The sequence below is a fragment of the Bradyrhizobium sp. SZCCHNR1043 genome, from assembly GCF_032489675.1.
Lineage (GTDB): Bacteria > Pseudomonadota > Alphaproteobacteria > Rhizobiales > Xanthobacteraceae > Bradyrhizobium.
On sequence record NZ_JAUEYN010000003.1, the window covers coordinates 115,343 to 228,837 of the forward strand.

Consider the following 113,495-nt stretch of genomic DNA (forward strand, 5'->3'; position numbering starts at 1 on the left):
TTCTCACGCACGGGGGCCATGGGTTGCGGCCAGCACCCGGTCTTCCCTGCGCCCTCTGTATTTGATGAGGGTGACGTGTTTCGCAGCACTCGGGCGTCAGGCGTCGCGAGGCCGCGGTCGCACGTCCTCCAGCTGTTTGAGATGTGAAAGCGGTTTTCCTACAGCGTCGTCCCGGCGAACGCCGGGACCCATACTCCGCGGCGGATGTGGGACGCGAGGTCTAACGACGAGTCCGCCCCAAATCACGTCCTGGGGTTATGGATCCCGGCGTTCGCCGGGATGACACTGACTTTGTGGTTCGCGTGGTTCGTCCCATGCGCCGTATAGGGGACCAATTACGACGACAGCCGCATATCCAGCAGCCGCCGGCCCTCGGCGCGCAGCAGCTTCTTGACCGCGCTGGAGGCGACGACCTCGCCGTCATTGGCATAGGCTTCGTGGTTCTTCTCGATGTCCTCGAGCCGATACAGATAGTTCACCATCACGGTCGCGGATTCGCGCTGGCCCTTGGACGAGAGGTCGCCGAGCCAGTTGATGCGCTCGAGCCTCGCGCCGTTGCCGAGGTGGAAGCGGGCGACGGGATCGATCACCTTTCCCTTCGACGTGCGCGCCCTCAGGAAGTAGTGCGCGGCGAGCGGCTCGATCACGGGGCGCAGCTCGGCGGACATCTCGGCGTCCTCGACCCAGCGCGGCTCGTTCAGGAGCTTGAGCACGTTGCGATCCTCTTCGGTCGCATCGGCCGTCGACTTCAGCCAATTCATGAAGCCCGGCACCGGCGACAAGGTCACGAAGGTGTCGAGCTTCGGCAGCTCGCGCCTCAACTCCTCCACCACCTGCTTGATCAGGAAGTTGCCGAACGAGATGCCGCCGAGACCGCGCTGGGTGTTGGAGATCGAATAGAAGACGGCGGTGCGGGCGCGGTCGGCCGGCACCGGCGGACGGTCGACCGCGAGCAGCGGCGCGATGGCGCCGGGGATCGTCTCGGTCAGCGCGATCTCGACGAAGATCAAGGGCGCGTCGGGCATCGCCGGATGGAAGAAGGCGTAGCAGCGGCGGTCGACCGGATCGATGCGGCGGCGCAGATCGTCCCAGTCGTGGATCTCGTGCACCGCCTCGTAGCGGATGATCTGCTCCAGAATGTTCGCCGGCGTCGACCAGTCGATCTTGCGCAGCACGAGAAACCCCCTATTGAACCACGAGCTCAAGAGATGCACCACGTCACGGTCGAGCGCGGCGAGTTCCGGACTGGCCTTCAACAGATCCAGGAGATCGGTGCGCATCGCCACCAGCTCGGGCGTGCCGCCCGGCGCGCGGTTGAGCCGGCGGATCAGCTCCTGCCGGCGCGGCTCGGAGGCGAAATGCAGCGCGCTCGCGCCCTCGTCCGATGGCGCCGCGCGCCAGTCGTCGATCGCCTTGGCGAGCCTGGCCTTGTCGGGCCCGAAATCATGGACCAGCGCGGTGAAGAACGCCTTGCGCCCCTCGGGGTCGAGATCGTGATAGCCGTCGAGCACGTCGCGGGCCATCGCCGTGCCCGAGGCCTCGCCGGCACCGGACACCAGCGCCTCGCACAGCTCGGCCAGGCTCGTCGCATCGTGCTTCTCGACAGGGGCGCCGCCGCCGCGCAGCAGCGTCCGGCCTCGCTCGGAAATTGTGGTGATCAGGTCGGTGAAAAAGGCATTGGCCATCTGATGTCGGTCGAATCCCAGAGCGTGATGAAGGCGATGTTACATGGATTTATGGCAAAGCTGGTCACATTCAAACATAACAAATCGTCAACGCCGCCGTCGCGGCGCGCATATGCGGCCGGCGTGTCATGCACCTGTCTGCTCCGCGAATTCGGTCGGAGTGCGGCCGGTGACCTGCCTGAAGGCATGCGAAAACGCCGGCACGCTGGCATAGCCGAGATCGGCGGCGAGCTGCTTGACGGAGAGGTGACGGTCGGTGGACAGCCGCTCGATCGCGGCGGCGATCCGGGCACGCTGGCACCACGCCTTGAAGCTCAGCCGCGTCTCCGCCGCGAACAGCCGCGACAAAGTGCGGGCCGAGCTGCCGACCTTGCCCGCCAGGGTCGCCAGGTCCTGCTCGCTCGCGGGAGAGGCGAGGACGAGCTGGGCGGCACGGCGCGCGCGCGGATCCTGCGGCAAGGGGATGAAGGTCGAGGAATCCTCGGCGCGGCGCAACTCGAGCAAAGCGAGCCGCACCAGGAGCGCCGTGCGCTCGGGCCCGCCGTCCGCCGCGAACAGCGCCAGGATCGCCTGGTGCAGCAGCGGCGAGACCTGCACCACGAACTCGCGGTCGAGCCGCGCGCCCCGCGTCTCCCGCTTCAGCCAGTCCAGCTCGAAATACAGCGTCCGCATCTGGCTGTCGGCCAGCATGTCGATGGCGTGGCCATGGCGCGCCGGCACCCAGACCGCGCGGTCCGGTGGCACCAGCCAGCGTCCCCGCGGCGTCGTCACCTGCATCGTGCCGCGCGAGGCGTAGATCAACTGGGATTCGCGGTGCATGTGCGGATCGAGCCGCGCACCCTTGTGATAGAGGCGCGCGATCAGATGGACGCCGGGCTCGGTCGTCACCCGGTCGGCGCCAAGCGGCTTCAATGGCGTGTCCACGACGGTCATTGGCGGCTTCTCGTTGGTCGCGTCGACTATAACCGATCCGTCAGGAATCGAGGACAGCTCCCATGAACAGCGCCCGCCGCGTCATCGGCTTCGTCAACGCGGCCCATTTCATCGACCATTATGCGATGCTGATCTTCGCAGCCGCGGTCATTATCATGGGCCCGGCGCTCGGCATGGCCTATGCGGACCTGCTGCCCTACGCGACGCCGGGCTTCATCGCCTTCGGCGCCGGGTCGCTGTTGACCGGCTGGCTCGGCGACCGCTGGAGCCGGCGGCACATGATGCTGATCTTCTATCTCGGCATCGGCCTGTCGATGGTCTCGGTCGGCCTGGTGCAGACGCCGTGGCAGCTCGGCGCGGCGCTGCTCGCGATCGGTCTGTTCGCCTCGATCTATCACCCGGTGGGAACCGCGATGCTGGTGTCCTACGCCGACCGGCTCGGTCGCGACATGGGGCTGAACGGCGTGTTCGGAAATCTCGGCGTCACCTCGTCGGCGCTGGTCACCGGCGTGGTCGGGCAATATCTCGGCTGGCGCTTCGCCTTCATCGTACCCGGGGTGATCACGGTGGCGATCGGCGTGGTGTTCGCGCTGTCGGTCGTGCATGAGGACCGCCGCGGATCGAAGCAGGCCGCGGCGCAGGCCCGCGTCGCGCGCGACCAGATGTGGCGCGTGGTGCTCGCGCTGCTGCTGGTGGTGATCGCGATCTCGACGACGTTCAACGCGATCACCGTGGCGCTGCCAAAGCTGTTCGCGGAGCGGCTGGCCGGGTTGACGCAGAGCCCGGCGCTGCTCGGCGTGATCGCGGCCGGCGTCTACGTGTTCGGCGCGATGACGCAGTACACGATAGGGCGGCTGCTCGATCGCCACGCGCTGAAGACGATCGCGCTGCCGCTGTCGCTGGTGCTGGCGCCGCTGCTGTATCTCGCCGCCGACGCGCGCGACTGGGCGCTGATCGTGGCCTCGATCGGCATCGTCATGGGTGCGTTCGGGCAGGTCACCGTCAATGACGCCATGGTCGGCAAATACACGGCCGAGGAATGGCGCTCGCGCGCCTATGCGGTGCGCTACTTCGTCGGCTTCACCGCGGCCGGCGCCTCGGTTGGCCTGGTCGCCTGGCTGTATGAGCGCGGCGGCTTCGTCACCATGCTGCAGGCGTTCGCCGTGCTCTGCCTGGTTGCGGTCATCGCCGCGCTGATCCTGCCGCCGGAGCTTCCGGCGGCGCAGCCGGCGCTGCGGGAGGCGCCGGCGGAGTGAGAATGCGATCCACCCAAATTTTCCCAATTGCCAGGCACGCGCTGCCGGCGCAGCCTGGGCCGATATGCGCGTGCTGATACTGATGAGATCTGATTGGCCACCATGCAGGCGACCGCGGTGGCGACGAGAGATTGAAGCACGACACCATTGAGGATCGATCGATGATCAATCGCTTCAGGAGAATGCTGGTGCTCGGGATGGTCGCGGCGGCCGGCCTTGCTGCAACGGAGGCGCTGGCGCAGAGCGATGCGCAGCGCAACGCGATCAAGTCGGCATGCCGGTCGGACTACATGTCGAAATGCGCGAGCGTGCCGCCCGGCGGCACGGCGGCGTTCCAATGCCTGCAGAAGAACATCGCGAGCCTGTCCTCATCTTGTCAGACGGCGGTCAAGGCGCTCGAGCCTGCCGCGGAGACCAAGCCTCCGGCAGAGGCCAAGCCTGTCGTGCAAGCCAAGCCGGATTCGGCGCCACCGGCCGAGAGCAGGCCGGCCGCCGCCGAGGCGAGCAAGCCTCCCGCCGAGCCTCCGAAGGTCGCGGCGCAGCCGGCCGCGTCCGTCCCGGCCGTGCCTGCCCAGTCCGCCACGGCTGCGGCCAAGCCGGCTGCGTCGGCGCCTGCGGTCAAGCCGAGCGAGGCGCAGGTTGCCGCGATCCGAAGTGCCTGCGGCTCCGATTACCGCAAGGTGTGCAGCAGCGTGCCGCCGGGCGGCGCGGCGGCGCTGCAGTGCTTGGAGCAGAACAAGGCCAAGGTGTCCGCTCCCTGCGCTCAGGCCATGGCGGCTTCGAGCGGTGGTGCCGCGTCGACCGGGACATCGACGGCGACTGCGGCTGTTGCCTCGCCCGCGGCGACAACCACCGCTGGACCAGCGGCGCCGGCGCTGGTGTTGCGACCGCTGCGGCCGCTCGAGGAGTTGCGCATCGTGAGGGCCGCGTGCGGCGCGGACGCGCGGGCGTTGTGCAGCGGCATCGAGCCAGGTGGTGGCCGGATTGCGCAGTGCCTCGCGGCCAATGCCGGCGCGCTGACGCCTGGCTGCAAGGGCATGCTCGCGCAGTTCGCGGCCAATCGCTGATGCGGAGCGGCTGCCGTCCATGGTTACCATCCGAGATGCATACGAGCGCGATCCACCCAAATTGTCACAATTGTCGGGCGGGGAAGTCCCAGGCAAGGTCGCGACGGGGTGGATATTTGACCAATCAGATCATGATCAGGAGTTTGAAGATGAGCGCCATTGTCTCACGTGCCATTATTTCCACGCTGTGCGGATTGTTCATCCTGGCGGCGATGCCGTTCGTGTCGATGTCGGATGCCAATGCCGTGGTCTGCGCACGCGGCGTCGTGCGGGCCGGCTGCGCCGGTGCGGCGGGCGCCGTGGTGGTTCGCAAGCCGCCGGTGGCGGCCGCGGCGTGCCGCACGGTGATCGTCAATGGCGTCGCGGTTCGCCGCTGCGTTTAAGCGACGCTTAATCGGTTTTCGGTATCGAGTTATTTGAAACCGCAATTGCGACGCGCAAGTTTTGCGCGTCGCATGCTGCTTTGCGTAAGCGAGGTAAGCTGTATTTAACGGTGCTCCCGGCAAGGTGCGGCTCGTATCCAACTTGCAATCCAATGGGAGAGGGCCATGGCGTTTTGGCGCTGGCTGCGTGACGCAGCCCTGGTAGCTGCGGTAGTCACGTTTGCCGGCCACGCCGCGGGCGCAGCCGGCTTGAAGGAAGAAATCGCGCCGACGGGCAAGCTTCGCGTCGCCATTGCCGTTGGCCCCGCCGGCGGTGCGTTCTGGTGCGTCAAGTCGGACAGCGGCTATTCAGGCGTTCCGGTCGAACTGGGCAAGGCGATGGCCGCGCAGGTCGGTGTGCCCGTCGAGTTCGTCGAGCATCCGAATTCCAATGCGATCACCGATGAAGCTGCTCGGGGCGTCTGGGATGTGGCCTTCATGCCGAAGGACGCGGAGCGCGAAACCAAGGTCTCGTTCGGTCCGGTCTACGATTCGGTCGAGACCACCTTCATCATCCGCGCCGGTCTCGACGTCGCCAACATCGCGGCGCTGGACCAGGCCGGCACCGAGGTTGCGGCCATCAACGACACGACCGTGCTGCGCGGTGCCAAGGCCTTCCTGAAGAAGGCGACCGTCACCGGCTTCAAGTCCTACGAGGAAGTCTACGCGTTGCTCAGCGCCGGCGAGATCGACGCGCTCGCGCTGGCGCGCGATCAATTGAATCTCATCACCAAGCAGATTTCCGGCACCAAGGTGCTCGCCGAGACCTTCAAGAAGACGGATACCGCGGTTGCGGTGCCGCTGAAGCATCCGCAGTCGCTGGCCTTCGTCACCAAGTTCATGACGGACTCCAAGGCGAACGGCCTGCTCAAGAAAGCCTACGGCGCCAACAATCTGAGCGAATCGACTTTGCTCACCCAGTAGGCGCACCGACGCTGCCTGCCGAACTCTCCCACGCCACAGGCGGGGAGAGCCATCGTCTCAGCCGGCGCGCTTCATCTCAGTTCGGCGCCCGCCTCACGATCGGATCGAGGCCGCTTTCCGCGATGACGTGACGCGCATCCGGTGATTGCAGGAACTTGATGAGCGCCTTGCTGGCCTCCGGCTCCTTGGCGTCCGTGGCAATGCCGGCGGAGAACACGGTGATCTTCTGCAGTCCGGCCGGCAGCGGCCCGACGATGTCGATGCCCTTCACCGGCTTGAGCTCGCTGATCTGCTGAAAGCCGATCTCCGCTTCGCCCTGGGCGACGATCTCGCCGACGGGAGTGGCCGGAATCATCCGCGCCTTGCCTTTCATCTCGTCCTTGATGCCAAGCTTGTCGAACATCTCGGTGGAGACGTAGACGCCGCTGGCACTGTCCGAATAGGCGATGGTCTTGGCCGCGATCAGCATGCGTTTCACGGCTTCCGCGTTCGAAATATCGGGATGCGGCGTCCCCGACTTGACCGCGACGCCGATCGGCGAATTGGCGAGGTCCGCACGGCTGTCCGGCATCACCTTGCCCTTGGTGGTGAGATCGCTGAGCGCGTAGCCCACCATGATGAGGACATCGGCAGGTTCGCCGCGCTCGAGGCGAACGGGAATCGCATTCGTTGTCGTTCCCATCGACGGGCCGTAGGCAATCGTGACCTTGTGACCCGAGCGCCGCTCGAACTCCGGCACCAGGGATTTGAACGCAGCGGTCATGCCGCCGGAGATCATGACGTGGACTTCTGCAGCTTGGGCCGCGGTGGTCAGGAGGAACGCGGCCGAAGCGGCGAGACCGATGGTGCGGAGATGGGGCGAGAGTATCATGGCAGGCTCCGAGGCGAACGGCTGGAGGCCGGGGGCGCTTTGGATAGCCCGGCCTTGCCAGGAAGGCCAGCGCCGGCGTCGGCGCATACGGCCGTCCCTGCAATGCGTCTCGCTTGCGGCGTCACTGTGTTAGTAGTGTGGCGAGGCTGCTCGCCGCCACCTCAGCCGGCCTGATAGGCCGGCGCGGATGCGAGAAAGTCGTTATACGCGTCCGCATCGGGCGGCGTGAACATCTCGGCCAACGGGTTGCGCCGTCGGCGCTGGGCGCCAATGTCTGCAAGCAGTTCGTCGAAATGCTTGAAGTGATAGGGCGCGACACAAAGTCCGCCATAGACGCCCGCGGCAGGGCGCTCGATCCGCTTGAAATGCAGCATCATCTCGATGTTGTCGCGCATCTCGCGCTCGCTCGGTTGATGCGCCAGCTGTTTGTCGGCATACCGCACCAGCCAGTTGGCGGCCATGTCCGCGCAGAGCACGGTGCAGAAGCTCGAATTGAAGCCGACGAACCCCATGTCGGGAAGATCGGGATTGGCGATCAGCCGATAGAGCCGGTACTGCCCGTCCGGATCGACCAGTCTGGCGCGGTCGGCTGCCGACAGGAACGGGACCCCGAGCTTGTAGCCGATGGCGAGGATCGCGACGTCGGCCGGAATTCGTTCACCGTCGCTGGTCACGATGGTGTTCGGCTCGTAGTGGCCGAAGGTGCCGTAGACAGCCTTGATCCGGCCGTCTGCGACCATCGGGAAGAAGTCGGGCGTCGCGATCGGGACGGAGCAGTTCACGCCGTCCTCGATCCTGCCTTTCGGCACCATGTTGCATTTGGCGAGCTTCAACTGCGTCTTGAGCAGACTCTCCAGGCCCCGCCAATTGGCCCAGACGAGCGGCTTGGCCAGCAGATGGGCAAGGCGCGAGAGCGGGCCGATGCCCCAGCTTGGGAACATCTGCTCCTGGGCGCGGATATAGAGGATGCGCTTGAAGTTGATCAGACCGCCGATGAAGTAGGGAATGCGCCACACCGCTTCACGGAGCACGATTGTGACCGAGCGCGCGCCGGAGCGCACGGCGTTGACCGCGATATCGGTTGCCGATTTCGAGCCGCCGAGGACTACCACGTCGCGCCCCCTCGTGAGCGCGGCATCGTTGTATTTCGAGGAATGCAGGATCAAGCCGCCGGCGGCCGCGAACTGATCTTCGCCGGCAAGCGACAACGTCTGCGGCTCGTTGAACTGACCGGTGCAGACGGCGACGAAATCGAAATCCTCCCGGCTCGTTCGGTCCCCGGTCTTGAGGTCGAGGCTCCATCCAGGCTTGCCGTCACTGCGGCGCTGCATCGCAAGGACGGTCGTGTTCAACCGCATCAGGCGGATGAGGTCGTGGGACTTCGCGTAGTCGGCAAGATAGGCATAGACCTGCGGTCCCTTCGGCCATTCGGGATAGTGATCCGGCATCGCCTTGTCGGTGTAGCGATAGAGCTCCTTGGGGCTCTGCGTCTGCACGTCGGGATAGGATCGCGCGGGCTCCCAGACGCCGCCGAGATCGGCGCTCCGCTCGACGATGGTGACGTCGTGCCCGCGGGCGGCGAATGCTTTGGCTGCAGCCAGGCCGGAGACGCCGGCGCCGATCACACAGACATTCTTTCGATTGATCATGGGACTTCCTTGTTGTCGGGCGCGCGGCCGCGCACCCGCCGCGCCGCAAGAGCCCGCAAGAGTTTGATGGTGACGAAGGTCGCCCGGCGCGACCGAAATGTGCGATGCCGACGGACAAGCCAGCTTCGAAATCAGGGCGAGAAGGATCTCGCCGATCGCATGTCGTTCAGGCGCAGCCGTTGCTCATGCTGCAGGCGCACCGGGCCGATAGCGATGATCGCGCGCCGTCCGTACCGCAACAATTGAGGAGCGCTCGCCGGGCCCGGCGCTGCCGCCTAGTCGTTGGCCTCGGGCGGCAGGAAGTCGACCTCGTGCTCCGCCGAGATCCGCACCACTTCGGCCGGGTCGGCGAGATTGTCCAGCATGTTGAACAGCGCCTCCAGCTTCTGCATCGGCGACACCCAGAACAGCGCGCGCGCCGGCTTGTCGGATTTGTTGAAATAGCCATGCGGAATGCCGCGCGGCATGCGCACGAGGTCGCCGGCATTCGCCTTGACCCAGACGCCGTCGAGCTTGAGGTCGAGGACGCCTTCCTGCACCAGGATGAATTCGTCCTGGGTGGGATGAACGTGAACCGGCACGAACTGCCCGGGCTCGCTGTTGGTCTCGAAGGCGAACGTGGAGTCGGTGACGGCCTTGGGATAATAGAGCTGACCCAGGATATTCCAGGTCTTGCCGGCATAGCCGGTACCTGCGCGCGTGATGCCTTTTTCCAGTGTGATCATGGCGGGTCTCCTTGCTGCACGCATGGGAGGATCAAGCCAGGGCGACGCCAAGTCTATCCAGAAAACGAATCCCTCGACGTCAGTTGCTAATTATTATAGGTTTCAAACGATCTCGACGGACGATGTAGGCCATGACTGCAGGTGCAGCCGCTGATCGTAGTTGGAAGTCACCGGCTGTGCCGCGGCTTACAGCCTATGGCCGTGTTGCAACGCACGATGTCGATGAGGCCGCTGAACAAATAGGCCGCATCTTCTGTCCGCATGGGCTGCAGCCGGAGGCCGATACTGCGCGCGATTTCCTCGCTCTGCATAATTGTGCGGCATTCGATGGCTTTTCCATCAACTACGTCGCCTATGGCGGTGCGGTAACCATCGATCCCGGCTGTCTCGACCGCTTCTTCCTGCTGCAGCTTCCGCTGGCGGGGACCGCGCGGGTTTTCGCCGGGGCCGGCGAGGTCGCCACGGCGCCAGACCATGCAGCATCACTGCTGTCGCCGACATTGCCCACGCGTATGGTCTGGGACGCTTGCGCTCAGTTGATCCTGTTGCTCGACCGCCGTCTCGTGGAACAGCGCGCTGCCGCGCTGTCCGGGCGCGCGGTGCAACCGATCGAATTCGATCCCGCGATCGCGCTGTCGGGACGTCATGGCTCGCGGCTCCGGGCTCACATGCTTGGGCTCGCCGACCTCGCCGAGCGTCTCGGCGGTGGGCGCGGACTGCCATCGGTTGCGGCAGCCAATTGGCGCGAGACGCTGCTGGACATTCTGTTCGAGCAGCCGGGCAATGGCCTGGCGGAGGCGATCAGGCTGCATTCCGGCCGGGTTGAGACGCTGCCGCAGGCCGTCCGCCGGGCGCGTGATCTCCTGGCGGCGCACGCAGCCGAACCGCTCGATCTGGCGCAACTCGCGGCGTCGTCAGGAGTGGGGATCCGGGCGCTGCAAGGCGGCTTCCGCCGCCATTTCGGCATGTCGATCTCCGACATGCTGCTCGACATCCGGCTGGCGCGGCTCAATGCGCAATTGATGGCGGCTCCGCCGGAGGCGCGGATCATCGACATCGCCTTCGACCTCGGCTTCACCCATCTCGGGCGGATGGCGGGTGCCTATCGCGACAAGTTCGGGGAGGCGCCGTCGGCGACACTGCAACGCGTGCAGCGCGGCCGCTTCACGAATTGACGTGCACGAAATCCCGCAGCAGCGGATAGATCTCGTTATTCCACTTCTTGCCACTGAACACGCCGTAATGGCCGACGCCGGCCTGCATGTGATGGACGCGCCGATAGGCACGCACATTGGTGCAGATGTCCTGCGCCGAGAGCGTCTGTCCGATCGAGCAGATGTCGTCGCGCTCGCCTTCCACCGTCATCAGGCCGATGCGCCGCACGGCTTTCGGATCGACGGGACGGTCGCGATGCATCAGCTTGCCCTGCGGCAGCAGATGCTCCTGGAACACGTCGCGCACGGTCTCGATGTAGAACTCGGCGGGAAGGTCCATGACCGCGAAATACTCGTCGTAGAACGTCTTGATGGTCTCCGCCTTCTCGACCTCGCCTTTGGCGAGATGGTTGGCGAGATCCATGTGCTGCTTGACGTGGCGCTCGAGATTCATCGATACGAAGGCCGTGAGCTGCACGAAGCCGGGATAGACCTTGCGGAACGCGCCCCTGCACTGGAAGGGCACGTAGTGGATCAGGTTGTCCTCGAACCAGTCGATCGGCTTGCTCTTGGCGAACTCGTTGACCTTGGTCGGCTGGATCCGCGTGTCGATCGGTCCGGCCATCAAGGTCAAGGTGGCGGGGCGCGACGGATGGTTGTCCTCGCACATCACGGCGGTGGCCGCGAGCGCGGAGACCGACGGTTGGCAGATCGCCACCATGTGCGGGCGCGGACCGAGCTGGCCGAGGAAGGTGATGAGATGATCGGTGTAGTCTTCCAGCCCGAAGCGACCATGATCGCGCGGGATGTCGCGCGGATTGTGCCAGTCGGTGATGTAGACGTCGTGGTCCTGCAGCAGCGTCTTCACGGTGCCCCGCAGCAGCGTGGCAAAATGGCCGGACATCGGTGCGACCAGCAGCACCTTGGGCTGATCCGGCGCAGCGTCCTTCTTGAAGTGCAGGAGCGAGCCGAACGGTGTCTTGAACGTGACCTCTTCGGTGACGGCGAGTTCGCGGTTGCCGACCGTCACGCTGTCGATGCCATACGCCGGGCGAGCGTAGGTCAAGGCCGCGCGGGAGATCAGCTCGAGCGCGGCGGACAGACGCCGCATGGCGCGGCTGGATAGCCCTGATGGGATCAGGTTGAGATAGCGCATGGCGGCTGCTGCGCTCTGGCGCCACGGCTCGGTCAGGTCCATGTGGTTCTGATAGGCTTGGTACAGCAGCGCCATCGCGTCCGATCCATTACATGCATTGCTGTATGCAATATCGGAGCCAGAGTGGCCGAGTCTTGCCTGAAAAACTGGCATGTCGCTTGCTCGCTGAAATCTCTGACGTATCCGGCTCCGCGCATGATGCCGCTCGCACGAGCGGCACGGTGGGCGAACGACAAGCGGCAAAGCGGCAAGAGGGTAGGGGCGACATGGCCAAAGCGACGTTGACCATCAGCAGCAAGAATTACTCGTCGTGGTCGCTGCGCGGCTGGCTGCTCGCAAAATTTTCCGGGCTCGATTTCGACGAGGTCGTGGTCGGTCCGGACGACGCATCGGCGCGCGCCGAGATCCTGCTGCTGTCGTCCTCGATCCTGGTGCCGTGCCTGCGCCACGATGGTGCGACGATCTGGGATACGCTGGCGATCGGCGAGTATCTCAACGAGACCTTTCCGGAGGCGGGCCTACTGCCTGCCGACCGCATTCAGCGCGCGCATTGCCGCTCGATTTCGGGCGAGATCCATTCCGGCTTCACGACCCTGCGGGCGTCGCTGCCGGTCAATCTCAAGGGCCACTTCCCGGGCTTCAAGGTCTGGACGCGGGCGCAGGCCGACATCGACCGCATCTGGGCGATCTGGCGCGACTGCCTGGACAGATCCGGCGGCCCATTTCTGTTCGGTCAGCGCGGCATGGCGGATGCGATGTATGCGCCGGTGGTGACGCGGTTCGTGACTTATGACGTGAAGCTCGAGCCGCAGCTCAAGGCCTATGCCGACCTGATCATGGCGCTGCCGGAGATGCAGCAATGGATCGAGGCCGCCAAGGCCGAGCCAGAGGAGATCGAGGAGCTGGAGGTCGAGTACTAGGGTCCTGCCGTCAGCGGCCCGTGCCCGCGGCCCTTTGCAGCCGCCGGCTCCGGCGAGAACGGCTCATGCCACGGGCAGGTGCTGCTCAATTTGAAGCCGGATCTGCGTCTTCGCGGCGCGTGGCGTGAGCTGTCAGCACGTCACCATTGCCGTGTGGCGTCGGCCAAAACCCGGTTGTTGGCAATCGGTTCGGCCCGCGATGGCGCGCCTGGCCTGCCGATCTTTGCGTTGCAAACGGGGCGTGGCGTGGTTTTCGCATGGCACAATCCGCTTTCGGACGTGGTGGCCTCTGTGGCCGATCGATGGGCCGCAACGGTCGCCGATGTCGCGATCAACCGGTGGAGGCCGTCATGAACCAGCATGCAGTGGTGAGCAAGTTCTCGCACGTGAAGCCCGACGACACCGCCTACACGGGCGGCGGGTTGCGCGACTTCTTCCTGTATCGCGATCTGGGCATCGCCGACGCCACCGGCGGGCAGGTGATCTGCCACCTCGTCAAGGCCAATCCGGATTGTCCGCCGGTGGATGGCACCGGCTGGCATCGCCATGATTGCGATTTCCAGATCGTCATCATGATGAAGGGCTGGGCCCGCTTCATGTACGAGGACAAGCCGACCCTGGTGAACGCCGGCGACGTCGTGCACCAGCGTCCCGGCATCGTGCACTACCTCTACGATTATTCCCCTGACATGGAATATATGGAGATCGTCAGCCCGGCTGACTTCAAGACGGTCGAGATGCCGCCGGCGACCGACAACGTGCCGCCGGTCACGCCGTGGACCTGAGCGCCTGAACTCCTTCTCCGTTAATCTTTGGCATCCGGTTGCGGCATGCGGCGCGATGCTTCTCCTCATGATGTGGTGGGTTGTCTCCGACGTGTCCGATATCTAGCGTGAACAGGTCGCGCACCAGATGCGGCATCCGATTCGGACGCGATTCGTTCCAGCAGCGTTCCGGGGATTAAGACGGCAAGGCAGCGGCGTCGCATTTTGAAACACGGCACGCGCGCTGCCTGTCTCGCGCCTTGGTGCTCTACATTGCCCCTTGCGACCGGTCTGGCGCCGGTCCATCACCCGCGAGGGGAGCATCGATCATGACCTTGACCACATTGGCTTGGCTCGCGCTCGCGGCCTATGGCGCGCATATTCTCGAGGAATACACGTTCGACTGGCGCAATTGGGCGCGTGCGGTGATGAAGCTGCCGGTCGAGTGGAGCGACTTCTACGTGACGAACGCGCTGGTGGTCGTGCTCGGCGCGGTGCAGGCAGAGCTTGCCGAGACATGGCCGCCGGCCGCGCTCGCCTACGCAGCGCTGATGATCATCAACGCCATCTTCTTCCACATTCTGCCGTTCCTGCGCAGTGGAGGCAGATTCTCGCCGGGGCTGGCGACGGCGCTGATTCTGTTCTTTCCGATCGCAATTGCGATGTGGCGGCGGGCGTGGGGTGACGGTGTGCTCGACGTTGGAACGGCTGTCCTTGCGGTCGTCACCGGCGCGCTGCTGATGGCCTATCCGGTCGTGATGCTCAATCTGCGTTCAAAACCATATTTTCGGCAAGACCGGCCCTGAGCAGAACTCAGGGCCCGGTGTGATCAATAAGACGAAGCGCGATCGGCAACGAAGCTCGGCTGCGGACGGCGTCCATTGCGCTCATCAAATCGCGCGCGCGGGAAGCGCCAGCCGATGACAGTGGCTTCGAGCGCGCCGCCGGATTCCTTGTTGTGCCATTTGCCATCAATGTAGAAACAGGGGAACGGAAGTTGATAGGTGCCGCTGTGATCTTCGCACAGCACCTCGACCGTCTGCCCCGGCGGTGGCTCACCGCTGCCGTCGAATTGCGCCAGCCGTTTTTCGCGCGTAGCCATTCTGTCCATCTCCCTAAAAACGGGTCCCGGCCGGAACTTCAATGCGCGATTGAGGTCTCAGTATGGTATCAATCAGGAAACTCCGTCAGTTCCACGCAAAATCATGTGTTGGGCAAGCCAATGAGAAAATTGTGATGCGAAAATTCGTTGCCGCGCGAATCATCTTTGCCGCGAGCGTGCTCGCGATATGTGTGAGTTCTGCCGGACATGCGCAGGATATTCCGGGCATCGAAATCTGCACTGCAGAAAAGGCGATGGATCGACGGACATCATGTCTGCAGAGCAATATCGATTTCCTGCAGAAGACGATGACCAAGCAATCGCTCGATCAGCAGCAGAAGCTCGATGCGGCGAATCGCCAGATCCAGGCGCTGAAGGCCGCGCTGATCTCGCAGCAGGGCCTGATCGACGAGCTGAAGGCGTCCCAGGCGAAGCTCGCGGACGAACTGAGGAAGAAGGCCGATGCGCCGGCTGCCAAGGATGCGGCGCCGGCGAAGCCGACCAGCAAATAGCACGGTCCGCAGCGCAATAACGATCAAGCGCACGTGGATCTCCGCGCGCAGGATCGGGCGCTTCGATAGGAGAGAAGCGTGTCCACCAACCCGGCCCAGAAGGCGCTCTGGTTCATCGAGAGTCATCTGTCGGCGCCGTTGACGTTGGATGACGTGGCGGCCATCGCCGGCGTGTCGCGCTTCCACATCGTGCGCGCGTTCGCGGCGGCGACCGGCGTCTCGGTGATGCGCTATGTCAGGCTGCGCCGTCTCAGCGAGGCGGCACGGGCTCTGGCCTCTGGCGCACCCGACATTCTCAGTCTCGCGCTTGAGGCTGACTACGGCTCCCACGAAGCGTTCACGCGCGCGTTCCGCGACCAGTTCGGCGTCACGCCGGAATCGGTGCGCGCCAACCCATGCCTCGATGGCCTGCCGCTTCAGGAGCCGATCATGATGGACCAGACCCCGCTCGACGATCTCGCCGCCCCGCGCTTCGTGACGGCCAAGCCCCTGCTCGTGGCGGGCGTCTCCGAACGCTTCAGCCACGACAATGGGGCCGGTATCCCGGCGCTGTGGCAGCGCTTCCACCAGGTGGTGCACGAGATCCCGGCTCGCATCGGAGATGTCGCCTACGGTGTCTGCTGCAACGGCGACGATGCCGGAAATTTCGACTACGTGGCAGGAGTCGCGGTGACCGACTTCTCCGACCTGCCGCGCAGCTTCGCCAAGGTTCGGATTCCCGCCGCGACCTTTGCCGTGTTCGCCCATCCGGGCCACGTCTCGACCATCCGCCGCACCGTCAACACGATCTGGAATCACTGGCTGCCGCAATCGGGCTGCACGGTCGCCGACGCACCGAGCTTCGAACGCTACGATCAGCGCTTCGATCCGAGGACCGGTGATGGCGGGTTCGAGATCTGGGTTCCGGTGATTCGCTGACCCCCGCCGGAGGCGTCCCGGATTTGTGTCGAGACGCTGCAGGCCAGCCCTGCGGCGCCGGACCCCGCCGATTGCTTGGCAAGCAGCGGCACGTTTGCGATAACCTCACGCCTAACAACAATGCGCCGCAGCGCGGCGACGAAAGCGGGAGGTCGTCCGATGTCCGACATGCGCGTGCTCGCCACCGATCTGGAATTTCCGGAAGGGCCCGTGGTGATGCCCGACGGCTCGGTGGTGCTGGTCGAGATCCGCGGCAAGCGCCTGACGCGGGTGTTTCCCGACGGCCGCAAGGAGGTCGTGGCGCAGATTCCGGGCGGGCCGAACGGCGCAGCCCTCGGGCCCGACGGCAAGATCTACATCTGCAACAATGGCGGCTTCTCCTGGATTCCGACCGGCAAGATGATCATGCCGGGCCCGCAGCCCGAGGACTATCTCGGCGGCTCGATCCAGCGCGTCGATCTGCAGAGCGGCAAGATCGAGACCGTGGTCAGCCGATGCGGCGAGCATGAGCTGCGCGGACCGAATGACCTCGTATTCGACCGCCATGGCGGCCTGTGGTTCTCCGATCTCGGCAAGCGCCGCGCCCGCGACATGGATGTCGGCGCGTTCTACTACCTCAAGCCCGGCATGAGCGAGATCGTCGAGGCCGTCCACGGCATCCTGCCGGCCAATGGCATCGGGCTGTCGCCGGATGAGAAGACCGTCTACATCGCGGAGACGCCGACTGCGCGTCTCTGGGCCTACGATCTCGCCGAGCCCGGCACGGTGAAGCCGCGCGAGGTGATCTATCGCGGCGAGCGCGGCCGGCCGATCGCGGGCCTCGGCGGCTACCAGATGTTCGATTCGCTCGCGGTCGAGGCGAACGGCAATGTCTGCGTCGCCACGCTGGTGACCGGCTGCATCAGCGTGATCGCGCCCGACGGCACGCTGGTCGAGCAGGTGCCGACCGGTGACCGCGTCACGACCAACATTGCCTTCGGCGGTCCCGAGCTGAAGACCGCCTACATCACGCTGTCGGGCAGGGGTGAGCTGGTGACGATGGACTGGCCGCGGCCGGGCCTGCCGCTGAATTTTCTGAACAAGTAGGACAGCTGGGCATCGTCATGACGCTGCGCGGATGATAACGAGCAACGTAGAACGTTCTCGGAATTGCTCCTCATGGTGAGGAGCGCCGTAGGCGCGTCTCGAACCATGAGGCCCGACCTCGGCCTCATCCTTCGAGACGCAGCGCTGCGCGCTGCTCCTCAGGATGAGGGGAAGGAGTGTCAAATGCCCTTTCTCGAACCAGTCACCCTCCGCGGCGCGCACGCCAGCCTCGTGCCGCTGTCATCAGACCATCACGACGCGCTGGTCGAGGCCGTCAGCGACGGCGAATTGTGGAAGCTGTGGTACACCGCAGTTCCGAAACCCGAGACCATGGCCAAGGAGATCGAACGCCGGCTCGGCCTGTTCGCGGCCGGCAGCATGCAGCCGTTCACGGTGCTCGACGCCGACGGCCGCGTCGCCGGCATGACCACCTACATGAACGTCGATGCCGCCAGCCGCCGCGTCGAGATTGGCTCGACTTGGTATGCGAAGCGGGTGCAGCGCAGCGCGCTCAACACGCAGTGCAAGCGGCTGCTGCTGGCGCACGCCTTCGAGGCGATGAACTGCATCGCGGTCGAGTTCCGAACGCATTTCTTCAACCACCAGAGCCGTCGCGCCATCGAGCGGCTCGGCGCCAAGCAGGACGGCATTTTGCGCAGCCACCAGATCGCGCCGAACGGCACGCTGCGGGATACCGTCGTCTACAGCATCACCGCGGCCGAATGGCCGACCGTGAAGGCGCATCTGGACTACCAATTGAATGACAAGCCGCGCTGATCGCGCTATGGCCGCTTGCCGCCTGGCGCGGCGGACGATGACGAGACCGGGACGAACGACCAGATGGATATCTTCGACTATGTGATCGTGGGCGCCGGCTCTGCCGGCTGCGTGCTGGCGAGCCGCCTCAGCGAGGACCCCCAGGTCACGGTGTGCGTGCTGGAGGCGGGGCCGCGCGACTGGCACCCCTACATCCATCTGCCGGCCGGCTTCATCAAGACCTTCTACATGAAGAGCATCAACTGGGGCTATCAGCAGGAGCCGGGACCGTACACGGCGGGGCGCAGCATCTACGCGCCGCGCGGCAAGACGCTCGGCGGCTCCTCCTCGATCAATGGCCATGTCTACAATCGCGGCCAGCGCCAGGATTTTGATACCTGGGCGCAGATGGGCAATCGCGGCTGGAGCTATTCCGACGTGCTGCCGCACTTCAAGCGCATGGAGAAGCGCATCGGCGCCGGCGAGGATCAGTATCGCGGCCGCGACGGCAGCCTCATCGTGACCACCATGGAGTGGAAGGACACGCTGTGCGAGGCCTTCATGGATGGCGCGGTCTCGCTCGGCATCCCGCGCAACCCGGACTACAACGGCGCGATCCAGGAGGGCGTGTCCTACGTTCAGCGCACCATCCAGAACGGCCGCCGCGTGTCGTCGGCAACCGCGTTCCTGCGTCCGGCTAGCAAGCGGCCGAACGTCGAGGTTCGCACCCACGCCCACGCCACCGGCGTTGTGCTGGAAGGCAAGCGCGCGGTCGGCGTGCGCTATCACCGCGGCGGGCGCGGCGGCGTGCCGGTCGAGGTGCGCGCGCGCAAGGAGGTGATCCTGTCCGGCGGCGCCTATAACTCGCCGCAGCTGCTGCAGCTGTCCGGCATCGGCGCGCCCGAGCTGCTGCAGGAGCACGGCATCGAGGTGTGTCATGCACTCCGAAGCGTCGGCGAGGGCCTGCAGGACCACTACGCGCCGCGCACCGTCGCGCGCGTCAAGAACATCAAGACCGTCAACGAGCTCGCGCGCGGCCTCAATTTGTGGGGCGAGGCGCTGAAATGGGCGGTGACGCGGCGCGGCATCCTGTCGCTGTCGCCGACCATGGTCTACTGCTTCTGGCATTCCGGCGAGACCGCCGAAAGCTCCGATCTGCAGCTCACCTTCACGCCGGCGAGCTACAAGGAGGGTGTGCAGGGCCAGCTCGAGGACGAGCCCGGCATGACGGTCGCGTCGTGGCAGCAGCGACCGGAGAGCCGCGGCTATGTGCGGCTGCGCTCGGCCGATCCGTTCGATCAGCCGCTGATCCAGACCAACTATCTCACCGCCGAGCTCGATCGCCGCGTCGTCGTCGCCGGCATGAAGCTGGCGCGTCGCCTGCTGGCCTCGGCGCCGCTCGCGCCATACTACGCTTACGAGGATTTCCCCGGCCCGAAGGTGCAGAGCGACGATGAGCTCCTGGCCGCGGCGACGCAGCGCGCCACCACCACCTTCCACCCCGGCTGCTCCTGCCGCATGGGCCCGGCGGAGTCGACCTGGGCCACCGTCGACGACCAGCTCCGCGTCCACGGCCTTCAGGGCCTGCGCGTCGCCGATGCCTCGATCATGCCGCGCATGATCTCCGCCAACCTCAATGCTGCGACCTTGATGATCGGCGACAAGGCGGCGGATTTGATTTTGGGCAAGGCGCCGGTGGCGGAGAGGCTGTCGGCGTAGTGGGGCGCCCCACACTCGGCACTTGCTTGGAGGTCGGGCAATCACCCCAGCGGAGGTGAGCTCCCCTCCCCCTTGCGGGGAGGGGTCGGGGGTGGGGGTCCACGGGCGCTGAACTCCGTTGTGGGCGCGCTGTCGGCAGGGCGCTGTTGTTTCGCAAGAGCGAACCACGATATCTGCAAGTCGTGATCTATCGCACGAGTCAAAGCAAGCCGAGGGTGGCCCGGCGAGCTAACGATGTGGACACGGTTCGGAGCTCTCAATCGCTCATCATTTAGAGCAGGACTCGCGGACCCCCCACCCCCGCCCCCTCCCCGCAAGGGGGAGGGGAGCTCACTGCCCGTGCGGCAGGCGGCGGTCACGCGCGACGTGCACAAACTACTTCACCAGCCTGAATCTCCCGCCCTCGACCTTGATCAGAAACGCCGAGCGCTCGTCGTAGCCGTTGTGGTCGGTCGGGCTCATGTTGGACAGGCCGTTGTTGAGATAGACGTCCTTGCCGCGCTCCAGCGCGTCGCGCAGGGCGCTACGAAACTCCGGGGTGCCGGGCTTGGCGGCCTTCAGTGCGCCGGGAATCGCGCCCTTTAGCAAGGTGACCGTGTCCCACAGATGCGCGGCGAAGATGTTCGGCTTGTCGCCGTTGGCGGCCTGATAGGCGGTCACGAATGCGTCGTTGGCCCGACGGAACGGATCCTCAGGCGCGAGATCGTCGGCGATCGAGAACGCCTCGCCGGCGAATACCGCACCCTCGACATTCTCCTTGCCGAGCTTGATGAACTCCTGCGTCGCGACGCCGTGGGTCTGGAAGATCTTGCCCGCATAGCTGCGCTCGCGCAGCGCCTGCTGCGGCAGCACAGCCGGCGTGCCGGCCGAGGCGATGAACACCGCATCCGGATTGGTGGCGATCACCTTGAGCGCCTGGCCGGTGACGCTGGTGTCGCCGCGGGCATAGACCTCGTGGGTGGTCACCGTGAGCCCGAGCTTCGGCGCCAGCTTCGTCACCTCCTGATAGTAGCCTTCGCCATAACCGTCGGACACGCCGATGAAGCCGAGTGTCTTCACCCCCGTCTTGGCGATGTATTTGAGCATCGCCGCGGCCATGATGTCGTCATTGGGCACGACCTTGAACGCCCATCTGCGCTTGTCGTCCATCGGCTGCACGATCGCGGTCGAGGCCGCCAGCGACAGCAGCGGCGTCCTGCTTTCGAGCGCGACGTCGAGCAGCGGCATGGTGACCGGCGTCAGCGACGAGCCGATGATGACGTCGACACCATCCTGGATCACCAGCCGACGCGCGTTCTGCAATCCCTTCACGCTGTCGGATTCGTCGTCGAGCGCGATATAGACGATCTTCTCGCCGCCGATCTCCTTCGGCAGCGCAGCTACCGCCTTGATCTGCGGCTGCCCGAGCGCCGAGCCGGGCCCGGTTGCGGACACCACGATACCGACCTTGATGTCGGCGCGCGCGGGCGAGCCGAAAGCCATCGTTGCAGCAATTCCGATCGCCGTGAGCGCGGCTCTCATCGTGGTTCCTCCCCGTTGAGCGTGCTCGGCGCGTTGACTGGCCGAGACTTTGGCCGATGAGCGTAGCCGGACTGGCGGCCCCGTGTCTGTCCCCGTGGTTGGTGACGCGGGGCGGCGCTTCCAGCCGAGGCGGGTTGCTGCTAGGTTTCGGCGAACAAAGAGATCCGGGAGGAACGCATGGAGGCTCAGGGGCCTGGTATCGACGCGGCCGGCGCCGTCGGCGCGATGGTGCTCGCGATCGGACAGCCCGAGTTTCCGCAAGTCCTGATCGAGACGCTGCGCACCGTTGCCGATGTCGGCCACTGCATGGTGTTCACCTTCGAGAACCAGCGCTCGGCGCGCTGCCTGCTCAGCACGGGGAACATCGCGATCGGGCCTGATCTCGGCGCGGCCTATTCGGAGCATTTCCACACGGCCGATCCAAACCGGGACACGATCTTCCGCAGGCGCGCGGACGCGCGCTACATCCTGCTGCCGAATTTCGCGCGCCGCATGTACCCGAAGGGCTACCGCAAGCTGTTCTTCGAAGATTCCGAGATCGTCGACAAGGCTGCCACCGCGATCTGGGTCGGCGAGCACTGCACCTACGTGAACTTCTATCGCACCGCTGTGCAAGGCGGTTTTGCGCCCCACGAGCGCCAGCGCATCGCCGCGGTCGCCCCGATCGTGGGGGCCATCGTCGCGCGTCATTGCCAGGATCGCGCCGCCGCGATGGATCCGGCCGACAAATTTGCTTCGTTGTTTGCCGCCGGCGGACCGCTGTCGGTGCTGACCGCGCGGGAGAAGGACGTCTGCCGTCGCATCCTCGAAGGCTTCACCTCCGAGGCGATCGCCGGGGATCTTGGCATCGCCCTCAACTCCGTCTTCACCTATCGCAAGCGCGCCTATGAAAGGCTCGGCATCGCCTCGCAGAACGAGCTGTTTGCGATCGCCCTCCGCCTGATGGCGACACCGCGGCCGCTGAACTGAGCGAGGAGGGCTCGCCTGCTGTCACCCATCGCCGGGACAGACGTTGCCGGAGCGTGCAGCTAGCCTGCGCCGTCAGACCGGAGACCGAGAGTGAGCACAGCACCGCGCTTCGATATCGATACCGCCACCTTCTGGGCCGATCCCTATCCGGCGCTGGCGCGCATGCGCCAGGAGGCGCCGATCGCCTTCGTGCCGCAGCTCGGCAGTACGCTGTTGTGCCGTCGCGACGACATCTTCGTGTCCGAGAAGCAGATCGACGTCTTCAGCTCGCATCAGCCGCAGGGCCTGATGAACCGGCTGATGGGCCACAACATGATGCGCAAGGATGGCGCGGCGCACATGGCCGAGCGCCAGGCGATCGCGCCGGCGGTGTCGCCGCGGGCCGTGCGGGTGCACTGGCTGGCGCAGTTCCAGGCCCATGCCGACCGGCTGATCGACGCGCTCGATCCCACCGCCGACGTGGACCTCGTCCGCGACTTCGCATTGCCGTTCTCGGCCGAGTGCCTGAAGCTGATCACCGGCCTCACCAACATGCGCTTTCAGGACATGAATGCGTGGTCGCAGGCGATGATCGACGGCATCGCCAACTACACCGCCGATCCCGCGGTCGAGGCGCGTTGCAGCGCCGCGACTGCCGGCATCGACGCCGCAATCGACGACATGCAGCCGGTGCTGGAGAAGACCCCGAACCAGAGCCTGCTTGGCGTGATGCTTGCCACGCAAATGCCGATGGAGAGCATCCGCGCCAACATCAAGCTCGCCATCTCGGGTGGCCAGAACGAGCCGCGCGATGCGATCGCCGGCACGGTGTGGGCGCTGCTGACGCATCCCGATCAGCTCGCGCTGGCCCTCAATGGCGAGGTGCGCTGGCTGCAGGTATTCGAGGAATATGCCCGCTGGATCTCGCCGATCGGCATGACGCCCCGGCGCATCGCCAAGCCCTGGACGATTCGCGATGTCGCCTTCGAACCGGAGGAGCGCGTGTTCCTGATGTTCGGCTCGGCCAACCGCGACGAGACGCATTTTTCCGAGCCGGATCGCTTCGACATCCGCCGCGACGTCTCCAAGAGCATCGCCTTCGGCGCCGGTCCGCATTTCTGCGCCGGCGCCTGGGCCTCGCGGGCGATGATTGCCGAGGTCGCATTGCCGACGCTGTTTGCGCGGCTGCCGAACCTGAGGCTCCGAAACACCGAGCCCGTGCGCATCGGCGGCTGGGCCTTCCGCGGCCTGCTGAATCTGCCGGTGACCTGGAACGCGGGGCCGAATTGACGGACGCAATCCTCTTGCGTCGCGACCATCGACATTCCGGGGCAAGGCCGTAGGCCTTGAACCCGGAATCTCGAGATTGTGTCGGCACCCGCAACCGCGTAGTTGGACGAGATCACATAGCTCGCGGCCAGCGTGAAGCAGTCGTCCCAGGTGATAGGTGAAGGCTGAGGTGCCAAAACGACCTAGAGGCCGGTGAGCAATTTCTTGAGAAGAGCGTTGAGCGTCTTCTGTTCCGCCGGTGTCAGGACGGAAATCAATCGTGCCTCCAGGGCCACCATTGGACCAATCAGATCGTCGATCGCGCGCTTGCCGGCAGGGGTTAAAGCAATTTGCCTGCCACGTCGGTCATTGGGATCGGGGTATCGTTCGACCAATCCGGCGCGCTCCAACCGATCGAGGCGGTTCGTCATGCCGCCTGAAGAGATCATTGCCGCTTCATAGAGCTGGGTCGGTGAAAGCATATAGGGCTCACCGGCGCGCCTGAGGGGCGTGAGGACGTCAAACTCGCCAACCTGTAGCCCTGCTTCTGCGAGCAATGGGTTCATGTGGTCGCGGATCACCCGTGCGGCGGCGTCAAGCAAACGCCCCACGAGCTCTACAGGCAGCGTTGGAAGATCAGGGCGCTCGCGAGCCCATTGTTTTGAAGCGATCTCGGCACGATCCATGGGCAAGTGTCTTTCGATAAAGTATCTTGATATTAAGATACATTTGGACTACCGCTATGAGGCGAGACGACAGCTTGGCCTCAGAGGTCTTGGAAGGAAAGCGATGCCCAACATGATTTTGGTGAACTTCCCCGTGAGAGATCTCGCCGCGTCGACAGCATTCTACGTTGCCCTTGGTGGGGCGGTGAACTCACAGTTTTCCGGCGAAAGCTCGACGTCCCTCATGTTCACGAACACGATCGGTGTGATGCTGCTGACCCACGATCAATATCGCGAATTCACCAAACGCCCGATCGGCGACGCTCGACGCGAGAGTCAGGCTATGTTCGCCCTTACGGTCGCCGACCGCGATGCCGTTGATGCAACCCTAACTCGCGCTGTTGCTGCGGGCGGACGCGCCGATCCCAACCCAGCTCAGGATCTCGGCTTCATGTACAACCGCCACATTGAAGACCCGGATGGCTACGTTTGGGAAATCGTGTGGATGAACTCGTCAGCAAACACCTAAACGTGGAAGATTACCCCATAAGCACAGATCACTCATGCCGGCGTCTCCTCGGGGTGCCTGTGAATCGAGCCGCCCTTGTCCCGCAAGCAATTCAATAGGCCCTGAGCCGAGGATGTCTCCCGCCGGGCGACCTGCTCGAATACAGGCCTGATGGCGCCGAGGAGCCGCAGCGACGCCTTGCTGGGTGAGCGGCGCTGCTTTCATCCTGGCGTGAGCTTCCAGGCAGTCCGGCATCCCGCGCACGCAACAAAATTTTCCTTTCGCTTTTTCGGAAAATGTGCTTATCTCCTGCCAACCCGCCTCGTGCAGAGGGACGTACGCGTCGTCACGATACGTGGAGGTGGGGGGCGATGGACGTGATGGCTGCGCCAGACGAGCGCAGTCGGCGCGTACGGAGAAGTCGTGTGGTCCTGGCCTCTCGACGCTGAGGTCAAGTCCGCGGTCGTTGCTTGACGGCACGCGCGGACGATGGGGGCAAGACAGCCGATCCCCAGGGAGATCACGTATAATTCGTAGAGCCATCGCGCAGGGAAGGCCGGGATGTCTCGGCCGAACCTGTGGTTCCTGCCCCGTGCATTCTTTCCGCACGGGGGCCATGGGGGCGGCGAGCTCCCGGCCTTCCCTGCGCCCTCTCGTTGTTGGGGAGGGGACGTGACCGCCGCATCACTCGGGCCTCATCAGCTGCGAGAGCGTGTACTCATGAGCAGAATGGGCGGATGTGAGATCAGCATGAGCCTCTACAAGCTCCGCCGTCACGCCCGGCTTCGCGGGTGATGACAGACATGGCGAGGATGGGCTGTTGGAAACGTCGATCAGATGTCGGACGCGCGACCGCAACGACCGATGTCAGTCTCACGCCTCCAGCGCAGTGCGGATCATGCGCGCAAGATCGGCGCTGACGTAGGGTTTGGCGAGCAGCAGCACGTCGGCATCGAGCCGCCCATGATGCACGATCGCGTTCTCCGTGTAGCCCGATGTGTAGAGCACCTTCAGCCCGGGACGGCGCTTCTCGGCCTCGATCGCGAGCTGGCGGCCGTTCATGCCGCCTGGAATGATGACGTCGGTGAACAGCAGGTCGATCCGTTCCGGATTGTCGATCAGCGCCAGGCCCTCGGCGGCGTTGCTCGCGGCGAGCGTGCGATAGCCGAGACGGCGCACCTGAGCCACGACGTAGTCGCGCACCAGCGCATCGTCCTCGACGATCAGGATGGTCTCGTCGCCCTGTGCGACAGCCGGCCGGCCGGGCTCGGCCGCCGGCGGCTCCGGCGCGCTCGCGGCCCGCGGCAGATAGAGCTTGACCGTCGTGCCGTGGCCTTCCTCGCTGTAGATCTTGACGTGGCCGTTCGACTGCTTGACGAAGCCATAGACCATGCTGAGGCCGAGACCCGAGCCCTTGCCGACGTCCTTGGTGGTGAAGAACGGCTCGAACACCTTGTCGAGCAGCGGGGCGGGAATGCCCTGGCCGGTGTCGCTGACCGCGATCATGACGTAGCTTCCGGGCTTGGCGTCGCGGTTCAGTTGCGCGTAGTGCTCGTCGAGCGTGACGTTCTTGGTCTCCAAGGTCAGCTTGCCGCCGTCCGGCATCGCGTCGCGCGCGTTGAGCGCGAGGTTGAGGATCGCCGTCGACAATTGGCTCGGATCGATCAGCGCCGGCGCGCTGTCATGGGCCAGCATCGATTCGATCTCGATCTGCTCGCCGAGCGTCGGCCGCAGCAGACGGCCGGCTTCGACGACGAGCGCATTGATGTCGGTGGCGCGGGGCTGCAGCGGCTGGCGGCGCGAGAAGGCAAGCAGGTGCCGGGTCAGATCGGCGCCGCGCTCGGCGGCGGCGCTGATCATGCCGGCGATGCCGGCGAGCTGGGGCTTGTCCTTGACCGCATCGGCGAGGATCTCGATCGTCCCGGTGATGACGGTCAGGATGTTGTTGAAGTCGTGCGCGACGCCGCCGGTGAGCTGGCCGATCGCCTCCATCTTCTGTGCCTGACGGACCTGGGCCTCGTTGGCCTCGATCTCCTGGAATCGTCGCACCATCGCCTCCGCGGCGCGGCGCTGGCGGATCTCCTCCTCGAGCTGCGCATAGGCCTTCTGCAAAGTGATGCGCGTCGGCAGCACCAGAAGCTGCGGCAGCATCTTGATCATGACGACGATGATTCCGATCGAGGTGACGCCAAGAAAGATGTTGATGAGGCCCGTGATGGTCGAGGTCGGCACCCAGAGATCGACGATCGCCAGCAGGCGCGTGACCCCGACGACGGCCACGAAGGTCGCAAGCGCTCCGACGATGCCGCGGAACATCACGTCGCGCCAACGCCGCCGCAGAAACGTGCCGACCACGAAGGCGATGGTGAAGAAGGCGCTGGCGACCAGTCCGTTGGACACGACCTGCAGCCATATCCATACCGGCGCTCCCTGCAGACCCGCCGCTTGCACCGTCAACGTCGGCATATGCAAATCATCCTCAAAAACGCAACGCGCCAAACCCGGGGGCGGCCCGGCCTGTCGTCGTCTCAACCCGAACGGATCATTCAGCTTTTCGCCTCTGGCGCAAGGGCAATGGCGGCTTCGACGCGGATCGCGGCAGGGCGCCTTCGCGCCGCCGCGAATGCCGCACCGCCGCGCGGCGTCAAAAGCCTGCCACACATCCTTTACCGGCCGGTCACGCGGCTGTTAACGCGCCGACCTAAGTCGCTCGACACCGTCATCACCATGGGGAATGAACGAGATGTCGAACACGATCGCGCACAACCGGCGCGAGTTCCTGCGGCTGCTCGGAGCGTCGGCTGCGACCGCGGCCCTCGGCCAGAGCATCGAGCGCGCGCATGCCATTCCGGCGTTCAACCGCCACGGCAGCATCGAGGACGTCAAGCACATCGTTGTGCTGATGCAGGAGAACCGCGCCTTCGATCATTACTTCGGCGCGATGCGCGGCGTGCGCGGCTTCAACGATCCGCGCGCCGTGAAGCTGCCGAACGGCAACCCGGTGTGGCAGCAGCCGGGCGGCACGGGATCGGTGATGCCGTTCCGCGTCGACAATGCCGGCCAGGTCTATGTCGAGGACGTGGCGCATGGCTGGAACGACGGCCAGAAGGCCTGGAACAACGGCAACTACGACAAGTGGATCGCCAACAAGGGCACCACGACGATGACCTGCATGAATCGGCAGGATCTGCCCTGGCACTATGCGCTCGCGGACGCCTTCACGGTGTGCGATTCGTATTTCTGCTCGGTGATGGGCCCGACCGATCCGAACCGCTACTACTTGTGGACCGGCTGGGACGGCAACGACGGCAAGGGCGGCGGCCCGGTCATCACCAATGCGGAAGCCGGCTACGACTGGACCACGTTCCCGGAGCGGCTGGAGAAGGCGGGCATCTCCTGGAAGGTCTACCAGGACATCGGTCTCGGCCTGACGGCGGAAGGCTTCTGGGGCTGGACCCAGAATCCGTGGATCGGCAATTACGGCGACAACTCGCTGCTGTATTTCCACCAGTATCAGAACTCGCAGCCGGGCAGTCCGCTGTACGAGAAGGCGCTGCGCGGCAGCAACATCGCCAAGGGCGGCACGTTCGAGAACCTGTTCGACGGGCTGCGCAACGACGTGCGCAACGGCACGCTGCCGCAGGTGTCGTGGATCGCAGCTCCCGAAGCGTTCAGCGAGCATCCGAACTGGCTGCCGGGGCCGGGCGCCTGGTACATCTCCAAGGTGCTCGACATCCTGACGTCGAATCCGGAACTGTGGAGCAAGACCGCGCTGATCATCAACTACGACGAGGGCGGCGGATTCTTCGACCATGCCGTCGGCCCGTATCCGGCGATGTCGCAGGCCTGGGGCCAGTCGACCGTCGATGTCAGCACGGACCTCTTCGCCGGCGACGGCAGCCACGTGGCTGGTCCCTACGGCCTTGGCGTGCGCGTGCCGATGCTGGTGGTGTCACCGTGGTCGCGCGGCGGCTTCGTGTGCTCGGAAGTGTTCGATCACACCTCGGTGATCCGCTTCATCGAGCGCCGCTTCCATCACAAGGCGCCTGATTTGTTCGAGAGCAACATCCCGGCCTGGCGGCGCGCGGTGTGCGGCGATCTCACCTCGGCGTTCAACTTCACCTCGCCCAACGAAGGCATGGCGCCGCTGCCGAGCACGGCCGGCTACAAGCCGCCGGCCGCCGACATCACCTCCGGTGCCCGCTTCGACGACTATCACCCGGTTCCGCCGGCCAAGCAGGTATTGCCGCTGCAGGAACCAGGCATCCGCCCGGCGCGCGCGCTGCCCTACGATCTCCGCGTCGACGGCGATGCCGACGCCGCGCACAGGACGTTTGCGATCCGCTTCGTCAATCCGGGGCAGGCGGGCGTCTGCTTCCACGTCCGCTCCGGCAACACCGCGGCCGGACCGTGGAGCTACACCGTCGAGGCAGGCAAGTCGCTGCGGGGCGCATGGGACCTTGCGGCCAGCGCCGGCCAGTACGATCTGTCGGTGTACGGGCCGAACGGCTTCTTCCGCCACTTCAAGGGCGGCGTCGCCACCACCGCGGCGCTGGTCGATGTCGACACCGTCCATCTCTGCGATTGGGACGACGGCGACGATTCGCGCAGCCTCGCGATCGCGCTCACCAACAAGGGGGCGAGCTGCGTCGTGACGCTGGCCGACAACTACACCGGACGCAGCGAGCGGCACCGCCTGCAGCGCGGACAGCGGCTCGAGACGCGGGTTCGCCTGCAGCAGACCCATGGCTGGTACGATCTGACGGTCACGACTGATACCGATGCCAACTTCAACTGGCAGCTCGCGGGTCATGTCGAGAACGGCCGGCCCAGCATCAGCGACCCGGCGATGGGCAGGATCGCCGCGACCTGATCGCGAACGATATCGGGATGCGCCCGGAGCGATCCGGGCGCATCCTCAAGATGATGAGGTGACGAGACTTTGCTCGGCGTCGTCGGCATTGGGATCACCCGGCGCGGTGGCCCAGGCGAGTTCGACCAAAGTGACGATGCGGCGGCCGGCGCCATCGAGCTGGCAGACGATGAGGCCCTGGTCCTCGATATAGGTCAGCAGGCGCTGCGCCCGCCGCAACGAGTGCGAGCCATAGGCGCGGGCGATCGCGGCATCGCTCGGGCAGGGGCGGCCGTCCTTGGCGGCGCGGGCGATCATCATGAACACGCCCTGCATGTCCTCTGGGAGCAGCGAGGCGCGCAGCGTGACGTCCCGCCAGCCGGCGTCGTCGGCCGTCTCGTCGCCGCCGAGCCCCGCGCGGGCGCGCGTCAGCATGCGGCGGAACTCGTTGAGGTCTGGCACCGCCGTGCCCAGCCCCTCGATGCGGCAGCGGACGACGAACTCCTGATAGAGCACGCCGACGGCGCGAAAGCCGGCGTCGGGCTCGGCCAGCACGGCGCGCAGCACGCGCTCGACGCGGGCGCGGCGCTCGGCGAGCTCCTCCTCGCTGACGGCGGGCGCCGGCGGTTCGGGGCGCAGCTCGAGCGCGGCGGACTTCGCCGCCATCAACTGGTCGAGCAGCTCGGGCTGCGGCTTGCGCTGCGGCCTCGCGTTCGTCTCGGGCGGCGGTGCGGCGAGAATCACCGCGCGGGCGTCCTCGAGCGAGGCCTCCGGCAGCGGCATCAGCCGCGGCGTCGCGTTGCGCGGCTTGGTGTCAGTCGGGCCGATGCGCAGGCCCAGCGGCCGGCGCGACAGCGCGGGGCCCAGCGCCATGAACTGGCCGCGCTCGAGGTCGCGGAACGCCTCGGCCTGGCGCCGCTCCATGCCGAGCAGGTCGGCAGCGCGGGCCATGTCGATGTCGAGGAAGGTGCGGCCCATGAGGAAGTTCGAGGCCTCGGCCGCGACGTTCTTGGCGAGCTTCGCCAGTCGTTGCGTCGCGATCACGCCCGCCAAGCCGCGCTTGCGGCCGCGGCACATCAGGTTGGTCATCGCGCCGAGCGAAGCCTTGCGGGCCTCGTCGGAGACTTCGCCCGCGACGGCCGGTGCGAACAGCTGGGCCTCGTCGACCACGACGAGCATCGGGTACCAGTGGTCGCGGGAGATCTCGAACAGGCCGTTGAGAAAGGCGGCCGCGCGCCGCATCTGATTCTCGGCATCGAGGCCTTCGAGGTTGAGGACCGTCGAGACGCGATGCATCCGCGCCCGTTCGCCGGCGACCTGCAGCGCGCGCTCGGTGTGATCCTCGGCCGCGATCACGAGATGGCCGAATCGCTCGGCGAGCGTGACGAAGTCGCCCTCCGGATCGATGATCGTCTGCTGCACCCAGGGCGCGCTCTGCTCCAGCAGGCGGCGCAAGAGATGCGACTTGCCGGAGCCGGAATTGCCCTGCACCAGGAGCCGGGTCGCCAGGAGTTCCTCGAGGTCGAGAGCTGCAGGCGATCCCGCCGCCGTCTGCCCCATCTCGATCGCAACCGTCATGTGCCCCGACTCAACCCCGCCTCACGCAGAGGCTGGCGCTTAACAAGCGCAGGCGCGCACGTCGAGCGTTTGCGGTGGACTGTCCCAAATTGCGAGATCGGCTGTGGATGGACAGATGGAACCCGCCTCGCCGCCGAGTTCCCCGTCGATGCGCTTGTCGCTCGTTCGGGCCCGTGCTTGGCGCCCGCGCGCATTTCGCGATACTGTGCGGCGAAAAAGGGGCCAAAAGGGACCAGGAGTGAACCAGCATTCGGATGCCGGTCGCGCAACGTTTCAGGCGTTCGCGCGCGGGGCCGACTTCCTGCAGGGTGGCGGCGAGATGGGAGCGCTCATGCGCATCCATGATTGGTCACGAACGCCGTTGGGGCCGCCCGAGAGCTGGCCTCAGTCGTTGCGCACGTCGGTCAGCACCTGCCTGGACTGCGCGTTCCCGATCCTGATCTGGTGGGGCCAGGAGCTCGTCATGCTCTACAATGACGAGTATCGCCCGATCCTCGGCTCGCAGAAGCATCCCGCCGCGCTGGGGGCACCGGGGCGCGCGGTATGGTCCGAGATCTGGGAGGTCATCAGCCCGATGTTGCGGCAGGTCGTTGGGCTTGGCGAAGCGACCCGCTCACGCGACATGCCGCTGTTCATCGACCGCCATGGCTACCTCGAAGAGACCTATTTTTCGTTCTCCTATTCGCCGATTCGCGATGAGACCGGCGGCGTCGGCGGCGTATTCACCCCCGTCATCGAGACGACGGCCCGGGTCGTGGGCGAGCGCCGCATGCGGACCTTGCGCGATCTCGCCGCGCGCGGCCGTGCCGACAGTCTGGCCCATGCTTGTCGCGAAGCCACCGATGTCCTCGCCGAGAATCCGCATGACGTCCCATTTGCGGTGATCTACCAGCTCAGCGAGGATCAGCGATCGGCACGGCTGTTGAGCGCTGCGGGGGTGCAGCCGGACAGCGCGATCGCGCCGGCGCAGATTGCCCTCGACGGCAACGGAGGCGCGCTGTGGCCGATCCGGGAGGCGGCGCGTGCGGCGGCACCGATTCGCGTCGTGCTGGATCGTGCGAAATTTGCCGGCGTGCCGACCGGCGCATGGCCCGAGCCGCCACAGCTGGCGCTTGCGCTGCCGGTTGCCACGGGCCGGGAGCAGGCGACGGCGATCCTGATCTGTGGCGTCAATCCGCGCCGCGCCCTCGATGCCGAGCACCAGGGCTTCTTCGATCTGATGGCCGCTCAACTCGGCAGCGCCTTCGCCGAGACGCTGGCCTACGAGCAGGAGCGGCGCCGCGCCGAGACGCTCGCCGAGATCGATCGGGCCAAGACCGCGTTCTTCGCCAATGTCAGCCACGAGTTTCGCACGCCGCTGACGCTGATGCTCGGTCCGCTCGAAGATGTCCTGCTGCGGTCGCAGAGCTTGCCGCCGGTGGATCGCGACCGGTTGGAAATCGCCCAGCGCAATGCCTTGCGGCTGCTCAAGCTGGTCAACACGCTGCTGGATTTCTCGCGGATCGAGGCCGGCAGGATGCAGGCAGTCTACGCGCCGGTCGACCTCGCGAGCCTGACCGCGGAGATCGCCAGCACCTTCCGCTCGGCGATCGAGGCCGCCGGCCTCAGGCTGATCGTGGATTGCCCGCCGCTGCCGGAGCCGGCCTATGTCGATCGCGAAATGTGGGAGAAGATCGTCCTCAACCTGCTGTCCAACGCGTTCAAGTTCACCTTCACGGGCGACATCGAGGTCCGGCTCGTCCCCTGCGATCGTCATTTCGAGCTGAGCGTGAAGGACACCGGAACCGGCATCCCGCAGCACGAGCTGCCGCGACTTTTCGACCGTTTCCATCGCGTCGCCGGCGCGCGCGGCCGCACCCATGAAGGCTCGGGCATCGGGCTCGCGCTTGTGCATGAGCTCGCCGAGCTGCACGGTGGATCCGTCGCAGCGACCAGCGAAGCCGGGCAGGGCAGCACGTTCGTAGTCAGAATTCCCAGGGGACGAAGCCATCTGCCGTCCGACCAGGTCGACGCGGCGCCAGCGCAGGAGCCGATGCTCCGCGGTGAGCGCCCCTTCATCGAGGAGGCGTTGCGCTGGCTGCCGGATACGCCGCCGCTCGATGCGCACGCCGTTCGGGACATCGACGTCCCCGCCCCCTCCGCCAACAGGGACGGGCCGCGCCCCCGCATCCTCCTGGCCGACGACAATGCCGACATGCGCGACTATGTCCGCCGCCTGCTCGCAGCGCGCTACGATGTCGAGACCGTCGCCGATGGTGAAGCCGCGCTCGCGGCCATCGCCCGCGACAAACCCGACCTCGTTTTGTCGGACGTGATGATGCCGCGCATCGATGGCATGCAGTTGCTCGCCCGGCTGCGCGCCGATGAACAGGTCGGCACCATCCCGGTGATCCTGCTGTCGGCCCGGGCCGCAGAAGAGAGCCGCGTCGAAGGCATGGAGGCCGGTGCGGATGATTATCTCATCAAGCCGTTCAGTGCGCGTGAACTGCTGGCGCGCGTCGAGGCGCATCTCAAGATGGCCCGGCTGCGTGCCGAGGCGACGGAGCGGCTGCGTGCCAGCGAGGAGCGCTATCGCGCTTTCGTGACGGCGAGCTCCGACGTCGTCTATCGCATGAGTCCTGACTGGCGGGAGATGCGCCAGTTGCAGGGCAAGGACTTCATTGCCGATACGATGAAGCCGAGCCAGGGCTGGCTCGCGAAATACATTCATCAGGACGATCAGCCGCAGGTGATGGCGGCGATCAGCAGGGTCGTTGCGACGAAGAGCATGTTCGAGCTGGAGCACCGTGTCATCCGGATCGATGGCAGCCTCGGTTGGATTCATTCGCGCGCCATCCCCATTCTCGGGCGCAACGGCGAGATCATCGAGTGGTTCGGAACGGCGCGCGACATCTCCGAGCAGAACAAGGCCGAACGGGAGTTGCGCAAGAGCGAGGAGCGCCTGCGCAGCGCGGTCGAGGTGGGGCGGCTCGGCCTGTGGGACTGGAACGTCGCGACCGGCGAGGTGTATTGGTCGGACGAGCACTTTCGCATGGAAGGCTATGGTGTTGGCGAACTGACCCCGAGCTACGAGGTCTGGGCCGCGCGCATCCATCCCGACGATCGTCCCGCAGCCGAAGCCGCGCTTCACCGCGCGATGGAGGCGCACCAGGAATATGTCAGCGAGTTTCGTGTTGTGCATCCGGGCGGCGCAATTCGCTGCCTGTACGGCCGTGGGCGCTTCTTCTATGACGATGCAGGACGACCGATCCGCATGACCGGCGCCATGGTCGACGTGACCGAGCGGCGCGAATGGGAGGAGCGGCAGAAGGTGTTGGTCGCCGAACTGCAGCATCGCACCCGCAACCTGCTCGGCGTGGTCCGCTCGATGGCCGACAAGACGGCGCGCGCGAGCACCGATCTCGGCGATTTTCGCGCCCGCTTCCGTGATAGGCTGGATACGCTGTCGCGCGCCCAGGGCCTGCTGTCGCGCCTCAAGGAGCATGATCGCGTCACCTTCGACGATCTGATCCGCAGCGAGCTGTCTGCTGTCGCCGGCGGTTCCGAGCGCATCGAGCTTTCGGGGCCGTCCGGCGTTCGGCTGCGGTCGTCGACGGTTCAGACCCTTGCCATGGCGCTGCACGAGCTCGCCACCAACGCGGTCAAGTATGGTGCGCTGGCGCAGCCGTCCGGCCGGCTCTGCGTGGGCTGGTCGCTCGAGTGCGAAGGCGCGGAGGGACGACCCTGGCTGCACATCGAGTGGCGCGAGAGCGGCGTCGACATGCCGCCGCCAGCCACGATGCCCCGCGGCACCGGACAAGGGCGCGAGCTGATCGAACAGGCCTTGCCCTATCAGCTCAGCGCGAGGACCTCATACACTTTCGAATCCGACGGTGTCCGTTGCACGATATCGATTCCCGTTTCGCTCACCACACTGGAGCTCGATGAGCATGCCTGAACGCTCGCTTCGCGACCGTCATATCCTCATCGTCGAGGACGAATACATGCTTGCCGACGAGCTGCGCTGCGCCTTCGGCGGCGCCGGTGGCACGATCCTGGGCCCGGTCGGAACCGTCCCTGACGCGCTCGCGTTGATCAAACGCGAGGGGCGGATCGAAGGCGCCGTTCTCGACGTGAACCTGCGCGGCGACATGGCGTTTCCGGTCGCCGATCTGCTTGTCGAGCGCGGCGTGCCCTTCGTCTTCACCACCGGTTATGACGAATCGGTCATCCCGGACCGCTTCTCGAAGATCCTCCGCTGCGAGAAGCCGATTGCTGTCGATGGGATCATGCGCGCGCTCGGACGCCTGATCGAGAGGACGGCGCCGCAATGACGCGTTCGGCCCCGTCGGATTGAGCCGGGCGCCTCACACCTCGCGCCGGCTGAGGAAGGCGAGCCGCTCGAACAGGTGCACGTCCTGCTCGTTCTTGAGCAGCGCACCGTGCAGCGGCGGGATCAGCTTGCGCGGATCGCGCTCGCGCAACTGCTCGGGTCCGATGTCCTCGTTGAGCAGCAGCTTGAGCCAGTCCAGGAGCTCGGAGGTCGACGGCTTCTTCTTCAGGCCGGGCACGTCGCGGACCTCGAAGAAGATGCGCAGGGCCTCCTCGACCAGACGCTTCTTGATGTTCGGGAAGTGCACGTCGACGATGCGGCCCATCGTATCCGGATCGGGGAACTTGATGTAGTGGAAGAAGCAGCGGCGTAGGAACGCGTCCGGCAGCTCCTTCTCGTTGTTGGAGGTGATGATGACGATCGGGCGCAGTTTCGCCTTGATGGTCTCGTTGGTCTCGTAGACGTGGAATTCCATCCGGTCGAGCTCGAGCAGCAGGTCGTTCGGGAACTCGATGTCGGCCTTGTCGATCTCGTCGATCAAGAGCACCGGCCGCTGCTCGGCCGTGAAGGCCTCCCACAGCTTGCCGCGCTTAATGTAGTTCTTGATGTCGGACACCCTGCTGTCGCCGAGCTGGCTGTCGCGCAGCCGCGACACCGCGTCGTATTCATAAAGGCCCTGCTGCGCCTTGGTGGTCGACTTGATGTGCCAGGTGAGCAGCGGCGCGTTGACGGCCTTTGCGACTTCCTCGGCCAGCACGGTCTTGCCCGTCCCCGGCTCGCCCTTCACCAGCAGCGGGCGCTCGAGCACGATCGCCGCGTTGACGGCCACTTTGAGGTCGTCGGTGGCGACGTAGTCCTGGGTGCCGGTAAATTTCATCGCGTCTCGCTCATCGTTCGAACTTGTGTTGAGTGGCTACGCAGCGGCAACGCCGCTGCGGCCTTGAGATGATGGCTGCCATCGGAAGCAGAAATAATCAAGCGCGCCTGATCAATGAGAGGATCACGAGCACGATGACGGCGCCGATCGTGGCGTCCAGGATCGTCCCCAGCGTGCCGCTGGCGAGCGCAATGTGCAGTGCCGGCAGCACGTAGCTTGCGACCAGCGCGCCGATGATGCCGATGACCATGTTGCCGATCAGGCCGAAACCGGCGCCGCGCACGATCAGTCCTGCCAGCCAGCCTGCGATGGCGCCGATGATCAGCGCTGCGATGATACCCATGAAAGCCCCCATTTCGCCTGTTGTTCCAGGGATTGTAGAGCAAAATGCGGGCGGGTCCAGCGCGGGGCGTGGAGCGGCCCTTGACGTGCCCTCCCGGCCGCGCGATCTAATGGGCATGTTCCTGCAATTCTTCACAGCGCTGCGCGACGCGCAGGTCCCGGTCTCCTTGCGTGAATATCTCACGCTGATGGAGGCTGTCGACGCCGACCTCGCCGAGCATTCGGTCGAGAACTTCTACTATCTCTCGCGCACCGCGCTGGTGAAGGACGAGCGAAATCTCGACAAGTTCGATCGCGTGTTCGGCACCGTATTCAAGGGGCTGGAGAACCTGCTCGATGCGATGGAGAAGGCCGAAATCCCCGAGGAATGGCTGAGGAAGCTGGCCGAGAAATACCTCACCGAGGAAGAGAAGAAAGAGATCGAGGCCATGGGCTGGGACAAGCTCATGGAGACCTTGAAGAAGCGTCTGGAAGAGCAGAAGGGCCGTCACCAGGGCGGCAGCAAGTGGATCGGCACCGCCGGCACCTCGCCATTCGGCGCCTATGGCTACAATCCCGAAGGCGTCCGCATCGGCCAGGAGAAGAACCGCAACAATCGCGCCGTGAAGGTGTGGGACCGCCGCGAGTTCAAGGATCTCGACGGCAATGTCGAGCTCGGCATCCGCAACATCAAGGTGGCGCTGCGCCGGCTGCGCAAGTTCGCCCGCACCGGTGCGCCCGACGAGCTCGACTTGGACACCACGATCCGCGAGACCGCCAACCACGGCTATCTCGACGTGCATATGCGCCCTGAGCGGCGCAATGCGGTGAAGGTGCTGGTGTTCTTCGACATCGGCGGCTCGATGGATTCCCACGTCGCGCAGGTCGAGGAGCTGTTCTCGGCCGCCAAGAGCGAATTCAAGCACATGGAATATTTCTACTTCCACAACTGCCTCTATGAGGGCGTGTGGAAGCAGAACAAGCGGCGTTTCACCGATCGCACGCCGACCTGGGATGTGCTGCATAAGTACCCGCACGACTACAAGGTCGTGTTCGTCGGCGACGCGTCGATGTCGCCCTATGAGATCATGGTGCCCGGCGGCTCGGTCGAGCACGTCAACGAAGAGCCGGGCTCGGTGTGGCTCGACCGCGTCATTCGCACCTATCCACACGCGGTGTGGCTCAATCCGGTAGCGCAGAAGCATTGGGACTATTCGGAGTCCACCACCCTCATCCGCCGCATCTTCTCCGAGCGCATGTATCCGATCACGATCGAGGGTCTGGAAGCAGCGATGAAGGAGCTGGTGCGGTGATGCTGTCATTCCGGGGCGCCCGAAGGGCGAACCCGGAATCCCGACATTGCGTTGCCACTTCGAGATTCCGGGTTCGATGCTTCGCATCGGCCCGGAATGACGCCAAGAGGAAACGAGAGAATGCCCCAGACCATCACCCGCGGCATCAAGGCGCTGCTCGACGAAGCCAATGCCGAGATCGCCACGCTCTCTGCGGCTGAGGCAATCGAGGCCGCCAAGCGCGATGACGTCGTCATCGTCGATATCCGCGATCCGCGCGAGATCGAGCGCGAGGGCAGGATCCCCGGCGCGTTCTCCTGTACGCGCGGCATGCTGGAGTTCTGGATCGATCCGCAGAGCCCCTATGCCAAGGCGATCTTCCAAGAGGACAAGACGTTCATTTTCCACTGCGCTGGCGGCCTGCGCTCAGCGCTCGCTGCCAAGACCGCGCAGGACATGGGCCTGAAACCGGTCGCCCATATCGGCGGCGGCTTCGCGGCGTGGCGGGACGCCGGCGGGCCGGTCGAGGCCTGGGCGCCCAAGAAGAGGGATTGATCGCTGCCCATCACGCGCGGGCTTGACCCGCGTGTCCATCGCTTGAAGAAGATGGATGACCGGATCAAGTCCGGCCATGAGGACCGAAAGTGACCCCGGAGCCACGCATGACCACCCCCAACGACCCTCTCGTCTCCACCGACTGGCTCGCTGCGCATCTGGGCGATCCCAGGGTCAAGGTGCTCGACGCGACCTTCAAGATGCCGGGTGTGCTGCCGCTGCCGAAGGACGATTATCTGAAGGAGCACATCTCCGGCGCCGTGTTCTTCGACGTCGACGAGGTCTCCGACCATTCCAATCCGCTGCCGCACATGTATCCGAGCGCCGAGCAGTTCGGCCGCGACGCAGGCCGGCTCGGCGTCAGCAATGGCGATACGGTAGTGGTCTATGATTCCGGCGGCTGGGTCGCCGCGCCGCGCGCCTGGTGGATGTTCCTGTCATTCGGCCACACGGATGTGCGCGTGCTCGACGGCGGGCTGAAGAAGTGGATGGCGGAGGGACGCCCGGTCGAGAGCGGACAGGTCACGGCGGCGCTCGGCACCTACAGCGCGAAATTCGATGCCGCGCGCGTGCGCCGGATCGAGCAGATGGTTGCCAATCTCGCTGGCAATGCCGAGCAGGTGATCGATGCACGGCAGGCGCCGCGCTTCGCGGGCGAGGTCGCCGAGCCGCGGCCCGGCCTCCGATCCGGCCATATCCCCGGCAGCCGCAATCTGCCCTATGCGGAGTTGTTCGACGCGACGACCGGCGTGATGAGGCCGCTCGACCAGTTGCGCGAGGCATTCGGCGCCGCTGGAGTCGATCTCGCCAAGCCGATCGTGACCTCCTGCGGCTCCGGCGTGTCGGCGGCGGTGCTCACGCTGGCGCTCTATCGTCTCGGCATCTGCGACACCGCGCTCTACGACGGCTCGTGGTCGGAGTGGGGCATCGAGAACGGACCGCCGGTTGCGACCGGGCCAGCCTGATCGGCGGCTCCTCTTTACCGTGTGCGCGGCCCGGCCGCCTGCTGGCTGACCGCCTGCGGTTGACCGAACGGCTGCTGTCCGAACGGATCGGGGAATGCGGCCTGTTGCTGCTGAGCAGCAGCAGCAGCAGCTTGCCGTGCCGACCGGAGCCGCTGTGCGATGCGCCGCTGGTTGGCGCGGCGCGCCGCGATCTGCTTCTCGCGGGCCTGGCGCTTCTTGAGGATGCTTCGGCGCAACTGAATGCTCGCGACCTTCACCGAGGCACGATGCTCGCCGGCGGCGGGCCGCTCCTGATGAGCCGGCTGTTCGGCCAGTGCGGCGAGCTTGGCGGCGATCGGGTCGAGCACCGCCGGAACGGGCGCGAGCGCGGTTGAAGCGGCGGCTGCGGTCGTCATCATCGGATCGGCGCTGGCGAGGATCTGACGAGCTGGCGGCGGCGGTGCCACCACGGCGGCCGCAGCTTCACGCGACGCCCGCGGCGGGGCGGTCGCTGCAATCTCGGGCGAGCTGTCCATGCTCGGCTTGTCGAACGCTTTTTCGACCGGAACGACGATCGAAGCGGTCGTGTCCGGAATGGGGCGCTCCGGCTTGATGCTCTCGATCCGGTCATTCGTCGCGGACGCGGTCGCGACAATGGCGGAGGTGCGGGACGTGTCGACCGTTTCCGCCGGCAGCGAGGGCGTCGGCAGATCGGTGGCCACCGCAACGGGCGTCACTTCGGGCGCTTCTGTGAGCGGCGCCGCCGTCGACGGCGCGCTCGGCTGTTCGGACGTGGCCGGGGCAGCATCGGCCACGACCGGCGGCGGCGTCACCGGCGGTGTCGGAATCGAATCCACCCGCAGCACCGCGAGCACCGGCGTGGGTTCGGCCGGCGGTAGGAACGTCGTGAAGCCCGACGCCTGAGTCGTGCGCCAGGACGCGTTGCTGGCGAACTGCTCATGGGCGGCGCGCAACAGAGCCGCAGCGCCCATGCCGAAGATGGTGAGAGAAATGGAACAGACGATCGCGGCGACCAGAAAACGAAAGCCGGGAAGCATTGACGGTAACTCTCGCCACGGCAGCGGGACTGCCGAGACATTCGAGCCAGTAGGGAACGCGGTGATCACAGGGAATAGCCGCGTCCGCGACGAGGCCGGCTTCTGCCGTGCATCGCGAATCAGGCTCAAGTCAGAATACCGGAAGTGTTCCCGCCCGCTCGGCAAATCACGGCATCGATAGGGCCTGCGGGGGCTCCGCTGCACTTTTTCGGCGGCGTGAGACTTCCGTGCAACGACGGAGACATGATCACAAATTGCCGAAGTCGGGCCGCTCTGGCCGGAATTGTCTTGAATGCGCCGCTATCTTCGGCCATCTGGCACAGCAAAGGTCCCAATCGGCGGCTTGGGGATACTGCAAGGGCGATGATGATCAGACAAATCCTGACGGTTTGCGCGGTCGCGGCAGCGGGCGTGACGGCAGCTTCGTTTGCCGAGGCACAGCAGGTCTATCAGACCGCGCCTGGAGCGTATTCACCGGCGCCGACGCCTTACCCGGCCGATGCGCGCGGGCAGGGGCAGGATTTCGACGCGCTCGACGACGAGGATGCGCCTGGCAATTCCGCGGCCCTGCCGCCGCCCGGCCCGGTGATCTCGCCGGACGATCCGCGCTACGGTCGTCCAGCCAATGCGCCGGTCTATGGCGCTGCTGCTCCGACCGGCCCCATCCTGTCCCCCGACGATCCCCGATATGGGCGTCCGGCCGGTGCGGCGGTCTATGGAGCAGCTCCGAACGGCCCCGTGATGTCCCCGGATGATCCGCGTTACGGCCGCCCGGCTGGTCCGCCCTCGGTGATCTACGGTGATCGTCCCGCCTCCGGCCAACAGGCTTATGGTGGCGCCTACGGCAACAGCGCGCCCGGTGGCGACTCCGGCGCGCCGCGGCCGCCCGGCGCCGTCGGTGGCGCTCCCGCCGTCGCGGGCGCCGCACAGGCTCCGGCCGCCGGCGATAGGCCGATGACGGTGGCAGCCCTGCCGCCTGAGGAACAACCCGATGCGGCGCCGGCGCCGCTGCCGGCGAACCTGCGCCGCCAGGAGGTCGACTTCGTCACCAAGGAGCCGCCGGGAACGATCGTCGTCGATACGCCCAACACCTATCTCTATCTGGTGCTCGGCAACGGCCGGGCGATGCGCTACGGCGTCCGTGTCGGCCGCGAAGGCTTCACCTGGACCGGCGTGCAGAAGATCACCAAGAAGACCGAGTGGCCGGACTGGTATCCGCCGAGCGAGATGATCGAGCGCCAGCCCTATCTGCCGCGCTTCATGGCCGGCGGTCCCGGCAATCCGCTCGGCGCCCGCGCGATGTATCTGGGCTCGACCGTGTACCGCATCCACGGCACCAACCAGCCGTCGACCATCGGCAAGTTCGTGTCGTCAGGATGCATCGGCATGCTGAACGACGACGTCGCCGACCTGTTCGACCGGGTCAAGGTCGGCACCCGCGTGGTCGTGATGCCGGGCGGTGCACCTCCGGGCTCCGGCAAGAACATGGCTGCCGCCGCGGCCTCACCGGCTCAGGCGCCTGTCCAGGCGCAGGCGGCCGTGCCGGCTAGCCAGCCGGCCAACATGCAGCCACTGCCGCCGCCGGTCACGATCCGCTGAGGCGCGTTTGCCCGAGCTGAGCCCGTTGGAAACACCCTCCTCGCGGAGGGTGTTTTGCTTTGTGAGCTGCTCTCGCCTGCCTCAAGCCAGCCGGCGCGGCGGCTCGGACCCGGCGAGCCAGGCGGCGATGCAATCGACCATCTGACCGTAATGGGCCCGAAAGCTCTCCTCGGTGACGTAGCCGAGATGCGGCGTGATCACGACGTTGCCGAGCCCGCGCAGCGGATGGGCGACCGGCAGCGGCTCGACCGAGAACACGTCGAGCCCGGCGCCGGCGATGCGCTTGTCGCGCAGCGCCTGCAGCAGCGCGGCCTCGTCGACGATCGGTGCGCGCGAGGTGTTGACGAGGTAGGCGGTTGGCTTCATCCGCGCGAGGTCGGCGGGGCCGACCAGCCCGCGTGAGCGGTCGCTGAGCACGACATGGATGGTGATGACATCGGCGGTCGCGAACAGCTCCTCCTTGGTGGCGTAGCCGACGCCCGCCGCGTTGCAGCGGTCTGGCGTCAGGTTGGGGCTCCAGGCGATCACGTTCATGCCGAACGCCTTGCCGAGCTCCGCCACCTTGGTGCCGAGCTTGCCCAGCCCGATCACGCCCAGCGTCTTGCCCTCGATCTCCACGCCGCCCAGCGCCTGCCAAGGCTCGCCGGCATGCATGCGGGCGTTCTCCTGGCCGATCCTGCGGGTCAGCTCCAGGATCAGGCCCATGGTGAGCGGTGCGGTGGGGTCACGACCATATTGCGTGCCGCAGACCATGATGCCGCGCGCCTTGGCGGCCTCCATGTCGATGGCGGCGTTGCGCATGCCCGAGGTGATCAGGAGCTTCAGCTTCGGCAACCGCTCGATCAGGGAGCGCGGCAATGGCGTCCGCTCGCGCATCGCACAGATGATGTCGGCATCGGTGAGCGCGCCGGCGGCCGCTTCCTCGTTGCCGAATGGCTGTGTGAAAGCCGTCACATCCACTCTGTCGGCCAGCCGGGGCCAGTCGGCCAATGAGAGGGCCGTATCGTAATAGTCGTCGAGGATCGCACAGCGCAGCCGTGTCATCGGCAAGGTCCATTCATCGGGAAACGGCGGCAATCATGAATGCCGTCGGGAATGGAGCCATGCTTGCGCGCAAAGGGCTGGGTGCGCAAGGCGTCGTCCGCTGTGACGCGGAACCAGGCGATATCAGTCGAGGCGGGTCTTCAGCCGGAACGCGGCGTCATGGCCGTATTTGGCGCGCCAGGCGGGGCCGGGGCCACGCATGTAATGCAGCTCCGGTCGGTACGGGTTGAACGCTCGCGTGACGAAGTCGCGCCAGAAGCCGCGGATCTCGTCGACGATCCCGGATCGGTCGTTGCGGTGGGCCGCCGGAGCGGGCAGGGAGGCTGAGGTGAAGGCTGCCATGACGGGCTCTCGCTGTTGTCGGTCGCGGCTTTTGCCGCTTGGGCGCGCGGGGTCTTGCGGGCCGAGACCGAGTGTCCCGCCGAATTAATTAAAAGATGGTTGCAATTGTCGTGATCCGCCACACACAAGGTGACGGACCCGTATTCGTCCGTGGGCGGGAGGCCCGTCCCGGCGCAGGAACGACCGTGATTCTCCCGGCATTTGTTCCGGTCAGGACCGGCTCGCCGGTTGCCCTTTGGGGACCGCGCGGTTACATCAGCGGCAACCATTTTCCGAAAATTCCGGCAGGCTTCAAGGGACACGCGATGGCGCGCCAGTTCGTCTACTTCATGCAGGGTCTGTCCAAGGCCTACCCGACCCGCAAGGTGCTCGATAACATCCATCTGTCGTTCTATCCGGACGCCAAGATCGGTGTGCTCGGCGTCAACGGCTCCGGTAAGTCCACCCTGCTCAAGATCATGGCCGGCATCGACAAGGACTATACCGGCGAGGCGTGGGTCGCCGAGGGCGCCCGCGTCGGCTATCTCGAGCAAGAGCCGCAGCTCGATCCAAAGCTCACGGTGCGCGAGAATGTCATGCTCGGCGTCGGCAAGCAGAAGGCGATTCTCGATCGCTACAACGAGCTGGCGATGAACTACTCCGAAGAGACCGCTGACGAGATGACCAAGCTGCAGGACGAGATCGAGGCGCAGGGCCTGTGGGATCTCGACAGCAAGGTCGACCAGGCGATGGATGCGCTGCGCTGTCCGCCCGACGATGCCGACGTCGCCAAGCTGTCCGGCGGCGAGCGTCGCCGCGTCGCGCTGTGCCGGCTTCTGCTCGACCAGCCCGAGCTGCTGCTGCTCGACGAGCCGACCAACCATCTCGACGCCGAATCGGTGTCGTGGCTCGAAGGCCATCTGCGCAACTATCCGGGCGCGATCCTGATCGTCACCCACGACCGCTACTTCCTCGACAACGTCACCAGCTGGATCCTCGAGCTCGATCGCGGCAAGGGCATCCCCTACGAGGGCAACTACTCGTCCTGGCTGCAGCAGAAGCAGAAGCGGCTGGAGCAGGAAGGCCGCGAGGACGCGGCGCACCAGCGCACTTTGGCGCGCGAGCAGGAGTGGATCGCGGCGTCGCCGAAGGCCCGCCAGGCGAAATCCAAGGCGCGCTATCAGCGCTACGAGGAGCTGCTCAAGAAGGCGAGCGAGAAGCAGACCCAGACCGCGCAGATCATCATTCCCGTGGCCGAGCGGCTCGGTAACAACGTCATCGATTTCGAGGGGCTGACCAAGAGCTTCGGCGATCGCCTGCTGATCGACAATCTCACCTTCAAGCTGCCGCCCGGCGGCATCGTCGGCGTCATCGGCCCGAACGGCGCCGGCAAGACCACGCTGTTCCGCATGATCACGGGACAAGAGAAGCCGGACGCCGGCACCATCACCATCGGCGAGACCGTGCATCTCGGCTATGTCGACCAGTCGCGCGACGCGCTCGATGGCAACAAGACAGTGTGGGAAGAGATCTCCGGCGGCAACGAGCTGATCCTGCTCGGCAAGAAGGAAGTCAACTCGCGCGGTTATTGCTCGTCGTTCAACTTCAAGGGCGCCGACCAGCAGAAGAAGGTCGGCGCGCTGTCGGGTGGTGAGCGCAATCGCGTGCATCTCGCCAAGATGCTGAAGTCCGGGTCCAACGTGCTGCTGCTCGACGAGCCGACCAACGATCTCGACGTCGATACCCTGCGTGCGCTCGAAGAGGCCCTGGAAGACTTCGCCGGCTGCGCCGTCATCATCAGCCACGATCGCTGGTTCCTCGACCGTATCGCGACCCACATGCTGGCCTTCGAGGGCGACAGCCATGTCGAATGGTTCGAAGGAAACTTCCAGGACTATGAGAAGGACAAGATGCGCCGGCTCGGCCAGGACAGCGTGATTCCGCACCGGGTCAAGTACAAGAAGCTGACGCGCTGATCTCAGGACATCGCAAGGCGCGACGCTGTCTTCGTTCCGGGACAAAGCGTCGCGCCCAGGCTGCGGCCAGTTGTCGCTTCCATGTGCGACGTGATTGCGTAGATAGTCGTTCCGCAATCCCATCCAGCCGCGAGAAAATCCCATCATGTCTTCCCCCGACGCGACCCTGTCCTCCAAGGGCGGAGCGCTGCGCCCCATTCCAATGCTGATCTTCGGCTCGCGCTGGCTGCAGCTACCGCTCTATGTCGGGCTGATCATCGCACAGGGCGTCTATGTCGTGCTGTTCCTGAAGGAGCTCTGGCACCTGTTCGCTCACGCCTTCGATTTCTCCGAGCAGCAGATCATGCTCGCGGTGCTCGGCCTGATCGACGTGGTCATGATCTCGAACCTGCTCGTGATGGTGATCGTCGGCGGCTACGAGACCTTCGTGTCGCGGCTGAATCTGCAGGGCCATCCCGACGAACCCGAATGGCTCAGCCACGTCAATGCCAGCGTGCTGAAGATCAAGCTGGCGATGGCCATCATCGGCATCTCTTCCATTCATCTGCTCCGTACCTTCATCGAGGCCGGCGCGCTCTCGTCGGGCAAGTCGAACTACACCGAGACCGGCGTGATGTGGCAGACGATCATCCACACGGTCTTCATCCTCTCCGCGATCGGCATCGCCGTGGTCGACAAATTGTCGAATGCCGCGATCGAAGAGGCGAAGCAGGCGGGGCATTGAGCGGCAGCCTCGAGTTCCGCCGCGCGGTCTGCTGACGTTCACAACGGCCGCGGGCTGTGCTAGCCGTATCGGATGGCTCGGCAGCTGCTAATCCGTTTGCGCAGGCTCGTTCTCGTCGGTCTGGTGCTCTGCATGTTTGGCGATGGCCAAGCGAGCGCGACCGACGCCGCCTTCACGGAGTTCGTCAACTCGCTCTGGCCCGAAGCCAAGGAGCAGGGCGTCTCCCGCGCGACGTTCGAGGCCGAGACGCGCGGGTTGGAGCCTGACTACAAGCTTCCCGATCTGCTGCTGCCCGGCCGGCCCGCGACGGGGGCGCCGGCGCAGGCCGAGTTCGTGCAGGTGCCAGCCGACTACATCAAGGAAGCGTCGATCGCGCGGCTGGCCGCGCATGGTGAGAAGCTGATCCAGAAATATCGTTCGGCGCTCGCCGAGATCGAACGCCGCTTCGGCGTGCCGGGGCCGGTTGTGCTCGCGATCTGGGGCCGCGAAACCGATTTCGGCCGCTATGCGCTGCCCTACGATGCGCTGCGCGTGCTGGCGACGCAGGCCTATGTCGGCCGGCGCAAGGACCAGTACCGCACCGAGTTCATCATGGCGCTGAAGATGCTGAGCGACGGTGTCGTGTCGCGCGGCGATCTCAGGGCCTCATGGGGCGGGGCGGTCGGGCTCACCCAGTTCCTGCCGTCGGAGTACTACAAGCACGGCGTCGATCTCGATGGCGACGGCAAGGTCGATCTCTGGCATTCGGTGCCGGACGCGCTGGGCTCGGCGGCGCTGCAGCTTGCGAACAAGGGCTGGCAGCGCGGCGTGCGCTGGGCCTACGAGGTCAAGCCGCCTGCCAATGTCGATTGCGCGATGGGTGTGCCGGAGGTGAAGAAGCCGATCGGCGAATGGCTGCGGGCCGGCTTCGTCCCGGTGCGTGGCCAGCGGCTGAGCGCCGCCGAGCAGCGGCAGCCAGCGTCGCTGCTGCAGCCTGAGGGCATCTATGGTCCGGCTTTCCTGACGACGGCGAACTACTTCGTCATCAAGGAGTACAATTTCTCCGATCTCTACGTGCTGTTCGTCGGCCACCTCGCGGACCGCATGACGAGTTCGGCCCCGTTCGCGACGCCGTGGGCGGCGTCGAAGCAGCTTCGGAGCAAGGACGTCGAGGCGATGCAGAAGGGCCTGACGCGGCTCGGTCTCTACGGCGACAAGCTGGACGGCAAGGCCGGCATGCAGACCCGCGCCGCGCTCGGCGCATTTCAGAAGAAGGCGGGCCTGAAGGTCGACTGCTGGCCGAGCGAGTCGGTGCTGCAGGCGATCAACGCCGCGCGCTGATCGACCGAATTCAGCGGGTTGGCCGGCAGCAAAAAGCCCGGCCGCAGGGCCGGGCTTGCTGCAACGCTATGCGTCGTCAGGATCAGTAGCAGACGCGAACCGGGCGCGACACCCAGCCGTAGCCGTCCCAATAGCGCTCACGGCGCCACACGCACGGCGGCGGGCCCGGCGGAGGGGCTTCGACATAGACCGGACCACCATAGGCCGGGCGGCTGGACGCGATCGCGCCGCCGATCAGGGCGCCGCCGATCAGGCCGGCAGCCACGCCGGCACCCACGTCGCCAGCCTTGGCGGCTGGTGCCGTCACGCTCAGCGACCCGGCGATGGTCGCAACCGCAAGCACTGCGGTCAGGATCTTCTTCATGTTCCGAGATCTCCTGGAAGGCGCCCTCGCGGGCACCAGGTTGGTGATTCACGCACGATCAGGGGCCGTCAGTATCGTGAGAAAACACGACAATCCGTCAACCCTTCGTAAACTCTGTCCGACCTGATGCGACGGAAAAACGGTTTTTTCTGGCCGTGGAGGCCGCCGTTCTCAAAATTCCGGTGCAAGGTCATGGAATTAATGAAGGTGAACGATCACTCGCAAACGCGGACGCGGCGAAGCCGCCAGCCGTAGCCGTCCCAGAAGCGCTGGCGTTGCCAATAGCAGGCATAGCCGGGATCGGCGACGTAGGCAGGCCCGCCGTAATAGGAGTAGCCCGGCCCGTAAGAATATCCTGGCGAGTAGGAGTAGCCCGGCCCGTAATAATAGGGATTGCTGCCCGCAGCGATGGCGCCACCGATGAGGGCGCCGCCGAGCAGGCCGGCAGCGACACCGGCGGCGACACGACCATTGCGCGCTTCAGCAGGAGCAGGGGCCAGCGCTGCGGTCGACAGCGTCGCGACGGCGGCCAGGGCCGCAAGAGTCTTCTTCATGACCTTAACCTCTCTCACTCCAAGTCGGCGGATCGCGCATCAAGCGATACGGCAGGTTCACATATCCCGCTTGAATGATCAATGAACGGGCGCGTTCCATTGGACGACCCATCTCAAGGATGCGTTCAATGCTGCAGTGCACAAAATTTGACGCCGGTTCGGAGCAGGCATGACTCCCACGATGACGATCGTCGTGGCGATCGGACTGACCTCGGCCATCTGCTACGCGCTGCTGGTTCGCGCCGACCGCGGGCCCAACCGCCGCCGCTCTTCCACCGACACCACCATCAGCGATTCCGGCAGCTCATCGCACGACGGCCAGGGGATCGAACTTGCGAGTTGGTTTTCCAATACCTCGTCAGACGTCGTGGGAAACCCGATCGATGGCGGGGGTGACGGTGGTGACAGTGGTGGAGGCGACGGGGGTGGGGGCGACTGAGTTCCGGCTGCTCGATCGCCACTCGATGGTCGTCCGGCGACGACTTTGATCTGCGGCAAGCTCGCATAGTTGGAGTCGTTCTAGATTGATCTGGAAATTGGAATCGCTTCAAAAGCGCCGTTTTCCCTTTGCGCGGGTAGCTGCGGATGACTATCGATACCTGACCAAGGACGATTGGCCGGTTTCTCATGATTGTTTGTTCCTGCAACGTCATCAGCGATCACGACATCCGCAACGCGGTGAAGTCTGCGGACGAACTGCCGCGGAACCCCAAGCAGGTCTACGGTTGCCTGGGGTGCAGCGCGGAATGCGGCCGCTGTGCGCGCACGATCAAGACGATCATCGACGAGGCGCTGGGTCCTTGCGCCCGCTCCTGCCAGGTTGGCTGTCAGCACGGCCACCATCATGGGGCGGCGCCGGTGCAGGCGATCGATGACGACCTTCAGAGCCGGTTCGCGCTCGCCGCCTGCTGACAGGCGTTTGCCCTCGGTCGCGTGCTTTCCGCCCTAAAAATGCACATGAACGGGGGTCGTCTCCGCACTTCGAACCTGTTATTGAGCGCCTGCGGCCTCTAACTTTTTCGGAGCTTATCCATGCAGGGCGACCCCAAGGTCATCGAATATCTCAACAAGGGATTGCGCAGCGAGCTGACTGCCATCAACCAATATTGGCTGCACTATCGCCTGTTGAACAATTGGGGCCTTCTCGACATGGCGAAGGTCTGGCGCAAGGAATCCATCGAGGAGATGGAGCACGCCGACAAGTTCACCGACCGCATTCTCTTCCTCGACGGCTTCCCCAACATGCAGGTGCTCGATCCGCTGCGCATCGGCCAGAACGTCAAGGAGATCATCGAGTGCGATCTCGCCGCCGAGATCGGCGCGCGGACGCTGTATCAGGAAGCCGCAACCTATTGTCACGGCGTGAAGGACTACGTGTCGCGCGACCTGTTCGAGCAACTGATGAAGGACGAGGAGCATCACATCGATTTCCTCGAGACCCAGCTCGACCTGATCAACCGGATCGGTCTCGAACTTTACACGCAGAAGCACGTCGGCGGCCTCGAGAGCGAGCACTGACGTCGACGGTGAGGCGGTCGTCCGCTTTCGGTACAGGGTCGATTCACGGTTGGTGTTTCATGCCTTGAATCGACCGCCCCTGTGACGTGAGGGGCGCCCAGAGTCGTGCTCAGTCGATAATGCCGAAGTCCGTCACGGGCATGACCCAATAGACGAGCTTCGTCCCTGCAAATGCGTTCCTGAGCCGTTCCAGCAGGTGCTCGAGATCCTGTCCCTGCAGCACGATCCGCACGACGACCTCGTCGGCATGTCCCTTGACCCGCTCCGCCGCGCTGCGCAGCCGGACGCGGACGCCATGTCCGGACGCATCAGAGGCCGTAAAGCCGCTCACCAGATCGGTCTGCTCGCTCAGATGGTCGAGCACCTCGGCACGAAGCGCATCCGGCACGATCAGTGTCACGCAGACGGCTTGGCCGGTCATGTCGCGTCCTTCGCAGCGGCGCCGTAGCGGCGATACAGGATCGGCAACAGGATCAGCGTCAGCAGCGTAGACGACAACAGGCCGCCGATCACGACGATCGCAAGCGGACGCTGGACCTCCGATCCAGGTCCGGATGCAAACAGCAGTGGGATCAATCCGAGCGCCGTGATGCTCGCCGTCATCAGCACCGGCCGCAGCCTGCGCTTTGCGCCTTCGACCACGATGCGCTGCTCGGAGAGCCCGTGAGCGCGCAACTGGTTGAAATGAGACACCAGCACGACGCCGTTGAGCACGGCGATTCCAAGCAGTGCGATGAAGCCGACGGAGGCCGGGACGGAGAGGTATTCGCCGGTCGAGACCAGCGCGAACACGCCGCCGATCAGCGCAAAGGGAATGTTGACGAGGACGAGCAGGGCCTGGCGCACCGAGCCGAACGTCGTGAAGAGCAGCACGAAGATCAGGCCGATCGCGACCGGCACCACGACGGACAGACGCGCGGCTGCACGCTGCTGGTTCTCGAACTGCCCGCCCCATGTCAGCCGATAGCCGGACGGCAGCGGCAGCTCGGCTGCGACCCTTTGCTGGGCCGCCTGGACGAAGCCGACCATGTCACGGCCGCGGACGTTGCTGCGAACCACGCTCATGCGGTTGCCGTCCTCACGATCGATCTTCACCGGGCCGTCGACCCTCTGGATGCGGGCGACCTGCGAGAGCGCAACATGCTGGCCTGACGCAAGCGTCAGCGGCAGCGCCGCCAGCATCGTCGGGGCCTGCCGCGTGGCCTCACCGCCGCGGACCAGGATCGGCGTCCGGCGTCCCTCCTCGAGCGCGGTGCCGATCGTTCGGCCTTCGATCTGCGTGCGCAAGGCGGCCGAGATCGAGTCCACGGTGAGCCCAAGGCGGCCCGCCTCCATCCGGTTGACGGCGATCGTGTAGTATTGCGCGCCCTCGTTGAGCGTCGTGTAGACGTCTTGGGCCCCATCGATGTCGGACATGATCGCCGACAGCTTCGCTGCGATCTCGTTGAGCTTGGTGATGTCCGGGCCGAAGATCTTGACCGCGACGTCGCCGCGCACGCCGCTGATCATTTCCTGCACGCGCATGTCGATGGGTTGCGTGAAGCTGAGCGAGACGCCGGGGAAGCCGGTCAGGACCTCGCGAAGCTTCTCGAGCAGGACATCGCGGTCGCTGGTCTGCCGCTGGTCTGCCGGCTTGAGCACCAGGAACGTGTCGGTCTGATTGGGTCCCATCGGATCGAGCCCGAGCTCGTCCGAGCCGGTGCGCGCGATGATGCCGGCGACGTCTGGCACCTTCATCAACGCCGTCTGCAGCCGGGCATTGATGGCGAGGGACTCGTCGAGATTGACGGACGGCAGCGTTTCCACGCTGACGATGACGTCGCCTTCGTCCATCGTCGGCATGAAGGTCTTGCCCAGCTGGGTGTAGCCGTATCCCGCGGCAACGAGGCTGACCAGCGCCGCGATGATCACCTTGCGCTCGTTCCCGAGCGCCCAGTCGAGCGCGGGCGCGTAGACGCGCTGCGCTGCCCGGATCAGCATTGGATCGTCATGCGATGCGGATGTGAGCACGAAGGACGTCGCGACCGGAAGCACCGTCAGCGCAAGCAGCAGCGATGCGGCCAGAGCGAAAATGATCGCCAGCGCGACCGGAATGAAGAGCTTTCCCTCCAGCCCCTGCAAGGTCAGCAGCGGAACGAACACGATGATGATGATCAGGACGCCCGAGGCGACCGGCTGCAGGACTTCGCAAACCGAGCGGTAGACGACGTGGATCAGCGGCGTGGCGCTTCCGTGATCGTGCTTGGCGAGATTGCCGACGATGTTCTCGACCACCACGACCAGCGCGTCGATCAGCATGCCGATCGCGATTGCAAGGCCCCCCAGACTCATCAGGTTAGCGGACATGCCGACCGCCCGCATCACGATCAGCGCCATCACGATCGCGAGCGGCAGGCTGAGCGCGATCACCAGCGAGGCGCGCCAATTGCCGAGGAACAGCAGCAGCAGCACGACGACGAGCACCGTGGCTTCGCCCAGCGCCCGGACCACCGTGCCGACGGCGCGGTTGACCAGCCGGCTGCGGTCGTAGAACACGTTGATGGAGACGCTGCTCGGCAGCGACGGCTTCAGTTCGTCCAACCGGGCCCGAACGTCGCGCACCAATTGTCCGGCGTTGGCGCCGCGCAGACCGAGCACGAGCCCCTCGACCGTCTCGCCCTTGCCGTCCGTCGTGACGGCGCCATAGCGGGTGAGTGCGCCGATCTTGACCCTTGCGACGTCGCTGACCCGGATCGGGATTCCGTCGCGGGTGTCGACGATGATCGCCCGGATGTCGTCGATGCCGCGGATGCTGCCTTCGATGCGGACCAGCGCGCTGTCTTCGCCCTGGTTGACCCGCCCGGCACCGTCGTTGCGGCTGTTGGCCTCGATGGCCTTGCGAAACAGCTCGGACGAGATGCCGCGCGCCGCCAGCGCGTCGTTCCTCGGCACGATTTCGAAGGCGCGGACATAGCCGCCGAGCGCGTTGACGTCGGCTACTCCGGGCACCGTACGCAGCGCTGGGCGGATGACCCAGTCGAGCAAGGTCCGGCGTTCGGCCAGCGACAGTTCGGGACTGTCGATCGTGAACATGAACATCTCGCCCAGAGGGCTCGTGATCGGGGCGAGGCCCCCGTTCACGCCCTCGGGAAAGTCGCGCGAGATGTTGGACAGCCGCTCCGACACTTGATTGCGGGCCCAGTAGATGTCGGTGCCGTCCTCGAAATCGACGGTGATGTCGGCCAGCGCGTATTTCGTGGTCGAGCGAAGGATCTTCTTGTTCGGCAACCCGAGCAGCTCCAGCTCGATCGGTACCGTGATGCGCTGCTCGACCTCTTCCGGCGTCAGGCCGGGAGCCTTCATGATGATCTTCACCTGGACCGGCGAGACGTCTGGAAAGGCGTCGATCGGCAGGCTCGGCAAGACAACGGCGCCTGCGCCGATCACCAGCAGCGTGCTGAGGATGACGAAGAGCCGCTGTGACAGCGCGAATGCGACCAGCCGTTGCAGCATCTACTGCCCCAGTCGCGAGAGGATGCCGCGCAACGCCGAGATGCCGCCGATGGCGATCTCGTTCTTGTCCGTGAGGGGGCCTGCGATGACGACGTGATCCTGATCCTCCGCGAGCAGGGTGACCGCAACGAGCCGGAAGCCGCCTTCCGTGGCAACGAACACCGCGGTCTGCTCACCGCGCCGGACGAGGCCGCTATAGGGAATTTCCCACGCGCTTTCTCCTGCCGAGACAAAGCCGATGCGGGCCGCCGCCATTTGTCCGGAATGCAGTTCGCCGTTGTTGGGAATCTCGGCGCGGACGAGAATTGTCTGCGTGGCGGCATCGGTCGTCTCGGACACCAGGATGACCTGGCCCGGTGTCGCATAGCCTTCGATGTCGACCTTGGCGCCGGTCTTGATGGCGCCGATGTTGGTTGCGGGAATCGCGATCTCGGCCCATAGCGGCGACAGCCGGGCGAGCTTCACCAGTGACGCGGCCTGTTCCAGGCGCTGGCCCGGCGATACCGCGAGCTCGACCACGGACGCCGTGCGCGGGGCCGTCACAGTGAGCGTCGCGCTGATCGCCGCCTCGCTGCTGAGCCGGGCGATGGCTTCGTCGGACAGCCCGCTGATGTGCAGCATCTGCCGACGTTCGGCGACGACGATGCTGGCCTGGCGCGCTTCGGTCTGGCTCGACTCCAGCACGCGTTGCGGGATGGCCTTGCCTTCGAACAGGTCGGCATTGCGCTTCAACTGCTGAACCGCGAGAACCTCCTGGGCCAGCGCATGCAGGTAATCGCGCTGGAGCGAGACGAAGCTCGGACTCTCCAGCGTGAGCAGCGGTTGTCCGACGGTCACGCGATCGCCGCGGGCAACGGCGAGGTTGGTGATCATCCCCGCGACCGGCGCGCTGACGACCCACAGTTGAGGCGTGGGAATGACGATCTGCGCGGGATAGGGCAGCGTTTTGTCCATCCGGCTGGAGATCGGATGCGTCACGCGCACGCCGAGGTTCTGCGCCTGGCTTGGCGTGAGCTTCAGCTCATCATCGGCCGACGCGGCGCAGGGCGCCACAACGAGAGCCAGCCCGAGAGACGCCCGGGCCAGACGGCCTGCGGACCAGTGAAACAATCGCTTGGGCATCTCGATCAAGAATCTTCAGGTTCATGCATGACACATTCTGTACACTATTTCGGCCGGTTTCCGCGACTGTTGACTTAGGTCAATCGGAGCTAGTCACGAAACCGGAGGTCACTTCCTCGTGCCGCCAATGAGTCGCATGAGTGGTAGCCGCACGCGCCGGCGCCTCATACGGCATCGGCGGGAACGAAACAGCTGATGATGATGTCGCCGCGGTGATGGACGTACCACACCACGGCCTCGCCGATCGGGTTGCCGCGGTCGCGGATGATGGCGCGTTCCGGCACCGCCATCCACCGGCCTTCGATCGGCACCCAATAGGTGCCGTCACGCACGTCATAGGTCGTGCGGTGGCCGTCGGAGACATCGCAGCATGGCACGCCGTTGGGCGCGATCACGCTCTTGAACCACGCGCGAATGTCAGGCGGGACGTTGTCGAACTGCCCGTTGTCGAAGGCGGCGGCGACGGTCGCGCAGCCGAGCGAGCCCATCGTGAGACCGGCCAGCACCATCCTGCGCATTCAACGCTCCCTTCTGCGGACCTACATGCCGCGCTGCGGCGCCGTCGCCAGCAATTCGCGCAGCGGCTCGGCGTAGAACTTCGCATTTCCGGTGGTCAGGTGGCCGCGCGTCTCGGCCGAGGTCGGGATGAGCAGGAGCTTGCCGTTGGCGACGCGCTTCATGGCGTCGACCGTCACGCCGGTCTCCGGCGGGTTGCGCTCGTCGTCGGCCGAGTTGATCAGCATCACGGTCGCCTTGATCCTGTCGAGATCGGCAGACGGATTGTAGTCGTGCGACGAGTCCCACTGATAGATGAAGTCGTTGGCGTCGGTGGGAATGGGCGTGGCGAGCCGCTCCTCGACCAGCTTGTCGGCCTTGGCCGCGGTCGGTGCCGCGAGCTGATAGGCGATGGTGCCGCCGGCCGTGGCGGTGGCATAGGCCGCGACGGCATATTTCATCATGCGCGGCTGTGTGGTGTAGTTGCCGCCATTGTAGTCGGGATCGTTGCGGATCGTCTCCAGCATCAGCCGGCGCAGCATCCAGTTGCGGGCCGCCATTTCGGTCGGCTGCGAGGCCATCGGCACCGCGGCGTCCATGAAGTCCGGATAGCGCGTGGCCCACACCCAGCTATGCATGCCGCCCATCGAGTTGCCGATGACAAGCCTCAGGTGCTTGATGCCGAGGCCCTCGGTCAGCAGGCGGTGCTGCGCATCGACCATGTCGGCATAGTCATAGGCGGGAAACCTGGTCTTCAGCCCGTCGGAGGGCTTCGACGATTTGCCGTGGCCGATGCTGTCGGGAATGATGATGTAGTACCTGGTCGCATCGAGCGGCTGGCCCTTGCCGAACAATTCGCCGGCGAAGGTCGGCACCAGCATGCTTCCGCCTGAGCCGCCGGTGCCATGCAGCACCAGCACCGGCTGCCCGGTCGGCTCGCCGACGGTCGTATAGTGCAGCCTCAGCTCCGGCAGCGTCTCGCCGGTGTGAAACTTGAAATCCTTGACGACGAAGTCGCCCTGCTTCGGGGCGGGATAGTCGGCGGCGCGGGCCGGCGCGCAAAAAACGACGACGGCGGCAAAAACGGCGGCAAGCGGTCGAACCATGGACTCCCCCTGATCATGCGCGACTCTTCCGGCCGCGTCGGGGACATGATAGCACGATCTGCGACTTGGTTCAGTACCGGATTGATGGGACTCATCATGTGCCGCAACATCAAGACGCTGTTCAATTTCGAGCCGCCGGCGACGGAGGCTGAAATTCAGGCCTCGGCCCTGCAATTCGTGCGCAAGCTGTCCGGCTTCAACGCGCCGTCGCAGGCCAACGAGGCCGCCTTCGCCCGCGCCGTCGAGGAGGTGGCCGACGCCGCGCGGCGGCTCTTGACCTCGCTGCAGACCCAGGCCCCGCCGCGCGACCGCGAGATCGAGGCGGCCAAGGCGCGGGAGCGTTCGGCGGCCAGGTTCGGCCCGCGCTGAGGCCCATCGTGCCCTGACAGAAGGCGAAGCTCAGAACCCATCGTCGTCGTGGTCGTGGCGGTCCTGGGCCCGCTTGTCGTGCTTCTTCTTTTTCTTGCCCTTTTTCTTTTTCTTCTTCTTCGGGATGTCGATGTCGTGCGGATCGTCGTCCTCGAAGGCCTCGTCCAGCGCATCGTCATGGGTCGTCGCGGCGAAGATGTCGCGCACCGCGACCAGCTCGGCCTCGCGCTCATGCGCCTCGCGATCGCGCGCGCGCTTGTAGTCGTCATAGGCCGCGAAGATCTGCTCGAGCCACGGCATCAGCTGATCGATCGTCGGCAGCGTGCCCGGCGGTCCCGGTTCACCCTGCGGACCTTGAGGCCCCTGCGGTCCCGGCTTGCCGGGCGGGCCTTGCTCGCCGCGCGGCCCTTGCGGGCCGGGCTTGCCTTGCGCACCTGCCTTGCCGTCGGAACCCGGCTTGCCGCGCTGACCATCTGGCCCGCGCCGCCCGGGCTGCCCCTGCGGGCCACGTGGACCCACGGGGCCCTGCAGGCCGCGTCCGGCCGGATTCTTTGCCACTACCGCAACTCCGCTACACACCTTTGATTCGCGGCGAAGCGTAACAGAGCCGCGATGATGGCAGCAATTGCAGCAGGGCTGCGAGGCCGATTGATCAACATCAATCGGCGTCGCATCCTGATGAGTTCCACGCGATGGGATATCGCGTGGCCGCCGTTGGATCAGGTCGAATAGGCCGGCACCGCGATGCCGTCGGCCGTGTAGATGCGGATCTTGTTGCGCAAAGTGCGCACGGGCATGCCGAGCAGCCTTGCAGCGTGGGTACGGTTGCCGTTGCAGCGCGCCAGGGTCTGCACGATGAGCTCGCGCTCGATCTCGGACAACGGCGTGCCGATCAACAGCGGCAGGATCTCCGCCGCGGAGCGCGACGGTGGCATGGCAAGCGGCACGAGTGACGGACTTGCGGCTTCGGATGACAATTCTTGCGACATAACTCCTCCCGATCAACGCCCACGCCGACACTGAAACGACGCGCAAACATCGAGACCAACTAAACATCCAGCCCGTAGATCACCGTGGTCCGACAAGGTTAATGGGGCCTTAACGCGGGCGTCCTGTTGTTGCACCGGTGCCGAATACCCCGAAATGGCCTTGGTTTCGCGCGGGTCTCGACCCATTTGGCCGGCGTCGACGCGCGTCCACGATGGGGGTGCAGAGGACTAATCGTCGGACCGCCACAGTTCCTGCGCTGCGAGCGCATCATATCGAACACACCGGCGGCTGCGCATGCACGGTGCCGTGCAAAGGGCTAAATTCGGCCCGATCGATTCGCTTAGTGGGGCACGATCGTCGCACACGGCCATCGAATTACCTCAAGCCCAAATTCACTTCGCTGGAGACTTCATCCATGACAATTGCATCCTCGCTTCGCGGTCTGCTGGTGGCACTGACAGCTGCTTGCGGCGCTGTCATTCCGGCCACGGCGCACGCAGATGGCGGCTTCATCACGCTGACCATCTACAAAGCGGGGTGGATCATCGGCGGCTCCGGCGGCAGCGGCGTGTTGAACTTTCATGGCCGCGCCTATCCGCTGTCGACCGGCGGCCTCGACTGGGGTCTGGTGTTCGGCGGCTCGCGCACGGTGCTGCGCGGCCGCGTCAGCAACATCTGGCGTCCGTCCGACGTCGAGGGCGTCTATGGCGCCGCCGGCGCGGGCCTTGCCGTCGGCCGCGGCGTGCGCGGCATCGTGCTGACCAACCAGAAGGGCGCGGTGCTGGAGCTCTCGGGTGAGCAGATCGGCCTCTTGGCGAACGTCGATCTGTCGGGTCTTGCGATTACGATCAGGTAGTTGCGTCATCGTGGACGCCTAGCAACTCACAACAAGTGTCATCGCCCGCTTGCGTGGGCGACGACCGTTGTTGCGTGCTGAGCATTGCCAACACCATCTCTCTCCCTCTCTTCTGCTCATAAGTCCGCGCTCTCGCCGCACCGCGTGCGCGAGGGATGCATCGTGAGAGCCCCGTCGAAAATCGAGAGGGGCAGGGAAGGCCGGGAGCTCGCCGCTCCCATGGTCCGCGTGCAACAAAAAAGCACGCGGCAGAACCACAGGTTCGGCGGAGACATCCCGGCCTTCCCTGCGCGCATGGTCTGACGGCTTATACGTGGTCTCCCTGGTGCGCCGGGCTTGTTGGCCACCATTGCGCGCGCTACGCTTTCGCATGAGCACGCACGTGACACCAGCTTCGGGGTGTCAGGACATCACGACTTCACCGTACGTGACAGCCGGCGCTCGTCGGGCGCAGCCACCACGTCCACCGCGGCCCACCTCCACGTATCGTGACGACGCGTACGTCCCTCTGCATGAGGCGGGTTGAGCGAGACGATCGTCCTGATTTGCCCGACATGGCAAGTGTGCAGGCCTGCGACAAACTAACACGACGGGCAGTTTGCGCATGATGCGCATGCGCGGATTGCCCGTCGGGCAGAGATAGGATGCTTCACCTCGGTGACGTGGATAGCCACAACCGCGCGTCGGATTGCCAGCATTGCGCTCTGCGATGCAGCGCCCTCTCCCCTTGTGGGAGAGGGCATCTCCGGCCGATCAGCCCGCTCGCTTGGGTGAGGGGTCTCTCTCAGCAAACTACGCTCGGAGAGGGACCCCTCACCCGAGCGCGTTTGCCGCTCTATACTACATGCCCTCTCCCACAAGGGGAGAGGGCGCAGTCATCGGCATAGCGCGGATCGTCGTCAGCGAGTCGCTTGCCGCAATGATGATGGGCTTACTACCCATCATCACCGCACGCGAGTCGGCTGCGCGTCTGAGGTCTGGGCCAAATGCATCGCCAGCTCCCGCCACGGCGCCAATGTCCACGCACCCGACGCCGCGCCGGAGGGCGAGGCGAGCACGAACGTGGTCGGGAAGTCGGCCTGCTCCGGCTGCAGCCCGAGCGCGGTCGCGCCGGTCGGCTGGCCATAGAACAGGCTCGCGGCCTTCTTGCTGGTGAAGGCGACCGTGGCTGGTCGATGCTGTCGGATCTTCGCAATGAAACCGGCGACGTCGACGCCGGCCTTCAGCGCGACATGGTCCATGCCCGCGCCCTGCTTGCACAGATCGGTGAAGCCGATGCCGAGCGCGCGCAGCGCTGGAAACTCGTGCGGCTGGTACAGCCGCGGCGTCAGGCCGACGGCGAACAGCGTCGGCCAGAAGCGGTTGCCGGGGTGGGCGTAATAGTGCCCGGTCGCCGCCGAGCGCTCGCTCGCGGCGGTGCCGACGAAGACGAGGCGCAGGCCGGGCTGGAGCTGGTCGGGCAGGCGGTCCATGGCGCCGTTGTCGCATTGTTGCAGTCGTTGCAACAGGCTGTTGACGCGATGCTGCATTGTTGCTGCGGCGGCCGTGGTCTAGGTGACGGCGAGCAACAGGAGCACAGCATGTCGCAACGTCGTCTGTATCATTTCGTCCTTTCCGGCCACGCGCATCGCGTGCGGCTCATGTTGAGCCTGCTTGACCTGCCTTGCGAGCTCGTCGAGGTCGACCTCAAGGGCGGCGCGCACAAGCGGCCGGACTTTCTCGCGCTCAATCCGTTCGGCCAGGTGCCGGTACTGGTCGACGGCGACGCCGTCATCCCGGACTCCAATGCGATCCTGGTCTATCTCGCCGGCCGCTATGATGGCTCGGGCAAATGGCTGCCGCGCGATCCGCTCGGCCAGGCGCAGGTCCAGCGCTGGCTGTCGGCCGCGGCCGGTCCGCTCGCGTTCGGCCCGGCAGCGGCGCGGGTGGCGACCTTGTTCGGCGCCCCGCTGGACATGGTGAGGGCGCATCAGCTCGCCAACAGCCTGTTCACGGTGATGGAGCGCGAACTCGCCGCGCGGCCGTTCCTCACCGGCGCGGCGCCGACCATCGCCGACGTCGCGCTCTACAGCTACACCGCGCACGCGCCCGAAGGCGGCGTGTCGCTGACGCCGTACCCGAGCGTGCAGGCGTGGCTGGCGCGGATCACTGATCTGCCCGGATTCGTGCCGATGCAGGCGAGCGCGGTCAGCGCCGCCTGACCGCCGCCATGCATGAATGCGTGCGAACGCCGCTTACAGGAAGCAGCGGCGCTCGTCGCGCAGCTTGAGCTGGATGTTGGTCGCCTCGACGAAGGTCGGCACCGGCTTGGAAACGATCTTGTAGGTCGACGGCCACTCCACCGGCTTCGACTGCAACTCGGTGTTCCAGATCTGGCAGATGCCGGTGTTGTCCCAGCGGATCACGTAGTAGCCGGACTTGGGCGCAGGCGCGGCGAAGGCGGTGGGCACGATCGAGGCGGCTGCAATGGCCGTGGCGGCAGCGAACGTGGTCAGGCGACGCATCATCAATCTCCTCAAACGAAACAACGACAATCGCCCGCCTGCGCGGGCCACCGGCCTTGCGGCCGGACCAAGGCCCAAGTGGTGCGACAAAAGCGCGCGCAACGCAAGCCGCCCGTGCCGTCGTTCACAGCGATGTCCGGGATGTGAATGACGACATGCAGCCGTCACATGGACGCGCGTCAGGCGCGCGCCGGCTTACAGCGTGCAGCGGCCCTGCTGGCGCAGCCTGATCTGGCGGGTCACGGCGTCGTTGAACGTCGGCACCGGCCGGCTGATGACCTGATAGCCGGACGGCCATGCGATCGGCTTGAAGGCGAAGGCCTCGCTCCAGACCTGGCAGATGCCGGTGTTGTCCCAGCGGATGATGTAGTAGCCGGCCTGCGCCGGCGCAGCGGCGAGCAGCGCGGCCGCGGCGAGGCCTGCGGCAAGACAGACTGTGGTGAAACGAGGCATCGTGAAAACTCCGGCAACAAACTGGCCCAGCCCGCGGCCGGCCCTATGTCGGAGCGGTCTCGATCAATTTGAAGGCAGCCGCGCGCGAATCGTGCGGCAAAAGCGCGCGATGCCCCCGGCCGATGATGAGGCGCGATGAGGTGGCGGAGCGAGAGGCCTCTCGGCGTGCGCAGCGCGTCGCGCAGGCGTCAGGAGTGGATGCCTCCGGCGCTCGGTCGGGACGAGAACCGGAGATCGCCGCTGAAGCTCGCGGTCGGAACCAGCGCCGGACCCGCGCCGGCGAGGAGCGGCTGCGAGGCCACCGGCCCCGCGCGTCGGCGCAGGAAGTGGCGCTCGAGATAGGCGTAGGACAGCGTGGCCGCCACGACCGACAGCGGCAGCCCGATCGCGAGCCGCAGCGGCCACCAGACGCCGTAGCTGTCCAGGAAATTCAGGACCGGCAGGTGCCAGAGATAGATGCCGTAGAAGATCCGGCCGAGGAAGATCGCGACCGGCCATTCGAAGATGCGGTGGCAGATCGTGCCGCGGCTGCGCATCAGCATGGTCAACGCGAGGATGCCGGGAAGCACGCCGCACACCATGCTGCCGAACAGATAGTAGTTCATGCTCGGCCCGTCCGCCGGCCAGAACAGGAAGGTGACCGTGCCCCAATAGATCAGGAGCGGCCACGCCAGCTTCGGCCAGAGCCGGTCGAGAGCGGGTGAGGTGCCGTGCGGCACCATCCTGAGCACGACGGCCATCGCGCATCCCGCCATCAGTGCATCGGCGCGGGTGTCGAACGCGGTGTAGAGCCGGCGCCACTCGGCCCCATCGAGCACCAGCGCCACGCGCCAGGCCCAGATCGCGGCCGCAATGGCGCAGATGGCGCCGACCAATCGCCAGGTGACGCCGAGGCGCTTGACCAGGACTGCGAAGGTCAGCGGCCACAGCAGATAGAACTGCTCCTCGGTCGACAGCGTCCAGGTGTGGCCGATGTCCTCGATCGTCTTCGGGTCGAACACATACCAGTAGTTGGCGATGTAGGAGAGCGCGATCGCGGCGCGTTCCAGCGCCGGCAGGAACGGCGGCCGCAGCAGCCAGGTGAACAGCAGATAGGCGGCGAGCATCAGCAGCAGCGGCGGCACGATCCGGGCGAAGCGCCGCGCATAGAACTGCCGGAACCTGATGTGGCCGTGCTTGTCGATGTCCCGCAGCAGCAGGCCGGTGATGTAATAGGCGCTCGCCACGAAGAACAGGTCGATATAGAGCACCGCGCCCGGCACGAGCGTGTGCGAGACATGGGCCGTAACGACGCCCAGGGTCATCAGCCCGCGCATGCCGTCATGCGAGGGAACGTAGCCGAGCGGATAGACCTGGGCCTGGAAGGCCTCCCGGATCGCCTCCCGCAATGGCGCCGTGGCGGCGCCGACGAGGCGGAACAGGGCATGGAACGGCCATGAATAAAACATCTATCGTGAAATTTTCGGAGATAATGTTTCGGACCATTAAATCCTATTTAAAATTTAAATCGTCCGCAAGAGACGAAAATCGCGGAGCGGGGGCCATCACGACGCAGGGTTGCAGCAGAATGAGGCAGGCCGCCTGTGGCGGTGGCAAACGGCGGCGCGGCTCGGCATCATTGCGGTGGATGAAGGGGACCTCGCGGTTGAACTGCGCTTGGGCGACGGCGAGTAGCTGAGGCCGGCGAATTCTGCAGACGGAGCGGTTGCTTCCTGCACGGAGAACGTAGGGCGGGTTAGCGCCCGCGGGACGATTTCACCGCGGAGGGAATGTTTGCCAGGGCGCGTAACCCGCCGCCTGCGCGGAATGGTGGGTTACGCGAACGGCGTTCAGCCATGTGCGAGCGTGGAGAGATCGTCGGTTGCCGTCCGCTAACCCACCCTACCGTTTCACGACCGCCGCGACGCCCTCGATCTCGATCAGCATCTTCGGATCCGGCAGCGCTGCGACCACGCAGGTGGTGCGCGCAGGGTAGGGTGCCGGCCCGAACGCCGCGGCATAGAGCCGGTTCATGGTCGCGACATCAGCGGCGCGGGTCAGCAGCACGTTGACCTTGACCAACTCGCGGATGGTCGCGCCGCCTTCAGTGAGGACGCGGGTGAAGTTCGTCACGACGTTGGCGAACTGTGCATCGAAGTCATCGGGCAGGTTGCCGTGGGCATCGAAGCCGGGAATGCCGGAGATGAAGAGGAGGTCGCCGACACGGGTGCCGAACGACAGCGGTGGGGCCTTGATGTGGGGTGGGGCGGGGATGTGGTGGATGGGCATGGGGCCTTTCACGTGCTAGGGGTGGGCGAAGCCGTAGCCAGCCACTGCGAGAGAAAGACAAAAGTCGGATGACGCCGCGGTCACCGGCATGCGGAATCGTGATCCGTAGTCTGCATGAACGAAGCGATAGGCAGAGCTTTGGTCGTCAGGTCTCGGGTATCGTGCGCTCAGCTGGGCTACGCTCGCTGTCATTCCCGACTGCGCCTGCTCACGATTGCTTCTGAAGACTATTCAATATCATCTCCAGAACTTCAATTGTCCTCAGATCTGGAACTCCCTTGAATTTCCTGATGATGGCTAGCGCATGCTCAACTGATTCTAGCATGCGTTTTTTCTCGTGAGGTGTCTTCAGTATATCTGCCATATTCTGAAGCGCTAGCGCTGCATGGTAGAAGACAAATGGCTGTTCGGACGAGAAGCGATCCCTTAGCCAGTTCAAGTCGCCAGCAGGTGGATCCATCTGCATCATTGCAATAGCGGCTAAGCGACTTCCAGCTGATCCGGATCCTTTGTAGACATCGATATACTCGATCAAGCTAGGAGCTAACGAGCGCATTTTTACGAGCAGACGTGTCATGGCGCGGGTACGATCCGACCCAGCCGGCATGGTACGCCTTATAGTGTCGTACTCTAAACAGAGCCGATCCAACTCTTGTAAAAGAGTCTCTGAACCGACTTGCGGAGTTTGGATTTTTATTCGTGCCGCGGCCTCTATCTGTCGGGGAGTAATCTTCCCCTTCTCCTCGCCCGCGATGTCCGTCTCCGCGGCGACCTTGTCGAGTTCTAAGTTTATGCCGACAAGCGAAGCTTTTTGGATCTTGTTGAGCACCGCAGGCATTGTGCGCAGAAGCAGCCTTAGCTCGGAGCGGAACAAAAACAGAAGAGCAAATACGGTCGCAGGCCAAGCCACGGCTCCAAAGAAAGCCGCCATAGCCGTTAGCAGTTTAGCTGCGGCCTCCATCGCTCATCCGCCCGTTCGCAATCGTTTACGATCTGGCTAAAATGTCACATCTTTCGGTTGTTCCGCAAGCTATTTACGTGCCGTCGATGTTGCTGTCCTCATTCAAATACGCGCTGGATCAAGTTCCTTAATATCAGTTGGCTTAGCTAACAGTAAAAAAAAGCCGGGCTTGCGCCCGGCTTTGATGGATGGCCGGGGCAAGCCCGGCCATGACGATGGAGAGAGCGGGGCGGCTCAGGACAGCGCCTTGTTGCTCTCCTTCACCTTCTCCGCATCCAGATACACGCTGCCGCCCATTTCCTTGAACTTGGCGCTCATCTGGGCCATGCCGTCCTCGATGGTACCGCTGATGGTCATGCCAACGGTGGTCGGATCATTCAGCGTGGCGGCGTAGTCGCGGACGTCCTGGGTGATCTTCATCGAGCAGAATTTCGGGCCGCACATCGAGCAGAAATGCGCGACCTTGTGGGCTTCCTTCGGCAGGGTCTCGTCGTGGAAGTGCTTTGCGGTTTCCGGATCGAGGCCGAGGTTGAACTGGTCGCTCCAGCGGAAGTCGAAGCGGGCGCGGGACAGCGCGTCGTCGCGGAGCTGCGCGGCGGGATGACCCTTGGCGAGATCGGCGGCGTGGGCGGCGATCTTGTAGGTGATGACGCCGACCTTGACGTCGTTGCGGTCGGGCAGGCCGAGATGCTCCTTCGGCGTCACGTAGCACAGCATGGCGCAGCCGAACCAGCCGATCATCGCCGCACCGATGCCCGAGGTGATGTGGTCATAGCCCGGCGCGATGTCGGTGGTCAGCGGCCCGAGCGTATAGAACGGCGCCTCGCCGCACTCCTTGAGCTGCTTGTCCATGTTGATCTTGATCTTGTGCATCGGCACGTGGCCGGGGCCCTCGATCATGACCTGGCAGCCCTTGTCCCAGGCGATCTTGGTCAGCTCGCCAAGCGTTTCCAGTTCAGCAAACTGCGCGCGGTCGTTGGCATCCGCGATCGAGCCCGGGCGCAGGCCGTCGCCGAGCGAGAACGAGACGTCATACTTGCGCATGATGTCGCAGATCTCCTCGAAATGGGTGTAGAGGAAGCTCTCCTTGTGATGCGCGAGGCACCACTTGGCCATGATCGAGCCGCCGCGCGAGACGATGCCGGTGACGCGGTTCGCGGTGAGGTGGATATAGGCGAGGCGCACGCCGGCGTGGATGGTGAAGTAGTCGACGCCCTGCTCGCACTGCTCGATCAGCGTGTCCTTGTAGAGCTCCCAGGTCAGCGCGACCGGATCGCCGTTGCACTTCTCCAGCGCCTGGTAGATCGGCACGGTGCCGATCGGCACCGGCGAGTTGCGCAAAATCCATTCGCGGGTGGTGTGGATGTTGCGGCCCGTCGATAGGTCCATCACGGTGTCGGCGCCCCAGCGAATCGCCCACACCATCTTGTCCACCTCCTCCTCGACCGAGGAGGTCACCGCCGAGTTGCCGATATTGGCGTTGATCTTGGTCAGGAAGTTGCGGCCGATGATCATCGGCTCCAGCTCGGCGTGATTGATGTTGCAGGGGATGATGGCGCGGCCGCGCGCGATCTCGGAGCGGACAAATTCCGGGGTGATGAAGGCCGGGACCTCGGCGCCGAAGCTCTCGCCGTCGGCGAGCGCGGCCTCGGCGCGGTCGAGCTGCTTTTTGCGGCCGAGATTCTCGCGCTCGGCGACGTAGATCATCTCCTTGGTGATGATGCCGGCGCGGGCGAATTCGAGCTGGGTGATCTTGTGGCCGTCGAGGCCGCGCAGCGGCTTGTGATGTGCGGTGAAGGCCTTTGCGGCCTTGTCGGCGCCGACATTGCCGTTGTCCTCCGGCTTGATGTCGCGGCCGACATATTCCTCGACGCCGCCGCGCTCGCGCACCCAGGCAATGCGGGTGCGCGACAGACCGGCGTTGACGTCGATCGTCACGGTCGGATCGGTGTAGGGGCCGGAGGTGTCGTAGACCGGCAGGTTCGGCTCGCCGGCGCCTTCCGAAAGGATGATCTCGCGCAGCGGCACGCGCAGGTCGGGCGCGGAGTCCGGGGTCGCGTAGATCTTGCGCGAAGAGGGCAGCGGGCCGGTGGTGACGGCGGGAAGCGTCGTGTCGGGATTGGAGCGGATGTTCATGGGATCCTCCTTCTCAATCGTTGTTGTCGGAGTGAATGGGGGACGTCACTGCGAGGAGCACTTGCGACGAAGCAATCCAGGGCTGCTCACGTCGCTCTGGATTGCGTCGCTTCGCTCGCAATGACGGTGGAGAGAGTTGAGCCTCATGCCAGTTGCTTGCTCGTACCGAGCCGAGGGCGAAAATGAGTTGTCGACGTAAGGGGCGGATGTTGTTCAGGCTCCCTCCCCCCTTGTGGGGGAGGGTTGGGGAGGGGGGTAACCCCGCGTTCGGTGCTCGTGGCTCACCCCCCTCCCTAGCCCTCCCCCACAAGGGGGGAGGGAACGAGCTCGCGTGGGGCGAGGTCGGGGCCCAATCGCTCTCAGACGCATTCGCAATAGTGGCGCGCATCAGGCCGGCTCCTTCGTCGCATCGAGCCAGGCGCGGACGCGGGCGTCGGGGTCTACGTTCTGCGTGACGTCGCTGACGACCGCGATGGAATCGGCGCCGGCGGCAAAGATCTCCGCGGCCTGCTCCAGCTTGATGCCGCCGATCGCGACCAGCGGGATGGCGCCGACGCGCTTCTTCCACTCGGTGATCTTCGCGATGCCCTGCGGAGCGAAGCGCATCGCCTTCAACGTCGTCGGGAAGATCGGACCGAGCGCGACGTAGTCGGGCTTGGCGGCGAGCGCGGTCTCCAGCTCGGCATCGTCATGCGTGGAGAGGCCGAGCGTCAGGCCGGCCTCCTTGATCGCGGCGACGTCGGCGTCCGCCAGATCCTCCTGGCCGAGATGGACGTGCGCGGCGCCGGCGACGATCGCGGCGCGCCAGTAGTCGTTGACGATCAGCTTGGTCGCGGTGCCCTTGGTGATGGCGAGCGCGTCGGTGACGATCTGCAGCGCCTCGCCGTCGTTGAGGTCTTTCGCGCGCAACTGCACCGTGCCGACGCCGAGCCTGGTCAGGCGCTCGACCCAGGCGAGGCTGTCAACGACGGGATAGAAGCGGTCAGGATACGGCATGCCAGAACGGTGTCCCAACGACAGGGGTGGAGGGCGAGGCGAAATCGCGGGCGTCCATCAGCCCGGCCTCGTAAGCGGTGCGGCCGGCCTCGCAGCCGAGCCGGAAGGCGCGCGCCATCGCGACCGGGTCGGCGGCTTTTGCCACCGCGGTGTTGAGCAGCACGGCGTCGTAGCCGAGCTCGAGCGCTTCCGCCGCGTGCGAGGGCGCGCCGAGGCCGGCGTCGACGACGAGGCTGATGTCAGGCAGGCGGTCGCGTAGGAGCTTGAGCGCATCGCGATTGGTGATGCCCTTGGCCGAGCCGATCGGCGCCGCCCAGGGCATCACCACCTTGCAGCCGGCATCGACCAGGCGCATCGCGACCGAGAGGTCCTCGGTGCAGTAGGGGAAGACCTCGAAGCCGTCCTTGACCAGGATATCAGCGGCTTCGACGAGCCCGACCACGTCGGGCTGCAAGGTGTCGTTGTCGCCGATCACCTCGAGCTTGATCCAGCTCGTGCCGAACAATTCGCGCGCGAGCTTGGCGGTCGTCACCGCCTCGCGCACGCTGCGGCAGCCGGCGGTGTTCGGCAGCACCGTGACATTCAGCTCGTTGATCAGCTTCCAGAACGCGTCGCCGGTCTTGCCGCCGGCCGCCTCGCGCCGCAGCGACACGGTGACGATTTCCGCGCCCGAGGCGCGGATCGCGTCCTGCATGATCGCGGGCGAGGGGTAGAGCGCGGTGCCGATCAGCAGGCGGGAGGTGAAGGTCTTGTCGTAGAAGGTGGGCATCAATGGTCTCCGTCATGTCGGACGGTGGTCGCCGCAATGAAGCCTGTCATCCCCGCGAAAGCGGGGATCCAGTATTCCAGAGGCGGCTCGGACACGCAGATAGGCCGCGGCGTACTGGATCGCCCGGTCGTTTTCGCCGAGACGCGCTTCGCGCTTTCGCCGGGCGATGACAGGTGTGCGTGGGGCGCGACCTCCCTCCCCACGTCGTCCCGGCGAACGCCGGGACCCATACCGCGTGATCTGGCGTGGGACCTCGGTGGGAGAGATCGAGCTTCAAGACAAAAGCCGGTGGCTATGGGTCCCGGCGTTCGCCGGGACGACAGCGGAGTGCGTGGCGCAAGCGAGCGCTCCATGAACTTCACCCTCCCTGCCGGGGCGTGATGATCTCGATCTCGTCGCCGGCCTTCAGCGCCGTCTCGGCCCAGCGGCTCTTCGGCACGACGTCGTAGTTCAGCGCGATGGCGAAATGGGTGCCCTCGTAGTCGAGCTCGGAGAGCAGCGCGGCGACGGAGGTCGCGGCGATGTCGCGGGCCTCGCCATTGACGGTCACGCGCATCGCATCACCTCGTTGTCGATCTGGCCGTGCGAGATGTAGTTCAGCGTCGCCTGCGCCAGCGCGGGCGCGATCAGGAAGCCGTGGCGATAGAGGCCGTTGACGCGGATCTCGCGCTCGTCCTTGATGGTGATGCGCGGCAGATTGTCGGGATAGGCCGGCCTGAGCCCTGAGCCGAATTCGAGGATGCGGGCCTCGCCGAATGCGGGATGCACGGAGTAGGCGGCACCGAGCAATTCCAGCGCCGAGCGCAAGCTGACGCCGGTGTCCTCGGCCTCGAGCGAGGTCGCCCCCAGCATGAACAAATTGTCCTCGCGCGGGATCAGATAGAGCGGGAAGCGCGGATGCATCAGCCGCACGGGCCGCGCGAGCTGCACCTCGGCGGTCTCGATCAGGATCATCTCGCCCTTGACGCCGCGCAGCTCGGGCTCGGCGTCGCGCGCCTCCAGCCCGCGGCAGTCGATCACGAGGCCGTCGAGATCATCAGCCGTGACGTCGCTGTTGAACAGCACCCGGCCGCCGGCCTCGACGATGCGCTGATGCAGCTTCGGCAGCACGCGGCGTGGCTCGACATGGCCCTCGGTCGGGTAGAACAGGCCCTCGCGGAAGCGGCCCTCCAGCGACGGCTCCAACGCCGCAAGCTGCTGCGCGTCGAGCCGCTGATAGCCGGAGGTGCGGCGGGCGAAGCGGTCGTAGTCGGCGCGGTCGCGGGCATGCGCGATCACCAGCGAGCCGTTGAACGGCGTGTCCGGCAGCTCGCGCCGCCAGATGTCGAGCGAGGCGAGCCCGAGCCGGCTGATGATCGGCTCGGCGACCTCGCTCTCGCAATAGGGCGCGAGCATGCCGCCGGCCCAATGGCTGGTGGAGAGCATCAGATCGGCGTCGCTGCGCTCGTGCAAGGTGACGTGATGGCCGGCCCGCGCGAGCAGCAGGGCTTGCCAGGCACCCGCGATGCCCGCACCGATGATGGAAACGGGGACATCCCCGCGCGTGGTTGTCTGCTGCATCCCTGTCCCTTCGCCGGCATGACCCGGATCAGGTTCAAAGGGTCACCGCACATCGCTGCGGTATCTCAGCTCCCCTCGGAGCTCCCCTCGGAACGCGCTTAAAATAGACCGATATCCCCCCGTGTCAACGGAGTGTCACGGAAAGACAATGCCGATGGCCCTTGGAACCAATGGCGATCAGTGCGCCCGCGCGTGGCGGCCGGTTGCAATCTTCGGGGTGATGTCGAGCGGGGCGCTCGTCCGCTCGGAGCGGCCGGCGGGCCGCGCGTCGGCCAGGCGCTGCCGCTTGGCCTCCTCGTAATAGCCCCTGGCGAAGTAGAGCACGGCGCGGTCGTGGTCGCCGCGGGCGGCACGGTAGGCGCCGGCGAGATAGCGCACGCCATAGGTGAGGTTGGTGTTCGGATCGTGCAGGCCCTGCGCGTCGCCGGTGTAGCCGAGGCCGCGCGCGGTGCCGAGCTTGATCTGCATCAGGCCGATGCAGCCGCAGCGGCCGACCAGGTCCTTCTGGTATTTGCTCTCGCGCACGATGACGCGGTGGATCAGCGATTCCGGAATGTTGTTGGCGGCGGCGTGCACCGCCACCAGCGCGTCGATATGCGGATGGCCGCTGTCGATGTGGCGCGGCTTGGCTTCGGCCGCCTTGCGCTCGGCCTCGCGGGGCTCGGCCGCAGCGGCATCGGTGTCGGCTGGCGCTGAGGCATTGGCGTCCATCGGCGGCGAGGTGTCGGCGCTGCTGACGGCCTCGATCGCCTCGACCTCGCGCGCGGCCTTGGTCACCGCGCTGCGTACGGCCAGCTCCCTGGTGCCGTCAGAGCGGACATGGGCGAGCTTGACCTTGCCGGCCTTCGGTTTGGCTGCACTGTCCGATGCGGTGCTCGCATCATCGGCAGCCATGGCGAACGGCACGGGACCAGCCATCGCGAAGCCTGCAATGCAGGCCGTCAGCACGAGACGTCTCATGTGTCAGGATCCCCCGGGAACCACACGCATGCCGAGTAGCCCCCCAGCACGCGCTTTACACTTTGCACACCGTAATTGGCGCAAACGCCGGGCGATACTGTGGCAGGAATGGGGCGAAGACGCCGGGTCGAGTCCGGATGCGCCGGCGGTTTACCGCGAATTATACCGTGCATGCTTGGCTGGCGGAGCAATTCCGCCAATGGGGCCATGCCGCGATGACGCTGTCCGTTACCCACACCGAAGCGACCGCCGGGCGCGCGCAGGCGCTGCTGCCGCTATGGGTCGGCGGCGGCGTCTATGCGCTGCTGCTGATCTCCGGCAACCGGCTGCTCAACGATCCCGACACGTTGTGGCAGATCACGGTGGGGCAGTGGATCATCGACCACCGCACGGTGCCCGAGGTCGACGTCTATTCCTTCACCATGCGCGGCGCGCCGTGGATCTCCACGCAGTGGCTGGCGCAGGTCGCCTATGCCGCCGCTTACAAGTTCGCCGGCTGGACCGGACCGGTGGTGCTGGCGGCGTCGGCGATTGCGCTGTCCTTTGCGCTGTTCGCGCGTGCGCTCGGCCGGCATCTGCGCGACAGCACGACATTGGTGTTCGTGGTCGCGGCGTTCCTGCTCTGCCTGCCGCATCTGCTGGCGCGGCCGCATGTGCTGGCGTTTCCCATCCTGGTCGCCTGGATCGCCGGTCTGATCGACGCCGCCGATCGCAAGGACGCGCCGCCATGGCCGCTGGCGCTGCTGATCGCGCTATGGGCCAATCTGCATGGCGGCTTCGTGTTCGGCCTGTTCTTCATCGCGCCCGCCGCGCTCGACTCGCTGGTCAACGCCGATCGCTCGGTCCGCTCCGGCCTGGCGCTGCGCTGGGCGGGGTTCGCCGCGCTCGCGCTGGCGGCGAGCTGCTGCACGCCCTATGGCTGGAACGCGCTGCTGGCGTCGCAGAAGATCCTGTCGCTGGGACAGGCGCTGCCGCTGATCGTGGAATGGAAGGCGACCGATTTCCAGGGCCTCGGCCCGTTCGAGATCTGCCTGCTGATCGCGATCGGGTTCGCGCTGTTCCACGGCCTCAGGCTGCCGCCGGTGCGCATCCTGATGCTGCTCGGCCTGCTGCACATGGCGCTGGCGCAGGCGCGCGCGGCGGAGATCCTGGCGCTGGTCGGCCCGCTGGTGCTCGCCGCGCCGCTGGCCCGGCAGGCGGGCGCGCTGCCCGTGCTGCCGCAGGCGCGCGCGTCGGGAGCCGCGCTGACGGCGGCGGTGATGCTCGCGCTCGGCGCCGGCACCATCGCATCGGCCTCGATCCTGAACTACACGCCGAACATGCGCGGCACCCCGGTCGCAGCCGTGACCGAGCTGAAGAAGCTCAACCTCACGCGGGTCCTCAACGACTATGATTTCGGCGGCTACCTGATCTCAGCCGGTGTCGCGCCGTTCATAGACGGCCGCACCGAGCTCTACGGCGAAAAGTTCTTCGTCGATCACAATGCCGCCTCCGGACTGATGGAGCCGGACAATCTGTTCCGCCTGCTCAAGGACTACGACATCGAGGCGACCCTGCTGCGCACGCAGAGTGCGGCGACCAAGCTGCTCGATCACGTCGACGGCTGGCAGAAGGTTTATGCCGACGATATCGCCACCATCCATCTGCGTAATCCAGGCGCCCGCCATGTCGCGGAACCGGCGGTCACTTCCGGAGGCAATTGAATCAAACGGATTGATCCCATCCTCGGATCCCATCCTCGTGAGGTCGGATGTCGCGCGGCATCCCAGCGCGTGCAAATCAACCGCTGCGCGGCTATGATACCGCCCGTCAGTTCGACAGCATGCCTGACTCATTCAAGAAGACTGAACAGAGAGGGAGCGCGTCATGGCCGTGAAGGCAGCCGACATCCAGTTTCGCAATTTCGACAACGCGCAATCCGCGATGCGCGTCCTCGACCTGCCGCGCAACAATCCCTGCGCCCAATGTGGCGAGCCGATCGCGCTGCCGGCCTGGGTCGAGAAGGATGGGCGGCGCACCGCCTATCTCTGGCACTGCCGTCTCTGCGACTATCGCTACGAGACCATCGCGTTCTATGCCGAGGCCGTCGATGAGGACGGCGCGATGGCCGCGTAGCTGATTCAGAATGCGCCGCTCTCTCGGAAATATCGAAGCTCGGAGTTTTCGTCGATTGACGTCCCGAATGAGATGGCCCTGACACAGTCGGCGGACAGGGCAATCTCCTATGGGTTGAGCCGTCGTGGCCCCCTGGTTCGAGACGCTCACCACGAGGGCTTGGATTTGTGAGGGCTTGGATCTTGCCAAGCAGCCCTCGTCCCGAGGAGCCCGCCGCAGGCGGGCGTATCGGGCTGCCAGCCTCTTCCAGATGCGATTGACCTGCGGGAGGTGAGCATCGAACCGCGTTGCGGGATCCGTGCTCGACGCGCGCAGCTCAACGAAGACCACCGACTCGCAGTCCTCTGCCGTGAGGGGCGGCTCCTCCGGTTGCACGGGCTCCCAGTCGAACGCTCTCCTCAAACGCGATTCCAGCTTCAGCTCGCCGGCCCGGCGCTCCCGAGTGTCACAAAGCGACGTTGTCGCGCTGCACCGAGGCGGCTTGTCGCGCAAAATGACGAAATCGTAGTTCCCACGGAACGCTGGGGGGCGGTTGCAGTTCTCTCGTCACCATACACATTGAGAGGAGACACCACATGGTGATGAAAACTGTTGCGGCCGGCCTCGCCGGTTCCCTGTTGCTCGCGACCGCGGCGTTTGCTGCGGAGAGCACCACCACGACGACCAGCACCACGATCCGCGCCGATACGACCGCGGCGTCGTATCAGGGCGACTGGCGCAGCTCGAAGCTCGTTGGCGTGAAGGTCTACAACAACAACAACGAGAATGTCGGCTCGATCGACGACCTGCTGGTCGACAAGAGCGGCGCGGTCAAGGGTGTCGTGATCGGCGTCGGCGGCTTCCTCGGCATGGGCGAGCACCTCGTCGCCGTCTCGTTCGATCAGATCAAGTTCTCGGATCAGCCGGTTCAGGCAAGCACTGCGTCGAATGCCCCGGCCTCCGGCACCACGTCGTCGACCACGCCGCCGGCCACGACCACGACTGGTGCGGCCACCGGCACTTCGTCCTCGTCGATGAGCTCCACGAAGAACCGCTGGTATCCCGATCACGCGATGATCAACGCGACCAAGGACCAGCTGAAGTCGATGCCCGAGTTCAAGTACTCCCAGTAACGGCATCGCCGACGAAAATAGCTGCTCGTCTCGATCGCGGCGCGCCCGGCTTGTCCGGGCGCGTTCGCGCGTCATGCTGCGGGGCGCAAGGTGGTCTGGCCGAGCGGCAGCTCGATGCGGGCGATCAGCCCGTGCGGCCTGCGATCGTGCAGCGACAGTTCGCCGCCATGAGCCTGGACGATCGCCTTCGCGATCGACAGGCCAAGCCCGAAGCCGGTGGCCTCGTCCATGTTGCGGGCATCGTCGCCGCGCACGAACGGCTCCAGCATGTCGGGCTTGCGCGCATCGGCGATCCCGGGTCCGTCATCCTCCACATCGATCGTCAGGCGCTTCCCCGACGCAGTTAACCTGATGACCGTTTCCTTGCCGTACTTCACGGCGTTCTCGACCAGATTGGTGACCGAGCGCATCAGGTCGTCGGGCCGCACCGTCGCCATTGCGTGCGCCGGGCCGATGTAGGTGACGCTGTGGCCGACGTCGGCGAACTGGTCGGCGACGAGCTGCAGGATGCTCGCGATATCGACCAGCGTCATCGGCTCGAGCTTGCGGCCGTTGCGCAGGAACGACAGCACCGAGCCCAGCATCGCATGCATCTGATCGAGATCGGCCAGCATGCGGCTGCGCTGCAGCTCGTCCTCGACGAACTCACAGCGCAGCCGCATGCGGGTCAGCGGTGTCCGCAGATCGTGGCTGATGGCCGCCAGCATCTTGGTGCGGTCGTTCATCAGCGCCGTGATGCGTTGGCGCATCCGGTTGAGAGCGCGCGCCAACGATCGGATCTCCTCCGGTCCGCGCTCGGGCAATTCCGGCGCATCGCCGTCGAGGCTGAAATTCTCGGCGGCCTTCGCGAAGCCCGACAGCGGCGATGTCAGTGCGCGCGCGGCCCACAGGCCGAGCAGCGTCATGCTGATCAGCGCGAACATGATCGTCGTCAGCCAGGGCGCACCCCAGAACGGCGGCCGGTGCGGCCGGTCGACCATTCGGGCCGAGACCATGTTGCCATCGGGCAGAGCGAAGATGACGGTGCGCGTCTGGGAGCCGGGCGGCGGCATGAAGATGCGATAGCCTGGGCCAAGGCCGTGAAAGCCGCCTGGACCGTGAGGCCGTCCGTCAGCCATCTCCGGAGGGGCCGGGCGGCGCTCGTCGCCACCGCTCCCGGCGCCGACGTCGGGGCCGGCCGGCTCGTGCAGGCGACCGGGATCACCCGGCAGAGGTCCCGCGTGAGGCTTGAGCTCGAACTCAGGATAGGCACGAGCGATGTCGGAGATCAGCCGAGGTCGTTCGGCAGCAGGGGCGCGGCCAAGAATGCGGATGGCCGTCGCGAGCTGAAACGGCCCGACCTCGTTTTCGGGGTCGGGCTGCTCGGCACGATAGATCAGGAACGTCGCCGTGATGATGGCATGGAGCGCCACGATCGAAATGGCCACCAGCGCCGTGATCTGGCCGCGGATTCCCTTGAGGTTGAGAAAGCCGAACGACATCATGACATCGCCATTCGATCCGATGGTCAATGGCTTTGCGGGCCGGTCACCACCTCGACGACGGGCGTGAACATGTAGCCGCCGGAGCGCACGGTCTTGATCATGGTGGCCTCCTGCGGGTCTGGCTCGATCTTGCGGCGGATGCGGCTGACCAGCACGTCGATCGAGCGCTCGAACGAGCCGGCGCTGCGGCCCTGCGTCAGGTCGAGCAGGCTGTCGCGTGACAGCACGCGGCCCGGCCGCTCGCAGAAGGTGCGGAGCAGATCGAACTCGGCGCTGGTCATCGCCACGCGCGCGCCCTCGGGATTGCGCAGCTCGCGCAGCCGGAAGTCGATCGTCCAGCCGAGGAAGCTCAGCGCGGTCGCGCCTTCGGTTGCGCTCGCCGTCATCGCGGCCGCCTGCCGGCGCAGCACCGCGTTGATGCGGGCGAGCAGCTCGCGCGGATTGAACGGTTTCGGCAGATAGTCGTCGGCGCCCATCTCCAGTCCGAGGATGCGATCGACGTCCTCGCCGCGCGCGGTGAGCATGATGATCGGCACTTGCGACTCCGCGCGCAGCTTGCGGCACAAGGTCAGGCCGTCCTCGCCGGGCAGCATCACGTCGAGGATCAGGAGATCGACACGGTGGTCGCCCATGATGCGGGTCATCTCGCGGCCGTCGGTCGCGGTGGTCACGTTGCAGGCATTGTTGCGCAGATATTTTGCGATCAGCGTCCGCGTCTCGCGGTCGTCCTCGACGACAAGAATGTGTGGTTGTGTCTGGGCCATACCGACAAGTGACCTAGAATCGCGGCGTTTTGCGAAGAATTTTGTTACGGAATGTTTCCTGCGACGGGCGCGCGGAAAGGGCCCGACGACATCTCTCTGCGCCGTGTTGCGGCTTTCGTGAGAGCGCGTCAAGCCCGCGCAGTGGCGGGAGCGCCACGGTCCCGTCTCGCGTCCGCGCCGCGCATGACGGCCCGGCTATGCGCTTGCGGATGATAATACCAGATCGGTCGTGAAGCGGAATGATGACGAAGCCGTCGATGCCTCGCGTCCGTCTATTTGTCGATCGCCAGACTAACGGCGCCATCCATTTGGCTTCCCATGTCCTGCTCCTGAAGTGGCCTCGGCCGTCGAGGATCACGAATTGCCGCCGGCTTCGGCAAGGCGTCGTCGTCCAGGCGTAGCAACGGGCCGTTACAGTCCTGGCAATGTATTGACTCGAACCGACATCGTGCCCTCCGCCGAGGCGATCACGCGCAGCACGGTGGCGTCGAAGGCGATGTCGGTCAAAGCGAGATTGTTGATGTCGGTATCGACGCGGATGCCGTTCTCGTTCTTCTGCAGCTCGGCGACCGCCGTGGCGATCTTGTCGCGGACGTTGTCGGCGAAAGGCTTGAGATCGACCACCGAACGTTCCAGCAGCGCGCGTTGCAGATGCGGCACCACGGCGCGAGCGGCGGCGCCGAGCAGGCCGAATGCCGCGTCGGATTCGACGGCGAGCTGCAGGTCGGACAGCCGCAGAATCTGCTGCGCCTGATCCACCATGGGGCGTCCCCAGATGTGCACGGTCGCATCGGCGCCGAAGCCGAAGAGGCTCTCCTTCTCCTTGCCCTTGACCTGCAGCGAGATCAGCAGCCGGTCGCCCGAGGGCACGACGGTCGCATGCTTGACGGTGACCGCGACCGGGCCGGAGCCGTCCTCAGGGAACGTCCGCCCCGCAAGTTGCGAATCGACGAGCTTGCTGAGCTCGGTGAAGGGGACGTCGATCGGAACCGCGACATTGATAGTTCCGGCGGTGGGCGGAATGATCGTAATCTTATCGGGGAACGGACACTCCGGCTTGGTCTCGGCCGCCGTGACCCGGGTCTCCGCTTCGATTCCCATGGTGACGCTGACTGCGTTGGCATCGATCGCGGGCTGCGCGGCCAACGCGCGCGTCGGCTTGATCTCGAGCCAGACGGCGGGCAGTCCGGGCGCGGTGCCCTGCAGCGGCACCGAGCGACAGGCGCGGGCCCATTGCGCCTGCGCCACGCGTCGGATGGTCGGGTCCTTGCGCAGCCTGTCGCTGAGCGCGCTGAGTTGCTCATTGACGGTCTTGTCGATGATCGGCTTCATCTGCGCCGGCACGTTGACGCGGGCACCCGCCACGGTCAGCGCGGTGTCGCCGAGATTGACCTGGGCGGCGAAATTCGGCTCGACATACCATGAGGCGGCGAGCCGCGGCCGCATCGCGATCAGGACGTTGCCCTTGATGTCGGCGGTGGCGTTCAGATTCTTGATGTTGATGCCGCCGATCTGCTTGGCGGCATCCGAGCCGAGCAGGCCGCCGATGGCATCGCCGAGCGCGCCGGTCGCCTTGGCGGACAGCGATCCGGTGACGTTCAGCCGGCCCGAGAGCGGCGTCGCCAGGGACAATGTGTCCTGGGTGCCGGTGGCGGCGATGACGCCGCGGGTGACGGTCCAGCCGATGTCGGCGTTCTGCAGGATCTGGTTGACGGGGTTGTCGGCCTTGCCGGAGAAGTTGCGCGGCGCGGCCTTTTCGGCGGCGTCACGAATCGCGCCGAGCGAGATCGACACAGGCGTCATGATGATCGAGTTGCGCGTGGCCGGCGGCAGCGGCGGCAGTTGGGTCAGTTGCGGCGCCGGCGTGCTGCCCGAGAACAGAAACACCTCCGCGATGATGATGCCGATCAGCACGACGGCGGCAAGGCCGGCGGCGCCGATCAGGATCATCCGCAGCCGGGGCGGCGAGCGCCGCCGTGGCTGCTGCGGTCTCGGAGCGAGCGGATGAGGTCTGCTTTGCCAATCCGGTCGCGGCGTCGGAAGATTCATGTCGGATCCACGGACTCCAGTTGCCACGGGCCGGCTCGTGCCGGAAGCGGCGAGATCGCGGTTAATGCAAGATTGCCGAGCTTACAGGGCCGGACGGAGGCGCGCCAGGGCAGCCGATGAAGCAGGCCACCATCAATCGGCCGTGATGGTGAATGGCGAAATGTGCGCAAAGAAATGACCGCCGCGGCTTTCGGGCCTCGGCGGTCCAGTCAGGGAGGATCCGGGAGAAGGAACGAGCAGTGCGGCCCGCGCAGGTCAGCGGGTCATGCGGCCGAGATCGGCGCGGCGCTCCATCGGCAGCACGATCACCTTGGCGCCGACGCCGACGCGGGAATAGAGGTCGATCACGTCCTGATTGGTCAGGCGGATGCAGCCCGACGACACATGCGTGCCGATCGTCTCGGGCGCGTTGGTGCCGTGAATGCGGTAGACGGTGCCGCCGAGATACATCGCGCGGGCGCCGAGCGGATTGCCGGGACCGCCGGCCATGTGACGCGGCAGATAGGGCTGACGCGCGATCATCTCCGGCGGAGGCGTCCAGTCCGGCCATTCGGCCTTCCTGGTCACCGACTGCACGCCCGACCAGGTGAATCCGTCACGGCCGACGCCGATGCCGTAGCGCATCGCCTGGCCGTTGCCGAGAACGTAGTACAAATACTTGTTTGGTGTGTCGATGATGATCGTGCCGGGCGCTTCGCGGGCCGCGTAGCTCACGACCTGGCGGCGCAGGCGCGGGGGCAACTCATAGGCGGTCGCCTCGTCCTCGCGCGGCGTGATCAGTTGCGGCGTCGTTGCCGGCGGCTCGTAGGTCGCCACTGGCGGCTGCAGCAGGAAAGGGAAGGGGAGCGGGGCCGGGGGCGCGGCCAGCGTCGGCGTTGTGGCAACGATCGTGCCGACGATCAGCGCACCGAACAGGATGCGGGATGGCGAACGGACTGTGCCTGGCGTGAACATGGACGTCCCCTTGTTTGATCGCTTGGTGCGCGCTGCCATTATCTCGGCCGGCGTCGTCAAAATCGGCTGCCTGTCATCATTCTTTGTGGCGCTTCGACCCACGCCTGATGCTGCAACTCATAGGGGAGAAAAGTTTCGTTGCGTTTGCGCGCTGCACGCAAAACGGTTTCGTCGGCTTAACCGTTTGTTTCATGACGGTTTCACGACAGCGCCTGTGCGACGCCGCCACGGATCGCGGGGAAAATAGCGGCGGGCGGGCAAAAAGACCCTCGACAGTTCGATGACGTCACACGCCTGAAATAACAATGTCGGAATTTGCGGCCGTTCAGAATCGCTGCAACTTTCCGGATCGCCTTATGCGGATCTTAATCGCAACCGACGCCTGGCACCCGCAGGTCAATGGCGTGGTGCGCACGCTCACCTCGCTGGCGCGCGCGGCCGCCGGCCTCGGCGCCGACATCACCTTCCTTACGCCGGAAGGCTTTCCATCGTTCGGTGTGCCCACCTATCCGGGCCTGCGGCTCGCCGTGACCAACGGCCGCGAGATCGCCCGGCGCATCGAGGCCGCCGCGCCGGATGCGATTCATATCGCCACCGAAGGCACGATCGGCTGGGCGGTGCGCCGCTACTGTCTGCGCCACGGCCTGCCGTTCACGACGTCCTACACGACGCGCTTTCCGGAATATGTCTCGGTGCGCACCGGCATCCCCGATGCCGTCGGCTACTGGGTGATGCGCCGCTTCCATGATGCGGCTGCGATGACCATGGTGGCGACCAATTCGCTGAAGCAGGATCTCGCTTCGCGCGGCTTCAAGAAGCTGGGCTTCTGGACGCGCGGTGTCGATACGAGACTGTTCAATCCGGATGAGCCTGTCACGCTCGATCTGCCGCGTCCGGTGTTCATGACGGTCGGCCGCGTTGCGGTCGAGAAGAACCTCGAGGCGTTCCTGTCGCTCGATCTGCCGGGCTCGAAGGTCGTGATCGGCAACGGCCCGCAGAAGGCGGAGCTGGAGCGCCGGTTTCCGACGGCGCATTTCCTCGGCGAGAAGACCGGCAAGGATCTGACCGCGCACATAGCCGCCGCCGACGTGTTCGTGTTTCCGAGCCTGACCGATACGTTCGGCGTGGTGCAACTGGAGTCGCTGGCCTGCGGCACGCCGGTCGCGGCCTTCCCCGTGACCGGTCCGCTCGACGTCATCGCCGATCATCCGATCGGGGCGATCGACTGGGATCTGCGCGCAGCATGTTTGAAGGCGCTGACGATGTCGCGGGAGACCTGCCGGGCATTTGCGCTCGACCGCTCCTGGGAGAACAGCGCGCGCCAGTTCATCGGCAATCTCGCCGTGCTGCAGCCGTCCCGCGTCGTGCGTCCGACCCCGGTGCTGGCCGGTCAGAGCGCCGTGCGCGGCTGACGGCAGATGTTGCGTCACTCCATCAATTCCAAACCAAGTGAGATGTAACGATGGCAGAAACCATGAAGCTCGACGGCGCGCGGGAGCTCGACTTCGATCGCGAGCAGGTCGAGCAGGCCTATGACCGCTGGGCACCGATCTACGACCTCGTGTTCGGCGGCGTGTTCGAGAAGGGTCGCAAGGCCGCGATCAGCGCCACCAACAAGCTCGGCGGCCGTGTGCTCGAGGTCGGCGTCGGCACCGGCATCTCGCTGCCGCTCTATGCGCCGCATGTGCGCGTGTTCGGCACCGACATCTCCGAGGCGATGCTCGGCAAGGCGATGCGCCGCGTCGCCGACCAGCGGCTCAAGAACGTCGAGGGCCTTGCGGTGATGGACGCGGAGCAGCTCGACTTCCCCGACGACTCCTTCGACGTCGTGATGGCGCAATATGTCGTCACTGCCGTTCCCAACCCGGAGGTCGCGCTCGACGAGTTCGCGCGCGTGCTGCGCCCGGGCGGCGAGCTGATCATCCTGACCCGCGTCAGCGCCGACGACGGCCTGCGCCGCGTCATCGAGCAGGCGTTGCAGCCGGTGGTCCGCCGTCTCGGCTTCCGCACCGCCGAGTTCGGCTGGTCGCGCTATCTCCGCTGGCTCGCCGGCGCCGAGCGCATGGAGCTGGTCGAACGCCGCCTGATCCCGCCGCTCGGCCATTTCTCGCTGGTCCGTTTCCGCAAGCTGGAGCGTGCCGCCGCGGCCTGAGCCGCGGCAGCCCTCTGCCGCCGCCGCGGCGTTCTCCGTAGTCCCCAACGTCTCGCTGCGTCCGATCGTGTGACATCTTGATGATGTCACACGATCTACACCGAATCCCTGTACACGACCTGCAACTCATTCTTCGGAGCAACCATGATCAAGCATTTCCTGGAGCAGCTGCGGATCCAGCGCTGGGACGACCACCGCTATTATCATCACAGCCGTATCAACCAGAGCCTCCACTTCGTCAGTGCGCTCAGCTTCATGATCGCCTACGTGATGATGATGTTCGATCCGCTGGCCTCGGCGCTGATCGGTTGGCTGGTGTCGATGACCTCGCGCCAGGCGGGCCACTTCTTCTTCGAGCCGAAGGGCTACGACCACGTCAACCAGGCGACCCACGAGCACAAGGAAGAGATCAAGGTCGGCTACAATCTGCAGCGCAAGGTCGTGCTGATGTCGATCTGGGCCGCGGCCCCCGTGGTGCTCTATCTTCAGCCGACCCTGTTCGGCCTGCTGTCGCCCTGGACCTCGGCGATGGATTTCGTGCGCGAGACCGCCAAGCTGTGGCTCGTGATCGGCATCGGCGGGCTGCTGTTCCGCACCGTGCACCTGTTCTTCATCCGTGACGTCGAAACCGGCCTCGTCTGGATGACCAAGATCATCACCGACCCGTTCAACGATTTCGTGCAGTATCGCTCGGCCCCGCTGGCGCTGCTGCGCGGCGAGCTGATCGACCCCGGCCTGCACCTGATGGGCGAGAGCCTCGAGGAGCAGCACGCCTGAGCCGGACGCTGCGTTTGAGTTGCGCGATGCCCGGGCCGGTCCCGGGCATCGGTGTTTGTGGGAAGGCCAAAGTGAGATCGATCGCGCCCGAAGCCGAAGCGGCGGTGCCACCCTCCCCTGGAGGGGGAGGGTCGACGCGCGCGCAGCGGGCGTCGGGGTGGGGTGATCTCTCCACGAGCACTGAACTGCGTCGAGAGATCACCCCACCCCGCCTCACGCGCCGCTGCGCGCCCCGTGAAGCGACCCTCCCCCTCCAGGGGAGGGTGGCAGCGAGCTCAGCGTCTGACCACGGCGCCGAGCATCTCTTTCAGGATCTGGCGCTTGATCGCCTTGTTGGTGAGGGTGCCGTCGTTCCACCACCAGCCGTCCTGCTTCATCTTCTCGGCTGCCGTGACGAAGCGCCGGGTCACCTCGGCAAAATCGGCGTCGGTGTAGTTCAGGCTGAAGATGAAGCGGCCGGTACCGACCCAGCTCAGCGCCAGGCCCTCGGCACGCAGGTAGTATTGCAGCATCCAATTGTAGCGCGACGGCACGGTGTACTCGACCAGCCAGATCGAATGCATATTGGAGACGCGCACCGGCAGCTCGTGCTCGGCCAGTGCGGCGTTGAGTTGCGCGGCGCGGCCGTTCCAGGTCTCGTCGAGGCCGTCGTAGATGGCACGGAAGTTCGGGCTGTCGAGCCGGCTCAGGAACTCGTCCATTGCCGCCATCACGTAAGGATGCGAGTTGAAGGTGCCGCGGGCGAAGCAGATGTCGGCCGGGCGGTCGTCGCGGAAGCGGCGCATCAGCTCGCGCTTGCCGCAGACCACGCCGATCGGCAGGCCGCCGCCGAGGCTCTTGCCGTAGGTCACCATGTCGGCTGCGACGCCGAAATACTCCTGGGCGCCGCCCGGCGCGAGCCGGAAGCCGAGGAACACCTCGTCGAACAGCAGCACGATGCCGCGCTCCGTGCAGACCTCGCGCAGCTGCTTCAGCCAGGCGGTGTAGGCCGCGCGGTCGTAGCGGCCCTTGCGCGAGGAGTCGACCAGCGCGGAATCGCCAGGCGCATTGCCGTTCGGATGCAGCGCCTGCAGCGGATTGACCAGCACGCAGGCGATGTCGCGCCGCGTGCGCAGGACGTGCAGGGTGCGCTCGGACATCTCGGCCAAGGTGTAGGTCTCGTGCGGCGCGATCGGATTGCCGACGCCGGGCTGCACGTCGCCCCACCAGCCGTGGTAGGCGCCGGCGAAGCGCACCAGATGGCTGCGGCCGGTGTGGTAGCGGGCGAGCCGCACGGCTTGCATCACCGCCTCGGTGCCGGACATGTGGAACGAGACCTCATCCATGCCGGACAGCTCGGTCAGGCGCTTCACGTTGTCCGCGACGACCGGATGATAGAGCCCGAGCACCGGGCCGAGCGCGCTCGCCCGCCGCTCGGCGGCCGCGATGCACTCCTTGTAGAAGTCGTAGCCGAAGATGTTGACTCCGTAGGAGCCGGTGAGATCGTAGAACCGGTTGCCGTCGAGATCGGTCAGGGTCACGCCGGAGGAGGCCTGCATGAACGAGCCGGCGCCGAGCTGCTCCTTGACCAGCCGGCTGTACTGGAACGGCACGCGGTAGGACTGCGTGAACTGCAGATCGGAGATGCGGCTCGCGGCTTCCGCCGTCAGCGCGCGGCTCTTGGCGAACTTCTCCTGGAACAGCGTGCCGAGCCGGAAGAAGCCATCCTGCCGCCGGGTCGCGACATCCGGCGGAGCGCCGTCGGAGCGGAAGAAGTCGTCGATGTCGAACTCATAGCGCGGGATCAGCTTCGAGATCCGGCGCGACATCTTGGAATGGCCGGCCAGCGAGCGGTGCTTGGCGCGCGACAATTCGATGCGGGCCTTGACCTTCGGGGCGACGGCGGCCGTCACGGCAGCGCCAACGGCGAGCGATACATAAGGAATCGAGTTTTCCATCATGTCCACCAGCGCTAACCCCTCCTGCTGACAGATTCATGACAGTCAAAAGCCTGATCGCCTCCGTCACCCAACAGGAAGACCTCAACTTCCTGCTCACCAACCGCGTGCCGCGCGCCGCGCTGACCCGCTTCATGGGCTGGTTCTCCAAGATCGAGACTCCGCTCGTCCGCGACGCCTCGATCGCGCTGTGGAAGCTGTTCTCCGACCTCGATCTCTCCGAGGCCAAGGAGAGCCGCTTCAAGAGCCTGCACGCCTGCTTCACGCGCGAGCTGAAGCCGGGCCTGCGGCCGTTCGATCCCGATCCCGCCATGGTCACCAGCCCGTCCGACGGCATCATCGGCGCCCACGGCCTGATCAAGGACGGCGAACTCTATCAGATCAAGGGCGCGCCTTATTCGCTGCGTGATCTGGTCGCCGATCCCGCCGTGGTCGAGACCCATCGCAACGGCTGCTTCGTCACCTTGCGCCTCACCTCGAGCATGTATCACCGCTTCCACGCGCCGGCCGACATGACGATCGAGCATGTCAGCCTGATCCATGGCGACGTCTGGAACGTCAATCCGATCGCGCTGAAGCGGGTCGAGCGGCTGTTCTGCAAGAACGAGCGCGCGGTGATCCGCACCCATCTCGCTTCCGGCGAGCCGCTCACGATCGTGCCGGTCGCCGCGATCCTGGTGGCGAGCATCCGCCTGCATGCGCTGGACCGCGTATTGAACGCGCAGACCGAGCGGCCGCTCGCCTACACCTGTAACAACAATGTGCGCAAGGGCGACGAGCTCGGCTGGTTCGAGCATGGCTCGACGATCATCCTGCTCGCGCCCGGCGACTTCACGTTCTGCCCCAATGTGACGGAAGGCGCCCGCATCCGCGCCGGACAGCCACTGTGGCGCAGGCGCGTCGCCGCCGGATGAATGTCAGGTCCACGCTTGCGGAATCTCGATTTCGTCGTTGCGCAGTCCTATATCGGAGCGTTCAACTGGCGAATCGGACCGCGGGAGTTGCGGTCGTTGCGGCTCGGGAGAGGCGATGGCGAGAGCGCCGATCATGGCGGCAGGTGGCATCGTGCTGCGGCGGGAACAGCCGCCGCGCATCGCGGTCGTGCGCCTGCGCAAGCGCGACGAATGGGTGCTGCCCAAGGGCAAGCTCGACGACGGCGAGACGCCGCGCGACGCTGCCAAGCGCGAGGTGCTGGAGGAAACCGGCCACAAGGTCACCGTGCACGAGTTCCTCGGCACGTTGGTCGTCGACACCGGCACGCGTTCCAAGGTCGTGCATTACTGGCGCATGGAAGCGGCCGACGAGCCGTCGCAGCCGCTGATGGACGACGTCCGCGCCGTCGACTGGCTGCTGCTCGATGCCGCGGTCGCGCGGCTGTCGCGCGATCATGAAAGGACGTTCCTGGAGATGGTCGGGCCCTACGCGCTGGCCGGACTGATCCGCAAGACCAGGGCGAAGCCGGCGCCGGAGGTGGCCAGAACGGTGGAAAAGACCCCGGCGGCAGCTGAAAAGATCGTGGCGGAGAAGGCCGCCGTCGCCGAAAAGTCTGCCGTGGCGAAGAAGCGCCGCAGCCGCGTCAGCGAGCCGCCTGCGCCGCCTGCAGAGATCGCCGTCGTCACCGCAGCCGAGCACGACGCGCCCGCGCCGGAGATCGCACCAACGCCGGCAGCGGCGGCGCCGGAGGCTCGGCCGGACCGGTCGGAGACGGAGGTGCTGTCCGAGGTCGGCGCGACGATCGCGCCGCAGCCCGCCGAGGCGGAGCGCGTGCCCGAGGATGTCGAGCGGGTGGAAGCTGTCGTGGCCGCGATCAAATCGCTTGTTCCGGACCGTCCGGCGACGCGTGGCGGCGCAGCCGGCGCCGTGCCGACACGAGAGACGGGCATCTCCGAGCCGCAGCCTTCCGATGCGGATCGCGAAGCTGCCGATGATCCGGTCGGCAACGGGACATCGGCGGGAGAGCCGCGCCTCACCTTGGCCCAGAAGATGCGCGCCTGGCTTGGCCGTGCCGCGTGAGGTGTTCGGCCGACCGGCGTGCCGCCGATGATGCTTCACGATCTGGCCGCGCTGGCGGCCGCTTTCAGCATCGCCGTCAGCAACATCATCGCGCCGTCGGCCGTCCGCCAACTCGGTCCCGTCAGGTTCAACGCGATCCGCCTTGCGGCGGCGCTCTTGAGCATGCTGGCCTTGGTGACGCTGCGAGGCCACTGGGCCGCGCCGTCCGGTGATCAGCTGCTGATGCTGGCAGCATCGAGCCTGCTCGGCGTCGTCGTCGCGGATTCCTGTTTCTATGCGGCGCTGGCCCGGCTGGGGCCGCGCCTGACCGCCGTCGTCTACGCCAGCTGGGCCGCATTCGCGGCCGTGCTCGGCTATCTCCTGCTCGGTGAGACGCTGTCCACGATCAAGATGACGGGCGTGGGGTGTATCGTGAGCGGCGTGTGGGTCGCGATCGTCTTTCGACAGCCTGTCGCGGTCGCTCAGGAAGCGCACGGCTCGGTCGGAGCAGGTTTGTTGTTCGGTCTGGCGGCCGCGCTGTTCGCGGCGGCCGCTGTCCTGATGGCGCGTCCTGTGATGGCCGCGGGTCTGGATCCGGCATTGGCCACGTCAATTCGCGCTGCGATCGGATTGGCTGCTTTGGTCGCCTTGTCCGTCATGCCGCGTTTCCGCAGCTCGTTCGCAGTGGATCGATCGGTCGTCATGCGGTCCGCGCTGAGCGGTGTGCTCGGGATGGGCGTCGGCATGACACTCGTCTTGTTTGCGCTGACCAGCCGGCCCGTCGGGATCGTCTCCAGCCTGTCGTCGACGACCCCTGTCATGATCCTGCCGCTGCTGTGGTGGAGCACCGGGCTCAGGCCCGCGCCGGCCGCCTGGCTGGGCGCCGTCCTGGCCGTGTCGGGCGTCGTCGCCATCACCAGCGGATTTTGAGTCCGCCGGCGCAGGTGGCGGACCGCGGACGCGCTTGCCGCACTCTCTCCTTGGTTGGTGGCGTTGCGTAACATCTCTCCATGCTTCCGCCCCACGCTGTCCGGATTTTCCTAGGAGAAACATGGCGCCGCTCGCGAGGGGCGCGCAGATTGGTCGGCGTGAGGCGGTCCGGGCATGGTCGAAATCGACGTCGCGGCTTTCGTGAGATCATGCACCCCGGCCACCATCCGCCTGGCGATGCTGTGCGCGGCCCTCGGCCTGTCGGGCTGCGCCACCGCGCCGATGACGCAGAGCGGCGCGCTCGCATCCTATCAGTCGCTGGCGGAATCGAACGGCGTGCTCGCCAAGTCGCTGCTCAACGTCGACAAGGACAATGTGCTCGCGGCGCAGACCGTGCGTATCATGCCGACAACCTTCTCGGGCCAGGCCGGCGCGGTGCTGACGGACCAGCAGCGGCAGCTCGTCGCCAACGCCGTCGACCGCGCGCTGTGTCTCAACCTGAGCGAACGCTTCACGGTCGTGGCGCCCAATCAGAGGGCCGATTTGACGACGCGCACCTTCATCACCCAGGCGACGCCGACCGATCCGGTTGCCGCCGGGGCCTCCAAGGTCGTGTCGGCCGTGCCGGGCGCGCTCGGCGTTCCCGTTCCGGTGCCGCGGCTGCCGATCGGGCTCGGCAGTCTCACGATCGAGGCTGAGGCGCTCGACCGCAAGGGCCGGCAGCAGGCCGCAATGGTATGGGCGCGCGGCGCCAATTCGTTCACCAACTCGCCGGTGCTGTCGCAGGCCGGCGATGCCTACGATTTGGCAGGTTCGTTCAGCGCCGATTTCGGCCAGATGCTGGTGACCGGCGAGACCCCGTTCGGCAAGGTGCCGAAGCTGCCGTCGATCGAACGGATCGGCGCGGCGCTCGGCGGCAAGCCGAAGAATGCGGCATGTGAGGCGTTCGGCAGGGATCCTGGAGTCATCGGCATGGTCGCCAACCGTCTGGGCGCACCGCCAGAATGGGTCGACAAGGGTGCTGTGCAAAGGGACGCGCAGGCGAGCACACAGATGGCGAAGCAGTAGCGGCCATCTGCATCCGCATGCCATGGGAATGCGAGACGCGGCCGCGTAGGAAAGCATAGGCGCGGTGCGGTGCTGGCACACCTCGGATCGGCGCGGCCGGCGCGCGCTACTCCGCCGCCTCGCTCTTGCCCTCGATCAGCAGCACGTCGAGGCTCTCGATCTCCTGCATCGCCCGGCCGGCGATGCCCTGCAGGTCGCCATACAGTCCCGCCGTCGAATCCAGCACGCCGCGCAGTTGCTCCTCGCGCTTGGCCCAGAGCCGCATCATCGTCTTGCGCTCGCGGTCGAGGTCCGATTGCATCTCGGTGAAGCGCTCGACGATGGCGTCGATGCGGTGGCGGAAGCGGGGGCCCGTGAGATAGGCGTAGACCATCTCCATCTTGGTCTGCTGGCCCTCCTGCGCGAGCTTGCTGCAGGCGACGTCGATCAGCGACTGCCGCAGTGCCAGCGACAGTGGCAGCGCGAAGCGCGGCTCGGCGACCCAGACGCCGTCGATCAGGTCGAAGCCGTCGACCCCCTTGGGCAGCGCGCTCGAGACGATCAGCGCGATGTCGGCCTTGGCGGCGCGCAGGTCGTCGCGCAGCTTGACCAGCCAGCCATCGCTCCAGTTCTTGGTGCGCTTGGATTCCCACAGGATCGCCCCGCAGACCTGGCCGCTGGGGGCCACGACCCGATGGATCACGTCGCCGCCGAACTCGCCCTTCGGCACCGGCTCGACAAGGTCGCGGGGGAAGCGCGCGCGCAGTTGTGACTCTAGCTCGATCTCGAGCGCCTCGCCCTGCAGCTGCTGCGAGCCCTGCTCGGCCTTGCGGCGGAGCTCCTCGATCTGGCGCTGCATGCCGGCGATCTGGGTTTCCTTCTCGGCGACCTTCGCCTTCAGTCCTTCCTCGGCCTCGAGCCGCGCCTTGTCGCGCACGGCGACGAGACTCTCCTGCACCTTGGTCTCGATGGTGAGATCGAGTTCGCGGCGGGCCTCGTCGAGCTCGCGCTGCTTGCGCATCATCTCGGCCTGCGCCTTCTGGGCGTCGGCGAGCTTGGCGTCCTTGCTGACGATGGCCTCATGCAGCTCGGCGAGCTGGCGGTCGCGGTTGCCCATTTCGTCCGCAACGGCCTGACGGGCCTTCGCCGCCTCGGCCTGCGCGATCGCGGCGCGCTCGGCCTTCAGCTTGGCGGCGACCTGCTGATCGATCGCGGCCTTGGCCTGGGCGATCTGCTCCTGCGCCGCTTTGAGCTGCGCCTCGCGGCGGCCGAAATCGGCTTCCTTCGCCTGGAGCTGCTTCTCGAACTGCCGGCGCGTCTCCGCGATCAAGGGCGCTGCGAGCTGCTCGGTCAGCTTGATCTCGGTACGGCAGGAGGGGCAGACGATCTGAGGATCGGTCATGATTCGCATCCTTCCATGAAGGCCGAATCTAACCGGCCGCCGCGTGGCGTTTAACCCACGCGGACGGCTTATCCCATGCAATTATCTGCGATTCCCCGCCCTTCGTCGTCTTACGCGCCGTGCGGCGTGGCCTCCGGAGCCGCGGTGTTATCCGGCGCCTTGATGCGGAACCAGGCGACGTACAGCGCCGGCAGGAACAGCAAGGTCAGCACTGTGCCGACGATGATGCCGCCCATCATCGCATAGGCCATCGGGCCCCAGAACACCTCGCGCGCGATCGGGATCAGCGCCAGCGAGGCTGCGGCCGCCGTCAGCATGATCGGCCGCATGCGGTGCTCGGTCGCCTCCATCACGGCCTCCCACGGCGGCCGTCCTTCTTCGCGCAGATGCTCGATCTGCACGATCAGGATCACCGAGTTTCTGATCAGGATGCCGATCAGCGCGAGCACGCCGAGGATGGCGACGAAGCCGAGCGGCGCGCCGCTCGGCAGCAGCGCCGCGACGACGCCGATCAGGGCCAGCGGCGCCACCGCGAACACCAGGAACAGACGCTGGAAGCTCTGCAGCTGCAGCATCAGGATGGTCGCCATCGTGAACAGCATGATCGGGACGACCGCGATGATCGGCGCCTGGCTCTTGGCGCTCTCCTCGACGCTGCCGCCGGTGGCGACCTTGTAGCCGGCCGGAAGCTTGGCGTCGAAGGCCGTGATCGCCGGCTTGAGCTGATCGACGACCGTGTTGGGCTGCACCTGATCGATCACGCTGGCCTTCAGGGTCAGCGTCGGCTGCCGCGAGCGGCGCCAGATCTCCGGCTGCTCGATCTGGTAGCGCAGGGTCGCCAGCGCCGCGAGCGGGATCGACTGGCCGTTCGATCCGGACAGCTGCAGATCGCGCAGCGTCTCCAGCGACTGTCGTTCCTTGGCCTGGGCGCGGCCGCGAACGTCGATCAGATAGATGTCGTCGCGCACCTGGGTGATCGAGGTGCCGTCGAGCACGCCGTTCAGCGCGTTGGCGATGTCCTCCGAGGTGACGCCGAGCTGGCGCGCCTTGTCCTGCAGCACGTCGACTTTCACGACGCGCGCCGGCTCCATCCAGTCGAAGATGACGGCCCCGAGATGGCTGTTGCCGCGCAGGACGCCGGCCAATTCCTGCGCGATCTCGCGCACCTTGGCCACATCGGGCCCGCTGACGCGATACTGCACCGGGCGGCCGACCGGCGGGCCGATGTCGAGCAAATGCACATAGGCGTCGGTGCCGGGGAACGTCTTGGTCAGATAGGCCTGCAGCTTGGAGCGGGCACGGTCGCGCGCCTCGAGGCTCTTGGTGACGATGATGATCTGGCCGAACGACACGTCGGCCGGCTGCACGTCGAACGACAGCACGAAGCGCTGCGCGCCGGAGCCGACATAGGTCGACCAATGGTCGATGTCGGGATCGCCCTTCAGCGCCTCCTGCTCGAACTGCGCCATCTGCGCATTGGTCTCGGCGATCGAGGAGTTCTGCGGCAGGTTGAAGTCGATGACGAGCTCATTGCGGTCGGAGGAGGGGAAGAACTGCTGCTGCACGAAGCGCATGCCGAACACGGAGAGGCCGAAGATCAGCACCGTGGCGATGATCGTGATCCAGCGGTGCCGCATGCAGGCATTGAGCATGGCGCGGAAGATCCGCGTCAGCCGGCCGCCTTCGGCATGATGACTCGGCAAGGTCGCGGGCAGAATGGAGACGCCGAGCAGCGGCGTGAACAGCACGGCGACGATCCACGACACGACCAGCGACACCGCGATCACGACGAACAGCGTGAAGGTGAACTCGCCGGCGGCGCTGTTGTTGAGGCCGATCGGAATGAAGCCGGCGACCGTGACCAGCGTTCCCGTCAGCATCGGGAACGCGGTCGAGGTGTAGACATAGGTCGCTGCCTTGCGCAGGCTGTCGCCCACTTCGAGCCTCGCCACCATCATCTCGACCGCGATCATGGCGTCGTCGACCAGGAGGCCGAGCGCAATGATCAGCGCGCCCAGCGAGATGCGCTGCAGGGATATGCCCGTGTAGTTCATGAACAGGAAGGTGATCGCGAGCACCAGCGGGATCGAGATCGCGACGACGAGGCCCGCGCGCACGCCGAGGCTGACGAAGCTGATCGCCAGCACGATGATGACGGCTTCGTACAGTGCCTTGGTGAAGCCGCCGACGGCTTCCTCGACGATCTTGGGCTGGTCCGAGACGAGATGCACGCCGACGCCGACCGGCAGGTCGGCCACGACCTTCGCCATCTCCTCCTTCAGCGCCTCGCCGAAGTCGAGCAGGTTGGCGCCCGCCTTCATGCCGATGGCAAGCCCGATCGCCGGCTGGCCGTTGAAGCGGAACAGCGACGTCGGCGGGTCCTCATAGCCGCGGGTGATGGTGGCGACGTCGGTGAGCGGAAAGAAGCGGTCGTTGATGCGCAGGTTGATCGCCTTGAGGCTCTCCTCGGAGGTGAACTGGCCGGAGACGCGCACGGCGACGCGCTCGGGGCCGGCCTGCAGCACGCCGGACGGCGACACCGCGTTCTGCGCCTGCAGCGCGGTCAGGATGGTGCGCTGGTCGATGCCGAGCGCGGCCACCTTGCGCGGCGAGAATTCGAGATAGATCACCTCGTTCTGCGCGCCGACGATGTCGACGCGGCCGACATTGGGCACGGTCAGCACCTTGGCGCGGACCTCTTCGACGCGGTCACGGAGCTGGCGCTGGCTCAGCCCGTCGCTGGTGAAGGCGTAGATGTTGCCGAACACGTCGCCGAAGCGGTCGTTGAATCCCGGCCCGATCACACCGGACGGAAAGTCGCCCTTGATGTCGTTGATCAGGTTGCGCACCTGCAGCCAGGTCGGAACGACATCGCGCGCCTTGGTCGTGTCGCGCAGGTTGACGAACACGGTGGTTTGGCCGGGCACGGTCAGGCTCTTGGTATAGTCGAGCGCCGGCAGCTCCTCGAGCTTCTTCTCGATGCGGTCGGTGACCTGGCGTGTCATCTCCTCGGCGGAGGCGCCGGGCCACTTGGCCTGGATCAGCATCGTCTTGATGGTGAATGACGGATCCTCCTCACGGCCGAGATGCAGGTAGGAGTAGAGACCCGCGGCCATGAACGCGATCATGAAATACCAGACGAGCGAGCGGTGCTCGAGCGCCCAGTCGGAGAGGTTGAAGGACTTCACGGCTGAGATTCCTGATCGATGCGGACGGACTGGCCATCCTTGAGACTGTGCACGCCGGCGGTGACGACACGCTGCCCGGCGTCGAGGCCGCCGGTGACGCGGACGCTGCCGTCCTCGTTCCTGGCGATCGTGATTTCCTGTCGCTTGACGGTCTTGCTGGCCGCATCGACCAGCCAGACGAAGCTCTTGTCGTTCTGCTCCAGCACGGCCGAGCGCGGCAGCCGGATGACGGTCTTCTGCTCGGTGTCCAGCGTGGCGGTCACGGTGGTGCCGAGGCGCATGATCTCCGGCGGGCTGTCGAGCGTGATGCGGATGCGGCGCGTGCGCGTCGTGGCATCGGCGCGCGGCGCGATCTCGCGGACCTTGCCTGCCGCGCTGACGCCGGGATCGACCTGGAGCCGCACGGTGAACGGCGTGCCGGCCTGCAGGCCGCCGGCGATGTCGTCGCCGACATCGATGACGGCTTCGCGGACGTCGGGCCGCGCGATGGTGACGACGCTCACGCCCGGCGAGACGACCTGTCCGACTTCCGCGCCGACCGCGGTGACGATGCCGGCGAAATCAGCCTTGAGCTGCGCGTAGCCGAGCTGCTCGCGCGCCTTGGCGAGGTTGGACTGCGCCTTGACGACGGAGGCCTGGGCGGCTGCACGCGACTGCTCCGCGCTCTCCAAGGTCGCCTTGGTGGTCGCGTCGGTTTCCAGCAGGGTGCGCTGCCGGCCCTCGGTCCCCGTTGCGTTGGTCAATTGCGCCTGGCTGCGTGAGACGTCGGCGGCGGCCGCCCGCATCGCAAGCTCGAGCGCGGCGGGATCGATCGCCGCCACCACTTGGTCCTGCTTGACCATGTCGCCGACGAAAACGGGACGTGAGATCAGCCGTCCAAGGACTCGGAAGCTCAGATCAGACTTGTAGCGCGGCTCGATCGTGCCGGTGACGGCCGAGCCGTTAGCCGCCTGCGGCTCGATCTTCATCGACAGCACAGGCCGGACCGGCTCGGGGGCAGCGGCCTGCTCGTTGCAGCCGGCGAGCAGGGCGAGCGCGCCGAGCGGAAGAACACAACGCATCGGCGTCATCACGACCGCTTCTCCTCGTTGAATGTGATCTGTTGTCCGACGCTGAGCAGTTTGCCGCCATCGGTCACGACGCGATCGCCGGGCTTCAATCCGGCCGAGACGACAATCGCGCCGGTCTCGTAATCCTCGATCGTGATCGGCTTCAGCGACACGGACTTGTCGGCGGCATTGACCAGCCAGACCGCCGGCGTCTTGCCTGCGGCCGTCAGCGCGCTCCATGGCAGCACGATGCGCTGCTCCGGCTTGATGAAGCCGGTGGCGCTGACGGCGCTGCCGAGGGTCATCTCAGGTGGCGGAGTCTCGATCGCGATCTTGACGCGGACCGTGCCGGACTTCGGATCGATGGTCGGCGAGACCTCGCGCACCGTGCCCTTGGCGGTGACCGAGGGATCCGACAGCAGCGAAAGCGCCACCTTGCTGTCATCGAACTTGAGCGACAGCGCAGCCTCGTAGACGTCGATCACGGCGTCGCGGGCGCCGTCATGGGCCAGCGTGAACACCGACTGCGCGGCTTGGGCAACCTGGCCGACCTCGATGTTGCGCGCGGTGATGGTGCCGTCGGCATCGGCGCGCAGCTCGGTATAGGTCAGGGCGTCCTTGGCCGTGCCCAGCTGCGCCTTGGCGGACTCCAGCGAACCCTCCGCCGTGCGCAGCGTCTCCTGGGCCTGGTCGAAGGTCGCCCGTGTCGTGAAGCCGCTCGACAACAAGGTCTGCTGCCGGTTGAAGTTGGAGGTCGCGACCTTGACCTGCGACTCCGCAGCCGTCACGGCGGCCTCCGCGGAATCGAGATCGGCCTGCTGCTCGGCCGGGTCGATCTTGGCCAGCAACTGGCCGGCCTTAACGTGTGCGCCGACCTCGACCAGCCGCTCGGTGACGCGGCCACTGACCCGGAACGACAGGTCCGCGAGCACGCGCGCCTGGACGTCGCCGGTCAGCGTGATCGATTGCCGCCGCTCCGACAGCTTGACCACCTCGGTCCGCACCAGCCGGGATGGCGGCGCCGTTGCGGCCGTCTTCTGCTCGCAGCCGGCCAGCAGCAGGCCAATGGCAGCACAGCCGGCCACGGCCAGCAGGCGTGAGCCCGACGTCCGAAGGAAGGGGAATCCTGCGAATGGAGACATGGTCGTATCTTCGGCTCGGTTGGGTGGTGACGGTCGTCCCTGTCCCGCCGCGCATGCGCGCCGGATCAGAAGCGCCTGGTTGGTCGCAAGCAGCCCGCAGAATTCGCTCAGCCGCCCGCCGTTGCAAGGAAGCAGGTTCACGCGAGAGTTGAACACCATCCTCTTGACAGTGCGTGAATTAGACAATCAAATCTAGAATATATCGTCTAGTAACATTCTCGTGGCGGTTTCCAATTACCCCTATGCGGCTTGTCGGGCGTTCCCGTTGGGACATCGGCATCGCTGCCGCCGCGATGAACGAAGGCATGACGCGAACGTGCGACGGAAAGCTGCGACCGACCTGAATGACCCCGCGCGCTCGACGGCTCGTGCGCCCCGCCAGGCGCGCGGCCGTGAGCGCCGCGAGCAGTTGCTCGACGCGGCAGCCGCCATCATCGCCGAGGCCGGGATCGGTGCCGTCGGCATGCACGCCGCAGCCCAGCGCGCCGGCGCGTCGATCGGCTCGGTCTATCACTTCTTCCGTGACAAGGAGCAGATGCTCGACGCGCTCGCCGAGCGTCACGATGCCGAGCTGCAGCCGGCGTTCGATCGCGTGCTGCAGCGAAGCGATGCGGAATGGGCAGCGATGTCGCCGCCGCAGGTCATCGAGCAGTTGATAGGCTGGGCGATTCGCTACTTCGTTCGCCATCCAGATGCGCTGGCGACGCTGGATCTGCACGATCAGACCATGCATGCCGAGTTCAGGGCCCTCATCGACCGCGTCATGCGCGCCAGGCTCGGCGATGAACTGGGCCAACAGGCGGCCACCACGCTCGATGCCGTCGTACTCGGTACCCTGCTGTTCACGCGCGAGCAGGATCCGCGCAGTCGCGACGTCGTGGTCGCCGCGCTGCCGGAGATGATGGCAACCTATCTCACGGCGCTGGAGGCGAAGCGGAAGCGGCCGAAGGGCTGAGGTACAGACGCCGTATCGACGCGATCAGTGCGGCGACCTGAACGGCCACTCGCTCCTTTTCCGATGGATCGCCACCGAGCGCGGCGTCGCTGTGTCCTCGATCGGCTTGGCCGAGAGGATGATCTGGTCCTCGCCGTTCCAGCGGTCGAACTCGTAGCACCATTTGCCAGTCTCCGGTGTCCGATAATGCCAGTCCTTCAGCGCTCGATCGCGAGACGGATGATCGACGACCGCGAGGGTCGTTCGGTGCCGCCGACGATGCTGCAGATCAGACGGAACGACGAGGCAGGCGCGGCCGTATGCATCCCGCTCATCGCACGGGCCCCGCTGGCGATGGCGTGTCGACATGATCCATCGTCGTCATCGACAGCGGCTGCGGGCCCTCGACGAGAGCAGGGCGATCGCGGCGATGGGCCAGCCGCTGCTCGCCGCTCCGATTGCGTCTGCTGGCGATCCCTTCGACCAGCCGGGCCACGACGCCGACCACGGCAAAGCTCACGAGCAGCGAGATGCACAGCAGCCCCAGATAGAGCTTCAGCACCGAGCTTGCGAAGCAGGCAAGCGCGATGAGCGCGACAATGGCCAGCCGGCCTTTGACGGAGATCGACATGATGGAGCGTTTCGCTGATAGCTGATTGTGGGCGCCACTCTAGCGCCATGTTTTCTGCAGCCAAGCCGCGTCCCAATGGGTGGTAAATTTTGCCGCAAGGTCATGACGACAATCGGATGCGCTCCAACTCAATCGTCGTTGCTCGGATCTCAGCTCAACTGCGCGTTGTGAAAATCCGGTTGTCCCAGCGTCGGCTTCACGCATGCGTCGTGGGGAACCGAAGCGAGCATCTGCAAGCACGCCGTCGCGCAATGACCGAGCCGACGGCTGCGTTGTCGGCGAATGCCGGAACGATGGGTCGAGTGCTTGTTGCGCGCCGAGAACATGTCCCGCGACCGTGAGGGCGAACGATATACGCAACCCGGGCCGATCGCGCCGCGGGAGCGCCGGGGCGCTCTTCTCCTAGAGAACCGCGATGATCGGAAGTCGAACCGTTGCCAGGGCGCATGAGCTCGCGCGGGTGCGTGGGCTCGGCGAACGAGCTGTTTGACAGGTGAAGAGGACAGTGAAGGTGAGCGGCTATTGCGCGCCCACCCACGCCGCGAGCACGGCGCGCTCCTCGCCGGTGATCTCGGTGATGTTGCCGGGCGGCATGGCGCTCGACCACGCGGCGTTGCGCGCGATCAGCCGTGCATTGCGCTGGATGTTGTCGGCGGTGTCGAGCCGCACGCCCTTGGGGGCTGCGACGATGCCGTCCCATACGGGCTCGGCGGCGTGGCACATGCTGCAGCGGGAGGTCACGATCTCCTCGACCTGCGCGAATGTTGGCGGCGCGCTCATCGTCGTCTTGGCGTCGCGAGGGCCCGCCGCGGACAACAGCAGGATGCCGATCATGCCCGCGGCCGCAACGCCCCACACCCACCATGGCGACGGATGACCCTTGTGACGCGCGTTGAAGAAGTGGCGGATCACCGGCCCGAGCGCGAGCACGATGGCGACGATCGCCCAATTGTAGCGGGTGCCGAACAGCAGCGGATAGTGATTGCTGATCATCAGCACCACGACCGGCAGGGTCAGATAGTTGTTGTGGACCGAGCGCTCCTTGCCGGTCTTGCCGAGCCTGGGGTCCGGAGCCTGACCTGCGAGCAACGCGGCAACGATCTTCTTCTGGTTGGGGATGATCACCGCGAACACGTTGGCGACCATGATGGTGCCGATGATCGCGCCGATCTGGTTGAAGGCGCCGCGGCCGCTCAGCACGTGGGTGAAGGCGTAGGTGAGCGCGACGAGGAAGATGTAGCCGCCGATCGCGAACGGCAGCTCGTGCCTGGCAAGGCCGCTGCGGCAGGCGCCCTCGTACAGCAGCCACGCCATCGCCAGCGAGCCGAAGCTGAACAGGCCGGCCTGAACGGGCGTGAGATCGAGGATCGACTTGTCGACCAGGAACAGGTCGGCGTTGAGACAATACACCACGATCATCAGCACGAAGCCGGACAGCCAGGTGGTGTAGGCCTCCCATTTGAACCAAGTCAGCTCGCTCGGCATCTGCGCCGGCGCCACCAGATATTTGACGATGTGGTAGAAGCCGCCGCCATGGACCTGCCAGGCTTCGCCCATCACGCCCGTCGGCAGGCCCTCACGCGGCTTCAGGCTGAGATCGAGCGCGATGAAGTAGAACGAACTCCCGATCCACGCCACCGCCGCGACCACGTGCAGCCAGCGGAAGATCAGGCTCAGCCATTCCGATATGATCGAGGCCCACATCGTGCGCTCATCTCCTTGTGCAGCACGCGCCGAAGGACGGCCGCCTGCGCCCCATCTGTTGCATCGATCCCGTGTGATTTCCAGCGCATCGCTTTGGCAGGCCGTGCACAGGAGACAGGCCTTCATGCGCGCTTGATCTGGTGGACATCGACCGCGCGATTGCGTTCAATGCATCCGGTAACGACGCATGGCGGACGCGATGAAGAGACCGGTCCTGATCATTCTGGTGATGGCGCAGCCCGCCTTGGTGCAATCCGCCTTGGCGCAGACAGCGCCCGCGCCAAAGCCGGCAGCCGCCAGGCGCGCCGATGCCTGCGCGCCGATCGGGCGCACCGAGGACGGCAAGCTGGTCTATTCGATGAAGTGCGAGACCATTCCAAAGCCGGTCGCGCCTGCCGCGCCACAGGCGGCCGCGCAGCCGACGCAATCTGCTCCGGCAGCCGAGCCGGAGCCCGAGACCGAGCGAAGCGGCCTGTTCGGCTGGTCCTGCGATCGCCGGTCGAAGCCCTAGCGCGGCCATCTCCCACCTCGGACGTGCTGCGCAGAGGAGCTGATGGCCGCCGGACGCTCGTCGACCGGACGAAATGTCTCGCTCATGCGCGTCCCCGGATCGCCGCCATCATTGGCTCATTCGCCGAATTTCTCCTGCAACTGCGGAAACAGCCGGTCCGGCTTGAACGGCACGGCGGTGAAGCGGATGCCGGTGGCGGCGCGCAGCGCGTTGCCGAGCGCGGCGGCGACCGGATTGTAGGGGCTCTCGCTCATCGACTTCGCCCCCAATGGGCCGATCGTATCGCTGGTGTCGGCAAACAGCACTTCGGTGCGCGGCACGTCGGCATAGGACGGCACATGGTAGTCGCGGAAGCGCGGATTGATCACGCAGCCCGTCTCGTCGATCACGATCTCCTCGTAGAGCGCAGCACCCAGCGACTGCGCGACGCCGCCCTCGATCTGGCCGCGGCACTGCATCGGATTGGCGACGCGGCCAGCATCCGCGGCCTGCACGCTCTTGAGGATCTTGACCACGCCGGTGTGCTTGTTCACGGCGACGCGAAAGCCCTGGACGTTGAACGCGACCGAGCGCGGCGTGCCCTGCGAGTTGCCGCTTGCCGTGAGCGGCGATCCGCTGAGCTTGGCAATCTCGGAAAAGGACAGGCGCCGAGCGCCGCAACTGATCGCATTGTCAGCGATCCGGCAGCCGTCCGGATCCAGGTTCCAATGATCGGCGGCGAAGCGCTTGAGCGTCTCGGCGAGCGCCTCCGCCGCGGCCTGCGTGGCGCGGCCGGCCACGAACGTGCCGGTCGAGCCGTAGGCGCCGGTGTCGTGGCCGCCATGGGCGGTGTCGGACTGCTCGAGGGTGATGCGGTCGGGCGTGGTGCCGAGCACGGTCGCCGCGATCTGGCGATGCACGGTGCTGGTGCCATTGCCGAACTCGGCGGTGCCGACGGTGAGCACGAAGCCGCCGTCGTCGCGCAGGCTGATGGCGGCGTCGGCGAAGTGGCCGTCAGGCGGCACCGTATCGATCATCGTCAGCGCGATGCCATCGCCCGTCAGCCACTCGGCCGACAGCTCCGGCGTCGGCGTCGTCTCGGCCATCGCGCGCTCGACCAGATCGAGGCACTGGTCGAGCCCGTAGGAGCCGTACAGCACGTCGCTGTGCTCCAATGCCGGCGGCGCCAGCATGGGATCGCCGGGCCTGACGATATTGCGGCGTCGCATCTCGACAGCGTCGATGCCGAGCTGCCGCGCGAGCTCGTCGATTGCGGCTTCGACCGCGAAGGTGGTTTGCGGCAGGCCGTAGCCGCGATAGGCGCCGGCCGGCACCGTGTTGGTGTAGACGGCGATCGCGTCGACCTTTTTGTTGGGACAATTGTAGACCGAGATCGACTCGCCGCAGGCATGGAACAGCACGGGCCCGGCGTGATTGCCGTAAGCGCCGGTGTTGGAGACTACATCGAGCTGCAGCGCGGTCAGCTTGCCGTCGCTGTCGGCGCCCGCTTTGACCGTGACACGCATCGGATGTCGCGTCGAGGTCGCGATGAACTGCTCCTCTCGGGTGAATTCGAGCTTGACGGGACGGTTGGTCTTCAGCGCGGCGAGCGCGAGGATATCCTCGACGAACATCTCCTGTTTGCCGCCGAAGCCGCCGCCGACGCGCTCGCAGAACACGCGGACCTGGTCGGAAGGCAGGTCGAAGATTTCGCACAGCGCCCGCCGTGTCAGGAACGGCACTTGCGTGCTGGAACGGACGGTGAGCACGCCGTGGTCGTCGAGCCAGGCGAGACCGCCGTGCGTTTCCAGGGCGGCGTGCTGCACCCGCTGCGTGGTGAAGGTGCCTTCATAGGTCGCGGCGGCAGACGCGAGCGCGGCGGCGACGTTGCCAAGCTCGCCGTGGGTCTCGGCGACGATGTTGCGGCTGACGTCCGCGATGCGATGCGCAGCTGTGCGGCCGGCGTGAATGACGGGCGCGCCGGGCGCGATCGCGGCTTCGGGATCGACCACGGCAGGCAGGATCTCGTAGTCGACGACGAGTCGTCGGCAACCTTCCTCGGCGGCGGCCTCGCTGTCGGCGACCACGGCGGCGACCTTCTGGCCGATGAAGCGGACGACGTCGTCGAGCACGCGGGTGTCGGCCGGATCCATCCAGGCCTGCTCATGGCGCGCGGTGGAGAACAGCGTCGCCGGCGCATCCTCATGCGTCAGCACCGCATGCACGCCGGGCACCGCCAGCGCGGCCCTCTTGTCGATGGCGACGATACGCGCATGCGCGTGCGGCGAGCGCGCGAGTTTGACGTGCAGCAGGCCTTCGACCGTGGTGTCGAAGGTGTAGCGTGCCCGGCCGCGCACGACGTCGGGGCCGGCAGGCGCCGGCAGGCTGCGTCCGAAGGCTTCGCCGGCCGTGACATCCTCGACATGGGTGAGGCCGAGCAGCGCGTCCTCGATGGCGCGATAGCCGGTGCAGCGGCACAGATTGCCCTTCAGCGCCGCGCCGAGATCCTTCACCTGCGCCTGGTTCAGCGAGGCGCAGGTGACGATCATGCCTGCGGTGCAGAAGCCGCATTGGAACGCCTGCGCATCGAGGAAGGCCTGCTGCATCGGATGCAGGCCGTCATCGGCGGCGAGACCTTCGACAGTCGTGACCGCCTTGCCCTCGGCGCGAAAGGCGGGGATCAGGCAGCTGTGCACCGGCTCGCCATCGAGCAGCACGGTGCAGGCGCCGCAATCACCGGCGTCGCAGCCCTTCTTGACGCCGAAATGGCCGGCGTCGCGCAGAAAGGTCCGCAGGCACTGTCCGGGGCGCGGGGCAGCATCGACTTCCTTGCCATCGACGATCACGCTCATGGCCGCGCGCCGCCAGCGAGCTCGGCGCGAATCTCCTCGGCGAGGCGCAGGGTCATTGCCTTGCGCCAGGCGGGCTTGCCATGAACATCATCATGATACGACGTATCGGGGATGTCGCCGAAGATGCTCGCGCGCAGCAAGGTTGCGTCGGGCATGCTGGCAAAGCGCAGCTGCAGCGGCTTGACGGTCGATCCGGTTACGGTGAGCAGCAGGTCGCCGTTGCGGCCCGAGGTTCCGATCAGCAGCGCGCCGGAGCGTCCGACCGGAGTGAGTGCGATCTGGCGGAAGGCGGTGCGGCGCTTGAGCGCGGGCAGCGGAATGTCGATCTGGCGCAACAGGTCTCCAGGCGCGAGCACGTTGCTGTTGTTGCCGGTGACGAAGTCGGTGACCCTTATGCGCTGCTCGCTGCCGTCACTCCTCCAGATCGTGCAGACGCCCTCGAGCGCGGCGAGCAGCGAGATCATCGGCCCGGCCGGCAGCGACATGCAGAGATTGCCGCCCACGGTCGCCGTCTTCCAGATCTTGAAGGAAGCGAGGAACGCGCGGCAGCATTGATCGATCAGGGGCGCTGCGATCCAGTCGGCCGGGCAGGGCAGCGCGTCCAGCGCGGCGACGCTGCAGGTCGCGGCGATGCATAGGCCCTGATCGCTGATGGTGAGTGGCGGCCAGGCGAGCTCGCTGAGATCGATCAGCCGCGACAGCTGCGCCTGCGGTTCGGAGAACAGCCACGTGCCGCCGGCCAGCCAGGCATCGCCTGCCTGCCAGCTGGGCAGCTCGGCCCGCGTTCTCGGGCGCACGACCTCCGTGATGGTGTTCAGATCCATGGTGATGCCAGCTCGTGGGCGCAGCCTATCGCGGGTGGAATCCTTGCAAGACCAGCGCCAACTGGCAATAGGATGACGCTGGCCTTCCGCTTGCAAGTTACCGGCACACGCAAACGCCCAATCAACGAGACGAGGCAGCCATGAGCACGACGCCGATCTGGATCAAGGACCCGCTCGCCATTCTCGCCGAGGATGCTGCGCGCGGTGTCGTCGTCAAGGACGGCCGCATCGTCGAGCTGGTGCCTGCCGGTGCCGAGCCGGCCACCGCTGGTGCGGCGACCTATGATGCCAGCGCGCATGTCGTGATCCCCGGGCTGATCAATACCCATCATCACTTCTACCAGACGCTGACGCGCGCGCTGCCGGCCGCGATGGACCGCGAGCTGTTCCCCTGGCTGAAGGCGCTCTATCCGGTCTGGGCGAAGCTGACGCCGGAGGCACTGGATGCAGCGGTCACGGTCGCGATGGCCGAACTGATGCTGTCGGGTTGTACGACCACGACAGATCATCACTACGTCTTCCCCGCCGGGCTCGAAGATGCAGTTGGCATCGAGGTCGCGGTGGCGAAGCGGCTCGGCATTCGGGTGCTATTGACCCGCGGCTCGATGAACTTGTCCGAGCGCGACGGCGGGCTGCCGCCGGACAGCGTGGTGCAGGACGAGGACACGATCCTTGCCGACAGTGAGCGCGTGGTCGCCACCTATCACGAGCGCGGGCCGGATGCGATGGTGCAGATCGCGCTGGCGCCGTGCTCGCCGTTCTCGGTGACGGGATCGCTGATGCAGAAGACGGCTGCGCTCGCCGACAAGCTCGACGTGCGGCTGCACACGCATCTCGCCGAGACCGAGGATGAGAACCGCTTCTGCGAGGCGATGTTCGGCTGTCGTCCGCTGGACTATCTCGAAGAGCAGGGTTGGCTTGGTCCGCGCACCTGGCTTGCGCACGGCATCTTCTTCAATGCCGAGGAGATGAAGCGGCTCGGCAAGGCGAGGACGACGATCACGCACTGCGCCTGCTCGAACCAGTTGCTCGCCTCCGGCTGCTGCCCGGTGTGCGAGATGGAGGAGGCGGGCGTCGGGATCGGCCTCGGCGTCGACGGCTCGGCGTCGAACGACGGCTCCAACCTGATGCAGGAGGTGCGCTCCGCTTTCCTGCTGCAGCGGGCGCGCTACGGCGTTAGCCGGATCAGCCACAAGGATGCGCTGCGCTGGGCGACGAAGGGCTCGGCCGCCTGCGTCGGCCGGCCTGAGCTCGGCGAGATTGCGGTCGGCAAGGCCGCCGACCTCGCACTGTTCAAGCTCGACGAGCTGCGCTTCTCGGGTTCAGGGGATCCGATCGCGGCGCTGGTGCTGTGCGGCGCGCATCGCGCCGATCGCGTGATGGTCGGCGGCCGCTGGACCGTGATCGACGGCGCCATTCCGGGGCTCGATGTCACCCGGCTGATCCGGCGCCACAGCGCGGCGGCAGGTCAGATGCAGGCGGGGTGAAGACGATTGTCAGGCCGGCTGTGGGTCCAGGAAGCGCTCTGCGTAATGGCAGGCGACGAGGCGGCCGTCGAGCGGGCGCAGCGGCGGGCGCTGCGCGCGGCAGAGATCCGTCACGTAGGGACAGCGGGTCGAAAACACGCAGCCGGCCGGTGGGTCCAGCGGCGACGGCAACTCGCCCTTGGGCACGATCCGCTGACGTTTGCGGCCAAGGCCCGGCGTGGCGTCGACCAGGGCCTGCGCATAGGGATGAAGTGGCCGCGCGAAAATGCGCTCCTTCGGTCCGTGCTCCATGACCAGTCCCAGATACATGATCAGCACGTCGTCGGCGATGTGCCTGACAACACCGAGGTCGTGCGAGATGAAGAGATAAGCGAGCCCCAGCTCACGCTGCAGATCGGCCAGCAGGTTGAGCACCTGGGCCTGCACCGACATGTCGAGCGCGGAGACCGGCTCGTCGGCGACCAAGAGCTTCGGCCGCAACATCAGGGCGCGCGCGATCGCGATGCGCTGCCGCTGGCCGCCGGAGAACATGTGCGGATAGCGGCCATGATGCTCCGGACGCAGCCCGACCTTCGCCATCATGTCGAGCGCCTGCGCGCGCCGCTCCTGCTTGGTGAGGTCGGTGTTGATGACCAGCGGCTCCTCGAGGATGGCGCCGACGCGCTTGCGCGGGTTGAGCGAGCCATATGGATTTTGAAACACGATCTGCACGGTACGCCGCAAGGTCCTCGCGGCGCCGGCCGGAGGATCGACGGCGTCGAGGCCGTCGAGCATGAGTGTGCCGGCGTTCGGCTTCTCGATGAGCGTGACGAGTCGCGCGAGAGTTGATTTGCCGCAACCGGATTCGCCGACGACCGCCAGCGTCTTGCCGGCCTCAATGGCAAAGGACACGCCGCCGACCGCCTGCAGATGCGCCGGGGCGCGGAACAGGCCCTGCTTGACCTCGTAGCTGCGCTTGAGACCGTCCGCGGTGACGAGCGCCGTCATGACAGGGCCTCGTGGGCCTGGCTCGGCGCACCGGCGCCATGCCGGTCGGCCTCGATTCGCTCTTCGCGCGTGGGATCGCCGAGCGGGTAATGACAACGCACCAGGCCATCGCTCCAGGGACGCAACTCGGGACGCACCGCATCGGTCAGCGGCGTCGCATAGATGCAACGCGGGCTGAACAGGCACCCGGGCGGCCGGTCGTAAGCTCCGGGCACCACGCCAGGGATGGTGGCGAGCCGTCCCCCGTCGCTCGCTTCCGGGCGCGCCGCCAGCAAGGCGGCCGTGTAGGGATGCTGGGGCGAGGCGAACAGGCTCGAGGTCGGGCGCTGCTCCATGATCTGTCCCGCATACATCACCGCGACGCGCTCGGTCGTGTCCGAGACTACGCCCATGTTGTGGGTGATGAGGATCAGCGCCATGCCGCGGTCGCGCTGCAGCGACAGCAGCAGATCCAGGATCTGGGCCTGGATGGTGACATCGAGCGCCGTCGTCGGCTCGTCGGCAATCAGGAGCTTCGGATTGCAGGCGATCGCCATCGCGATCATGATGCGCTGGTTCATGCCGCCCGAGAGCTGGTGCGGATAGGACGAGAGCCGGCTCTCGGCGGCGGGAATGCCGACCTGCTCCAGCAACTCGATCACCCGCCGCCGCGCGGCCTTGCGGTTCATCCCCTCGTGAATGCGCAGCGTCTCGGCCAGCTGATAGCCGATCGTGAACGACGGGTTGAGCGACGTCGTCGGCTCCTGGAAGATCATCGCGACGTCCTTGCCGGTGAGGGCGCGCCGCTCGCGGTCGGACAGGGTCTGCAGATCCCGTCCCTCGAACAACATTTTGTCGGCCTGGACTTGGCCGGGGTAGGGCACCAGTCCCATCAGGGCCAGCATGCCGACGCTCTTGCCGGATCCGGACTCGCCGACGATGCCCAGCACCTCGCCTTTGTCGAGCGCGATGCTGACGCCATCCACGGCACGGACCATCCCGTTCCGCGATGGAAATGCGACCGACAGATTTTCGATCTCGAGAAGCGGCATCGGATCGCCTTCACTCTCTTGCGCAGATTATCGTTTGAGCTTGGGATCAAGCGCGTCGCGCAGCCCGTCACCGAGCAGGTTGAAGGCCAGCACGGTCAGCAGGATTGCCAGGCCCGGCAGCGTGACGACCCACCAGGCCCGCAGCACGAATTCGCGCGCGTCCGCCAGCATGGTTCCCCATTCGGGCAAGGGCGGTTGCGCGCCGAGACCGAGAAAGCCGAGCGCGGCGGCGTCAAGGATCGCGGTGGAAATTCCGAGCGTCGCCTGCACGATCAGCGGCGCCGCGCAGTTCGGCAGCACTTCTTTGAACATCAGGCGGAGCCGGCCGGCGCCCGCGACCTTGGCCGCGATGACGTAGTCCTTCGAGACCTCGCTGATCACGGCGGCACGCGCGATCCGCACGTAGTGCGGCAGCAGCACGATCGCGACCGCCAGCATCGCATTCATCAGGCCCGGCCCGAGGATCGCGACGATGACGATCGCGAGCAGAAGGCTCGGCAGCGTCAACGTGATGTCCATCAGCCGCATGATCGCGACCTCGGTCACGCCGCGGAAAAAACCGGCGATCAGGCCGAGAATCGTGCCCGATATCACCGACAACGTCACCACCGCGATGCCGATCAGAAGCGACAGCCGCGCGCCGTGGATGAGACGGGACAGAATATCGCGCCCGATCGCGTCGGTGCCGAGCGGATAGGACAGCGATCCACCCTGTTGCCAGAACGGAGGCTTCAGGAACGCCGCATTGTTGGTGAGCACAGGCGAATGCGGCGCGACGACATCGGCCGACAGCGCGAGCAGGATCAGGACCGCGATGACGACCAGGCCCGCGACGGCCCCGGCATTTTTCCGGAAGTCTTGCCAGAACTCCAGCAATGGAGACGGTGGCGCGTCCGCTTGCGCGACAACGATGCGGGTTGGGAGGTTCTCGGCGCTCATCGCGTGTACCGGATGCGGGGATTGATCAGCCCATAGGCGATATCAACCAGCAGATTGACGGTCATGACGATCGCGCCGATCAGCAGCGTGCCGCCCTGCAGCACCGGATAGTCGCGGCGGTTGATGCCCTCGATCAGCCATTTGCCCACGCCCGGCCAGGAAAAGATGGTTTCGGTAAGGATGGCGCCGGTGAACAGTACGCCGACCTGCAACCCGATCACCGTCACCACCGGGATCAGCGCATTGCGCAAGGCGTGAATCGCGATCACGCGGAACGGCGGCAGCCCCTTGGCGCGGGCGGTGCGGATGTAGTCCTCGCCGAGGACCTCCAGCATGGCCGATCGCGTCATGCGGGCGATCACCGCGAGCGGTACCGTGCCGAGCACGATCGTCGGCAGGACGAGATGCGACAGGGCCGAACGAAACGCGCCGACATCACCGGCCAGGAGCGTATCGATCAGCAGGAAGCCGGTCACCGGCTCGATGAAATACTGCACCGCGATCCGGCCCGACACCGGCGTCCATCCGAGCTGCACCGAAAACAGCAGGATCAGCAGCAGTCCCCACCAGAAAATCGGCATCGAATAGCCGGTGAGCGAGATCCCCATCACGCCGTGGTCGAAGATCGAATTGCGCCTGACCGCGGCGATGATGCCGGCCGGCAGCCCCACGCACAGCGCAAACAGGATCGCGCAGACCGACAGTTCGACCGTCGCGGGGAACAAGGTCTGGAATTCGGCAATCACCGGCTCATGGGTGACGATCGAGCGGCCGAAATCTCCGTGCGCCAGCCGCGACAGATAGAGACCATACTGCACCAGCACGGGCTGATCGAAACCGTAGTCCTTGCGCAATTGCGCGAGGCGGGCCGGATCGATGCCGCGTTCGCCCGCCATCGTCTCGATAGGGTCGCCGGGGATCAGGCGGATCAGCACGAACACGAGCAACGTGATGCCGATGAAGGTCGGGACCACGAGGCTGAGCCGGGTAAAGACGAACCGCAACATGCAGAGCTCTGTCAACTTTCCCCGGAAGGTCTTCGGGAGGGCAGCGAAGCGGAAGCGGCGAAGCAGCGAAAGCTGCTTCGCCCTGAGGTCCGCTAATCCTTGACGTCGACGCCATAGAAGCTGTGGCGTCCGAACGGCGATAGCTTGAAGTCGATCACGCGTTTGCTGACAGGCTTCAACTGCACCGCATGCGCGATCGTGAACCACGGTGCCTGCTCCTTGAAGACCACCTGGGCCTGTTCGTAGTGCTTGGCACGCTCGGCCTGGTCGCTGACGGTCTTGGCCTTCACGACCAGTTCGTCGAACGGCTTGTAGCAGAACTTTGCGATGTTCGACCCCGATGCCGATTGTGCCGAGGCGCAGCCCAGCAAGGTGTGCAGGAAGTTATCGGGATCGCCATTGTCGCCGGTCCAGCCGTACATGCCCATCTGGTGCTCGCCGGCCTGCAGCCGCTTGCGGTATTCGCCCCATTCGAATGACTTGATCTCGGCCTTGACGCCGATCTTGGCGAGATCGGCCTGCATCAGCTCGGCGATGCGCTTGGCATTCGGATTGTAGGGACGCTGCACCGGCATGGCCCACAGATCGGTCTCCAGGCCGTTCGGGAATCCGGCATCGGCGAGAAGCTTCTTGGCCGCGTCGGGGTCATAGGGATCGTCCTTGACGGCGTCGTTGTAGGACCACATCGACGGCGGGATCGGGTTCTTTGCCGCGATGCCGGTCGACAAATAGACCGCGTCGATGATCGCCTGCTTGTTGATCGCCATGCTGAGCGCTTTACGCACGCGCACGTCATCGAACGGCTTCTTCTGCGTGTTGAAGGCGAGATAGCCGACGTTGAGGCCCGGCTGCTCCAGCACGGTGACGTTCGGGTCCTTCCTGATCGTATCGATATCGGCCGGGTTCGGATAGGGCATCACGTCGCATTCGCCCTTCTGCAGCTTGGCCCAGCGAACGGATGCATCCGGCGTGATCGCATAGACGAGGTCGTCGATCTTGGCCTTGCCGCCCCAATATTGGGGAAACGCCTTGTACCGGATCACGGCGTCCTTTTGATACTGTACGAGGTAGAATGGACCAGTGCCGATCGGATCCTGGTCGATCTTCTCGGGCGTGCCGGCCTTCAGCATCGCGTCGGCATATTCCTTCGACTGGATCGCGGCGAACGGCATCGCGAGATCCGCGAGGAAAGGGGCTTCCGGCTGATTGAGGGTCACCTTGATCGTATAATCGTCGATCTTCTCGACCGACTTCAAAAGTTTCGGCATCGCCATGTCGCCGAAATACGAATGGTTCGGGCTCGTCACCTTGAAATAGGGATTATCCTCCTTCCATTGCCGCTCGATCGAGAACAGAATGTCGTCGGCATTGAAGTCGCGTGTCGGCTTGAACGACTTGGAGGTCGAATGCCACTTCACGCCCTTGCGGAGGTTGAACGTGTAGGTGGTGCCGTCGGGCGAGATCGTCCATGTTTCGGCGAGGCCTGGCACGACTTGCGTGCTGCCGCGCTCGAACTCGACGATGCGGTTGTAGATTGGCTCATTGCCATCGAACGATGTCCCAGTTGTGTTGACACCGGGATAGAAGTTCTCCGGGCTGCCTTCCGAGCAGAAAACCAGGGTCTTGGCGAAAGCGGCTGGAGTCGTCAGTAGCGCCGACGTGCAGACGGCAACGAGCAGGATAGATCTGTTCACAGTTGGAACTCCCGGTTACGGCTGTCAAGGCATCGCAAGGTGGAGCATCGTTGGACTCGACCCAGACGATGCGGCCGTACCACACGATGCATTCGGGTAACGATCTACCTCATCATCCGTCGCAACAAAAGGTCCAACTCAAATGTGAGTACCGATCACCCTGCCGCAGCAGAGCTGCAGGGTGATCGGCAGCTCCAGCTTGATTACTTGCCCGGCACCTTGTCGTCGACGCCCTTGACGTAGAAGTTCATGCCGAGGATCTGGCCGTCGGCGAGATGGTCGCCGCCCTTGCACTCGATCTCCTTGCCGTCCTGGCCGAGCACGGGGCACTTGAACGGGTGCAGCTTGCCGGCGGTGATCGCCGCCTGGGTCTCCTCCGCCAGCTTCTTCACGTCATCGGGCATGTTGGTGTAGGGCGCCATCTCGAAGATCTTGGAATCGAGGCCGCCCCAGGTGTCCTCCGACTTCCAGGTGCCGTCGAGCTCGGCCTTGACGCGCGCGATGTAGTAGGGGCCCCAGGTGTCGAGGATCGAGGTGAGCTGCGCCTTGGGGCCGAACTTGATCATCTCGGAGTCCTGGCCGAAGGCGAGCTTGCCGCGCTCGGCTGCGATCTGCATCGCGGCCGGGCTGTCGGTGTGCTGCATGATGATGTCGGCGCCCTGGTCGATCAGCGCCTTGGCGGCGTCGGCTTCCTTGCCCGGGTCGAACCAGGTGTTGGCCCAGATGATCTTGACCTTGATGTTCGGGTTGACCGTCTGCGCGCCGATGATCGTGGCGTTGATGCCAGAGATAACCTCCGGGATCGGGAACGAGCCGATATAGCCGAGCACGCCGGCCTTCGATATCTTGCCGGCGATGATGCCCTGAATGTAGCGGCCCTGATACCAGCGCGCCGAATAGGTCGACATGTTCTTGTCGCGCTTGTAGCCAGTGGCGTGCTCGAAATGCACGTTGGGATATTTCTTGGCGACCTTCAGGGTCGGATCCATGTAGCCGAACGAGGTCGTGAAGATCAGCTTGTTGCCGGCGCGGACCAACTGCTCGATGGCGCGCTCGGAGTCGGGGCCTTCCGGCACATTCTCGAGATAGGTCGTCTCGATCTTGTCACCGAGCTCCTTCACTAGCGCCTGGCGCGCGAGCTCATGCTGATAGGTCCAGCCGAGGTCGCCGATCGGCCCGAGGTAGATGAAGCCGATCTTCAGCTTGTCGGCGGCGTGCGCCACGCCGGCGATGCTTCCCGCCAGCACCAACGCGGCGGCAGCCCCCAGAAGCCTTTTCATCATCGTCAATATCTCCAAACAGTCGGGGGGATACCTCGTGAGCCAGAGCGTCGCGCCCCATCGCTGGCGCTCCGGATGATTGCTTCAGCGATCCGGCACGAACACCGTCCCCAGCGCCGCCGGCGCGGTGGAGCCGCCGGTGCGGGCGCGCGACAGCAGCACCAGGACGATCACGGTGGCGAGGTACGGCAGCGCCGACATGAACTGCGAGGGGATGCCGACGCCGGCGCCTTGCGCATGCAGCTGCAGGATCGTCACCGCACCGAACAGATAGGCGCCGATGACGAGGCGGCCCGGCCGCCAGGATGCGAACACGACCAGCGCCAGCGCGATCCAGCCGCGCCCCGCGGTCATTCCAGGAATGAAGAACGGCGTGTAGGCGAGCGGCAGATAGGCGCCGGCAAGCCCGGCGCAGCCGCCGCCGAACAACACCGCGAGCAAACGGATGCGCAGCACGGGATAGCCGAGCGCGTGGGCGGAGACATGGTTGTCGCCGCAGGCGCGCAGCACCAGGCCGGCACGGGTGCGGTACAGGAACCACCAGACGGCGATGATCAAGGCGAGCGACAGATAGACGAACGCGTCCTCGCCGAACACGATACGGCCGACCAGCGGGATGTCGCTGAGGCCGGGGATGGAGAGGTGCGGCGCGGTGCTGATGCGCTCGCCGACGAAGCGCGCGCCGATCAGGCCGGACAGACCGATGCCGAGGATGGTCAGCGCGAGGCCCGTCGCCACCTGGTTCACGGCGAGGCCAAGGGTCATGAACGCGAAGATCAACGACATCAGCATGCCGGCGACGATGCCGCACAGCGCGCCGACGATGATCGAGCCGGACAGCCAGGCCCCACCGAAGCCGCAGGCCGCGCCGACGATCATCATGCCCTCGACGCCGAGATTGAGGACACCCGAGCGCTCGGTGACCAGCTCACCGGTGGCCGCCAGCAGCAGCGGCGTCGATGCGGCGAGCACCGACAGGATGATTGCTTCAACCAGCACCACTTTGCACCTGCCGCGCGGCCAAGACGAGCTTGAAACGGTAGAGGATGAGCGAATCGCAGGCGAGCACGTAGAACAGCAGGATGCCCTGGAACACCTTGGTGACATCGAGTGGAATCTTCATCGTGATCTGGGCCTGCTCGCCGCCAATGAACGTCAACGCGAGGAAAAGCCCTGCAATGAATATTCCAACCGGATTGAGCCTGCCGAGGAAGGCAACGATGATCGCGGTGAAGCCATAGCCGGGCGAGATGCCGGGCTGCAGATGTCCGATCGGTCCGGCCACCTCGATGATGCCGGCGAGGCCGGCGAGCGCGCCGGAAATCGCGAAGGTCAGCAGGACCAGTTGATTGGCGTTGAAGCCGCCAAAGCGGGCGGCGCGCGGCGCCACGCCGACGACGCGGATCTCGAACCCCTTGATGGTCCGGTCGAGCAGCACGAAGGCGGCCACAACGACGAGCAGCGTGATGATGCTTCCAAGATGCAGGCGTCCGCCTTCGATCAGCACCGGCACGGTCGCCACCGGATCGAACTCCGCCGTGGTCGGGAAGTTGAAGCCGGCCGGATCACGCCACGGACCACGGACGAGATAGTCGAGCAGGAGATCGGCGACGTAGACCAGCATCAGGCTGGTGAGGATCTCGCTGGCGCCGAACTTGACGCGACACAGCGCCGGGATCAGCGCATAGAGGGCGCCGGCCGCGGCACCTGCGACCAGCATCGCCGGCAGCACCCAGTGTCCCGCCTCGGTGCCCTGCGTCTTCACCGCGATCCAGCTGCCGGCTACGGCCCCGATCAGGAACTGGCCCTCGGCACCGATGTTCCAGGCGTTGGCGAGGTAGCACAGCGACAGGCCGATCGCGATCATCACCAGCGGCGTGGCCTTCACCGCGATCTCCTGCAGCGAATACCCGTCGGTGAGCGGCGCGATGAAGTAGACGCCGAGCGCAGTGATCGGGTTCTTACCGAGCACGGCGAACAGCACGCTCATGGTGACGAGCGTCAGCCCGATCGCGATCAGTGGCGAAACCAGCGCAATGATGCGCGAGCGCTCGGCGCGCTTCTCAAGCACGAGCTGCATGCGCGGCCTCCTTCTCGATGCTGGCGCCGCCCATCAACAGGCCGAGCTTTTCGCGCGTCGCCTCCGCGCGTGGCAGCGCCTTCGAAAGCTGCCCGTGAAACATCACGGCGATGCGGTCGGCGATCTCGATGAGTTCGTCGAGGTCCTGGCTGGTCACGAGGACGGCAGCGCCCGCGCTGGCGAGATCGATCAGCGCCTGGCGGATGATCGCGGCGGCGCCGGCGTCGACGCCCCAGGTCGGCTGGTTGACGACCAGCACCGCCGGCGTGCGCAGGATCTCGCGTCCGACGACGAACTTCTGCAGATTGCCGCCGGACAGGCTCGCCGCTTCCGGATCGCGCTTCGCCTTGCGGACATCGAATGTCTCGGTGGTGCGATCGACGGTCCGCAGCGTCGCTGCCGCGTTGATGAAGCCGTGCCGGACCATGTCGCTGGCCGCGTGTCCCGTCAGCAGCGCATTCTCCGATAGCTTCATCCGCGGGGCGGTGCCGTGCCCCAGCCGCTCCTCCGGCACGAAGGCGGCTCCCATCTTGCGGCGCTGGCTGATCGAGAGATTGCCGCAGGCGAGGCCCTCGATGATGATCGTGCCGGGCTCTTTGACGAGGCGTTCGCCGGACAGCGCAGCAAACAGCTCGTCCTGGCCGTTGCCGGCGACACCGGCGATGCCGAGGATCTCGCCGCCCTT

General features: G+C 65.8%; 105 protein-coding genes and 1 riboswitch (1 of these 106 cut by a window edge). Of the genes, 45 read left to right on the forward strand and 60 right to left on the reverse strand.

The window, feature by feature from the left end:
* Positions 1–335: 335 nt before the first annotated feature.
* Both QX039_RS05850 and QX039_RS05855 read right to left on the reverse strand, forming a co-directional pair.
* Positions 336–1,685: a malonyl-CoA decarboxylase gene (locus QX039_RS05850; protein ID WP_315738627.1), complete on the reverse strand. Its 1,350-nt coding sequence runs from the start codon at positions 1,683–1,685 to the stop codon at positions 336–338.
* Between the two features lie 126 nt (positions 1,686–1,811).
* Positions 1,812–2,618: a helix-turn-helix transcriptional regulator gene (locus tag QX039_RS05855; protein WP_315738626.1), complete on the reverse strand. Its 807-nt coding sequence runs from the start codon at positions 2,616–2,618 to the stop codon at positions 1,812–1,814.
* A gap of 62 nt (positions 2,619–2,680) precedes the next feature.
* Between QX039_RS05855 and QX039_RS05860 the strand changes: the two genes are divergently transcribed.
* The 4 genes from QX039_RS05860 to QX039_RS05875 all read left to right on the forward strand — a co-directional run bounded on the left by QX039_RS05860 (position 2,681) and on the right by QX039_RS05875 (position 6,287).
* Positions 2,681–3,874, forward strand: a complete 1,194-nt coding sequence (locus tag QX039_RS05860; protein ID WP_315738625.1) for an MFS transporter — start codon at positions 2,681–2,683, stop codon at positions 3,872–3,874.
* A gap of 161 nt (positions 3,875–4,035) precedes the next feature.
* Positions 4,036–4,941, forward strand: a complete 906-nt coding sequence (locus QX039_RS05865; RefSeq protein ID WP_315738624.1) for a hypothetical protein — start codon at positions 4,036–4,038, stop codon at positions 4,939–4,941.
* Between the two features lie 149 nt (positions 4,942–5,090).
* Positions 5,091–5,324, forward strand: a complete 234-nt coding sequence (locus QX039_RS05870; RefSeq protein ID WP_315718042.1) for a hypothetical protein — start codon at positions 5,091–5,093, stop codon at positions 5,322–5,324.
* A gap of 165 nt (positions 5,325–5,489) precedes the next feature.
* On the forward strand, positions 5,490–6,287 hold the full coding sequence (locus QX039_RS05875; RefSeq protein ID WP_315738623.1) for a transporter substrate-binding domain-containing protein: 798 nt from the start codon (positions 5,490–5,492) through the stop codon (positions 6,285–6,287).
* 76 nt (positions 6,288–6,363) lie between these two features.
* On the opposite strand, the gene QX039_RS05880 is transcribed toward QX039_RS05875, so the two are convergent.
* The 3 genes from QX039_RS05880 to QX039_RS05890 form a co-directional block, all read right to left on the reverse strand.
* On the reverse strand, positions 6,364–7,158 hold the full coding sequence (locus QX039_RS05880) for a substrate-binding domain-containing protein (protein ID WP_315738622.1): 795 nt from the start codon (positions 7,156–7,158) through the stop codon (positions 6,364–6,366).
* A gap of 161 nt (positions 7,159–7,319) precedes the next feature.
* Positions 7,320–8,807 carry a flavin-containing monooxygenase gene (locus QX039_RS05885; RefSeq protein ID WP_315738621.1) on the reverse strand — a complete coding sequence of 496 codons (1,488 nt, stop codon included), beginning with the start codon at positions 8,805–8,807 and terminating at the stop codon, positions 7,320–7,322.
* A 275-nt stretch (positions 8,808–9,082) separates the two neighbouring features.
* The gene (locus QX039_RS05890) at positions 9,083–9,532 is read right to left on the reverse strand and encodes a cupin domain-containing protein (RefSeq protein WP_315718048.1); all 450 of its coding nucleotides are present in this window, start codon (positions 9,530–9,532) and stop codon (positions 9,083–9,085) included.
* A gap of 131 nt (positions 9,533–9,663) precedes the next feature.
* Between QX039_RS05890 and QX039_RS05895 the strand changes: the two genes are divergently transcribed.
* Positions 9,664–10,707 carry an AraC family transcriptional regulator gene (locus QX039_RS05895; RefSeq protein ID WP_315738620.1) on the forward strand — a complete coding sequence of 348 codons (1,044 nt, stop codon included), beginning with the start codon at positions 9,664–9,666 and terminating at the stop codon, positions 10,705–10,707.
* Here QX039_RS05895 and QX039_RS05900 read toward each other — a convergent pair.
* Entirely contained in the window at positions 10,697–11,917 is a 1,221-nt protein-coding gene (locus QX039_RS05900; protein WP_315738619.1) for a polyhydroxyalkanoate depolymerase, read from the reverse strand. The genes QX039_RS05895 and QX039_RS05900 overlap by 11 nt on opposite strands.
* A 191-nt stretch (positions 11,918–12,108) precedes the next feature.
* On the opposite strand from QX039_RS05900, the gene QX039_RS05905 reads away from it, so the two are divergent.
* From QX039_RS05905 to QX039_RS05915, 3 genes are all read left to right on the forward strand, one after another.
* On the forward strand, positions 12,109–12,762 hold the full coding sequence (locus tag QX039_RS05905; RefSeq protein WP_315738618.1) for a glutathione S-transferase family protein: 654 nt from the start codon (positions 12,109–12,111) through the stop codon (positions 12,760–12,762).
* A gap of 350 nt (positions 12,763–13,112) precedes the next feature.
* The gene (locus QX039_RS05910; RefSeq protein WP_315738617.1) at positions 13,113–13,547 is read left to right on the forward strand and encodes a cupin domain-containing protein; all 435 of its coding nucleotides are present in this window, start codon (positions 13,113–13,115) and stop codon (positions 13,545–13,547) included.
* Between the two features lie 308 nt (positions 13,548–13,855).
* Positions 13,856–14,332, forward strand: coding sequence for an HXXEE domain-containing protein (locus QX039_RS05915; RefSeq protein ID WP_315738615.1), 477 nt, complete (start codon positions 13,856–13,858; stop codon positions 14,330–14,332).
* Positions 14,333–14,355: 23 nt separating this feature from the next.
* Here the strand turns inward: QX039_RS05915 and QX039_RS05920 are convergent, their stop codons facing one another.
* Entirely contained in the window at positions 14,356–14,628 is a 273-nt protein-coding gene (locus tag QX039_RS05920; protein WP_315718054.1) for a hypothetical protein, read from the reverse strand.
* 134 nt (positions 14,629–14,762) lie between these two features.
* On the opposite strand from QX039_RS05920, the gene QX039_RS05925 reads away from it, so the two are divergent.
* The 5 genes from QX039_RS05925 (at position 14,763) to QX039_RS05945 (ending at position 19,619) form a co-directional block, all read left to right on the forward strand.
* On the forward strand, positions 14,763–15,140 hold the full coding sequence (locus QX039_RS05925; RefSeq protein ID WP_315738614.1) for a hypothetical protein: 378 nt from the start codon (positions 14,763–14,765) through the stop codon (positions 15,138–15,140).
* A gap of 78 nt (positions 15,141–15,218) precedes the next feature.
* Positions 15,219–16,058, forward strand: a complete 840-nt coding sequence (locus tag QX039_RS05930; RefSeq protein ID WP_315738613.1) for an AraC family transcriptional regulator — start codon at positions 15,219–15,221, stop codon at positions 16,056–16,058.
* A gap of 159 nt (positions 16,059–16,217) precedes the next feature.
* Entirely contained in the window at positions 16,218–17,144 is a 927-nt protein-coding gene (locus tag QX039_RS05935) for an SMP-30/gluconolactonase/LRE family protein (RefSeq protein ID WP_315738612.1), read from the forward strand.
* Positions 17,145–17,327: 183 nt separating this feature from the next.
* Positions 17,328–17,921, forward strand: coding sequence for a GNAT family protein (locus QX039_RS05940; protein ID WP_315738611.1), 594 nt, complete (start codon positions 17,328–17,330; stop codon positions 17,919–17,921).
* Between the two features lie 63 nt (positions 17,922–17,984).
* Complete coding sequence (locus tag QX039_RS05945; RefSeq protein ID WP_315738609.1) at positions 17,985–19,619, forward strand: GMC family oxidoreductase; 1,635 nt, start codon at positions 17,985–17,987, stop codon at positions 19,617–19,619.
* A 375-nt stretch (positions 19,620–19,994) separates the two neighbouring features.
* Here the strand turns inward: QX039_RS05945 and QX039_RS05950 are convergent, their stop codons facing one another.
* On the reverse strand, positions 19,995–21,140 hold the full coding sequence (locus QX039_RS05950) for an ABC transporter substrate-binding protein (RefSeq protein ID WP_315738608.1): 1,146 nt from the start codon (positions 21,138–21,140) through the stop codon (positions 19,995–19,997).
* 177 nt (positions 21,141–21,317) lie between these two features.
* Between QX039_RS05950 and QX039_RS05955 the strand changes: the two genes are divergently transcribed.
* Together QX039_RS05955 and QX039_RS05960 are read left to right on the forward strand one after the other, a co-directional pair.
* A complete protein-coding gene (locus QX039_RS05955; protein ID WP_315738607.1) occupies positions 21,318–22,109 on the forward strand; it encodes a helix-turn-helix transcriptional regulator in 792 nt (263 codons plus the stop codon).
* A 90-nt stretch (positions 22,110–22,199) separates the two neighbouring features.
* The gene (locus tag QX039_RS05960; RefSeq protein WP_315738606.1) at positions 22,200–23,378 is read left to right on the forward strand and encodes a cytochrome P450; all 1,179 of its coding nucleotides are present in this window, start codon (positions 22,200–22,202) and stop codon (positions 23,376–23,378) included.
* A gap of 182 nt (positions 23,379–23,560) precedes the next feature.
* Here QX039_RS05960 and QX039_RS05965 read toward each other — a convergent pair whose 3' ends face one another.
* On the reverse strand, positions 23,561–24,043 hold the full coding sequence (locus QX039_RS05965) for a MarR family transcriptional regulator (protein WP_315738605.1): 483 nt from the start codon (positions 24,041–24,043) through the stop codon (positions 23,561–23,563).
* A gap of 103 nt (positions 24,044–24,146) precedes the next feature.
* Between QX039_RS05965 and QX039_RS05970 the strand changes: the two genes are divergently transcribed.
* A complete protein-coding gene (locus QX039_RS05970) occupies positions 24,147–24,551 on the forward strand; it encodes a VOC family protein (RefSeq protein ID WP_315738604.1) in 405 nt (134 codons plus the stop codon).
* 852 nt (positions 24,552–25,403) lie between these two features.
* Here the strand turns inward: QX039_RS05970 and QX039_RS05975 are convergent.
* The gene (locus tag QX039_RS05975; RefSeq protein WP_315738603.1) at positions 25,404–26,996 is read right to left on the reverse strand and encodes an ATP-binding protein; all 1,593 of its coding nucleotides are present in this window, start codon (positions 26,994–26,996) and stop codon (positions 25,404–25,406) included.
* Between the two features lie 277 nt (positions 26,997–27,273).
* Here QX039_RS05975 and QX039_RS05980 point away from each other — a divergent pair, with 277 nt between their 5' ends.
* Positions 27,274–29,403 carry a phosphocholine-specific phospholipase C gene (locus QX039_RS05980; protein ID WP_315738601.1) on the forward strand — a complete coding sequence of 710 codons (2,130 nt, stop codon included), beginning with the start codon at positions 27,274–27,276 and terminating at the stop codon, positions 29,401–29,403.
* 45 nt (positions 29,404–29,448) lie between these two features.
* Here QX039_RS05980 and QX039_RS05985 read toward each other — a convergent pair whose 3' ends face one another.
* Positions 29,449–30,960 carry an ATP-binding protein gene (locus QX039_RS05985; RefSeq protein WP_315738600.1) on the reverse strand — a complete coding sequence of 504 codons (1,512 nt, stop codon included), beginning with the start codon at positions 30,958–30,960 and terminating at the stop codon, positions 29,449–29,451.
* 238 nt (positions 30,961–31,198) lie between these two features.
* On the opposite strand from QX039_RS05985, the gene QX039_RS05990 reads away from it, so the two are divergent.
* Both QX039_RS05990 and QX039_RS05995 read left to right on the forward strand, forming a co-directional pair.
* Positions 31,199–34,897, forward strand: a complete 3,699-nt coding sequence (locus QX039_RS05990; protein WP_315738599.1) for a PAS domain-containing protein — start codon at positions 31,199–31,201, stop codon at positions 34,895–34,897.
* Complete coding sequence (locus QX039_RS05995; RefSeq protein ID WP_315738598.1) at positions 34,890–35,273, forward strand: response regulator; 384 nt, start codon at positions 34,890–34,892, stop codon at positions 35,271–35,273. Before QX039_RS05990 ends, QX039_RS05995 begins: the two co-directional genes overlap by 8 nt.
* Positions 35,274–35,306: 33 nt before the next feature.
* On the opposite strand, the gene QX039_RS06000 is transcribed toward QX039_RS05995, so the two are convergent.
* Positions 35,307–36,149 (reverse strand): MoxR family ATPase, encoded by an 843-nt coding sequence (locus QX039_RS06000; protein WP_315717852.1) that lies wholly within the window; start codon positions 36,147–36,149, stop codon positions 35,307–35,309.
* A 97-nt stretch (positions 36,150–36,246) separates the two neighbouring features.
* On the reverse strand, positions 36,247–36,492 hold the full coding sequence (locus QX039_RS06005; protein ID WP_315738597.1) for a GlsB/YeaQ/YmgE family stress response membrane protein: 246 nt from the start codon (positions 36,490–36,492) through the stop codon (positions 36,247–36,249).
* A gap of 115 nt (positions 36,493–36,607) precedes the next feature.
* Between QX039_RS06005 and QX039_RS06010 the strand changes: the two genes are divergently transcribed.
* The 3 genes from QX039_RS06010 to sseA all read left to right on the forward strand — a co-directional run bounded on the left by QX039_RS06010 (position 36,608) and on the right by sseA (position 39,282).
* The gene (locus QX039_RS06010) at positions 36,608–37,783 is read left to right on the forward strand and encodes a VWA domain-containing protein (RefSeq protein WP_315738596.1); all 1,176 of its coding nucleotides are present in this window, start codon (positions 36,608–36,610) and stop codon (positions 37,781–37,783) included.
* Between the two features lie 120 nt (positions 37,784–37,903).
* Positions 37,904–38,317 carry a rhodanese-like domain-containing protein gene (locus QX039_RS06015; RefSeq protein WP_315738595.1) on the forward strand — a complete coding sequence of 138 codons (414 nt, stop codon included), beginning with the start codon at positions 37,904–37,906 and terminating at the stop codon, positions 38,315–38,317.
* A gap of 107 nt (positions 38,318–38,424) precedes the next feature.
* A complete protein-coding gene (sseA, locus tag QX039_RS06020; protein WP_315738594.1) occupies positions 38,425–39,282 on the forward strand; it encodes a 3-mercaptopyruvate sulfurtransferase in 858 nt (285 codons plus the stop codon).
* Positions 39,283–39,296: 14 nt separating this feature from the next.
* Here sseA and QX039_RS06025 read toward each other — a convergent pair whose 3' ends face one another.
* Positions 39,297–40,319 (reverse strand): hypothetical protein, encoded by a 1,023-nt coding sequence (locus QX039_RS06025; RefSeq protein ID WP_315738593.1) that lies wholly within the window; start codon positions 40,317–40,319, stop codon positions 39,297–39,299.
* A 363-nt stretch (positions 40,320–40,682) separates the two neighbouring features.
* Here QX039_RS06025 and QX039_RS06030 point away from each other — a divergent pair, with 363 nt between their 5' ends.
* On the forward strand, positions 40,683–41,918 hold the full coding sequence (locus tag QX039_RS06030; protein WP_315738592.1) for a L,D-transpeptidase: 1,236 nt from the start codon (positions 40,683–40,685) through the stop codon (positions 41,916–41,918).
* Positions 41,919–41,999: 81 nt separating this feature from the next.
* Here the strand turns inward: QX039_RS06030 and QX039_RS06035 are convergent, their stop codons facing one another.
* Both QX039_RS06035 and QX039_RS06040 read right to left on the reverse strand, forming a co-directional pair.
* A complete protein-coding gene (locus QX039_RS06035) occupies positions 42,000–42,962 on the reverse strand; it encodes a D-2-hydroxyacid dehydrogenase family protein (RefSeq protein ID WP_315738591.1) in 963 nt (320 codons plus the stop codon).
* A gap of 123 nt (positions 42,963–43,085) precedes the next feature.
* Positions 43,086–43,304 carry a hypothetical protein gene (locus tag QX039_RS06040; protein ID WP_315738590.1) on the reverse strand — a complete coding sequence of 73 codons (219 nt, stop codon included), beginning with the start codon at positions 43,302–43,304 and terminating at the stop codon, positions 43,086–43,088.
* A gap of 305 nt (positions 43,305–43,609) precedes the next feature.
* Here QX039_RS06040 and ettA point away from each other — a divergent pair, with 305 nt between their 5' ends.
* The 3 genes from ettA (at position 43,610) to QX039_RS06055 (ending at position 47,303) form a co-directional block, all read left to right on the forward strand.
* Positions 43,610–45,259 carry an energy-dependent translational throttle protein EttA gene (gene ettA, locus QX039_RS06045; RefSeq protein WP_315738589.1) on the forward strand — a complete coding sequence of 550 codons (1,650 nt, stop codon included), beginning with the start codon at positions 43,610–43,612 and terminating at the stop codon, positions 45,257–45,259.
* 145 nt (positions 45,260–45,404) lie between these two features.
* Positions 45,405–45,983: a TIGR00645 family protein gene (locus QX039_RS06050; protein WP_315738588.1), complete on the forward strand. Its 579-nt coding sequence runs from the start codon at positions 45,405–45,407 to the stop codon at positions 45,981–45,983.
* A 132-nt stretch (positions 45,984–46,115) separates the two neighbouring features.
* Positions 46,116–47,303, forward strand: a complete 1,188-nt coding sequence (locus tag QX039_RS06055) for a lytic murein transglycosylase (protein ID WP_315738587.1) — start codon at positions 46,116–46,118, stop codon at positions 47,301–47,303.
* Between the two features lie 82 nt (positions 47,304–47,385).
* Here the strand turns inward: QX039_RS06055 and QX039_RS06060 are convergent, their stop codons facing one another.
* The gene (locus QX039_RS06060; RefSeq protein ID WP_008964967.1) at positions 47,386–47,667 is read right to left on the reverse strand and encodes a hypothetical protein; all 282 of its coding nucleotides are present in this window, start codon (positions 47,665–47,667) and stop codon (positions 47,386–47,388) included.
* A 215-nt stretch (positions 47,668–47,882) separates the two neighbouring features.
* On the reverse strand, positions 47,883–48,221 hold the full coding sequence (locus tag QX039_RS06065; protein ID WP_315738586.1) for a hypothetical protein: 339 nt from the start codon (positions 48,219–48,221) through the stop codon (positions 47,883–47,885).
* A 181-nt stretch (positions 48,222–48,402) separates the two neighbouring features.
* On the opposite strand from QX039_RS06065, the gene QX039_RS06070 reads away from it, so the two are divergent.
* The 3 genes from QX039_RS06070 (at position 48,403) to bfr (ending at position 49,739) form a co-directional block, all read left to right on the forward strand.
* The gene (locus tag QX039_RS06070) at positions 48,403–48,660 is read left to right on the forward strand and encodes a hypothetical protein (protein WP_315738585.1); all 258 of its coding nucleotides are present in this window, start codon (positions 48,403–48,405) and stop codon (positions 48,658–48,660) included.
* Positions 48,661–48,848: 188 nt separating this feature from the next.
* Positions 48,849–49,133, forward strand: coding sequence for a bacterioferritin-associated ferredoxin (locus QX039_RS06075; protein ID WP_315738584.1), 285 nt, complete (start codon positions 48,849–48,851; stop codon positions 49,131–49,133).
* Between the two features lie 120 nt (positions 49,134–49,253).
* Entirely contained in the window at positions 49,254–49,739 is a 486-nt protein-coding gene (gene bfr / locus QX039_RS06080) for a bacterioferritin (RefSeq protein ID WP_315717837.1), read from the forward strand.
* 109 nt (positions 49,740–49,848) lie between these two features.
* Here the strand turns inward: bfr and QX039_RS06085 are convergent, their stop codons facing one another.
* From QX039_RS06085 to QX039_RS06105, 5 genes are all read right to left on the reverse strand, one after another.
* The gene (locus QX039_RS06085; protein ID WP_315738583.1) at positions 49,849–50,160 is read right to left on the reverse strand and encodes a DUF3240 family protein; all 312 of its coding nucleotides are present in this window, start codon (positions 50,158–50,160) and stop codon (positions 49,849–49,851) included.
* Positions 50,157–53,231 carry a CusA/CzcA family heavy metal efflux RND transporter gene (locus QX039_RS06090; protein ID WP_315738582.1) on the reverse strand — a complete coding sequence of 1,025 codons (3,075 nt, stop codon included), beginning with the start codon at positions 53,229–53,231 and terminating at the stop codon, positions 50,157–50,159. Before QX039_RS06090 ends, QX039_RS06085 begins: the two co-directional genes overlap by 4 nt.
* The gene (locus QX039_RS06095) at positions 53,232–54,353 is read right to left on the reverse strand and encodes an efflux RND transporter periplasmic adaptor subunit (protein WP_315771986.1); all 1,122 of its coding nucleotides are present in this window, start codon (positions 54,351–54,353) and stop codon (positions 53,232–53,234) included. It lies immediately after the preceding gene.
* Between the two features lie 164 nt (positions 54,354–54,517).
* Positions 54,518–54,871 carry a hypothetical protein gene (locus tag QX039_RS06100; RefSeq protein WP_315738580.1) on the reverse strand — a complete coding sequence of 118 codons (354 nt, stop codon included), beginning with the start codon at positions 54,869–54,871 and terminating at the stop codon, positions 54,518–54,520.
* A gap of 21 nt (positions 54,872–54,892) precedes the next feature.
* Positions 54,893–55,954: an alpha/beta fold hydrolase gene (locus QX039_RS06105; RefSeq protein WP_315738579.1), complete on the reverse strand. Its 1,062-nt coding sequence runs from the start codon at positions 55,952–55,954 to the stop codon at positions 54,893–54,895.
* Positions 55,955–56,050: 96 nt separating this feature from the next.
* Between QX039_RS06105 and QX039_RS06110 the strand changes: the two genes are divergently transcribed.
* Positions 56,051–56,323, forward strand: a complete 273-nt coding sequence (locus QX039_RS06110) for a DUF2277 domain-containing protein (protein ID WP_315717862.1) — start codon at positions 56,051–56,053, stop codon at positions 56,321–56,323.
* A 30-nt stretch (positions 56,324–56,353) separates the two neighbouring features.
* Here QX039_RS06110 and QX039_RS06115 read toward each other — a convergent pair whose 3' ends face one another.
* Together QX039_RS06115 and QX039_RS06120 are read right to left on the reverse strand one after the other, a co-directional pair.
* A complete protein-coding gene (locus QX039_RS06115) occupies positions 56,354–56,881 on the reverse strand; it encodes a collagen-like protein (RefSeq protein WP_315738578.1) in 528 nt (175 codons plus the stop codon).
* A gap of 161 nt (positions 56,882–57,042) precedes the next feature.
* Positions 57,043–57,312: a helix-turn-helix domain-containing protein gene (locus QX039_RS06120; protein WP_315771988.1), complete on the reverse strand. Its 270-nt coding sequence runs from the start codon at positions 57,310–57,312 to the stop codon at positions 57,043–57,045.
* A gap of 416 nt (positions 57,313–57,728) precedes the next feature.
* Here QX039_RS06120 and QX039_RS06125 point away from each other — a divergent pair, with 416 nt between their 5' ends.
* Complete coding sequence (locus tag QX039_RS06125) at positions 57,729–58,169, forward strand: hypothetical protein (RefSeq protein ID WP_315717830.1); 441 nt, start codon at positions 57,729–57,731, stop codon at positions 58,167–58,169.
* A gap of 944 nt (positions 58,170–59,113) precedes the next feature.
* Here QX039_RS06125 and QX039_RS06130 read toward each other — a convergent pair.
* Entirely contained in the window at positions 59,114–59,641 is a 528-nt protein-coding gene (locus tag QX039_RS06130; RefSeq protein ID WP_315738735.1) for a mismatch-specific DNA-glycosylase, read from the reverse strand.
* A 108-nt stretch (positions 59,642–59,749) separates the two neighbouring features.
* Here QX039_RS06130 and QX039_RS06135 point away from each other — a divergent pair, with 108 nt between their 5' ends.
* Positions 59,750–60,370 (forward strand): glutathione S-transferase, encoded by a 621-nt coding sequence (locus QX039_RS06135; protein ID WP_315771990.1) that lies wholly within the window; start codon positions 59,750–59,752, stop codon positions 60,368–60,370.
* 33 nt (positions 60,371–60,403) lie between these two features.
* Here the strand turns inward: QX039_RS06135 and QX039_RS06140 are convergent, their stop codons facing one another.
* The 11 genes from QX039_RS06140 to QX039_RS06190 all read right to left on the reverse strand — a co-directional run bounded on the left by QX039_RS06140 (position 60,404) and on the right by QX039_RS06190 (position 70,776).
* The gene (locus tag QX039_RS06140) at positions 60,404–60,673 is read right to left on the reverse strand and encodes a hypothetical protein (RefSeq protein ID WP_315738575.1); all 270 of its coding nucleotides are present in this window, start codon (positions 60,671–60,673) and stop codon (positions 60,404–60,406) included.
* A 195-nt stretch (positions 60,674–60,868) separates the two neighbouring features.
* Entirely contained in the window at positions 60,869–61,126 is a 258-nt protein-coding gene (locus QX039_RS06145) for a hypothetical protein (protein ID WP_315738574.1), read from the reverse strand.
* A gap of 188 nt (positions 61,127–61,314) precedes the next feature.
* On the reverse strand, positions 61,315–62,574 hold the full coding sequence (locus QX039_RS06150) for an acyltransferase (protein ID WP_315738573.1): 1,260 nt from the start codon (positions 62,572–62,574) through the stop codon (positions 61,315–61,317).
* Between the two features lie 433 nt (positions 62,575–63,007).
* Positions 63,008–63,394: a RidA family protein gene (locus tag QX039_RS06155; RefSeq protein WP_315755336.1), complete on the reverse strand. Its 387-nt coding sequence runs from the start codon at positions 63,392–63,394 to the stop codon at positions 63,008–63,010.
* Positions 63,395–63,602: 208 nt separating this feature from the next.
* On the reverse strand, positions 63,603–64,355 hold the full coding sequence (locus tag QX039_RS06160; RefSeq protein ID WP_315771992.1) for a hypothetical protein: 753 nt from the start codon (positions 64,353–64,355) through the stop codon (positions 63,603–63,605).
* A gap of 234 nt (positions 64,356–64,589) precedes the next feature.
* On the reverse strand, positions 64,590–66,491 hold the full coding sequence (gene thiC, locus QX039_RS06165) for a phosphomethylpyrimidine synthase ThiC (protein WP_315771994.1): 1,902 nt from the start codon (positions 66,489–66,491) through the stop codon (positions 64,590–64,592).
* 387 nt (positions 66,492–66,878) lie between these two features.
* Positions 66,879–67,487 (reverse strand): thiamine phosphate synthase, encoded by a 609-nt coding sequence (locus tag QX039_RS06170; protein WP_315771996.1) that lies wholly within the window; start codon positions 67,485–67,487, stop codon positions 66,879–66,881.
* Complete coding sequence (locus tag QX039_RS06175; protein WP_315771997.1) at positions 67,474–68,256, reverse strand: thiazole synthase; 783 nt, start codon at positions 68,254–68,256, stop codon at positions 67,474–67,476. The genes QX039_RS06170 and QX039_RS06175 overlap by 14 nt, the downstream gene beginning before the upstream one ends.
* 358 nt (positions 68,257–68,614) lie before the next feature.
* Positions 68,615–68,812, reverse strand: coding sequence for a sulfur carrier protein ThiS (gene thiS, locus QX039_RS06180; protein ID WP_315771998.1), 198 nt, complete (start codon positions 68,810–68,812; stop codon positions 68,615–68,617).
* Positions 68,803–69,816, reverse strand: a complete 1,014-nt coding sequence (locus QX039_RS06185; RefSeq protein WP_315772000.1) for an FAD-dependent oxidoreductase — start codon at positions 69,814–69,816, stop codon at positions 68,803–68,805. The genes thiS and QX039_RS06185 overlap by 10 nt, the downstream gene beginning before the upstream one ends.
* Positions 69,804–69,914: riboswitch (TPP riboswitch) on the reverse strand. Its footprint overlaps the gene before it by 13 nt.
* A gap of 79 nt (positions 69,915–69,993) precedes the next feature.
* Positions 69,994–70,776, reverse strand: coding sequence for a lytic transglycosylase domain-containing protein (locus QX039_RS06190; RefSeq protein WP_315772002.1), 783 nt, complete (start codon positions 70,774–70,776; stop codon positions 69,994–69,996).
* Positions 70,777–70,991: 215 nt separating this feature from the next.
* On the opposite strand from QX039_RS06190, the gene QX039_RS06195 reads away from it, so the two are divergent.
* The 3 genes from QX039_RS06195 to QX039_RS06205 all read left to right on the forward strand — a co-directional run bounded on the left by QX039_RS06195 (position 70,992) and on the right by QX039_RS06205 (position 74,003).
* Entirely contained in the window at positions 70,992–72,479 is a 1,488-nt protein-coding gene (locus QX039_RS06195) for a hypothetical protein (RefSeq protein ID WP_315772089.1), read from the forward strand.
* A gap of 163 nt (positions 72,480–72,642) precedes the next feature.
* On the forward strand, positions 72,643–72,891 hold the full coding sequence (locus QX039_RS06200; RefSeq protein WP_315772004.1) for a hypothetical protein: 249 nt from the start codon (positions 72,643–72,645) through the stop codon (positions 72,889–72,891).
* A gap of 575 nt (positions 72,892–73,466) precedes the next feature.
* Positions 73,467–74,003 carry a PRC-barrel domain-containing protein gene (locus tag QX039_RS06205; RefSeq protein WP_315738564.1) on the forward strand — a complete coding sequence of 179 codons (537 nt, stop codon included), beginning with the start codon at positions 73,467–73,469 and terminating at the stop codon, positions 74,001–74,003.
* Positions 74,004–74,074: 71 nt separating this feature from the next.
* Here QX039_RS06205 and QX039_RS06210 read toward each other — a convergent pair whose 3' ends face one another.
* The 4 genes from QX039_RS06210 to QX039_RS06225 all read right to left on the reverse strand — a co-directional run bounded on the left by QX039_RS06210 (position 74,075) and on the right by QX039_RS06225 (position 79,254).
* Positions 74,075–75,487: an ATP-binding protein gene (locus QX039_RS06210; protein ID WP_315738732.1), complete on the reverse strand. Its 1,413-nt coding sequence runs from the start codon at positions 75,485–75,487 to the stop codon at positions 74,075–74,077.
* Positions 75,488–75,510: 23 nt separating this feature from the next.
* A complete protein-coding gene (locus tag QX039_RS06215) occupies positions 75,511–76,251 on the reverse strand; it encodes a response regulator (RefSeq protein WP_315717811.1) in 741 nt (246 codons plus the stop codon).
* A gap of 411 nt (positions 76,252–76,662) precedes the next feature.
* The gene (locus QX039_RS06220; RefSeq protein ID WP_315738563.1) at positions 76,663–78,300 is read right to left on the reverse strand and encodes a DUF4403 family protein; all 1,638 of its coding nucleotides are present in this window, start codon (positions 78,298–78,300) and stop codon (positions 76,663–76,665) included.
* Positions 78,301–78,555: 255 nt separating this feature from the next.
* Positions 78,556–79,254 carry a L,D-transpeptidase gene (locus QX039_RS06225; protein WP_315738562.1) on the reverse strand — a complete coding sequence of 233 codons (699 nt, stop codon included), beginning with the start codon at positions 79,252–79,254 and terminating at the stop codon, positions 78,556–78,558.
* A gap of 356 nt (positions 79,255–79,610) precedes the next feature.
* Between QX039_RS06225 and QX039_RS06230 the strand changes: the two genes are divergently transcribed.
* The 3 genes from QX039_RS06230 (at position 79,611) to QX039_RS06240 (ending at position 82,183) form a co-directional block, all read left to right on the forward strand.
* The gene (locus QX039_RS06230; protein WP_315738561.1) at positions 79,611–80,666 is read left to right on the forward strand and encodes a glycosyltransferase family 1 protein; all 1,056 of its coding nucleotides are present in this window, start codon (positions 79,611–79,613) and stop codon (positions 80,664–80,666) included.
* Positions 80,667–80,716: 50 nt separating this feature from the next.
* On the forward strand, positions 80,717–81,406 hold the full coding sequence (locus tag QX039_RS06235; RefSeq protein ID WP_315738560.1) for a class I SAM-dependent methyltransferase: 690 nt from the start codon (positions 80,717–80,719) through the stop codon (positions 81,404–81,406).
* A gap of 144 nt (positions 81,407–81,550) precedes the next feature.
* Positions 81,551–82,183, forward strand: a complete 633-nt coding sequence (locus QX039_RS06240; RefSeq protein WP_315738559.1) for a hypothetical protein — start codon at positions 81,551–81,553, stop codon at positions 82,181–82,183.
* A gap of 275 nt (positions 82,184–82,458) precedes the next feature.
* Here the strand turns inward: QX039_RS06240 and QX039_RS06245 are convergent, their stop codons facing one another.
* The gene (locus QX039_RS06245) at positions 82,459–84,123 is read right to left on the reverse strand and encodes an aminotransferase class III-fold pyridoxal phosphate-dependent enzyme (RefSeq protein WP_409998869.1); all 1,665 of its coding nucleotides are present in this window, start codon (positions 84,121–84,123) and stop codon (positions 82,459–82,461) included.
* A 35-nt stretch (positions 84,124–84,158) separates the two neighbouring features.
* Here QX039_RS06245 and asd point away from each other — a divergent pair, with 35 nt between their 5' ends.
* From asd to QX039_RS06265, 4 genes are all read left to right on the forward strand, one after another.
* Positions 84,159–85,034 carry an archaetidylserine decarboxylase gene (gene asd, locus QX039_RS06250; protein ID WP_315738558.1) on the forward strand — a complete coding sequence of 292 codons (876 nt, stop codon included), beginning with the start codon at positions 84,159–84,161 and terminating at the stop codon, positions 85,032–85,034.
* A 115-nt stretch (positions 85,035–85,149) separates the two neighbouring features.
* Positions 85,150–86,133 carry an NUDIX hydrolase gene (locus tag QX039_RS06255; protein WP_315738557.1) on the forward strand — a complete coding sequence of 328 codons (984 nt, stop codon included), beginning with the start codon at positions 85,150–85,152 and terminating at the stop codon, positions 86,131–86,133.
* A gap of 30 nt (positions 86,134–86,163) precedes the next feature.
* Positions 86,164–87,042 (forward strand): DMT family transporter, encoded by an 879-nt coding sequence (locus tag QX039_RS06260; protein ID WP_315755497.1) that lies wholly within the window; start codon positions 86,164–86,166, stop codon positions 87,040–87,042.
* A gap of 174 nt (positions 87,043–87,216) precedes the next feature.
* Positions 87,217–88,110, forward strand: coding sequence for a DUF3313 domain-containing protein (locus QX039_RS06265; protein ID WP_315738555.1), 894 nt, complete (start codon positions 87,217–87,219; stop codon positions 88,108–88,110).
* Positions 88,111–88,216: 106 nt separating this feature from the next.
* Here QX039_RS06265 and QX039_RS06270 read toward each other — a convergent pair whose 3' ends face one another.
* The 4 genes from QX039_RS06270 to QX039_RS06285 all read right to left on the reverse strand — a co-directional run bounded on the left by QX039_RS06270 (position 88,217) and on the right by QX039_RS06285 (position 94,870).
* Positions 88,217–89,491: a DUF2130 domain-containing protein gene (locus tag QX039_RS06270; protein WP_315772005.1), complete on the reverse strand. Its 1,275-nt coding sequence runs from the start codon at positions 89,489–89,491 to the stop codon at positions 88,217–88,219.
* A gap of 110 nt (positions 89,492–89,601) precedes the next feature.
* Positions 89,602–92,679: an efflux RND transporter permease subunit gene (locus tag QX039_RS06275; protein ID WP_315772006.1), complete on the reverse strand. Its 3,078-nt coding sequence runs from the start codon at positions 92,677–92,679 to the stop codon at positions 89,602–89,604.
* On the reverse strand, positions 92,676–93,752 hold the full coding sequence (locus QX039_RS06280) for an efflux RND transporter periplasmic adaptor subunit (protein ID WP_315772007.1): 1,077 nt from the start codon (positions 93,750–93,752) through the stop codon (positions 92,676–92,678). Before QX039_RS06280 ends, QX039_RS06275 begins: the two co-directional genes overlap by 4 nt.
* A complete protein-coding gene (locus tag QX039_RS06285; protein WP_315772008.1) occupies positions 93,749–94,870 on the reverse strand; it encodes an efflux RND transporter periplasmic adaptor subunit in 1,122 nt (373 codons plus the stop codon). Before QX039_RS06285 ends, QX039_RS06280 begins: the two co-directional genes overlap by 4 nt.
* A gap of 316 nt (positions 94,871–95,186) precedes the next feature.
* Between QX039_RS06285 and QX039_RS06290 the strand changes: the two genes are divergently transcribed.
* A complete protein-coding gene (locus tag QX039_RS06290) occupies positions 95,187–95,825 on the forward strand; it encodes a TetR/AcrR family transcriptional regulator (RefSeq protein WP_315772009.1) in 639 nt (212 codons plus the stop codon).
* Between the two features lie 24 nt (positions 95,826–95,849).
* Here the strand turns inward: QX039_RS06290 and QX039_RS06295 are convergent, their stop codons facing one another.
* The 3 genes from QX039_RS06295 to QX039_RS06305 form a co-directional block, all read right to left on the reverse strand.
* Positions 95,850–96,173, reverse strand: coding sequence for a hypothetical protein (locus QX039_RS06295; RefSeq protein WP_315738549.1), 324 nt, complete (start codon positions 96,171–96,173; stop codon positions 95,850–95,852).
* Entirely contained in the window at positions 96,136–96,435 is a 300-nt protein-coding gene (locus QX039_RS06300; RefSeq protein ID WP_315755361.1) for a hypothetical protein, read from the reverse strand. The genes QX039_RS06295 and QX039_RS06300 overlap by 38 nt, the downstream gene beginning before the upstream one ends.
* A 519-nt stretch (positions 96,436–96,954) precedes the next feature.
* Positions 96,955–98,139 carry a urate hydroxylase PuuD gene (locus tag QX039_RS06305; RefSeq protein WP_315772011.1) on the reverse strand — a complete coding sequence of 395 codons (1,185 nt, stop codon included), beginning with the start codon at positions 98,137–98,139 and terminating at the stop codon, positions 96,955–96,957.
* 199 nt (positions 98,140–98,338) lie between these two features.
* On the opposite strand from QX039_RS06305, the gene QX039_RS06310 reads away from it, so the two are divergent.
* Positions 98,339–98,650, forward strand: a complete 312-nt coding sequence (locus QX039_RS06310) for a hypothetical protein (protein ID WP_315772013.1) — start codon at positions 98,339–98,341, stop codon at positions 98,648–98,650.
* A gap of 116 nt (positions 98,651–98,766) precedes the next feature.
* Here the strand turns inward: QX039_RS06310 and QX039_RS06315 are convergent, their stop codons facing one another.
* A complete protein-coding gene (locus QX039_RS06315; RefSeq protein ID WP_315772015.1) occupies positions 98,767–101,481 on the reverse strand; it encodes a molybdopterin-dependent oxidoreductase in 2,715 nt (904 codons plus the stop codon).
* The gene (locus QX039_RS06320) at positions 101,478–102,305 is read right to left on the reverse strand and encodes an FAD binding domain-containing protein (RefSeq protein WP_315772017.1); all 828 of its coding nucleotides are present in this window, start codon (positions 102,303–102,305) and stop codon (positions 101,478–101,480) included. The genes QX039_RS06315 and QX039_RS06320 overlap by 4 nt, the downstream gene beginning before the upstream one ends.
* A gap of 140 nt (positions 102,306–102,445) precedes the next feature.
* On the opposite strand from QX039_RS06320, the gene QX039_RS06325 reads away from it, so the two are divergent.
* Complete coding sequence (locus QX039_RS06325) at positions 102,446–103,792, forward strand: 8-oxoguanine deaminase (RefSeq protein WP_315738543.1); 1,347 nt, start codon at positions 102,446–102,448, stop codon at positions 103,790–103,792.
* Between the two features lie 9 nt (positions 103,793–103,801).
* Here the strand turns inward: QX039_RS06325 and QX039_RS06330 are convergent, their stop codons facing one another.
* The 9 genes from QX039_RS06330 to QX039_RS06370 all read right to left on the reverse strand — a co-directional run.
* On the reverse strand, positions 103,802–104,779 hold the full coding sequence (locus tag QX039_RS06330; RefSeq protein WP_315738542.1) for a peptide ABC transporter ATP-binding protein: 978 nt from the start codon (positions 104,777–104,779) through the stop codon (positions 103,802–103,804).
* Entirely contained in the window at positions 104,776–105,810 is a 1,035-nt protein-coding gene (locus QX039_RS06335; protein ID WP_315738541.1) for an ABC transporter ATP-binding protein, read from the reverse strand. The genes QX039_RS06330 and QX039_RS06335 overlap by 4 nt, the downstream gene beginning before the upstream one ends.
* Positions 105,811–105,837: 27 nt before the next feature.
* Positions 105,838–106,749 carry an ABC transporter permease subunit gene (locus QX039_RS06340; RefSeq protein WP_315738540.1) on the reverse strand — a complete coding sequence of 304 codons (912 nt, stop codon included), beginning with the start codon at positions 106,747–106,749 and terminating at the stop codon, positions 105,838–105,840.
* Positions 106,746–107,756, reverse strand: a complete 1,011-nt coding sequence (locus QX039_RS06345; RefSeq protein ID WP_315738539.1) for an ABC transporter permease subunit — start codon at positions 107,754–107,756, stop codon at positions 106,746–106,748. The genes QX039_RS06340 and QX039_RS06345 overlap by 4 nt, the downstream gene beginning before the upstream one ends.
* Before the next feature lie 92 nt (positions 107,757–107,848).
* Positions 107,849–109,450 (reverse strand): ABC transporter substrate-binding protein, encoded by a 1,602-nt coding sequence (locus tag QX039_RS06350; RefSeq protein ID WP_315738538.1) that lies wholly within the window; start codon positions 109,448–109,450, stop codon positions 107,849–107,851.
* A gap of 203 nt (positions 109,451–109,653) precedes the next feature.
* Entirely contained in the window at positions 109,654–110,733 is a 1,080-nt protein-coding gene (locus QX039_RS06355; RefSeq protein ID WP_315738537.1) for a BMP family ABC transporter substrate-binding protein, read from the reverse strand.
* Between the two features lie 81 nt (positions 110,734–110,814).
* Entirely contained in the window at positions 110,815–111,732 is a 918-nt protein-coding gene (locus tag QX039_RS06360) for an ABC transporter permease (RefSeq protein ID WP_315738536.1), read from the reverse strand.
* Entirely contained in the window at positions 111,719–112,810 is a 1,092-nt protein-coding gene (locus QX039_RS06365; RefSeq protein WP_315738535.1) for an ABC transporter permease, read from the reverse strand. The genes QX039_RS06360 and QX039_RS06365 overlap by 14 nt, the downstream gene beginning before the upstream one ends.
* Positions 112,794–113,495: the 3' end of an ABC transporter ATP-binding protein gene (locus QX039_RS06370; RefSeq protein ID WP_315738534.1), read on the reverse strand. Its footprint extends 864 nt past the window's final position; 702 of the gene's 1,566 nt are visible here — the last part of the coding sequence; the start codon falls outside the window, past its right edge; the stop codon is at positions 112,794–112,796. Before QX039_RS06370 ends, QX039_RS06365 begins: the two co-directional genes overlap by 17 nt.

Coding starts and splice junctions, on each gene's coding strand:
- QX039_RS05850 (WP_315738627.1), bottom strand. CDS start 1,685: ATGGCCAATGCCTTTTTCACCGACCTGATCACCACAATTTCCGAGCGA.
- QX039_RS05855 (WP_315738626.1), bottom strand. CDS start 2,618: ATGACCGTCGTGGACACGCCATTGAAGCCGCTTGGCGCCGACCGGGTG.
- QX039_RS05860 (WP_315738625.1), top strand. CDS start 2,681: ATGAACAGCGCCCGCCGCGTCATCGGCTTCGTCAACGCGGCCCATTTC.
- QX039_RS05865 (WP_315738624.1), top strand. CDS start 4,036: ATGATCAATCGCTTCAGGAGAATGCTGGTGCTCGGGATGGTCGCGGCG.
- QX039_RS05870 (WP_315718042.1), top strand. CDS start 5,091: ATGAGCGCCATTGTCTCACGTGCCATTATTTCCACGCTGTGCGGATTG.
- QX039_RS05875 (WP_315738623.1), top strand. CDS start 5,490: ATGGCGTTTTGGCGCTGGCTGCGTGACGCAGCCCTGGTAGCTGCGGTA.
- QX039_RS05880 (WP_315738622.1), bottom strand. CDS start 7,158: ATGATACTCTCGCCCCATCTCCGCACCATCGGTCTCGCCGCTTCGGCC.
- QX039_RS05885 (WP_315738621.1), bottom strand. CDS start 8,807: ATGATCAATCGAAAGAATGTCTGTGTGATCGGCGCCGGCGTCTCCGGC.
- QX039_RS05890 (WP_315718048.1), bottom strand. CDS start 9,532: ATGATCACACTGGAAAAAGGCATCACGCGCGCAGGTACCGGCTATGCC.
- QX039_RS05895 (WP_315738620.1), top strand. CDS start 9,664: ATGACTGCAGGTGCAGCCGCTGATCGTAGTTGGAAGTCACCGGCTGTG.
- QX039_RS05900 (WP_315738619.1), bottom strand. CDS start 11,917: ATGGCGCTGCTGTACCAAGCCTATCAGAACCACATGGACCTGACCGAG.
- QX039_RS05905 (WP_315738618.1), top strand. CDS start 12,109: ATGGCCAAAGCGACGTTGACCATCAGCAGCAAGAATTACTCGTCGTGG.
- QX039_RS05910 (WP_315738617.1), top strand. CDS start 13,113: ATGAACCAGCATGCAGTGGTGAGCAAGTTCTCGCACGTGAAGCCCGAC.
- QX039_RS05915 (WP_315738615.1), top strand. CDS start 13,856: ATGACCTTGACCACATTGGCTTGGCTCGCGCTCGCGGCCTATGGCGCG.
- QX039_RS05920 (WP_315718054.1), bottom strand. CDS start 14,628: ATGGCTACGCGCGAAAAACGGCTGGCGCAATTCGACGGCAGCGGTGAG.
- QX039_RS05925 (WP_315738614.1), top strand. CDS start 14,763: ATGCGAAAATTCGTTGCCGCGCGAATCATCTTTGCCGCGAGCGTGCTC.
- QX039_RS05935 (WP_315738612.1), top strand. CDS start 16,218: ATGTCCGACATGCGCGTGCTCGCCACCGATCTGGAATTTCCGGAAGGG.
- QX039_RS05940 (WP_315738611.1), top strand. CDS start 17,328: ATGCCCTTTCTCGAACCAGTCACCCTCCGCGGCGCGCACGCCAGCCTC.
- QX039_RS05945 (WP_315738609.1), top strand. CDS start 17,985: ATGGATATCTTCGACTATGTGATCGTGGGCGCCGGCTCTGCCGGCTGC.
- QX039_RS05950 (WP_315738608.1), bottom strand. CDS start 21,140: ATGAGAGCCGCGCTCACGGCGATCGGAATTGCTGCAACGATGGCTTTC.
- QX039_RS05955 (WP_315738607.1), top strand. CDS start 21,318: ATGGAGGCTCAGGGGCCTGGTATCGACGCGGCCGGCGCCGTCGGCGCG.
- QX039_RS05965 (WP_315738605.1), bottom strand. CDS start 24,043: ATGGATCGTGCCGAGATCGCTTCAAAACAATGGGCTCGCGAGCGCCCT.
- QX039_RS05970 (WP_315738604.1), top strand. CDS start 24,147: ATGCCCAACATGATTTTGGTGAACTTCCCCGTGAGAGATCTCGCCGCG.
- QX039_RS05975 (WP_315738603.1), bottom strand. CDS start 26,996: ATGCCGACGTTGACGGTGCAAGCGGCGGGTCTGCAGGGAGCGCCGGTA.
- QX039_RS05980 (WP_315738601.1), top strand. CDS start 27,274: ATGTCGAACACGATCGCGCACAACCGGCGCGAGTTCCTGCGGCTGCTC.
- QX039_RS05985 (WP_315738600.1), bottom strand. CDS start 30,960: ATGACGGTTGCGATCGAGATGGGGCAGACGGCGGCGGGATCGCCTGCA.
- QX039_RS05995 (WP_315738598.1), top strand. CDS start 34,890: ATGCCTGAACGCTCGCTTCGCGACCGTCATATCCTCATCGTCGAGGAC.
- QX039_RS06000 (WP_315717852.1), bottom strand. CDS start 36,149: ATGAAATTTACCGGCACCCAGGACTACGTCGCCACCGACGACCTCAAA.
- QX039_RS06005 (WP_315738597.1), bottom strand. CDS start 36,492: ATGGGTATCATCGCAGCGCTGATCATCGGCGCCATCGCAGGCTGGCTG.
- QX039_RS06010 (WP_315738596.1), top strand. CDS start 36,608: ATGTTCCTGCAATTCTTCACAGCGCTGCGCGACGCGCAGGTCCCGGTC.
- QX039_RS06015 (WP_315738595.1), top strand. CDS start 37,904: ATGCCCCAGACCATCACCCGCGGCATCAAGGCGCTGCTCGACGAAGCC.
- sseA (WP_315738594.1), top strand. CDS start 38,425: ATGACCACCCCCAACGACCCTCTCGTCTCCACCGACTGGCTCGCTGCG.
- QX039_RS06025 (WP_315738593.1), bottom strand. CDS start 40,319: ATGCTTCCCGGCTTTCGTTTTCTGGTCGCCGCGATCGTCTGTTCCATT.
- QX039_RS06030 (WP_315738592.1), top strand. CDS start 40,683: ATGATGATCAGACAAATCCTGACGGTTTGCGCGGTCGCGGCAGCGGGC.
- QX039_RS06035 (WP_315738591.1), bottom strand. CDS start 42,962: ATGACACGGCTGCGCTGTGCGATCCTCGACGACTATTACGATACGGCC.
- QX039_RS06040 (WP_315738590.1), bottom strand. CDS start 43,304: ATGGCAGCCTTCACCTCAGCCTCCCTGCCCGCTCCGGCGGCCCACCGC.
- ettA (WP_315738589.1), top strand. CDS start 43,610: ATGGCGCGCCAGTTCGTCTACTTCATGCAGGGTCTGTCCAAGGCCTAC.
- QX039_RS06050 (WP_315738588.1), top strand. CDS start 45,405: ATGTCTTCCCCCGACGCGACCCTGTCCTCCAAGGGCGGAGCGCTGCGC.
- QX039_RS06055 (WP_315738587.1), top strand. CDS start 46,116: ATGTTTGGCGATGGCCAAGCGAGCGCGACCGACGCCGCCTTCACGGAG.
- QX039_RS06060 (WP_008964967.1), bottom strand. CDS start 47,667: ATGAAGAAGATCCTGACCGCAGTGCTTGCGGTTGCGACCATCGCCGGG.
- QX039_RS06065 (WP_315738586.1), bottom strand. CDS start 48,221: ATGAAGAAGACTCTTGCGGCCCTGGCCGCCGTCGCGACGCTGTCGACC.
- QX039_RS06070 (WP_315738585.1), top strand. CDS start 48,403: ATGACGATCGTCGTGGCGATCGGACTGACCTCGGCCATCTGCTACGCG.
- QX039_RS06075 (WP_315738584.1), top strand. CDS start 48,849: ATGATTGTTTGTTCCTGCAACGTCATCAGCGATCACGACATCCGCAAC.
- bfr (WP_315717837.1), top strand. CDS start 49,254: ATGCAGGGCGACCCCAAGGTCATCGAATATCTCAACAAGGGATTGCGC.
- QX039_RS06085 (WP_315738583.1), bottom strand. CDS start 50,160: ATGACCGGCCAAGCCGTCTGCGTGACACTGATCGTGCCGGATGCGCTT.
- QX039_RS06090 (WP_315738582.1), bottom strand. CDS start 53,231: ATGCTGCAACGGCTGGTCGCATTCGCGCTGTCACAGCGGCTCTTCGTC.
- QX039_RS06095 (WP_315771986.1), bottom strand. CDS start 54,353: ATGCCCAAGCGATTGTTTCACTGGTCCGCAGGCCGTCTGGCCCGGGCG.
- QX039_RS06100 (WP_315738580.1), bottom strand. CDS start 54,871: ATGCGCAGGATGGTGCTGGCCGGTCTCACGATGGGCTCGCTCGGCTGC.
- QX039_RS06105 (WP_315738579.1), bottom strand. CDS start 55,954: ATGGTTCGACCGCTTGCCGCCGTTTTTGCCGCCGTCGTCGTTTTTTGC.
- QX039_RS06110 (WP_315717862.1), top strand. CDS start 56,051: ATGTGCCGCAACATCAAGACGCTGTTCAATTTCGAGCCGCCGGCGACG.
- QX039_RS06120 (WP_315771988.1), bottom strand. CDS start 57,312: ATGTCGCAAGAATTGTCATCCGAAGCCGCAAGTCCGTCACTCGTGCCG.
- QX039_RS06125 (WP_315717830.1), top strand. CDS start 57,729: ATGACAATTGCATCCTCGCTTCGCGGTCTGCTGGTGGCACTGACAGCT.
- QX039_RS06130 (WP_315738735.1), bottom strand. CDS start 59,641: ATGGACCGCCTGCCCGACCAGCTCCAGCCCGGCCTGCGCCTCGTCTTC.
- QX039_RS06135 (WP_315771990.1), top strand. CDS start 59,750: ATGTCGCAACGTCGTCTGTATCATTTCGTCCTTTCCGGCCACGCGCAT.
- QX039_RS06140 (WP_315738575.1), bottom strand. CDS start 60,673: ATGCGTCGCCTGACCACGTTCGCTGCCGCCACGGCCATTGCAGCCGCC.
- QX039_RS06145 (WP_315738574.1), bottom strand. CDS start 61,126: ATGCCTCGTTTCACCACAGTCTGTCTTGCCGCAGGCCTCGCCGCGGCC.
- QX039_RS06150 (WP_315738573.1), bottom strand. CDS start 62,574: ATGTTTTATTCATGGCCGTTCCATGCCCTGTTCCGCCTCGTCGGCGCC.
- QX039_RS06155 (WP_315755336.1), bottom strand. CDS start 63,394: ATGCCCATCCACCACATCCCCGCCCCACCCCACATCAAGGCCCCACCG.
- QX039_RS06160 (WP_315771992.1), bottom strand. CDS start 64,355: ATGGAGGCCGCAGCTAAACTGCTAACGGCTATGGCGGCTTTCTTTGGA.
- thiC (WP_315771994.1), bottom strand. CDS start 66,491: ATGAACATCCGCTCCAATCCCGACACGACGCTTCCCGCCGTCACCACC.
- QX039_RS06170 (WP_315771996.1), bottom strand. CDS start 67,487: ATGCCGTATCCTGACCGCTTCTATCCCGTCGTTGACAGCCTCGCCTGG.
- QX039_RS06175 (WP_315771997.1), bottom strand. CDS start 68,256: ATGCCCACCTTCTACGACAAGACCTTCACCTCCCGCCTGCTGATCGGC.
- thiS (WP_315771998.1), bottom strand. CDS start 68,812: ATGCGCGTGACCGTCAATGGCGAGGCCCGCGACATCGCCGCGACCTCC.
- QX039_RS06185 (WP_315772000.1), bottom strand. CDS start 69,816: ATGCAGCAGACAACCACGCGCGGGGATGTCCCCGTTTCCATCATCGGT.
- QX039_RS06190 (WP_315772002.1), bottom strand. CDS start 70,776: ATGAGACGTCTCGTGCTGACGGCCTGCATTGCAGGCTTCGCGATGGCT.
- QX039_RS06195 (WP_315772089.1), top strand. CDS start 70,992: ATGACGCTGTCCGTTACCCACACCGAAGCGACCGCCGGGCGCGCGCAG.
- QX039_RS06200 (WP_315772004.1), top strand. CDS start 72,643: ATGGCCGTGAAGGCAGCCGACATCCAGTTTCGCAATTTCGACAACGCG.
- QX039_RS06205 (WP_315738564.1), top strand. CDS start 73,467: ATGGTGATGAAAACTGTTGCGGCCGGCCTCGCCGGTTCCCTGTTGCTC.
- QX039_RS06210 (WP_315738732.1), bottom strand. CDS start 75,487: ATGATGTCGTTCGGCTTTCTCAACCTCAAGGGAATCCGCGGCCAGATC.
- QX039_RS06215 (WP_315717811.1), bottom strand. CDS start 76,251: ATGGCCCAGACACAACCACACATTCTTGTCGTCGAGGACGACCGCGAG.
- QX039_RS06220 (WP_315738563.1), bottom strand. CDS start 78,300: ATGAATCTTCCGACGCCGCGACCGGATTGGCAAAGCAGACCTCATCCG.
- QX039_RS06225 (WP_315738562.1), bottom strand. CDS start 79,254: ATGTTCACGCCAGGCACAGTCCGTTCGCCATCCCGCATCCTGTTCGGT.
- QX039_RS06230 (WP_315738561.1), top strand. CDS start 79,611: ATGCGGATCTTAATCGCAACCGACGCCTGGCACCCGCAGGTCAATGGC.
- QX039_RS06235 (WP_315738560.1), top strand. CDS start 80,717: ATGGCAGAAACCATGAAGCTCGACGGCGCGCGGGAGCTCGACTTCGAT.
- QX039_RS06240 (WP_315738559.1), top strand. CDS start 81,551: ATGATCAAGCATTTCCTGGAGCAGCTGCGGATCCAGCGCTGGGACGAC.
- QX039_RS06245 (WP_409998869.1), bottom strand. CDS start 84,123: ATGATGGAAAACTCGATTCCTTATGTATCGCTCGCCGTTGGCGCTGCC.
- asd (WP_315738558.1), top strand. CDS start 84,159: ATGACAGTCAAAAGCCTGATCGCCTCCGTCACCCAACAGGAAGACCTC.
- QX039_RS06255 (WP_315738557.1), top strand. CDS start 85,150: ATGGCGAGAGCGCCGATCATGGCGGCAGGTGGCATCGTGCTGCGGCGG.
- QX039_RS06260 (WP_315755497.1), top strand. CDS start 86,164: ATGCTTCACGATCTGGCCGCGCTGGCGGCCGCTTTCAGCATCGCCGTC.
- QX039_RS06265 (WP_315738555.1), top strand. CDS start 87,217: ATGGTCGAAATCGACGTCGCGGCTTTCGTGAGATCATGCACCCCGGCC.
- QX039_RS06270 (WP_315772005.1), bottom strand. CDS start 89,491: ATGACCGATCCTCAGATCGTCTGCCCCTCCTGCCGTACCGAGATCAAG.
- QX039_RS06285 (WP_315772008.1), bottom strand. CDS start 94,870: ATGTCTCCATTCGCAGGATTCCCCTTCCTTCGGACGTCGGGCTCACGC.
- QX039_RS06295 (WP_315738549.1), bottom strand. CDS start 96,173: ATGTCGACACGCCATCGCCAGCGGGGCCCGTGCGATGAGCGGGATGCA.
- QX039_RS06300 (WP_315755361.1), bottom strand. CDS start 96,435: ATGTCGATCTCCGTCAAAGGCCGGCTGGCCATTGTCGCGCTCATCGCG.
- QX039_RS06305 (WP_315772011.1), bottom strand. CDS start 98,139: ATGTGGGCCTCGATCATATCGGAATGGCTGAGCCTGATCTTCCGCTGG.
- QX039_RS06310 (WP_315772013.1), top strand. CDS start 98,339: ATGAAGAGACCGGTCCTGATCATTCTGGTGATGGCGCAGCCCGCCTTG.
- QX039_RS06315 (WP_315772015.1), bottom strand. CDS start 101,481: ATGAGCGTGATCGTCGATGGCAAGGAAGTCGATGCTGCCCCGCGCCCC.
- QX039_RS06320 (WP_315772017.1), bottom strand. CDS start 102,305: ATGGATCTGAACACCATCACGGAGGTCGTGCGCCCGAGAACGCGGGCC.
- QX039_RS06325 (WP_315738543.1), top strand. CDS start 102,446: ATGAGCACGACGCCGATCTGGATCAAGGACCCGCTCGCCATTCTCGCC.
- QX039_RS06330 (WP_315738542.1), bottom strand. CDS start 104,779: ATGACGGCGCTCGTCACCGCGGACGGTCTCAAGCGCAGCTACGAGGTC.
- QX039_RS06335 (WP_315738541.1), bottom strand. CDS start 105,810: ATGCCGCTTCTCGAGATCGAAAATCTGTCGGTCGCATTTCCATCGCGG.
- QX039_RS06340 (WP_315738540.1), bottom strand. CDS start 106,749: ATGAGCGCCGAGAACCTCCCAACCCGCATCGTTGTCGCGCAAGCGGAC.
- QX039_RS06345 (WP_315738539.1), bottom strand. CDS start 107,756: ATGTTGCGGTTCGTCTTTACCCGGCTCAGCCTCGTGGTCCCGACCTTC.
- QX039_RS06355 (WP_315738537.1), bottom strand. CDS start 110,733: ATGATGAAAAGGCTTCTGGGGGCTGCCGCCGCGTTGGTGCTGGCGGGA.
- QX039_RS06365 (WP_315738535.1), bottom strand. CDS start 112,810: ATGCAGCTCGTGCTTGAGAAGCGCGCCGAGCGCTCGCGCATCATTGCG.